A 115,343-nucleotide genomic window follows, 5' to 3' on the forward strand; every position below is an offset into this window, starting at 1 on the left:
TCATCAATTCCTGCAGGACTGTAACAGAGTCTTGCAGAAAGAGCAACCACCTCTTCCGGGTCTGGCGTATGGGTAAGAATTGATACTTTAAGTGAGGCTTCTTTCATAGTGTGCCTTTTGTAGATGGCAAAATCTCTCCCACTACTCTGCTTGCTTCATTCAGTGCTTTTGCAAAGGCTTTAAACATGGATTCAACAACATGATGTAGATCTTTCCCATAGAGGACATTGATATGCAAAGTTATTTTTGCATTGTTAACAACTGCTCTGAAAAACTCCTCAAATAGTCCTACATCAATATCCCTGATATATCCCTGAAATGGAAGATTGTAAACAAGAAAAGCTCTTCCTCCAAGGTCTAATGAGACTTGAGTGAGTGCTTCATCCATTGGAATTGAAGCAAAACCATATCTCTTAATACCTTTTCTATCATTCAGGGCTTTATCAATACATTTACCTAAGACAATCCCGAGGTCTTCAATTAAATGATGATAATCTATATGTATGTCACCCTTTGCCTCAGTTTTTAAATCAAAGTTTCCGTGAAAAGCAAAAAGTTCAAACATGTGGTCTAAAAATCCAACAGAACTGCTTATATCAGCCTGACCATTTCCATCTAAGTTAAACTCCATTTTAATATCTGTTTCCTTTGTTTTTCTATTAAGTGAAGCTTTTCTCATCTGTTTTCCTCTAATATTTTCTTTAATGTTTTTAAAAATTCCTCATTTTCTTCGCTGGTTCCAATTGTTACTCTTAAGGCATTATTTATGACTGAAGAAAGATCTCTTACAAGAATACCAGCTTTTATAAGCTTTTGGTAAATAGTTTTGCTGTTTTCTATTTGCAGTAATATAAAATTTGCCTCTGATGGATAAACTTTTAACTTCTGAATCTTTAACAGCTCCCTGTAAAGCCTTTGCCTTTCTTTAATGATCTGTGATATAAACTTTTTTATCTGTGGATAAAACCTTTTCAGAGCCTCTGTTGCCACATACTGGGTAATTGAATCAACATTATAGGGAAGTCTTACTTTGTTTATTTCATGTAAAAATTTTTCTTTTCCTATAAGATATCCCAATCTCAATCCAGCAAATCCAATCTTACTTAGAGTTCTTAAAATCAAGAGATTATCATAATCCTTTAAAAATGGTAAAAATCCTTTTTCACTTGAAAAGGGTTGATAGGCTTCATCAATAACCACAATTGATGAATTTTTTTCAGCAGATTCTATTATTTTTAAAATTTTATCAGTTGAAAAGGTATTGCCTGTAGGATTGTTTGGAGAACTGAGAAAAATTAAACGCGGTTTTTTTGATTTAATTAGCATCAGGAATTCTTCATCATTTATATCAAAATTATTGTCAAGTCTGCATTCAACTGTTTCAACTCCAACAGACTGAGCTATTATTCCATACATTGCAAAGGTAGGTACAGGATAAAGAACAGGACCTCCAAACGTAAGAATCAAGTAATATATCAATTCATCAGAACCATTTCCAGGCATTATATTTTTATAGCTGAGTTTCAATTTTCTGGCAAGAGCTTTTCTTAAAAGAATAGCTTCTGGATCAGGATATCTGTTTAGAGGAATACTAATTTCTGAGACAAAATCGGATAATTTAACAGGAAAAGGTGACTCATTAGCATCAAGCTTAATTTTACACGGAATTTCCTTTGCCTGATAGGGCTTTAGTTTCTGAATATTTTTTCTTACAATAACTGAAGCATTCAATTTACTCATAGATTTTTATCATAATTGGTTATTCAAATATTGTCAACTGAAGCAGTCACTATATTAAAAGAAGTCTATGCAATATTGCTGCAATATTGTTTTTTCCCATAGCCTCCGCTTAGAAAAGGTAAAATAAAAATAAAAAAAGGAGGTTAGAGTATGAGAAAAGTTTTATCAGGAATCATTGGATTAACATTACTTGCTTCAGGTTGTGGAACAGTGGTTCACGGAACAAAACAAGAGCTCTCTGTCAACACTGAACCACCTGGTGCAACAGCAATTATTGAAACTCAATCCTGCGTAACTCCGTGCACAATGACAGTATCAAGAAAGGCTGAAAAAATTACGATTAAAAAGGATGGCTTTGAGAAAACTTATGAACTTTCAAAACATTTCAATGCTGGTGCTACCATTCTTGGTAACATTCTGTGGTTGCTTCCAGGAGTCATCATAGATGCCATCTCAGGTGGAGCTATGACAATTGATCCTGTAAATATCAAACTTGAGCAAAACAAGCAATCAGGAATACTTTTTGAAAAAGGTAAAACCACAGCCTTTGAAATTGAAAAACTCTGGGGACAGCCAGTAAAAATTAGCCATGACAGCAACACAACGATTTATCACTATATAGGGAAAGTGACCACTAAAAATGGATTTCAGGAAATAAAGGTTGTGATAAACAGTGAAGGTATAGTGCAAGATATAGTATTTTAAGGAACACTCTCAGGGAGAGCCTCCTCTGAGAGGAGCTCTCCTTTATTTTTTGGCAATCATTGACATAATTTTGGATTTTTTATATTATTTCACTGAGTCCTTATGAATCATGTATTTGACAGTCTTGTCCTGCTCGTTGGTACTAATCCTTTACCCAACTTTGTTGTGCTTGATTACTTCCTAAGGCACAACTCAAAATTAAATAAAATTTATCTCATATACTCAGAGGAAAACAGACAGATTAATCAAAGTGGAACCATTGATTATGCAAAAAATATTGAAACTTTAGCCAAAAAAAGAGCCTCCAGCAGAAATTTACAATTCTTCTTTATTCCCCTTTCAGATGTAAGTTCTCCATCAACTATGGAGTATGACCTGAAAAAACATCTGAAAGATAAATTATCTTCAGCAGAGATTCATCTAAACTATACAGGCGGCACAAAGGCAATGGTAATTCATGTTTACAGATGGCTTGAAAAACACAAATCCTCAACTTCCTTTTCCTACCTGAATGCAAGAAACTTCAGAATCATCTTTGACAAGGAAAATTCATCTACCCCTGATCTGAGGGATGAAGTAATTCTTACAATAGATGAAATTATTGAACTACACGGTTATACAAAGAAATCAAAGATTAGTCATTACAATTTTCAATCCGCTCTGTATCGCTTTAAAGATCTCATAGAAAATAACAGACTCTGGGAGTTTTATAAAGCTTACAAAAGAAAGCTATTTCTGAAGAAAAAAAACGAGTCTGAAAAAGGAAAGAACAACAAACTTATAGAAAAAATAAAGGATATTTCTGATGACCTCAGAAACAGTAAAGCAGAAGAACCAATGCTTAGCATTGTTCAAGCCTTACCTGAAGAACTCAAGCTTTATAACGAAGATGGTTCTTTTAAAGAACCTTCAAAAGATGGGCAACTGAAGGAAGCTGTAAAATTTCTTGATGGAGGATGGCTTGAGCAGTATGTGTTTAATATGGTTAAGAAACATTTTTCTTTCGGTAATTTCAGCATAGACTTTAACATAACAATAAAAAAGCCTGATTGGCAGACAAACTTTGAGCTTGATGTGATACTAATAAATGGATATCAACTAATTGGCATCTCCTGCACTACCGCTGATATAAAACGTTTATGTAAAAGTAAAGGGTTTGAAATATTCTTGAGAACAAGGCAGATCGGAGGTGAAGAGGCAAAAGCTATTTTAGTAACAAGGCTTAATGAAGAGGATACAAGACAGTTGAATTCAGAACTTAAAATTGATACAGGTGGAGGTGAAAGCATAATGGTTCTTGGAGAAAAGGCTCTGAAGGAGGAGATTTTTATAAAACGATTAGAAGAATTCATTAAATAGATTTCTTTCAAATTTCTCAAAAAGGAGGTCATTTATGTATTTTGGCGTAATCCTTGACACAGTATCCATTCAGCGGTACATCTTCAGCACTAACAATCTCAAAGAAAATCTTGGTGCATCCTATATAGTCGCAGAAAAACTCTATCAAACCTATCTTAAAGAAGCTATTAAAGAAGTTTTTGGTGAAGCAGACAAATCGCTTTTAGAGAATTGGGAAGAGGAACCTGAAAAAATATCAATCAAAAATGGTGCACCATATGAATTAGGTTATGAAGGCGGAGGAAATGCCTTTATACTTTTTGCCGATGAAGGTAAAGCAAAGGAGTTTATTAAACATTGGAGTAAAAGGCTTCTCATTTACTGTCCTGGAGTCATAGCATCTGCTGCAGTTGGCAGGATTGAACTTGATGAAAACTTCTCTCATAGCCTTAAAGCTTTGTTTGAAACTCTCGCGCAAAACAAAACAACTTTTGTTCCCCAGACAGTTATACCCAAACATGGTATCACAGCAGACTGTGCAAGAACTGGTTATTCAAGAGAGATATGGTGTAACAGCCTCCCTGATGATGAAAAGGACTATATCTCAAGTGTTGCCAATGCCAAGATAACAGCAGTGTATGAGACAACTAAAAAATACAGAGAGATTTTAGAAAATGTCATAGAAGAAAATAAACTACCACACAACTATGAGTTTACAAACGATCTTGAACAACTTGGTCAAGTAAAAAACAAAGAAAGCCATATTGCCATTGTTCATATTGATGGAAATGATATGGCAAAAAGATTTATAGAGCAGAAAAGCCTAACTGATTTACGAAAGCTTTCAAGCTCAGTAAAAAAAGCAACTTTAAAATCTTTTAAATTTATGCTTAGAAAACTCATTGAAAAACTTCCAGAAATGTTAAATGAGTTTAGTCTGCAGAAGAAGGATAAAAAGACAATACTTCCACTAAGACCAATTATCATAGGTGGAGATGATATAACTTTTGTATCTGAAGGAAGGCTTGGAGTATGGCTTGCAAAGATATTTCTTGAAGAATTTGAAAAACAAAAAGTCAGCGATGGATTACCACTTAGTGCCTGTGCTGGAGTAGCCATTACAAAAACAAAGTATCCCTTTTACAGAGGCTACATTCTCTCTGAACAACTCCTGAAAAATGCAAAAGACAAAAGAAAGAATTTGGATGATAGCGGTTCATGGATTGATTTTCATCTTTCCTATGGAGGATTCTCAGGCACATTGGCACAAATAAGAAAAAATCATTACAGAACATCTCATTGTGAACTAACCTTAAGACCCTATAAGCTCTCTGATCTTGATGAACTTCTCAGAGGTGTGTATGAACTAAAGAAAAAAGATGAAAGAGGTAAAAGCAGGTATCCAAGAACAAAGATAATGAAACTAAGAGAAACACTTTATCTTGGCAGAAACTCTCAAGAGTTATTTGAACAAGAGCTTACAGCAAAAGGATTAAAACTGCCTGGTTATAAAGAGTTTGATGGCAAAATAATTGTCAAAGACGCTAAAACTCCATATCTTGACATGATAGAGCTAATGGAGTTTTACCCAGATTTTGCCCTTAATGGAGGTGAATAATGAAGGAGTTAAAGCTTAAAGTTGAACTTAAATCTCCATGCCTTGTAGGTTCTGGCGAAGGCTTTGGTGCAGTTATTGATGCAGATGTAGTTTTTGATGAAGTTGGTATTCCCTATGTCCCTTCAAAAAGAATAAAAGGCTGTCTCAGAGACTCAGCTACAGAGGTTTGTGAAATGTTTGAGTCCGCTGGCATAAAAATTTTTGATCTCACCAAAGATAACTCACAGGAATACAAAATAGTGAATCATCTTTTTGGTCGTGCAGGCTCTTGTCACCCTGCTCCGATTTTATTTCAAATCTTACTGTTGAAGACTACGATAAGCTCAGACAATGGCTTTCATATTGTATAGAAGAATACTCCAACATAATCAATCCTGAATCAATAAGAAAATACTACACTGAGCTAAGACAGCAGACAGCAATTGATGAAGGAGTTGCCAGAGAACACTCATTGAGAATAATAAGACTGCTTAAGAAAGGAAAAGTTTTTGAAGGCAAAGTTATTCTGGAAAAGGATTCAGAGGAACTTTTAATGCTTCTTTCCCTTGCCTGTTTAAATCTCAGAAGATTTGGAACAAGGCGAAACAGAGGCTTTGGTGAAATAAAGTGTAGTCTTCTTGAAGGAGACAAAGAAATAGACTATACAGAGCAACTGGAGGTGTTAGCATGCAAGCAATAAGGTATCGCATAAAAGCAGTTTCTCCGCTTATTTTTACTTCCAATACAGATGATCCAAACATGGTTGCCACTCTAAATTACATCCCTGGTACACATCTTAGGGGTCTTTTTGCCAATGAATACATAAAAAGAAATAACCTACAGAGCATGGCAGAAAGAGATGAAAAATTTTACAGATGGTTTATAAAGGGAGAGCTAAAATTCACTAATGCCTACATAACAACCATAGATGAATACAACGAAGTTCATATAAACTATCCTGTTCCCCTTTCCATTCAAAGGGAAAAACACGGTAGCAAAATCTACGACTTACTCCTTGTAGAGGAAGATAAAGAGATTCAGACAAAGCCTTTTGACAGCACCTACTGCAGACTGAAACACAACAGCATTTACTTTGAAGATGTCAACAAATCCCTTAATTTCCATCACTCAAGGGACAGAGACAGAGGAGTTGCAAAGGAAGGATTGATTTTCAACTACGAGTCAATTGATGAAGGGCAAGTTTTTGAAGGATTTATACTTGGTAATGCCGATACTCTCAAAGAGTTTCAGCAAAATTTTAATGATGGCATTTACTATCTTGGTCGCTCAAGAAACAATCAATATGGAAAAGTAAAGTTTGAAATAATCACAAAACAACCACAGGAGTTTGAATCAGAATTAGAAGGTCAAATTGAATCAGGTGAGGCTGTGCTCACTTTGCTTTCTGACACCATAATCTACAATGAAAATGGTTTCCCTGTTGTTGACATAAAGGAGTTTGAGAAAGTCATTGGCTGCACTGTGAAAAAAGCCTTTATAAGAGCTAACCAATGGGAAGGATTTACATCTATATGGAGGAGTAAAACTACCCTTGAGGTATGTTTCAGAGCAGGCTCAGCCTTTCTTATTGAAATAAAAGAGGATGACATACCCAAACTTAAGGAGCTTCAGAAAAAAGGCATAGGAATGCTTACCCATCTTGGATTTGGAAGATTTGTAATAGGATGGCAAAGAAGTGAGAATCTTACAGAGATTCCAAAAGACAGAAAAAAACACAATAAGCCCAACGAAACTCCTCCTCAAGCTATTAAAACCATGCTTCAGTTTCTGACAGAAGAGTTTCTTCTTGCCTCTGTCCAAAAGGATGCAATAAAAAAAGCTTCAGAATTTAAAAGCCCACCTTCAAAATCCCTTCTATCAAAATTAGAGAAAGCAGTCACTGAAGACAAGCTTGATGAACTCCTTAAAAATCTCAAAACAACAGCAAAAAATCAACTTACAAAATGCAGAACCCACAGAGAGACTCTTTATGACTTTCTAAAACAAAATCAAACTCTCTATCAAGATAAAAATAAACTGCTTGCAACTTACAAACTGGACAAAATCTCAAATGAGTTTCAGCTTTTTGAAAGCAACTGTGCTGATATATTGAAAAAACTCACAAAAACCTATCTTACAACCCTTCTTTCCATCTTGAGAAAAAAGCCAGAAAAGGGAGGATAATATGATAAAAGGAAAGCTTATTCTAAAAGGAAACATTAAACTTTTATCACCTGCTATTATTGGTTCTGGTATGGATGAAAAAAGTGATCTTGATGTGATGAAAGACAGTGAAGGTAAGCCCTTTATACCTGCCACATCCTTCATAGGTGTGCTAAGACATAAAACTGAACAAGCAGGGATTGAAAGCTCTAAGATTGAATACTTTTGGGGAACAAAACGCTCTGATGAATACAATTCAAGACAGAGCTCCATTGCATGCAGTGATCTTTTATCAGTAGGAGATGTTTCAGTGTCAATACGTGATGGAGTCAGAATCAACAACAAAAAAGGCATTGCAGAGGAGCATGCAAAGTTTGACTATGAAATAATACAACCAGGTAGCATCTTTAACCTCAATCTTGAGATTACCCTCACAGCAACAGAGGATGAATTTAAAAAACAGATGCTTTCAACCATAATTGAGCTTCTTAAGAATGAAAAAATTCGCATTGGTGCAAAAACCAACAGCGGATTTGGTAGAGTAAGACTCAATGACTGGAAAGTTTATGAGTTTGACTTCTCCAATAAGCAAAGCGTTCTTAACTGGTTTAAGTATCTCAAAACAGGAATACTTCCAGAAGTCTCCGAGTTTCGCATTAATCCATTACCCATCTCTCACAACCAGTTTAACATAGATGCTTTCTTTACCATCAAAAACTCCCTCATCATTCGCTCCTACTCAGTAGACCCTAATTTACCAGACACTGAGCATATAAAATCAGGAAATGACTATGTTCTTCCAGGCACATCCCTTAAAGGTGCAATTCGTGCAAGAGCTGAAAGAATTATAAACACGCTTGGAAAATCAAAAGAGATCTTAGACTACCTCTTTGGTATTGCAGGACCCAATGTATCAGAGCCGATAAAAGGAAAAGTAATAGTTGAAGAAACAATTCTAAAAGACTTTCCCTCTGAAGTGCAGACAAGAATCAAGATAGACAGATTTACAGGTGGCACCATTGAATCTGCTCTTATGGAAACAAAGCCTCTTTTTAAAGGCAAGAATGAAAGCCTTTTCCATGTTAGATTCCTAATAGACAATCCAGAACCTCATGAAATAGGGCTAATACTTCTTGTGCTTAAGGATCTATGGACAGGTGATATTGCCGTGGGAGGAGAAAAATCTATTGGAAGAGGAGTCCTTGAAGGTAAAAAAGCAGTGATAAACTATAAAGACACGAAAGTAGTCATTGAAGATTTAGCAAAACTTAGTGAGGAAGAAAAGAAGACTCTTCAAAGTTTTGTAGATTCTCTTGTAAACTATGGAGGTGAAAAATGTTAAAGGAAAATGGACTTGAACTAAAACAGATACTATCAAAGATTGACATCTTTCCAGAAATTAAGGACTTTAAAGGCACAATCTCAAACTACTTTAACACTCATGGATTTGCCGTTGCTTATCTTACCTATGATGTGCTAATAGGAAGAGTTATAAATGGAGAGTTTGAGTTTTATCAAAACAAAATCATACAGCCAGACTATTTATTGAAGCTAAGAATATTTAACGCTCAAAAAGAACTTTTCCTCTGGCAGACAGATACAGGACTAAAAGGAAGGTTAAGAATAGACGAAGAAGGCACAGAAACCTATGTAGTAGATGCCTGTCAGGTGCTCTGGGGCACTGACAAAAAGAAGCTTACCGATGGCTGGTCAAAGCTTTTTGAAGAGCGTGGCACTGAGCTTATACTGCCTTTTACCAATTTTACCGTGGATAACAGAAAAAATCGTGTTTTTATAAAAACAAGAAACTACATTCAGTTTCATCCTATCACTTGCCTTGCTACATACAGTGATTGTCGATTTATAGAATTTTTAGACAGCAACAAAAAACCACTTCAATAAGGAGGAAAGCCAATGAAACCTATGAAAAATAAAAATAATCAGAACAAAGAGATTTATTCCCATGCTCCTTACAATTTTATCCCATTAAATAATAAAGTCGTACAAGCTGAAGAAATACCTGAATTTGACAAATATCATCCTGAAAGATATACTGGTTACATTGACATTGAAATAGAAACCCTCACTCCTCTTTATATCAGAGATACCCTTACAGAGCAGGAATACAAAGAGAAATTAAAAATGCAGAAGAATGAACAGCAATACATCAATCCAGATTTCTTTTCTCCTGGTGGTATTCTCCGAATTCCTGGCAGTTCCTTAAGAGGCATGATAAGAACAATGGTTGAGATCATAAGCTTTGGAAAGTTCACATTCTTTGATGACAGACGTCTCTACTTTAGAAGCTTTGCAGATGCATGCAAAAACCTTAGAGATGAATACAGAAAGAAAATAAAAAAACCAGAAGCTGGCATACTGACTAAAGAAGGCTTAAACTATTACATAGTTCCCACATCATTTAAAAAGATTGAAAAAGACGATGTAAAAATTTTGCTTGAAAATACAAAACCCTTTAATTTTTATCCCATGACATACAATGGCAAAGATGGGTATCTGGTGGTTTCAGGTCCTATGGGAAACAAAAAACATGACTACTTCATTGAAAAACCTAAAGATTACAGTAACAAAATTCATCTTTCAGAAGACGATATTAATGACTACAAAAATGACAAAACAAGAAAAGCATATGTTGACTTAATCAAAACACTTGAAAAACATAAGGAAGTTCCCTGCTTTTACAGTGAATACTATGACTCTAACAACCGCAAAAGAATAGCCTTTGGTCATACTTTAATGTTTCGCATCCCCTATGAAAAAACCATAGGAGACCACATTCCTTCAGAACTAAAAAATGAAAACTTCATTGACATAGCAGAAGCAATATTTGGCAAAGAAACAAATCATGCAACCAGAGTATTCTTTGAGGATGCCTATCTTTCAGGAGCTGAAAATCCCCTTCTACCCCCTTCAACACCAAACATTCTCTCCTCTCCTAAACCAACAGCTTTTCAACACTATCTCATCCAGAAAAATGAAAATCTAAGAGAGTTTCCAGAAAATCTCGCCCACTACAATAGTCCAAATCAGATTCGTGGCTATAAACTTTACTGGCATAAAGATGGCAAAGAATGGCAGGAGACTGACGAAGAAAACATTAAAAAACACAAAACACAGTATACCCGTATTACTCCTGTAAAAGAAGGAGTTAAGTTCTTTGGTAGAATTCGTTTTGAAAACATATCACAGGTTGAGCTCGGAGCCCTGCTTTTTGCCATTGAGCTTCCAGAAGGCTGTGCTCACAAACTGGGAATGGGAAAGCCTCTTGGACTTGGCTCAATAAGGATTAAGCCAAGGCTTTATATATCAGACAGGACAAAAAGATATACAGAGTTATTCTACGAATGGAATGAACCAATGAAATCCGTTGACACAACTGAGTTTAAAAAAGCCTTTGAAAACTACATTCTGGAAAAACTTGGCGAGAAACAGCTCAACAGTCTCTGGAATCACCAAAGAATGAAAAAGCTAATGATAATGCTTAACTTTAAGAATAAACCTGACAATGAAAGCACTGAATATCTATCGCTTAATGAATTCAGAAAAAGAAAGATTTTACCAGAGCCTGAGCAAGTAATAGGAATGCAAACTTAAAAAATGCAACAGTCCGAACTATCAAACATTTACTGGTTCAGGATAAGAGCAGCCTTTGAGGCAAAAAACAGTCTTTTCACCTCTGTTTACTCAATCATAGAAGCAGTAACAAAGGAGATAAACCAAGCTATTAATCTTGCTTCAGATATAATATATCACATTGATGGAAAGCCATTAAAATACAGACTCCGCAAAAATAAAACATTTCATGTAACCTTTCTACTGCCCGCTACTTCTCAGCAAACCTTAATTTTTGCCGATGCTCTTCAGCTCTACTTTCAAGACTCATGGAATTCAAGAAACATCCGACTACTGGAAGCATCAACTCCTCAGTTGAGAAACTATGGGATACTGCATGAAGAAATCTATGAAAAATTAGCTAAGCAAAAAGAACTCTGTATTGAGTTTCTCACTCCCCTTCCATTCAAACCTGAACATCCCAAAAAAAGAGCCCATATCAGTCTCATAAACTTCCTATCCCTATTTTCATCAAGACTGAAGCGACTTTTCAGCATAGAAAGCTCCATCAACATTGAAGAAGGAATAATTTTTCTTCCCTACTGGAGCTATGAAGAGCTTGCTGTAGAGTCTTCATCTCAAAGAGGCAACATAAGATACATTAACGGATGCACAGGCAAGATATACTTTCGTGGAAATATTGATCCTATCCTACCCTATCTCATACTATGTTCAGAGCTCCATGCAGGTAGCTCCTTATCCTATGGTAGAGGCTACTACATGATCCATCATGACTCAGTATCATATATAAACTCAATTCCCCTTAATGAAACACTGCAATACTATGTGGACAAAAACAGAGAAAACTTTAATGGCTTAAGCTTGCAACAAATAACAAAACAGCTTTACAACTCCTTCATCACTGCCAATTATGAGCCAATACCATCAGAAGCTTTTAAAACAGAGCAGATAATTACAGAAAAACTATACTGGAAAGATCAGATACTGCACTCATTTATTTATAAAATCCTAAAAAATCCTGTTGACAATCTGCTACCTCTCACTGTAATGGGCTTTAGACCCCACTTTTCAGACAAAGACATAAAAGCCCGCATTGATGAGCTTATCAACTCTGGATATGACAAAATCCTCACTTTTAGCATAGATGGATTCTATAGTCAGATAGATCATGATAAACTTTTAAACAAACTCAAACAAATTATACCCTTAGCTGACCATTTTTTATTAAAACTCATTGAAAAATTTCTTAAAGTAGGCTACATCCACAAAGGCAAGCTCCAAAAACGCATAAAAGGACTTCCAATGGGAAGTCCTCTATCTCCTCTTTTTGCAAATATCTATCTCATTGACATAGACAAAGCTCTTAACGACAATGAAACAGTTGCTTTAAGATATGCGGATACTTATCTTATTCTGTCATCCAATGAAGAGGCACTACAGGAAAAACTCTCTCTTGCAAAGCAATTACTTGAGAGGCTTAATCTCAAAATAAATGAAAAATCAATCAAATACAGCAATGAGGAAAACATAAAATTCGCAGGAATAGAGATCCAGACAAAGAAACAATCCCAAAGATTGAGAAAACCTCTCTACATAGCCACTTCAGATACCCATCTGAGCATCTCTTCAGAAACAGTAAAGATAACTACCAGTGATGGAGCAACACAAACAGTGCCCCTTAACAGAATAAGTGAGATAATAATAAATGCGGACAGTGTAATTACCACTCCCATGCTAAGGAAATGCTTAAAAAACAATATTCCCCTTATCATTTCCTCAAACTTCCTATCTCCTGTAATCATTGTCAGAGCAGATCATAAATCCCACTACGAATCCATAGTAAAACACACAGCCAAGTATCACTCCCTCACAGATGAAATGATAGTCCTTTATGCAAAACAGTTGGCTGCGCTCAAACTAAAAAGCTATGAAATTCTCATTACCATGAAGCGACATCTTTTTGCCAGCCAGATAAAGGATAAACTCAAACATCTGCGGCAAAAAATCATTGATGCAACCACCTTAGACACAGTTCGTGGATATGAAGCCATAGCCGCAAAAGAGATTTATAAAGCCATGAATTTTCTAATAAAAAACAGAGACTTCCATATAAAGACCAGAAACAGAAAATCTCCAGACCCTATCAATTCATTACTGAACATATGCAGTCACCTTACATTTAACAGAATAAGAACAATTGTATGCTCCCACGGACTCAATCCATATCTTGGATTTCTTCATAGTCCTGAAAACAACTATGAATCCCTTGTAGCAGACCTGCAAGAGCTTTTAAGAGCACGCATGGACAGCTTTATAATAAATCTTGTCAACCTCAAAATGATTGAGAAAAAAGACTTTAAAGAAATTGATGGCACATATTTATTAAAATCATCAATGCTACCAAAGCTTATAATTCAGTACGAAGAATATCTAAACAAAGTTTATTCCTCTGATGCCAGCTCATTAAACGACTTTATTTATACTCAAGTAGAAAAAATTAAAAATTGGATAAACAAAGACGAGGAGCTGATCTTTGAGATACCCTGGTAAAAGATTCAATGAATATGTAGTGGTTTATGACATTTCCGATGATAGAGAAAGACTCAAGGTGGACAAACTGCTTAAAAACTATGGGTTCAGAGTTCAGAAAAGTGTCTTTGAATGTAGACTAAATGAATCACTCAAGAAAAAACTAATATCTGAGCTAAAGTCTCTTAATGTGAAAACAGGATTCATAAAGATATATCTACTTACAGACATATTAGATGCAAAAACAGTTGGAAAAGCTGCAGTATCAATTGATGATAAAGATGCTTTTGTTATATAATTTCATCGTAGGTATGCAAACCTATGTTAAAAAGTTGTTAAAAACTTTTAAAACTTGGGAGGTTTGCAAAAACCTCCAAAAAAGTTCTTTGAAAACAATGAGTTACAGGGCAATACTCCAAACAGGAATCCCTGACGTCAGGGGCTGAGACAATACGGGGAACGGGGATTGCCTTGCATCCTTTCCTCTCCAAACAGGAATCCCTGACGTCAGGGGCTGAGACAGATTTCCGTTCATATAACCTGAACAAGATATCCTCCAAACAGGAATCCCTGACGTCAGGGGCTGAGACTAGAATCTTTGTCAAAATTTACAGGAACAATTCCTCCAAACAGGAATCCCTGACGTCAGGGGCTGAGACTTTGTAGACTTTGTAGGGGTTCAAAATTTTGAACCCCTACATCTCCTCTATTTAAATCTAAGATTTAAATCTCAAAAAAATGAAAGCGAAAAACAATTGAATTTTAAAAAAAGAAGTTTTAAAATAAAGCTATGAAGAAGAACCTGCCCATCGGGATTTCAAGCTTTGAAAAGATTAGAAGTGAGCCCTATTATTATGTGGATAAAACCCCTTTTGTTGCAAAGCTTGTTGAAGAGGGCACTTATTATTTTCTCTCTCGCCCGAGGAGATTTGGAAAATCCCTTTTTGTGGACACCCTAAAGCAGGCCTTCCTTGGAAAAAAAGAGCTTTTTCAAGGGCTTTATCTTGAAAAGAACTGGGACTGGAGTGTCAGGTATCCTGTTATTCACATAAGTTTTGGTGCTGGCAATATCTTAAGTGAAGAAGATTTCCTTTTGCGGATAAAAAGAATTCTTAAGAAAAATTATAAAACCCTTCAATTAGATTGGGAAGATTCTTCTGATTATAGGGCTTCCTTTGAAGATCTTATTGAAAAGGCCTATGAGAAGTATAAAGCCAAGGTTGTAGTTCTGATAGATGAATATGATAAGCCCATTCTTGATCGCATAGAAAACAAGGAACTAAGTTTAACCTTAAGGGAGCATTTAAAGAATCTCTATGGGGTTATAAAGGATGCAGATGTCTATTTAAAGTTTGTTTTTATTACAGGGGTTTCCAAATTCTCAAAGGTCTCCCTTTTTTCAGGCCTAAATCAATTAAATGATATTACCCTTGATAAGAGATTTGCAGAAATCTGTGGATACACTCAAAAAGAGCTTGAAGAGGTCTTCAGAGAAGAATTACAAGATAAGGATTTAGAGCTTATAAGATGCTGGTATAATGGTTATTCCTGGCTTGGAGAGCCAGTTTACAATCCCTTTGATGTGCTTCTCTATCTTGAGAAAAGAACCTTTCACCCTTACTGGTTTGAGACTGGGACTCCCAGTTTTCTTGTAAAGCTTCTTCTTGAGAAGCGTTTTTATCTTCCTGAGCTTGAAGACCTAACTGCAACTGATGACCTTATTGGCACCTTTGACCTTGACTATATTGAGCCAGAAAACCTTCTCTTTCAGGTGGGTTATTTGACCATTAAAGAAACTATTGAAGAGGAAGGGTTCATTCTCTATAAGCTTTCTTATCCGAATAAAGAGGTAAAGATTAGCTTAAATAGAGTTCTTTTTTCTTATTTTACTCAGCTCAGTTCAGAAAGGCCAAGGCTATCTCTTAAGATGATTGAGGCAGTGAGGGAGAGGGATTTTGAGAAGATGAAAAAGACTCTTGAGGGTCTTTATGCAGGGATACCCCATGATTGGTTCAGGAAGAATGAGCTTTTTCGTTATGAGGGGTATTATGCAAGTTGTTTTTATGCCTTTTTATGTGGGTCAGGGCTTGAGGTGATACCTGAGGATATAACGAATAAGGGGCAGATAGATTTGACGGTGCTATATAGGGATAGGGTTTATCTTTTTGAGTTCAAGGTGGTTGAGGGAGAGGAGGGAGAGGGTAAAGCTTTAGCTCAATTAAAGGAGAAGGGTTATCATAAGAAGTATGAGGGTTCATTCAAAGAGATTTATCTTATAGGGATTGAGTTTTCTTCAGGGGAGAGGAATATTAAGGATTTCTCTTGGGAAAAGATAAATTGATATATCTTTTCCAGCACAGGTTTTTTATCTTTAATTTTATTTACCAAAAGAGTTTGATTAATCTATCAGAGCTGCTGATTTTTGTTTCAAAAGATAGAGCTATAAAGATGTAGGTTGACTTTTAATAAATCAGCTGTTGATTCAAAGACGGTAAAAATAAAGGCAGGAGCAAAGAAAAAATCATCAAGAAAATCTTGCCTATAAATTTGATCAAAAATCTTAGGTAAAGCCTTATAATGCCCTATTTTTGTGAAAAATAGCGCTGTTAATATGGCACAGGCTGCGACTTAAAGTCAGGCTTAAGGCGTTAGGCTTTAGGCTTAAGTGATTAATGAATTCACGTTGACAATTCAGAAATCAAAACTTCAGCCTTAAGCCTTCAGCCTATGTTGACCTCAGGATTCTTAAAATACTTTTGAAATAAAAATTGCCAGATATCAGGAGATTCCTTGAAATTAAGATATGTCCTCAAATAATTACGATTCTTATCTACTAAAATTTTAGTTCTTTTATTCTCAAGAAAAGAAAGATTTTTAAAACTTATAATACAAACTATATTATTGGAAAATTCAATATTTTGACCATTATATAAAGCTATTTTTTCCAATCACTGAAGTTTTTCTTTAAGAGCTTTTTCTTTCATTTTCTAAAAGAATTTTTGCAAGCCTTGATAAAATCTCTGGCTCATTTTTATACCTGATGTAAACCTCATCCCCATCCCTTTTTACTTCAACACAATTTCTCTCAAACCCACAATGTGCTAAAAAGTTTCTTGGCTTAATATCCTTATCCAAGATCTCCCCTGAAATAAATTCCTTTAAAAGCTTATATTCCTTTTCAAATTTATTTTTTATCTCCTCCTTATTGAAATTATTATCTAATTCTTGAGCAAGATATCTTCTATTTGAAAGGAGTTCAAAATGCTTATATAGTGTATTTTCACGATGTCTAAATTTTGATTCCAATTCTGATATGGAAACTTCCATTTTTGGATATATCTCATATCTTCTCAATACTCTAATTATTCCTAAATATAGAGAAAGAACTAAGAATAATTTACGATAAAGATCTATATTCAATCCTGGGGTTTTCTGATAATTTTTACAAATTTTATTCTTTAGAAAATCAGTGACCTTCATAATGGCAGATTTAATCTCCTCTTCTTCATGATAAGAAAAAGTGTAAAATATAAGTGGTGTATTATTTTTTAAAGCTGAATAAAATAAACAACTTTTTGTTAAAAGAGGAGCAAGCAATGTGGTAAACCATTTCTTGGTTTCTTTATCCTCTCCAGCAAGACTTTTTATAAAATTAGGATAGGCATTTTCTGTGTTATTCACATCTGGAGGTAGAGGATGAGAAAAAAAGGTTTTTACTTCTAATTTATAAGATATATGTAATTGAAAAATTCTGTTTTCTATGGGTTGAGTAATAGGATCAGAAAAGTAGAGAAAAACTGCTAAAGAATTATCTTCTACTAAAAAGTTTTGTAATTTATAAAAAGTAAGAAAAAGTCTTCCAGCTTCTATTAAGGCAGAAACATAAATATTTAAACCACTTGAAATATCAAGATAAATTGCTTTAAAAGGTTCCTTGATATATCTTTCTACCATATCAAGAAAAATCTCAAAAACAAGCTCTTCAAATGTTGCCTGAAATTTGACACCTTCATACTCTCCAAGACTATGAATAACTGAAAAGCCATCCGCTAACTCAGAATGAGGATGAAGTTTATAAAATAAATAAGGATCTGAGAAAAAGACTTCTCTATCGTCAAATGAATTTAAAATTTTTAAAATTTTTTCTTTAAAAGTTTGAGGTAAATCAGAAGATCTTTCTATTGTCCTTTTATTAAAAAGAAGACTCACTGGATAAAGAAGAATTACTTTAGAATTGACTTCTTTTTTTGTAAAATATTCTCTTAAAGCCAGAGAGCTTAATGAAGCTTCAAATATTTGATTATCAATTAAAAAATTTATTGATTCAAAAGCATTTTTTTCAAATCTACCTATTTGATAAATTAGATTCATTTTTATATAATTCTATATTTTCCAAGGCCAAAGGATGTATTTTTACCACAATGAAAGATTTCTCCTGCTTTAAGAATAGAAAGAAATGGACCAATGTTTCCCTCAAAAGTTATTGTTCCGATTAAACCACCAAGTATCATTCGACGATTTTGACGATAGGAATACCGCTCCCAGTCAAACCAACGAAGTTTAGAATCTTTAACTTTAACTTCTAAAGCTTTATTAATGAATTCTTTAGCAGGTATTTTAGGCATTTCTTCTGAAACATATCTGAAACATAAAAGTAATATAATATAGATAGCCTTCTTAAAAGGGAACGAATAAGATGATGAAATTCGAGATTTTTGACAAGTTTTTTCATTAATTATTCTAAGAGGAGTAAAAAATTGCAAGGTGATTTGTGAAACATTATTTGAAGTTGAAGAGAAATTTGTTGATATCTCCACAGTATATGATAGAGGATCTATTGCAGAGTAGTCAACCCCCCGCGTTTCCTCAAAAATAATCTCTTTGAAGAGGTGTTGTTTCCTCAAAATTGACAAAAAGGGCAAGCATCCTTTAAACCTTTATGGTTTAAGCAAAAATCTTACAAAAAGGAGGTTTACAGGATGCTTGCCAGTATACCTAAAGGAGTATACACCATGAAGAACAAATTAGTCATCATCCTTAACAATGCAGAGCTATACAGAAAGGCTAACAAGAAACAGAAGTCCCAGCTACTTAAGGAACTTTCCCTTATACTTCACATGAACAAACAATATATTTCCAGTCTTTTAAGGAACTCAGGCAAGAAGTTAATAAGAAAGTCAAGGACAGTGGTTATAGCTGATCCTACCCTTTCTTGCGTATCAAAAAGGGGCAGAAAGAAGGTCTATGATGACTCTGTAGAGAAGGCATTAAGGAAGATATGGAGACTCACAGGATATGCCTCCTCAAAACATCTTGTAGGCTTCATAAGGCTTAATCATGAGATACTCTTTAATCATCCTGAAGTCAGAAAGTATGTTAATGAACGGATAAAGGCACTACTGTTAAAGATATCTCATAGCACAGTAGACAGACTTCTTAAACCCTACAGGGACAGGATAAAACTGAAGCAGAAATATCGTAGCAATCCCTTTAGCAGCAACCTTAAGAAATCTATAATGGTAGAATCCTGGTTTGACAAACCAAAACAACCAGGTTATCTTGAGATAGACCTTGTTCATCATTCAGGGGCATCAGGGAAGGGAGAATTCATCTATACCCTTACAGCAACAGAGGTATCAACAGGATGGACAGAACTGAGACCGATAAAGAACAAGGCAATGATATGGACAGTTCAGGCTCTTGAGGAGATACTTAAGGTTATGCCAGTGCCTGTGAGGGCAATACATTCTGACAATGGCTCTGAATTCATAAATGCCCATATGGAGAGATTCTGCAAGGAAAGGGGTATAAGATTTACAAGGTCGAGGCCTTACAGGAAGAATGACGCACCCTATGTAGAGAGCAAAAACTGGTCAATGGTGAGGGCATATACAGGATAGAGGAGGTATGATACAGAGGAAGAATTAAAGATCCTTAGGAGGCTTGAGATGCTGATAAGCATAAGGCAAAATCTCTTTATGCCCCAGATGAAGCTAATCTCAAGGCATAGAGAAGGTAGCCATGTCACAAGGACACATGAGATGGAGATACCATTTAGAAGGGTTTTAAACCTTCCTGATGCAGATGCATCCACTAAGGATAAACTGGTAAAATTAAGAGGCTCCATAGATATAGTAAGGCTTGCAGAAGAGATAGAGAGGCTTTCAGAGGAACTATCTAATGCCTATGAGAAAAAACTCAGGAGGATTAACAGTGAACAAGCATAATTCTATTTCGAAGAGATTTTATTTTGAGGAAAGATGGACATTGTTTATAAAAAAAAAATTTTTATGGACTCATAAAATGTAAACTATGCAAGGAATGCTAAACTGCAAAACATCTGTTATTAATTCCTTTTGCATTCCTTATAAACAATCTCACTTTTTCAGGGTCTTTAAAGCCATTACTATCCTTTGTTCCTGTGTTTACATCCACTCCATATGGCTGGACTATCTGTATTGCCTGTTTTACATTTTCAGGTGTAAGTCCCCCAGCTAAAAAAACAGGCACACTAACAGATTTAACTATCTTCCTTGATATACTCCAGTCATGTGTTAAACCTGTGCCACCAATCCTATCACTGGTTCTGCTATCAAGAAGTAAGATATCAGCCACCTTTTCATATTGTTTGGCTATATGTATTGAATGCTCATCAGTTACATGGATTGCTTTGATTATTGTTAGATAAGGGAGTTTCTTTTTAATATCCTTGATGTCATCAGGAGAAACATCTCCCTGTAGCTGAAATGTCCTGACATGAGTTTTCTGTGCCAGTGAAATTATGCTCAGTGGATTTACAAGATGTGTAACTATCACTGGAGTAACAAGTGGTGGGATATATTCAATCAGCTTTTCAAGCTCTGTTATTGAGATTTCATCAGGGGTTTTATAAATTGCTCCTATGATAAATCCCAGAGCATCAGCCCCCTCGTAACATGCAGTAATAATGTCTTCCTTGCGCTTCATCCCACAGATTTTTACTTTCATGCAAAACCTCCTCAAGAGTTTTTACTATTTTACTGTCAAACTGTCCATTTTTTGCTTTCAAATAGCTTGTTGCAAGGATATAAAGCTTTCCTATGTCATGAAAGGTAGCTGCAATGCCTATTTTTAATGCAATGTTTTTGTTCATCAGTCTTATAGATATTCTATAACATAAATTACCTACATTTACTGAATGTAAGGATTTTTCATTATCTATACCGAACGGCAAAATGGCTTGAAAAGTCTTAGACTGCTTAATTGCATAGAAGTTTTTGATAAAACTCCAAACAGGAATCCCTGACATCAGGGGCTGAGACTACGCTACTGGCAATCTCAAAAATTAATTCCTCTTGACAAAATTAGAAATTATATTTCATAATTAGAATTATCTAATAAAATTAGAGGAATATATGTGTGTGGCATTTGTAGAAAATGTAGATAATGTTGAAGAACATTTAAAATTAGAATTAACTGAAAATCTTGAGGATTATCTTTTTGATATTTTTGAAATTTTAAAATGCGCACCTGTTGTGAGGGTAAAAGATATTGCTAAAAAAAGAGGGGTTAAGCTGTCAAGTGTAGTTGTTGCAGTTAAAAGCCTTTCAGAAAAAGGGCTTGTTAATTATCAGAAATATGAATACATAACGCTTACAGAAAAAGGGCTTGATATAGCAAAGAAAATGGAAAATAGAAAAAAAATTCTCTATAAATTTTTAACAGAAATTCTCAATGTGAGTGAACAGTCAGCCTTAAAAGATGTGCACAAAATGGAACATGACCTTTCAGAGGAAACGATAAATAAAATTATTGAATTTACAGAGAAATTGCAAAAATAATATACGGAGGCTTTTAATGAAAACATTGCTTGATGTAAATAACGGTAAACGAGCAAAAATTCTCAAAATCTTAGGCGGAAGAGGGATACGGCAACATCTTCAATGTCTTGGGATACACATTGGTGACATTGTAACTTTGAAAAAAAACTCTTTTTTGGGCGGTCCTGTTCTTCTGGAAGTAAATGGTTTTGATGTAGCCCTTGGTAGAGGTGTGGCTTCAAAGATAGAAGTGGAGGAATTAGAATGAAAATCGCTTTTGTAGGACAGCCCAATTGTGGCAAAAGCACAATTTTTAACGGAGTTGCAGGATATAAAACAATAACTGCCAACTTTCCCGGGCAAACAGTCCATTATACAGTAAGTAAGGTAAAGGTTGGAGATGAAACCTTTGAAATTGTTGACTTACCGGGGATTTATTCTCTCACAGCCATTGATATGGCTGAACTGGAATCAAGAAAATACATTTTATCAGGACAGGCAGATGTTGTTATAAATGTAATTGATGCATCCACTCTTTCAAGAAGTCTTGAACTTACATTACAACTTACAGAACTTCAGGTTCCAATGGTTATTTGTTTAAATATGATAGATGAAGCTCGTAGAAAAGGCATTGACATCAACAGTAAGAAACTTTCTCAAATTTTTGGTATTCCTGTTATTGAAACTGTTGCCAATAAAGGAATCGGGCTTGATGCTATTTTTGTCTCTGCAAAGCAGGCTTACTATAAAAGGCTTATCCCAAAAATTCAGTTTTTCCACAAAGATATAGAAGAAAAAATTGAAGAAATTGAAAAAATCATTCCTGATGAATTTTTAAGAAACATTCCCAGAAGATATATTGCTGTAAAATTAATTGAAGGAGACAAGGAGCTTTTTAAAGAAATTGAAAAATTTCCAGAGATTTTAGAAAAAATTAAAACTATAAGAGAAGAGATTAAGGCAACGCATGGAAGACATGCAGATACTGTAATATCTTCTGAAAGACATGCTCTCACAATGAATATATTTGAAGATGTAGCAAGGGTTGGAGAGCCTTTAAAATCTTTTAGAGAGCGTATTGATAATCTGCTTATAAACAAATATCTTGGATATCCTTTGTTATTTTTAATCCTCTTTGGAATTTTCTATATAGTTTTTGAAGTAGGAAAATTCATTGAAGAGCCTATCACAGAGGTTTTTGATTCCTTGATTGAAAAGTTGCCAGAGTTTATTGAAGAAAACAGTTTACCATACTTCATTGTTAAAGGATTGCTTGAAGGTTTTTCTGGAGGACTTGGCGTTGCTATTCCTTACTTAATACCATTTTTTATTGGATTAACTGTTCTGGAAGACATAGGTTATCTACCAAGAATGGCTTTTTTAATGGATACAATAATGCATAGAATTGGATTGCATGGAAAAAGTATTCTTCCTTTTGTTGTTTCATACGGATGTAATGTACCAGGAGTTATGGCAACAAGAATACTTGAGTCTCCAAGAGATCGTTTTATTACAGCAACTCTCTCTGTTTTGATTCCATGTGCAGCCAGAACAACAGTTATATTTGGACTGGTTGGAGCATATATTGGAGGATTGGCTGCTGCGGGACTTTATCTTTTTAATCTTTTTGTAATCATGATTTTGGGTGCTTTGTTAACAAAATTTATTCCTGAAATTACTCCTGGATTAATAATGGAGATTCCACCATTGAGAATTCCTGCAGTAAAAAATGTTTTTATGAAAACATGGCTGAGACTCAAAGATTTTATGCTTATTGCATGGCCACTTTTAATTATAAGCAGTATTGCTCTCAGTTTTCTGGAATATTTAAAGATAGATTTAATTTTAAACAAACTATTTGCTCCTTTAGTGAGTTCACTTCTTGGACTGCCCGAGCAAACAGGAGTAACGCTTCTTTTTGGAATTCTCAGGAAAGAACTCTCAATGATAATGCTTTTTCAGGCAATGCATACAACTGATCTTAACACTGTCATGACATCTATTCAATTAGTTGTGTACACCATATTTACTATATTTTATATACCCTGCGTTGGAACAATGGGAGTACTGGTAAAAGAGTTGGGATTTAAGAGAATGATTTTAATTTCATGCTTAACTGTGTTATTAGCATTGATACTTGCTGGAATTTCAAGAATCATTCTATCAATGGTCATTTGAGAAAAATCTAAAAATTTGCTATTTTTATATTAAGGAGGCAGTAAAAAATAGCTAAAGTTTACGGCAACATAGCAGGATTAAAAAAAAGCATTATTTATGCAATAGAAAAACTTTACAGAAAAAAACAGCCCGTAGAAGTCTTTATAACTGCTGAATTAGCAAAATCTTTATGTGCTCTTTCCTTTGAAATTAACAGACAAATCGGAATTTTAATTGACAGAGCAGGCAATATAACCCATGTAATAGTTGGCACTGCTCATTCAATATTAATACCTTCACTTGAAGATTTTAATGTAGGAAAAAAACCCTTAAGAGGCTTAAGATACATCCATACCCATTTAAATAAAGAAATGCCTGATAGAGAAGATATTACAGATCTAAGACTTTTAAGATTTGATGCTCTGGCTGTTTTAACCCATGAAAGAGGATTACCTGAGCTCATTCATATTGTTCATCTTTTACCTTATGGAAAAGAAAATCAAATTGAAGTTATTTCATCAAATTTTTACTCTTTAAAGTTTAATTTTAAAGAGTTTATCAATAATCTTGAAGCAGAGATGGATAGAGCAAGAGCTATTGATATAAATGACCCACGGGAAAAGGCTATTCTAATCAGTGTTTCCACAGCACCAAAATACATTCTTGAAGAACACATGGAGGAATTAGAAGAACTTGCAAAATCAGCTGATGTGGTTGTAATAGATAAAATCATTCAAAGAGTAAAGCAGATAAATCCAAAATACCTTCTTGGAGAAGGTAAACTCAGAGAATTAATTATCAAAGCAATGGAAATGGGAGCAACTCTTCTTGTGTTTGATCAAAATTTAACCCCATCCCAGATAAGAGCAATAACTGATATGACAGAGTTAAAGGTAATAGACCGTAGCCAGCTTATACTTGATATTTTTGCAAGAAGAGCTCACACAAGGGATGGAAAAGTTCAGGTAGAGCTTGCTCAATTAAGATATATGCTTCCAAGACTTACAGGTAAAGGAACTGCCATGTCAAGGCTTGCTGGTGGAATTGGAGGAAGAGGTCCTGGAGAGACAAAACTGGAGATTGACAGGCGGAGAATAAAGGAACGGATTCACCATCTTGAAAATGAACTTGAAAAACTCACACTGGCAAGAATGGAAAGAAAAAAACGAAGAAAAGAACTCTCAATTCCCATTGTTTCAATCATAGGTTATACAAATGCTGGCAAATCTACACTTCTTAATGCACTTACAAAAAGCAGTGTTTTTGTTGAAGATAAAATGTTTGCAACCCTTGATACATCTTCAAGAAGATTGAAATTTCCCGAAGAAAAGGAGCTTATAATTACTGATACAGTTGGCTTTATAAGAGACCTGCCAGAGGACATTGTTTCAGCATTTAAGGCTACACTGGAAGAGCTGGAAGATGCTTCTTTACTTATTCATCTTGTTGATATTTCCAATCCCCAGTTTGAAAATCATATTGATTCTGTCAATAGCATTCTTAAAGAATTAGGGCTTGATACTAAACCTGTTATTCTTGTTTTTAATAAAATTGACAAAATCCCATCCTCTGAGGTTGAGCAAATCTGCAGAAGATACAATGCAATAGGAATATCAGCAAAAGACAGGGAAACACTTATTCCATTAATAGATGAAATAAAAAACACGCTCTGGCAAGAAAAATTTACCTGTAGCGCTCCACTTTAAATTTGTAAATCTCCACCTGAGAATCATATGGGTCAATACCTGCCTTGAGTTTGGCAATTCTTAATTGCTCATCAACAGTATTTACGCCCTCTATATCAGGAAGAAGCAAACCCTTCTGCCATCCCTTTATAACAATAACTCCGTATTTTTTTGGATCAAGTTCATCAAGGCTTTTTACAGGCTCTGGAGGGCTTAATATATCAACTGAATATTCCAGATCCTCAAGCTCCTGAGGTTGAACCGGAGGAAAACGAGGATCTTCAGTTGCTGAAGCTACAGCATTCCTCACTATTTCTGTGTATATATTTTCAGTGGCAGGTAAAAATGTTCCTATGCATCCACGAAGTTGACCTTTTTTTTTGATTGAAACAAATACTCCTGCTTTTCTTTTCATATCAGGAGGAATATTTTCAGGAATTGCAGGTATTTTCCCTGTTTTTACATAATCTTCCACAGTTTTCTTAGCCAGTTCTACATAGGGATGCATAATTAAGTATATCAAACTATGGATACAAATTCAATTATTTAACCATCATATATGGATTAACAGGCTTTAAAGTTTGACAATTTAAACATTTTTATGATATATCAATAAAAGATTGGGGAGTCGTCTAACGGCAGGACGGCAGACTCTGGATCTGCTTGTAGGGGTTCGAATCCTCTCTCCCCAGTATTTTTTAAGGTCCCATCGTCTAGCCAGGTTTAGGACGTAGCCCTCTCAAGGCTAAAGCACGGGTTCAAATCCCGTTGGGACCGTTTTAATTTGGTAGAATAAAAACTAATATGAAAAAATGGATTGGTTTAACAATTTTTTATTTCCTATTTCTAAACTTTAATCTCTCCTATGGAGAGAGTTTCTCTATCTCACAGGATACGACAGTTATTGGAAAACTGCAAACGCACATAATAAAAAATAAAGAATCACTTATAGAAATTGCAAGACAGTATGATTTAGGCTATAATGAAATAGCAGACGCTAATCCTCTACTGGATCCCTTTGTCCCTGGAGATGGAAATAAGGCAATAATTCCAACTTTCTGGATTCTACCAGACAGACCGGATAACTTTCAGGGAATAATTATAAATTTATCTGAAATGAGACTTTACTATTTTCATAAAAAATCCAGAGAACAACTGGTTACCACATTTCCAATTGGCATAGGAGATGACGGAGTTGAAACTCCTGTGGGAAAGTTTAAAATATCTCATAAGATTGTTAATCCTCCATGGTATGTTCCAGAATCAATCAGAAAGGAAAGACCAGAGCTTCCAGCAGTTGTTCCTCCTGGACCTGAAAATCCCCTTGGAACACATGCAATGAGACTCTCTGGATTAAGTTATTTAATTCATGGGACAAACAGACCATGGGCTGTTGGAAGAAAAGTTACTCATGGTTGCATTAGACTTTATCCAGAAGATATTCCAAAACTTTTTGATATGGTTCCTGTTGGAACTGAAGTATTAATTGTAAGACAACCTGTAAAAGTAGGGAAAATTGGTAATGATGTTTATGTGGAAGTTCACAAGGATGATCAGATAAAAGATTTTGATTATCTTAAAAATGCAATGGAACAGCTTTCTAAAAAAGGGCTTTTAAAATATGTAGATACTTTCAAACTTTATAATGTAGTTAAACAAAAAAGCGGGATCCCCACCTCTGTAAGCATAAAAAATAAAGAGCCACAGATCATACCTTCTGATCTGTGGCTCTAAAAAATTTAAATTATTTCTTCTGCTGAAGCTCAAATGCCTTTCCTGCTTTCTGTGAAGCTGCCTCTGCTCTCTTTGCAGCATCCTCTGCTCTTTGAGCAGCTGCCTCTGCTCTCTTTGCAGCATCATCAGCCTTTGTGCAACAATCATCAATCTTTTTGTCCAGAGCATTAACCTTTGATTCAAGATTGTTTACCTTTGATTCAAGCTTGCCTATTCTGTCAACAAGAGGATCAATCTCCTGCTTCACATAATCCTTTGTAGCACAACCAAAAGCAAAAATAAACATGGCTGCTACCATAATGGTTAAAAGCTTTTTCATTCTGTCTCACCTCCTTTCTTGAAAAAATCTTAATTAATACAACTTTAGCTCAAAATTGAAAATTTTTCAAGCCTTTTTTAAATATCCTTCTATGAGAATATCATCTGACATCTTTTTTATCTTTAAATCCTTTATTTCAAAGGCTTCGTTGAGATTTTTATAAAATTTTCCTCCCACACATGGATAAGAATCTATACCACCTATTATCTTTGGTGCAATAAAAATCATTAATTTATCAACTACTCTGCTCCATAAAGCATAACTGTTCAATGACGAGCCTCCTTCAATCATCAAAGAAGTAATTTCTCTTTTACCAAGTTCTTTCATAAGCCATTGAAGATCAACTTTTTCAGAAGAAAAAGAGATAATTTCTACTCCTCTGCTCTGTAAAACCTTTAGTTTATCATCATCTATTTTTCTATCGTGAACTACAGCTATTGTAGCTGGTGGAGGATTGTAAACATGATAATTTAAAGGAATCTTAAGTTCAGGATCTATAATAACTCTCAATGGATTTTTGCCTCTTTTTATTCTTGATGTAAACATGGGATTGTCTTTCAACACTGTGCCACAGGCAGAAAGCAAGGCATCAACTCTTGAACGCATAAGATGCACAAGTTTTCTTGATTTTTCTGAAGTAATCCATTTAGATTCACCCAGAGGAGTAGCAATTTTACCATCCATTGTCATTGCTATTTTAAGAATTACAAAGGGAGTTCCGGTGGTTATGTATTTTATATAAAATTCGTTTAATTTTTTCGCTTCTTCTTCAAAAACTCCCTCAATAACCTCAATTCCATGAGCTTTCAGTGCTTCAATTCCTTTTCCTGAAACCTTTGGATTAGGATCTCTCATTGCAATAACAACCCGTTTAATTCCTGAATTTATGATTGCCTCTGTGCAGGGAGGTGTTTTTTTGTCTTTATGACAGCATGGTTCAAGGGTTACATAGAGGGTTGCACCATCTAAAGACTCTTTTGCATTCATTATAGCTTCAGCCTCAGCATGAGGCAAACCCGCCTTTTTATGATATCCCTCTGATATAATCTTCCCATTTTTTACAATCACAGCACCAACCATTGGATTTGGAGATGTTCTCCAGTTTCCTCTTTTTGCAAGAATCAATGCTCTTTTCATAAAAAATTTATCAGCCAACATATTTCATTGTAACATATTAATCAGAGATTTCTTTCCTGAGTTTGCTCCTAAATTTGCAAATAGAATTAAACTGGTTTGAGCGATTTTAGAACTGTCCAGGAATCTCTTAGGAAGCAAAAACCAGATTAATTCCATCTCAGTAATTTCAAATCGTCACTCAAAAGTTTTTTTTATCAGCATTTTCAGGTTATAATATTTACTATGAAAATTAAACTTATTCTGATTACAGTTATTGTGCTTATTGCATTTCTTGCAGGTGCAGGATTTGCCCTGTTCAGAGACATACCTTCAATAAAAGATTTTGAAAAAGTAAAACCAACTCAGGGCACAAAAGTTTATGCAGAGGATGGAACACTAATTGGTGAATTTAAGATTCAAAAGGGCATATATATTCCGTTAAAACAAATTCCAAAGCATCTTATAGATGCTGTTGTTGCTACAGAGGACAATCGCTTCTGGAAGCATAAAGGAATTGACTATATTGGAGTTGGTAGAGCTTTACTCACTGATATTTTGCATATGAGCCTTAAAGAAGGTGGAAGCACAATCACTCAGCAGCTTGCAAAAATAATGTTTCTTACTCCAGAGAAAACACTTTCAAGAAAAATAAAAGAAGCCTATCTTGCAATAAAAATTGAAAAGGAATTAAGCAAAGAAAAAATACTTGAGCTTTATCTCAACAATGTTTATTTTGGACACGGAGCATATGGCGTGGAAATGGCATCAAGGATATATTTTGGCAAATCAGTACATGAAATTACTCTGCCTGAAGCAGCCTTACTGGCAGGATTAATAAGAGCACCAAATACATATTCTCCATACAATGACCTTGTTAAGGCAAAACAGCGCCAGGAGACAGTACTTGAAAGAATGGAAAAGGAAGAATTGATCACTCCACAGGAAAGAAAAAGAGCATCTTCTCAGGTGCTTCATTTAAGTTCATTGAGGATTTCTACTGAAAACTACAACTATTTCCTTGAATATGTTAGAAAACAACTTGAAGAAAACTTTGATATTGAAAAAATCTACAAAGGTAATTTAAGAGTCTATACAACCCTTGATCCTCATGCTCAGCGGGCAGCTCAGAAAGCACTGCAAGAAGGGCTTAGAGATGTGGATAAAAGAATTGGTTGGCGCGGTCCAATTGGTAAAGTTTCTATAAAAAATGAAGAAAAGGAAGAAAAAACTGCCTTTAGCCCAACAGTTGGAGATATTGCAAAAGGTATTGTTATATCCGTTTCACCAAATCAAGCAGTTATTAAAGCAAGAGGATTGAAAGGCAAACTGAATCTACAAGATGCTTTATGGGCAAGCAAAATAGTTGATTCTTCAGGCAAAGTTAAAATTATAAAAAATTTTCATCTTACAGATATTTTACATCCAGGCGATGTAATAATGGTCAGGTTCAAATCAATTGGCAGGGAGATTCTATTTTGTCTTGAGCAGGAACCAGAAATAGAGGGAGCTCTGGTCGCATTGGATCCTCAATCAGGATATATAAGAGCAATGGTCGGTGGATACAGTTTCCAGAGAGGAGAATTTAATAGAGCAGTTTATGCCCGCAGACAACCTGGAAGCAGTTTTAAACCCTTTGTTTATGCTACTGCAATAGAAAAGGGATTTACACCTGAAAGCACTATTCTTGATGAGCCAATTAGTTACAGAACAGGACTAAAAGAATGGTCACCATCCAACTATGATGGTGAATTCTGGGGAGAGATCACTCTAAGGGTAGCCCTTGCTTATTCGCGAAATGTTCCTACAGTTAGATTAGCAGAAATGCTCGGAGTTGATTCAATAATAAATCTTGCCAGAAGAGCAGGAATTAACTCAGAAATGCCAGCAGATCTGACTCTTGCACTTGGTAGTCTCAGTGTTTCTCCTCTTGAGTTAACCTCAGCCTTTGCTGTATTTGCCAATGGAGGCAAAAGAATTAAACCAATAGCAATAAAATACGTAACTGATGCATCTGGAAAAATTTTACTTCAGAACGAGCCACAGCTTGAAGAAGCAATCTCGCCAGAAGTTGCCTACACTATTACGAACATGCTCAAAGATGTTGTCGCTTACGGAACAGGTACAAGAGCAAACATTGGAAGACCCTTAGCTGGCAAAACAGGAACGAGCAACGATTTTAAAGATGCATGGTTTATTGGATATACACCACAACTTGTTGCTGGAGTTTGGGTTGGTTATGATGATATGAGAAGAAGTCTTGGAGCTGGAGAAGCAGGTGGAAGGGTTTCTGCACCAATATGGGCTCAATTCATGAAAGAAGCTCTGGCTAATAAAGAAATACAGAATTTTAGTTTGCCTGAAACTCATCAGGAATCCAAAGAAAGCTCAAAAAATCCTGAATCACCAAAAGATTCTACTAATCAGCCAGTTAACATTATGCCAAGATAAAAGGAGTTTAATATGAAAATAGTTGTTGTTGGGCTTGGTGCTCTGGGAACAGTTTTTGCTACATGTCTTAAATCCATGGGACATACTGTTTCTGGATTAACAAAAGAAAAATATATCAATAATTTCAAAGGCAAAAAACTAAAAATAAAAGGAGTTTTTGGAGAAAAAGAAACTCAGTTAGATGAAATTTTTACAAATACTGAACAAATTCAGGATAGAGATTTAGACCTCATCATTGTTTCAGTTAAAGCCTATGACACTCAAACAGTAATCAATCAGATTAAACCAATAATAGGACATAATACTCTTGTTTTACTTGCTCAGAATGGATATGGAAATTATGAAATAGCAACCTCTATCTTAGGTAAAGAAAGAGTGATTCTTTCAAGAATAATTTTTGGTGCAAAAATTATTGAAACAGGAATGGCTGAAGTAACTGTCTTTGCCGATGATATAATTATTGGACAACCTGATAAAGCAATCTCTGAAGTAAAATTACTTGAAATTGCAAAAGTTTTCAATGAAGCAGGACTTCCTACAAGGGTGTCTCAAGATGTTTATGCCATACTGTGGGATAAAATTCTTTATAATTCTGCTTTAAATCCTCTGGGTGCAATTCTTGAATGCAATTACGGTAGTCTTGCAGAGCATGAGGAAACAAGGAAAATAATGAATAAAATTGTTGAAGAAATCTTCAATGTAGCAAAAATAAAGAAAATAAAACTTAACTGGAAAGATTACAGAGAATATCTTCAGCATTTTTATGAAAAACTCGTTCCTCCCACAGCAAAGCATTATCCATCAATGTATTATGATATAAAATATGGTAAAAAAACCGAAATAGATGCATTAAACGGAGCAATTGTAAGCTTGGCAAAAGAAGTTAATATATCAGTGCCTGTAAATGAAACAATTACCAATCTTATAAAGGCAAAAGAAAATTTTATAAAAACTGAATAATTTTGCTTTAATTTGACCATATTTTTATGATAAATTATTAAATGGTTGATTTTATTTTTAATCCAGCTTCTATCGCTGTTGTTGGCGCCTCTGCTGAAGAAAAAAAGGTAGGGAATGCTGTCCTTAAAAACCTCATTAATGGATATACTGGTAAAATATATCCTGTAAATCCTTCAAGAACTGAGATACTTTCACTACCCTGTTATCCATCTGTATCAGCCATACCGGATAGAGTTGATCTTGCCATAATAGTAATTCCAGCTAAGGCAGTAGCAGAAGCTTTAAAAGATTGTGCTCGTGCAGGAGTCAAAGGTGTTGTTGTAATAACTGCAGGTTTTAAAGAAGTTGGTGGTGATGGAGTGGCAAGAGAAAAAGAAATTGTACAGATCGTAAGAGCTTCAGGAATGAAAATGGTTGGGCCTAATTGTCTTGGTGTGATGAACACTAAAAATAAGATGAATGCTTCTTTTGCAGCTCAGTTGCCTCCAGCTGGAAGAGTTGCTTTCTTTTCCCAATCAGGAGCCTTAGGAGTTGCAATTATAGACTGGGCAATAGAAAACAATTTCGGTTTTTCAAAATTTGTAAGCTTTGGTAATAAAGCTGACCTTAATGAAACAGATTTTCTTGAATACTTTGCAAAAGATTCAGATACTGATGTAATTCTTGGATATATTGAAGATGTTGTGGATGGTAAAAGATTTCTTCAGGTAGCTAAGGAAGTTACAAAAATAAAACCTGTAATATTAATAAAATCAGGTGCCACAGAAGCAGGTGCTCGTGCTGCATCCAGTCATACAGGAGCGCTTGCTGGCTCTGATAGAGCCTTTACAGAGGCTTTTAGAAAAACAGGTATCATTAGGGCTTCAGGCATTCAAGAACTATTTGATACAGCTGAAATGTTTATTTCAAGAAAAACTCCGAGAGGCAGGAGACTTTTAATTATTACAAATGCCGGAGGACCGGGAATTATTGCAGCAGATGCTGCAGATAACCTCAAGATAAAACTTGATCCAATGACCAGAGCATCCATAGATGCAATAGCTGAAAAACTTCCTCCCACTGCTTCTCTTTACAACCCTGTTGATATAATTGGAGATGCAACCTCAGAAAGATATAAAGTTGTTCTTGATCAGGCTATTAAAGATGAAGCTGTAGAGGGAATCTGTGTAATTCTTACTCCTCAGGCAATGACAGATGTTGACAACATTGCTGATGTTGTAATCTCTTCAGCAAATAATACAGATAAACCTGTTTTTACCACATTTATTGGAGGACAGAGAGTAAGAAATGCAGTGAATAAACTAAAACAGTCACGAATTCCATCTTTTAGTGATCCTGCTGTAGCAATTAATGCTTATAGAAAACTTATTGATTTTGTAGAACTTAGAAAGAGAAAAATATCCGATGAAACTCAAATAGAAATACCATCTGAAAACATTGAAAAAGTAAGGCAGATTCTTCTTGCCTTGCAATCTCAGGGAATTTCTGAGATTGGTGGAGAAGAGGCAATGCAAATACTGTCACTTTATGGATTTTCTTTCCCTGAGAGAGCTCTGGCAAAAACTCCTATGGAAGCAGTTGCAATTGCAGAAAGAATTGGCTATCCTGTGGTCATGAAAGTTTCCTCACCTCATATTCTTCATAAAACAGATGTTGGTGGAGTAAAACTCAATCTCAACAATGACAGAGCTGTTTACAACGCCTTTGTAGAAATAACAACAAATGTTAAAAGAGTTATGCCAGAGGCATACATAGAAGGTGTAATGATTTATGAGATGATTTCAGGTGGTAAAGAAGTCATTCTTGGTGTAAGCTATGATAAAACTTTCGGACATATGCTCATGTTTGGACTTGGAGGAATTTATGTGGAAGTGCTCAAGGATGTTTCTTTTAGAATAGTTCCTGTTACAGAAGAGGAAGCCTTTGAGATGATAAATGAGATTAAAGCAAGCAGGATCCTTGATGGAATAAGGGGTGAAAAACCCTATGATAAAAATGACATAGCAAGCTGTATAAGAAAACTTTCAAGGCTGGTTATGGATTTTCCTATGATTAAAGAAATTGATATTAATCCATACATGGTATTTTATAACGGTGGTATTGGACTTGATGCAAGGATAATAATTTAGTAGTAAAACCAAGGAGGACAGAATGATACCAATTTTTATAATATCAAACAGAGCTTTTACAGGAAAAAACTTTTTTGCCTTAGGACTGGCTCTTACGCTTAAGGAACGAGGATTTAAAGTAGGTTATATAAGACCACTTGGAAGAATTCCTATTAAAAAAGGTGAAGAAATATTTGATGAAGAAGCTGTTTTCATAAAGGAACTTTTAGGGCTTGAAGAACCTTTAAGTGTAATATCTCCCTTTGTTTTTACCTATGAAACACAGTATAGACTTTTTGAAGGTGCTGATTTAAAAGTAAAAGAAAGAGTTTTGAATTCCTTTTCAAAGCAAAGCAATAAAGATTTCGTGCTTGTTGTGGGACCAAATAACATATTTGAAGGATTTGCTCTTGGAATTGATTCTATAAGCTTGTTAAAAGAAACAGATGGCAGGGTTATAGCAATTCAACACTGGGATAGTGAACTTGCTATGGATGATGTATTTGGCATAAGGCATCTAACTTTAGATAAATTTATTGGAGCAGTGATAAATAAAGTTCCTCCTGAGCAATTCCTTCATGTTAAAGAAAAGGTAATTCCTTTTATGGAAGGGAAAGGAATAAAAGTTCTTGGAGTTTTTAAGAAAGATAAATTTCTTGAAGCAGTTACAGTAAGAAGGCTTATGGAAGCAGTAAATGGCGGTCTGGTCTGCTGCGAGAATAAACTTGATGAGTTTGTTGAAAATCTCTCAATTGGAGCAATGGATGCTGAAACAGCTCTTTCATACTTTTTAAGAATTCCCAATAAAGCGGTCATAACAGGAATTCACAGAACAGACATTCAGATTGTTGCAATGGAAACCTCCACAAAGTGTCTGATACTTACTGGTGGAATGCATGCTAATGAAACTGTAACAGGAATTGCCAGAGCAAAAGGTATTCCAATTATTGTTACTCCTCTGGATACATTTACAGCAGTTGACAGGATGGAAAAACTTATGGGTAAAGCTGTGATAAGAGAAAAAGACAAAGCAATAAGAGCAAAAGAAGTTGTCAGCACTGAATTTGACATTGAAGAATTTATAAGAAGAACTAAATGAGTGATATAGAAGAGATTCTTCTTGAAAAAGCAAGCATTCTTGTTGAAGCTCTCCCTTACATAAGAAAGTTTTATGGCAAAACTTTTGTCATAAAATACGGAGGGGCTGCTCAGAAAGAACCTTTTCTGAAAGATGCCTTTGCTCAGGATATTGTGCTTCTAAATTTTATTGGCATAAAGCCAATTGTTGTTCATGGTGGAGGTCCTAAAATTACTGAACTAATGAAACGCCTTGGTAAAGAGCCTCAGTTCATCCATGGTCACAGAGTTACTGATAAAGAAACTATGGAGATTGTTGAAATGATTCTTGGAGGAATTATAAATAAAGAAATTGTTCAACTTATTAATTCTCATGGTGGAAAAGCTGTTGGGCTCACAGGTAAAGATGGAAGACTTCTTAGAACAACAAAAAAACTTTTGAAAATCAACAATGAAGAAGTTGATCTCGGATTTGTTGGTGAAATAGAAAAAGTCTGTGTAGAAGTGCTTGAAACCCTCCAGGACAAAGGCTTTATTCCTGTTGTTGCACCGATAGGCTTTGATAAACTTGGACAAAGTTATAACATAAACGCTGATACAGTAGCTTCTGCAATTGCAGTGGCAGTAAAAGCTGAAAAACTTATACTGCTTACTGATGTAAAGGGAATAACTGATGAAAACAATGAACTTCTTTCTACTTTGAAGATGGAAGAAGCTTTAAAATTAGTTGAACAGCAAATTATTACCGGAGGTATGATTCCCAAGGTTTATGCCTGTCTTAATGCTTTAAAAGGAGATGTTAAAAAAACCCATATAATAGACGGAAGAATTCCTCATAGTTTACTTCTTGAAATTTTTACTCAAAGAGGTGTTGGCACTGAAGTTGTTCAATGAGCAATCCAAGATTATGCATTCAATACTCTGAAATCCTCCCAGGAAAAATTATAGAGCTTTCAAAGGAAGACAGAAGATATATTTTCAATGTTTTAAGATGTCATAGGAGAGATATTATTTCAATCTTTGATGGTAGAGGGAAAAGTTTTAAGGCAAGAATAATTGATGACAGAAAAATAGAAGTTATTGAAGAGGAAAAAATTCACACAGAAAATTCATTTTCAATAGTTTTATGTCAGGCAGTTCTTAAAGGTGAAAAAATGGAAATGGTTATACAGAAAGCAACAGAGCTGGGAGTAAAAAAAATAATTCCCTTTGTAAGTGAAAGATGTGTTGTGAAGGAGACCCGTAAGATTGAAAGATGGAGAAAAATAGCAAAAGAAGCTTCTAAGCAGGCACAAAGAAGCATTGTTCCTGAGATAAGTGATCTCATATTTTTCTTTGAATTGATTGAAAACATAAAAAATGGAATTCTTTTCTGGGAAAAAGCAGAAACTCCTTTAATTCAAATAATATCTGAGATTAATCCCCACGAGGATATATTTTTATTGATCGGACCAGAAGGAGGCTTCACCTACAAAGAAGTTGCTCAGGCAGAGGAAAAAAAGATAAAAATAGCATCACTTGGTAAAAGAATTTTAAAAGCAGAAACAGCTTCCATTGTTTCAGTTTCACTGGTGAGTTTTTTAGTTGAATGGAAGTTTTCATAAAGAAATGTGATATAATTAAACAGATGGATTCAAAAGAAAAGGCTTTAAAAACAGCAAAATTACTTTACGATAAAAAAGCACAGGATATTACAATTCTTGAGCTTAAAGACCTTACTATAATCACTGATTACTTTGTTATATGTTCTGCTGAAAGTACAACACAGGTAAAAGCCCTTACAGAATATTTAGAAGAAACTATGAAGGTTGAGGGATACAAACCCTATGCTGTAGAAGGCTTTTCTTATGCTCACTGGGTTTTGATGGATTATGGCGATGTAATTGTTCATATATTTCTGGAAGAAACAAGAAGATTTTATGATCTTGAAAGACTATGGCTTGATGCTCCAAGAATTCAGACAGAATTTACCTTAGATAAAAGCCGTGCAGTGTATAGATAAAATGTCCTGTTATTGTTAGGCTATCTTTCTGCCAATCATTAGGTAAAGGCCAAAATGGTTCAGCATCTTTAAGTGCTTTTATTGCTGCATCATCAAGCATTCTGTAGCCTGAAGTTCTTATAAGTTCTATAGAGACAAGTTTGCCTTTTTTGTCAATTGTAAATCTTATATAGAGATCACCATATATGCCCCGAGCTGCAGCCTGAGGAGGATACTGCCAGACCCTTTCTATTTTTTCCTTTAGCCTTTCAAGATATCCCCAGTCATTGAATTCCTTAGCTGAAAAACTTAATCCCTGTGATTGTTCTAATTCCTGACTTTTCTGAGATTTTCTTGAAAGCCTGGCAATTACATCTTTATCAAAAATATCTGGAGACTGTGAAGGAGTTAATTCTTTAAACTGTTTTTCTGTCTTCAAACTGCCTGAAGAAACCATTTCTTTCTGTTTTTCCATACTCTGTCCCTGAATACCCTTTGGAGTAGCAGTTAAATATTTTGGCTGTTTTGACTCTCTTATAGGAGGAAGCTTTTCAAGATGTTTTGGTTGAGGAGTTTTTAAAGATGGTGCAATTTTGGGCATCTGAGAAGATAAAGGCACAATTATCACTGATACAGCTTCTTGAGGCTTGGCAGGTTTAAAATAGTCCTGCAAAATCAGGATAAAGATAAACAGCAAAATATGAAAAATACAGGAATAAATTAAAGCTTTCTTCACAATTTTATTTTATCTTAAATTGAGCAATTCTTGAAATGAGGCTTCCGAAAGCTTTTAAATAAAGCGGAATAAGTTTTTTTCCATGCTTTTTTCTTAACCATAATGCCATTGCAAGCTCCTGAATAGCAGGGTCTCTGTGAATATTAAGCCAGCGATCCATTCTTTCATCACTGCCAAACATAAAATCCTGAAACTTCTTCATCATGTTAAATTGTCTCAAAAAACTCTCATTCCAGAGCTTTTCATATAATTTTAAATCTTTTTGAATTATCGCTTCTGAGGCAAATTGAGCTGATTTCATAGAATAATATATTCCTTCAAAAGAAACAGGCATTACAGTGCCTAAAGCATCTCCACAAAAAAGAATTTTGTCCATAAAAAACTTTCTTTTTTTCCATCTCGGAATCTTATAAGCTCTCAATTGAAAATAATCTACATGCAGCGCAAATCTTTTTTTAAGAAAAGCTTCAATAAGACTCTTTAGCTTTCTAATATCCTCTGAACCAGTTCCAACAGATAAATAGTTTGTACCAGGAAAAACCCATGAATAAAAAAATGAAGCATGGGCATTACCAAACCAGAATTCGCATGTGTCTTTTGTTTGTGAATCTGCAGGAATATGAAGGCTTACTGTCCAGTAATACTCAGGTTTTGGCAATCCTGTAAGCGTGCAAATCTTTGAATTAACTCCATCAGCAGCAATGATATATTCAGAATAGATTTGCATAACTTTACCTGTTCTTTCTCTTACAGTTGATTTAAATTTATTGTTGAGATTTTCTATATTTACCAGCTCTGCTTCAATAACTTTTGCACCTTGGTTTGCAGAAAGTTTTCTTAAAAATGAATCAAAGCTCTGGCGATTAAAAATCAGAATTTCTCCATCTTTAAGTGAAACTTCTATTGGTTCTGAAAATGGAGGAAATATTTTTACTTTTGTTACTTTGTTAAACTCAACCTCTTTTTGAACTTCACTTAAAATATTAAATTCTTTTAGCCCTGCAGATGGAATGCCTCCTCCACAGGGCTTATTAAATGAAAGATTCTTTTCAATTAAAACAGTTTCTATCCCTTTTTCTGCAAGTAACCTTGAAACAGTACTGCCAGCTGGTCCTCCACCAACAACCAAAACCTGGCATTCCATCAATACTCTTTTCTTTTACCCTTAGCCAAGCCAAAGGGTAGTGTTCTCATTGCTTCTTGGTTACAACCAGTACAGGGCATGGAGCATTTCTAATAACTCTCTGGGTGGTACTGCCTACAAAAAATCTTTCCACACCACTTCTTGGAAGTGTTCCAATAATAATTAAATCAATATTATTTTCTTTTGCATACTTAATAATTTCCTCATATGGAATACCTCTTAATACAGCAGTTTCAACATTTTTGAAGTCTTCAAGCATATCAACGCCAAAACTGTCAAGATTCTTTTTAGCATGCGCTTCAAGATCCTTATAAAGCTCTGTTATTGATGGATGAGGAATATGAAGATTTGATGCTTTCTCAATATCGTAGATAACATGGAGGAGATATAACTTTGCATTAAACATTTTTGCAAGATCTACAGCATAAGAAAGAGCATACAATGACTCATCTGAAAAATCTGTTGGTAAAAGAATCTTCTGAAACTTCATAATACCCTCCTAATTTTTAATGTTTCTTAAGTATATCAATCTCATACCCTCAATTACAAGATGTTTATTCAATAAATGTTTTTTATGCATGTATTTTGAAAGTAACTGAGAATATCCACCGGTTAAAACAATTTTGAGTTTATGGTTTATTTTTTTTTCAATATCCTCTATTATTCCTTCAATAGCATATACTGTGCCAAGAATTATTCCACTAAGAATTGCTGAATGAGTATCTATCCCGGGAATATCAAAATCTTTTTTTAGGTCAACGACTGGTAAGCTGGCTGTTTTTTCTTTAAGAGAATAATTCATTGTGCCCAAACCTGGCATTATTGCTCCTCCAAGAACTTCTCCTTCCTCAGTGACAACTGTTATTGTGGTAGCTGTTCCAGCATCTACAACTGCCACATTTTCTCTTAATAATTCATGTGCAGCAACTGCAGCAGCAACTCTGTCAACTCCAAAAGACTCTGGATTACGAATCCTTAAAACCAGTCCGGAAGGAGTTTCATGGGTTATGACAATTACTTTGCTGTAACATCCTTTTAAAAAAGAAAAAAATTTTTCTGTAAGTTCAGGCACAACAGAACAAACTATGCAATCACAATTCTGATGATTACTGAAAAAACGAGAAAAATTGTCATAATCCCAATTTAGTATCTCCTTTGTATGAAAAGAAATCATATCAAAATCAGAATTGTAAAGCCTTTTAAAAAAAGCGAAATTCACTGTGGAATTCCCTATTTTAATTGCCACGAGTTTACTTTGCTCTGAGTAAAGTAACATCTCCTGCACAGATTTTTTCATATGTTCCATCACTGAGTTTTACTATAAGTCTACCCTCCTCATCTATTGCTTCAGCTGTAGCAACGAGCTGTCTATCTGCTAAAATTATCTTAACCTGTCTTCCTATGGTGCCACTGAGCTGCATCCATCGGTCAATAATTGTTTTTCTCTGCCTTTTTTCAAGCAATTGATACCATTTATCAAATTCTTTAATTATCTCCACTGTAAGAACCTCCCTTGAAAAATCTTCTCCCTTGTATATTTTAAGAGAAGTAGCTATCTCTTTAATCTCTTCCGGAATATCTTCTTCTGTCATATTTACATTAATACCAATACCAACAATAGCGGACTTTATTTTTTCTCCTTCAATCTTCATTTCTGTAAGAATTCCACCGATCTTTTTATCATCAATCAGCATATCATTAGGCCATTTAATCATCACAGGTATGTCAGTATATCTTCTTAATGCTGTTGTACAAGCCACAACACTTGTTAAAGTAAGCAGTGTAGCATATTTTGGAGGAATATCTGGTTTTAGAGCAATGCTCATATAAAGATTTTTCCCTGAAGGTGAAATCCATTTCCTGCCCAATCTACCTTTGCCTTTTGTTTGTCTGTCCGCAATCACCACTGTTCCAGAAGGATAACCCTGTTTTAAAAGCTCATTTGCCTTAGAATTGGTTGATTCAACCTCATCATAGACCACGATTTCTTTTCCGATTTCCAATCCAGAACGTAATGACTTCTTTAAATCTTCACCTGTAAATTCCATGCTCTTACTCCTCGGGTTTAAGTATTATGACTTCTATTTTGCCTTTAAGTTTTTTAGCAAACTCTTGTGCATCCTTTTCAGAACCAACAATACTTCCATAGTGCATGGGAATTGCTATTTTAGGTTTAATATCCATCGCAGCCTGCACAGCTTCATCTGCAGTCATAACATAAGTGCCTGAAACAGGAAGCAAAGCAATATCAATATCTTTAAAAGTTTTCATCTCTGGAATATAATCTGTATCTCCAGCAATATAAATTCTTTTACCCATTACTTTAAAAATATATCCAACCCATTCTTTCTCCTTGGGATGAAATTTTTTATTTGTATTGTAAGATGGAACAGCTTCTATTTCTATGCCTTCTACATTAATTTTATCTCCTGGTTTAACAATAACTTCTTTTGCCTTAATCTTGCCTGAGCAATCCTTTGGAAGCACAACAATTGTATCAGGAGTTAAAAGTTTTTTAATGTCATCAGGGCTAAAGTGATCATAATGTTCATGAGTAACAAGAATAATGTCAGCCCTGTCAGGTTTTTTAATCTGAAATGGATCAGTGTAAATAATTTTTTCTCCAGTAATTTTAAAAGTATCGTGCCCAAACCATTTAATATTTTCCAACATATTACACCTCCTCAAAGGTATTTGATATATAATACTAAATTTTATACTGTGTTAACAATTTGACTTTTTTCAATGCTTTCTTGTAATTTAAAGAATATCGGGGCGTAGCGCAGCTTGGATAGCGCACCTGCCTTGGGAGCAGGGAGTCGGTGGTTCAAATCCACTCGCCCCGATTGAATTTTCAAGGGAACATTATCTGCCAAATGCAAAACTTAAAATCTTCATGCTATAATACTTTTCATGGGTAAAAAAAGAGGATATTTTGGCAATTATGGAGGCTGTTTTGTTCCTGAAACATTAATGCCTGCCCTTGAAGAGCTTGAGAAAGCTTTTCAGAGAGCAAAAAGGGATAAAAATTTTAATGCTGAATTTGAAGCATTACTTAAAGACTATGTGGGTCGCCCTACTCCACTTTACTTTGCTCAGAGATTAACTGAACATCTTGGCGGAGCAAAGATATATCTTAAAAGAGAAGATCTTGCCCATACAGGAGCTCATAAAATAAACAATGCTCTTGGGCAGGCTTTACTTGCCAGCAGATTAATGAAAAAACAAAGAATTATTGCTGAAACAGGAGCTGGTCAGCATGGTGTAGCTACTGCCACAGGTGCTGCTCTTGCAGGACTTAGCTGTGACATATACATGGGCAGTGAGGATATCAGAAGGCAAAAGCTTAATGTCTTCAGAATGAATCTTCTTGGTGCGAGGGTTATTCCTGTTGATACAGGTTCAAAAACCTTAAAGGATGCCATAAATGAAGCATTAAGAGACTGGACTACAAATGTGCGGACAACTCACTATGTTTTAGGCACTGTTTTTGGACCTCATCCTTATCCGCTTCTTGTTAAATATTTTCAGAGTGTTATTGGAAGAGAAGCAAAAAAGCAGATAATTCAAAAAGAAGGCAAACTTCCCAGGATTTTAATTGCCTGCGTTGGAGGAGGAAGTAACTCCATAGGACTTTTCGGTGCTTTCTTAGGTGATAAAGATGTAAAAATGATTGGCGTTGAAGCTGGTGGCAAGGGCATTGAGACAGGTCTTCATGCAGCAAGATTTGCACAAGGTACAAAGGGAATTTTTCAGGGCTGCCTCAGCTATGTTCTTGAAAATGAAGATGGAAATATTCTTCAGACTCACTCTGTAAGTGCTGGACTTGATTATGCCTCTGTGGGACCTGAACATGCCTATCTCAAAGATACAGGCAGAGTAACCTATACCTATGCAACAGATGATGAGGCTTTAGAGGCATTTGAGCTTTTAAGCAGGCTTGAAGGAATTATTCCTGCTCTGGAGTCTGCCCATGCAGTGGCTGAAGCAGTTAAGATTGCACCTAAGATGCCAAAAGATTCAATAATAATCGTAAACCTCTCTGGAAGAGGAGACAAGGATGTTCAGGAAGTAGCAAGGATAAGGGGAATTTCTTTATGAATGGGTTTACTGTAAGAAAAAAGCTTGAAAATATAAAAAAACAGGGCAAAAAAGCATTTATACCCTATATCATGGCAGGAGATCCCAGCCTTGATGAAACTGCAAAAAGGCTAAAGCTTTTAAGTGAGGCAGGTGCTGACCTTATTGAAGTTGGTGTGCCCTTTACAGATCCCCTTGCTGATGGACCAACAATCCAGAGAGCAGCAGAGCGGGCATTAAACTCTGGAACAACTCTAAAAAAAATAATTAGTTTTTTACATGATTTTAAAGGAAACATTGATACCCCCATAATTTTAATGACCTATCTAAATCCTGTTTTCTGCTACGGAATAGAAAAGTTTTTTCAGGATGCAAGCACGGTTAATGTGGCAGGAGTAATATTCCCTGACCTTACAGTAGAAGAATCTAAGATTTACAGAGATTTTGCCAGGGCATACGGTATTGATACTATTTTTCTCGTAGCGCCTACATCAACATCTAAAAGAGTAAAAAAAGTTGTAAAAGCTTCCACTGGATTTGTTTACTATGTCTCAATAACAGGAATAACTGGCACTGAACTCAGACTTGACAGCAGTTTCAATGAGCATATAAATTTTGTTAAAAGTTTTGGGAAACCTGTTTGCATAGGCTTTGGAGTCAGTGAGCCTCGTGAAGCTAAATATGTAGCCCAATTTGCTGATGGAGTAATTATAGGAAGCGCTATTGTAAAGATTTTTCATGAAAAACCTGAAGAGGCTTATGAATTTATTAAATTACTTAGAGAGGCAATATAATGGCATGGTTTAAAAGAAAAGAGCCAAAAATAGAAAAAAAAGTAAAAATTCCTGAAGGATTGTGGGTAAAATGTGAAAACTGCAAGGAAATAATTTATCGCAAAGAGCTTGAAAACAATCTTAAGGTTTGTCCAAAATGTCAGTATCATTTCAGAATTTCAGCAAAAGAGAGAATCTCCCTTATCACAGACAATGGAAGTTTTATAGAATTAGACCCTGAACTTAAAAGCCCTGATCCCCTTGAGTTTAACGATACAATGCCATATAAAGAGCGACTTATTGAAAATGAAAAAAAGACAGGGCTTAAAGAAGCAGCTATATATGGTGATGCAAAAATCAATGGAAGAGATGTGGTAATAGCTGTTCTTGATTTTTCCTTCATGGGTGGAAGCATGGGAACAGTGGTTGGAGAAAAAGTAACCAGAGCTGCTGAAAGAGCATTAGAGCGAAGAGTTCCTTTAATTATCATATCATCATCTGGTGGAGCAAGAATGCAGGAAGGAATGTTTTCACTGATGCAGATGGCTAAAACAGCACAGGCAATCGGTAAACTTAAAGAAGCAAGCATACTGTATATCTCTGTCCTGGCTGATCCCACCTTTGGAGGCGTTACAGCATCTTTTGCCATGCTCGGTGATGTAATCATTGCAGAACCCCGCAGTCTCATAGGCTTTGCAGGACCAAGAGTTATTCAAGAAACCATAAAGCAGCAACTTCCCGAAGGATTTCAGAGGGCTGAATTCTTGCTTGAACACGGAATGGTTGATATTGTTGTGGAAAGAAAGGAGCTGAAAAATACAATTTACAAGCTAATTGAGATTATTATGCCAACATCAAGCTCTTATAATCTCAACAGTTCCTCTAATAACAACAAGGAAAAAAGAACAGAGGCTGTTTTAAATTGTCCTTTCTCAGGACAGAATTCCTGAAGGCATGACAGAGAAATATAAAGAGTTGATAAGTGAGCTTTATAAAAAAAGAACAAATGGCATAAAATTAGGACTTGAAAGAGTTTTTTCAGTGCTGGAAAAACTTGGCAATCCCCATAAAAGCTTTAAATCAATTCATATTGCAGGAACAAATGGAAAGGGTTCTGTTTCCAGAATAATTTACACTCTTTTAAGGACTCACGGATTAAATACAGGGCTTTTCACATCTCCGCATCTTACAAGATTTACAGAAAGAATAATCGTTAATGATAGAGAAATCTCTGAACAGGAAGTTGTAAGATTAATTGAAAAAATTAAACCATTTTCAGAAGATCTTACATTTTTTGAGTATGTTACCATAATGGCTTTTCTTTATTTTAAAGAAAAAAGAGTTGAATACGCAGTCATTGAAACAGGTATGGGAGGTAGACTTGATGCTACAAATGTAGTAACACCTGTTGTTTCTGTAATTACCAGCATCGGAGTTGATCATCAAAATTTTCTCGGATCTGATATAAACTCCATTGCCAGAGAAAAAGCTGGAATTATAAAAAAGGGAGCTCCTGTTATCACATCAAAGCAAAATCCTCAGGCAGAAAAAGAGATTTATAAAAAAGCCAGTGAGCTTGGCTGTCCGGTGTTTACATACGGAAAAGATTTTTCAGCTGAGCTTAAATCAATGAATTTAGAAGGAATTAGCTTTGTTTTTAACTCTTTAGCCTTGGCGGGTCCCCAAAAAGGGGTCCCCAAAAACTCGATAGAATTTTTGGGGTGCCCCTCCTTGTTCTTGCCTCTTACAGGATTCCATCAACTGGAAAATGCCTCTGTAGCATTAAAAGCTTTTATGAACGCCTATCCTCAATGGAATGAAAGTTTAATTAAAGAAGGACTTAAAAATGTCAGATTACAGGGAAGGCTTGAAGTTATATCAAAGCATCCACTTATAATTTTTGACATAGCGCATAATCCAGCGGCTTCTGAGGCTTTAGTAAAATCACTAAAAGCTCTTACAGATAAAAAGCCTGTGATAGTTTTTGGGATGATGAAAGATAAAGATGTATGTGGATTCATTGATTGCTTTAAAGATTATTGTCATAAAATAATTTTTACAGTGCCTCATTATGAAAGGGCTCTTACATATGAGGGATTAAATAAAAATTGTGCTTCAATAATTGATTTCTTTATAGGTGACCCAATAGAAGCATTTAAAAAAGGGATTTCCATATGTGAAAATAATCCTGAGTTATATCTTCTCTGCACAGGCTCAACTTATCTGATTGGTGAACTGAAAGAGTATCTCGGTGAGAAAATACTGCATAGAAGACTTGGAGAGCTTATATGAAATACGACTCAAAGGGATTCAAAGGCTGGTCAAAAACTGTCTTATTCATCATATTAATAATTCTTTTAAAAGCTTCTGTTTCATTCTCTATGGAGATAATCTCTGATACACTGGAACGATTTGAAGAAGAAAAAAAAATTATTGCAATCGGTGATGTTTATATGAGTGACGGAACATTTGATCTTAAAGCTCAGAAAGTAATTTACTATGAAAATACCGGTGAAATAGAAGCCTATGGAGACCTCTATTACAACGATGATGAAATAACAACATGGGCAGAAGAAGGAAAATTTAATAGAGATAAAAAAACAGGAGTTTTAAAAAACGCTCTTCTTCATATAAAAAAGCAGGATATGTGGATAAAAGGAGCAGAGATTGAAAGGCTAAGTGAAATAAAATACAAAGCTAAAAAAGCCACATTTTCCACATGTGAACCAGAGCCAGACAGTGCTCAACCATGGTGTTTTACAGGAGAATTTGTTGACCTTGTGGTTGATGATACATTAACATCAAAAATTACTACCTTTAAAGTAAAAGATGTACCCATTCTTTTTTCTCCTGTGTTCTGGGGACCTGGAGGAAGCACAAAAAAATCAGGATTTCTACCTTTTAAATTAGGAAATTCAAATACACGTGGATTTCGTTTCAGCCCAGCCTATTATCTTGTAATTGATAGCAATAAAGATGCCACATTTTATCTTGATTATTTTTCAAAAATTGGACTCGGCAAAGGAATTGAATACAGATACCTTGATTTTGACACAAAAGGAATGTGGTATGGATATCAAATTAAAGACAGAAAACTTAACAAAGACTATATTGAGTTAAGAGGAATTCATCTTCAAAAATTTAAAGGACTTGACATTCTTGCAGATATAAACTATGTCAATAAAAATGATTTTTACAGAGAATATGGAGATGTGCGCTCAGCTTCAAATACATATCTTTTTAAAGAATACAGTAAGGATCTCTCAGCAAGATATGACAGATTTTTACAGTCCTCTGTAGAGCTTTCTGTTCCAGGAGTTCAATCAAGATTTTATTTAGTTGGGCAGGGATGGAAAGATTTAAAAGAGGGAAGCACAAGCCCTCCAGTAAAAACAGAGCTTGGATATGTGATTTATCCATACAGACTTGGACAATTTAATGTAAATTTTAATACCAATGTGGCTGAATTTTATAAAGAAGATGGACTTAAAGGACAGAGATTTGAGATAAGTCCTCAGATAACCCATACAATAGGAGATGCTATTAAATTAACACAAACGCTCGGATTAAATGAAATCTTTTACAATCTTGAAAAAACTTCTCCCTATGAGGATACCTCTCACAGGGAAATGATTCAGTATGATGCAAAAACCTTTATAAGGCTTTATAAAAGAGGAGAAAATTTTACTCATTTCATTGAACCCTTTTTAGAAGGAGTTTTTATTGCAGCCAATGGTAAACCGCCAATTTTAAAGAGTTCTGAGCTAATTGACAATACAGCACTTTTAAGGGCTGGAGTTTATAATAAAATTAATCTTAAAACCTTGACTGCTGAAGCGAGAATTACGCAGGTATATGACTTCAGAGCAAAAAATGAATGGGATAAACTTTATCCTGTTCTTCTTGAAGGAAGAATATCATTCTGGAAAATAAGCTTTGGATTTGATACATATCAGAACATTACAAAAAAAAGAATGGAAAGATTTAACAGCTACATAGGCTTTTCTCCAGATGAGGAAACATCTTTATCTTTCAGTGAGCGATATACAAGAAATGAAGCTCTCTCTCCTGCTTATATCTGGTCTCCCACACTAAGAGACCAGTATAGTTCTCAGGAAAAGGAAGGTGGCATAAAAACCTATGCTATGACATTGGTGAAAAAACTATCAGAAAAGTGGTCATTTACAGCAAATGTAAACTATGATGCTAAAGGAGCTGGATTAAGGGATAGTTCATTAAATTTAAGATATGCTGAGAAATGCTGGGCAGCAAATATCTCAATAACAAGAAGACCTGTGGAAATACAGGGAAGGCAGACCTCTGAATTCAGTTTCCTTGTAATTTTTGAATTAAAGGGAATAGGTCCAATAAGGGTTTATGAACGCAGTGGTAGTTCTTAATAAATCAAAGGGAATTACAAGTCAGGATGCTGTTACAAAAATAAAAAAGATTTTAAAGGCAAAAAAAGCAGGTCATGCTGGAACTCTTGACCCAATGGCAACAGGCATTCTGCTTGTATGTGTAAATGAAGCTACAAAGATCGCTCCTTTATTAATGGAACTTGAAAAAGAGTATGTTTTTAAAGCAAGATTCGGGATTTCAACAGATACACATGATGCTGAAGGAAAGGTCATAAAACAGGTTGAGAATTTTAACATCAACAGGACAGAATTAGAAAAAATACTTATAAAATACAAAGGTGAAATCATGCAAACTCCGCCAATGTATTCAGCAGTCAAAGTTAAAGGACAGCCTCTTCATAAACTTGCAAGAAAAGGAATTGAGGTAGAAAGAAAGCCAAAAAAAGTTTTTATCCACTCATTTAACATTGAAGAATTCAATCCTCCGTTTGTCACATTCAGGGTTGTATGCAGTAAAGGCACATATGTAAGAACTCTCTGTCATGAGATTGGTGAAGAACTTGGCATGGGTGCTCATATAGTAGAACTGGAAAGAACAAGAATTGGACAGTTTAAAGTTGAGGATTCCATTAGTCTTGACTTGCTTCTTTCTTCAGCCTTAAGCCTTCAGCCTGATAACTGGCTACTTTCCATTGACAGAGCTTTATATTTTATACCATCTGTCACAGTGGATGATACACTGGCGAGAAGATTTATTAATGGAAACTCTATAAAAATTCCCTCAGGAATTGTTCCTGCAGGATGGGTAAAGGTTAAAGATAAAACAGGGAAAATAGTTGGAATAGGCTTTGGCAATGGTGTAATTATAAAACCAGAAAGAATTATCTGGGAGGATTAGAACTTGAAATTTCTTGATGAATTATTTCAGGATGAAGCATTAATAAAGAAAATTCAGAACAAACTTCCTCATCTTTTTTATATAGCTGAACTTGAAAGCTCAAGAGCTGGAAAAGTGGGCATGGAAGTAGGGTCTATAAGAGAAAGAATTATTACAGCCTTGCTTATTTATAAATTTGGTGAAAATAATATAGAAACTGAAATACCTACCACAGAATCTGAAGTGGATGTTAAACTATTTAAAGTTCCTATTTCAATAAAAACAATAACATGGAAAAATCTTTCTGGAGTCAAATTAATATGGACAGTTGATGCTGAAAAAGCAAAGGAATTCTTAAATAATTATATTCCCAAGACCGAGCTTTTATTGATTCAAATAAACTGGAATAAGGAAGGAGGTTTTTACTATATTCCTTTAGAAGTACAACTGGAAGTTTTTAATAAAATTGGAAGACAAAATTACATAAAGCTTCCCAAACCAGGAACAAATCCTCGTGGAGTTGAAATTATTAAAGAAGCTCTTACAGAGCTTATAAATAATGGAAGAACTAAAAAAATAATCATTCATTGGAATAAAGAAAAAATTGAATTCAATCCCTATAAAAGATGGGTTGAACTCTGGAGAGAGGATTAAATGAGAAAAAAAGGTTCTAAAACAAGCTCTTTTGGTTGTCTTGCAAGAGTAAATCATGATTCAACGCCATTTTACAGTAGCAGACTTTATGAAGGAATTCCTAAGGAAGAAAAAGTTGAATATAAAGAAAATCCAGTAAATAAACAATATTTAAATAAAATCCTGTGTAAGTCCAGTGAAAATATGGATGAATTACCTGACTGTTCAGTTCATCTCATGATTACTTCTCCTCCTTACAATGTGGGAAAAGAATATGATAATAATTTAAGTCTTGATGAATACAGGGCATTTTTGAAAAAGGTATGGGAAGAGACAAAGAGAGTTCTTGTGCCTGGAGGAAGAGCCTGCATTAATATTGCCAATTTAGGAAGAAAACCCTATATACCTCTGCATGCTTTTATAACTCAAGACATGCTTGAACTGGGATTTCTAATGAGAGGTGAAATTATATGGAATAAAGCTTCAGGCAGCAGTCCATCAACTGCATGGGGAAGCTGGCTAAGCGCCAGAAACCCTACTTTAAGAGATATCCATGAATATATTCTCATCTTCTCAAAGGGGAGATTTTCAAGAGAAAGTTCAAGTAGAAAAAGCACCATATCAAAGGAGGAGTTTCTTGAATTTACAAAAAGTGTCTGGACATTTCCTGCTGAGTCAGCCAAAAAAATAGGTCATCCAGCACCTTTCCCAATAGAACTACCTTATAGACTCATTCAACTTTATAGTTTTGAAGGAGATGTGGTTCTTGACCCATTTATTGGAAGCGGGCAAACTGCAATAGCAGCTTTAAAAACTAATCGCAGTTTTATAGGTTATGAAATAAATCCCGAATATGTCAAACTTGCAGAAGAAAGAATTAATAGATATCTTTTGAGTAAAAATCTTTATCTTTTTGAATCTTACAGAAAAGAGGGGCACCCCAAAAAGGGGGGTCCAAAAAAAATCGTAGATTTTTTGGGGTACCCTAGTCTAAGAGTTTTTGGGGACCCGAGGAGGTATCATGATAGAAAGATACACAAGAAAAGAGATGGGTGATATTTGGAGCATGGAAAACAAATTCAGAAAATGGCTTGAGGTGGAGATTGCTGTTTGTGAGGCATGGGCAGAGCTCGGTAAAATTCCTGAGGATGCCTTAAAGGAAATAAAAGAAAAAGCTGATTTTGACCTGAAAAGAATTGATGAAATTGAAGCAACTGTCAAGCACGATGTAATAGCTTTTTTAACTTCTGTGGCTGAAAAGGTAGGACCTGTATCAAGATATATTCATATGGGACTTACCTCTTCTGATATAGTTGATACTGCACTGGCTTTACAGATAAGAGAAGCAGCAAAGCTTATAATGCAAGATTTAACTAAAATTAAGGAACTTTTCCGTGAAAAGGCATTTCAATACAAAGATACAATATGCATGGGTCGCAGTCACGGAGTTCATGCTGAGCCAACTTCTTTTGGATTGAGATTTGCCCTTTGGTATGAGGAAGCAAAAAGAAACATTGAAAGGCTTAACTCAGCAGTTGATAGAATCTCTGTAGGTAAAATCTCAGGCGCTGTTGGAACATTCTCAAATATGCCACCAGAAATTGAAGAGATTGCATTAAGGAAATTAGGGCTTAAACCAGAACCTGTGGCAACTCAAGTAGTACAGAGAGACAGACATGCTGAATTTTTAAGTGTTCTTGCATTAATTGCTGCAATGATTGAAAAGATTGCTGTTGAGATAAGGCATCTTCAGAGAACAGAGGTGCTTGAGGCAGAAGAACCCTTTACAGAAGGGCAGAAAGGCTCTTCAGCAATGCCACATAAAAGAAATCCTGTAGGTTGCGAAAACCTGTCAGGACTTGCAAGGCTTGTCCGCAGCAATGCCTTTGCAAGCTTTGAAAACATAGCGCTCTGGCATGACAGAGACATATCCCATTCCTCAGTAGAAAGAGTAATAATCCCTGACAACTGCATTCTTGTTGATTACATGCTTAACAGGCTCTATGGAATAATCAAGGATTTAAGGGTTTATCCTGAAAGAATGCTCAAAAACATTGAACTCAGTTTCGGACTTTATAATTCTCAGCGTGTGCTACTTGCACTGGTTGAAAAAGGACTTACCCGTGAAGAAGCATACAAAATCGTTCAGTCAAATGCCATGAAAAGCTGGAAAGAAGGTAAGCCTTTCATGGAGCTCTTACTTAATGATAGTGATGTGAGAAAATATCTTACTGAAGATGAAATAAAGAGTATTTTTGAGCTAAACTATTACATAAGAAATATAGACCATATCTACAGGAGAGTTTTTAGATGACAACAATACAAAAAACTTTAAGCAAGAAAGAACTTGAAGAGGCTATTATACAGGAAAAAATGAAGGGAGTCTCAGATGTTGAAATCGGTCGTAAATATGGAATTTCCTTTAAATATCTGGAAAAAATTATTACCAGAACACAGGGAATCAGTATTAGTTCACTAAAACAAGAGAAAAAAATTAAAACATTTTATCCAAAAGATTTCAAAGAAGAAACAACTACTGTCTGGAGTTTTAAACAAAGAGGGAACTGGGCAACTCATAGTGGTGAATATAGAGGGAATTGGTCACCATATATAACAAGGAATCTGATTTTAAAATATTCAAAACCTGGAAGTCTGGTTTTAGACTATTTTTGTGGAGCAGGTACAACAGCTGTAGAGTGTAAACTATTAGGAAGAAGATGTATTGCCTTTGATATCAATGACAAAGCAATAGAGCTTGCAAAAAGAAATTTAAATTTTGAACCTGCTGAACAGTTAAAAATATCAAACTCTAATGAGAAATTGGAAATCTTTGAACCACATCTATTCGTGGGTGATGCAAGAGATTTATCTTTTTTGAAAGATAATTCTGTAGATTTGATTTGTTCACATCCTCCATATGCAAATGCAATTCATTATACTGCTCGGAAAGAAGGGGATCTTTCATTTTGTGATGTTGATGAATTTCTGGAAGAAATGTCAAAAGTTGCTAAAGAAAGTTACAGAGTTTTAAAGCCTGGTAGTCTATGTGCAATTTTGATAGGTGATATAAGAAGGAAAAAGCATGTAATTCCACTTGGATTTAAATTAATAGATGTATTTTTAAACACAGGATTTAAACTTAAAGAACTTATAATAAAAAGACAACACAACTGTAAAACTACTGGCTTCTGGTATGAAAAAAGCATAAAATACAATTTTCTTCTTTTAGCTCATGAGTATCTTCCAGTCTTTGAAAAACCAGAAAAATTAGAGACTTCTGTTGTAAAAGAAATTCATAATGATTACCATATGGTTTTACCAAAAATTAGCAATACTAAAATTAAAAAAAAGTTAGAAAAACTTGAGACAACTACAGTTTGGATTTTTCCTGAAAAGGACTTTGATGAAAGATTGAATAAAAATATAATTGAAAGATATTCTCAAGAGGGCAATTATAGTATTATTAATCTGTTTGCAAGTTCAGGCTCTATTTTAGAAATTCAAAGTAAATTAAGAAAAAAGCAAACAAAAAATAAATACGACCTAATAATAGTAAAAGCCTGTGTAAAGGATAAATCTTCAGGGTTTGAACCTGAAGATTATCTTAAAAGTTTTAAAAAAATTATTGAAGGATTATTGCCAGAGTTAAAGGATAAAGGATTTTTAGTAATTCAGACTAATGATGTAAGAATAAATGGCTATTTAGAACCTCTTGCCCAAAAAATAGTAAATTTATTAACAAATAAAAATTTATGGCTTAAAGAAATTGTCGTAGTAACAACTAGTAAAGTGCAAGAAGAAACAGTAGAAGGACCCCAAAAAGTCGTAGACTTTTTGGGGTGCCCCATAGATCATTTAAAAATAATTCATGAATACCTATTGGTTTATGAGGTTTTAAAATGATTGAACTACAAATTGGAAGTTACTGGGGGAAGGGAAATAATAGTTCCTTGGAATACATACTTTATGCTTTAAACTGGATTTTGGAACAAGAAGATATAAATTTTAATGGAAGACCTTCTAAAAAACAAAAAGAATTGGATGAAATATGTAAAATACAAAACATACAAACACCAGCAGGTAGAGAAGGTAGTCAACTGGCAATTGCTTTATTTTGTGATGTTGCAAATGGTATACATCCTGTAGAAGCATTACTTAAAGCAAATTTAGATATAAGCCCAAAAGGAAAATTAAAAAAAATAAAGGGAGGCAGAGTATGAGTAGAGATATTACCAAAATCAGAAACATTGCAATTGTTGCCCATGCAGGTGCAGGTAACACAAAACTTGCAGAGCAGATACTTTTTAAAACAGGTCAGATTGACAGAGTCACAACTGGTGAGACAACAGGCAAGGTGATTGATTATGAACCAGAAGAACTGGCAAGAAACATGACTCTTAGCTGTAAAGTTGCTTACTGCGATTACAGGGATTATAGAATCAATATCATAGATACACCAGGATTCGTAAACTTTCTTGAAGATACAAAGAATGCCCTGAGAGTGGTGGATGGTGCTGTGGTAATTGTAAGTGCTATCTCTGGAGTTAAAGCTGAAACTGAAAGAATATGGAAATACTGCGATGACTATGATCTTCCAAGAGTTGTTTTTGTAAACAAACTTGACAAGGAAAATTCTTCCTTTGATAGAGCTGTTGCTGAGATTGAAAAAGTCTTTGGTCAGGAAGCAATCCCTCTTAGTTTACCCATAGGAGAAGGTCCTGATCTTAAAGGAATTGTGGATTTAATTTCTCTGAAAGCCTATATTCAGGATGGAAAATCAGTAAAAGAAGTTGAGATTCCCTCTGATTTAATGGGCAGGGTTGAAGAATACAGAAAGAAATTCGTAGAAAAGATTGCAGAGCTTGATGACAACCTTCTTGAGAAATATCTTGAAGGAGGAGAACTTACTGAAGAAGAGTTAAGGAAAGGATTGCATGATGCTTCTTTAGCAAGAAGATTTATACCTGTGCTTGCAGGTTCAGCACTTTTTGGAGTTGGAGTAGAAGCATTGCTTGACAGTATCATACTTGCTCTTCCTGATCCAAAGGAAAGAGCAAATATCTATGGTGTAAAAGGCATTAATCCAAAAGATGGAAGCGAAGTTACAAGACAACCCTCTGAAACTGAACCACTTGCTGCCTATGTTTTCAAAACCACGATTGACCCATTTGCTGGAAAAATTTCCTATATAAGAGTATTTTCTGGTGTGCTTAAGGCTGACTCAACAGTTCTTAATCCAAATACAGGAACAAAGGAAAGAATTGGTCAGATTTATTATATTCTCGGTAAAACTCAAATACCGTGTCAGAAAGCAGGTCCTGGAGAGATTGTGGCAACAGTTAAACTTAAAGATACACTTACAGGACATACTCTATGTGATGAGAATAATCCGGTCCAGCTTCCAGAGGTGAAATTTTCTGAACCAATCATATCCTATGCAATTGCACCAAAAACAAGGGGTGATGAGGAAAAGGTAAGTGCAGGACTTCATAAGCTTCTTGAAGAAGATCCCACTCTAAGGTTTTCAAGAGATGAGGAATCAAAGGATATGATTTTAAGCGGAATGGGACAGGTTCACATTGAAGTTGCCCTTGAAAAACTTAAGAGAAAATTCGGAGTAGAAGTCAATCTTATGGCACCAAAAGTTCCTTATAGAGAAACAATAAAAGCCTCTGCAAAAGCTCAGGGTAAGTATAAAAAGCAGTCAGGGGGAAGAGGTCAGTATGGTGACTGCTGGATTGAAATTGAACCACTTCCAAGAGGTGGAGGCTATGAGTTTGTTGATAAAATTGTTGGTGGCGTAATTCCTCAACAGTATCGTCCTGCAGTTGAAAAGGGAATAATTGAAACAATGAAAGAGGGAATCCTTGCATACTATCCCATTATTGACATAAAGGTAACACTTTATGATGGTTCCTATCATCCAGTGGATTCCTCTGAAATGGCTTTCAAAATAGCTGGTGCTCTTGCTCTAAAAAAAGCCTTTATGGATGCAAAACCGGTTCTACTTGAGCCAATTATGAAGGCTGAAATAGTTGTCCCAGATGAAACTCTTGGTACAATAATTGGTGATCTTAACTCCCGTAGAGGAAAGGTTCAGGGAGTAGAACCACAGGCTGGAGGAAATCAGAAAATAATTGCCCTTGTGCCAATGGCAGAGATGCTTACATATGCGAATCAGCTACACAGCATGACATCAGGAAGAGGAATTTATTCAATGGAGTTTTCCCATTATGAAGAAGTTCCATCACATATAGCACAGAAAATAATTGAACAAAGACAGAAAGAGCGTCAGGCTAAGGCAGAGGAGTAAGAGAAAAATGGTGCTATATTTCGCTCATAAGAAAATTTTTGACAATTCCGAACTCGCTTCGCTACAGCCGAAAAACTCGCCTTTCAGGCTCAAACAGTTTCGGCTGTTTAACGCTCCGCTCGTCTGGAATTGTTACCAAAAATTTTCTAAATGGCTCAATATAGCATCCATTTTTACAACTGTGAGGGTAAAAAATGAAAAAACCGTGGGGTGGAAGATTTAAAGAAAAGACAGTAAAAACTCTTGAAGAGTTTTCCCAGTCTGTCTCCTTTGACCATAAACTCTGGAAAGAGGATATTGAGGGAAGTATTGCCCATGCAAAGATGCTTCATAAACAGGGCATTATTGATGACAGGGAACTTGAGCAGATAACTGAGGGACTCAAAGAGATTGCGAAAGAGATTGAACAGGGCAAATTTCAATTTAAAGAGGAGCTTGAAGATGTTCATATGAACATTGAAAGAGCACTTATTGAAAAGATTGGCTCTGCAGGTGCAAAACTTCATACTGCGCGTTCAAGGAATGATCAGGTAGCAACGGACATGAGACTCTATCTTAGAGCAAAGGTGCAGGAACTTATAGAACAGTTAACAGGAGTTGAAAAAACCTTCCTTGCTCTTGCTGAAAAACACATTGATATAATTATGCCAGGATACACCCATTTACAGAAAGCTCAACCTGTAATTCTAAGTCATCATCTTTTATCCTATGCATGGATGTTTGAAAGAGACCGTGAAAGGCTCAAAGAGGCATTAAAAAGAATCAATCTATGTCCACTTGGTGCCTGTGCCATAGCAGGAACATCATTGCCAATTGATAGAGAATTCACAGCAAAGGAGCTTGGATTTGAAGGAGTTATTCCAAATAGCATGGATGCTGTCTCAGATAGAGATTTTGTTCTTGATGTTTTATACTGTGGAGCAATGATCATGATGCATTTAAGTAGGCTTGCAGAAGAGCTCATTCTATGGGCAACAGATGAATTTAGATTCATAGAGCTTCCTGACAGATTCTCAACTGGCTCAAGCATGATGCCTCAGAAGAAAAATCCAGACCCAGCAGAGTTAATTAGAGGAAAAACAGGAAGAGTTTATGGAAACTTGATTTCTTTGCTTACAACAATGAAAGGACTTCCTCTTACATACAACAGAGACATGCAGGAAGATAAAGAACCAGTTTTTGATACAGTTGAAACAGTGAGCATGAGTCTTAAAATAGTCAATGAGATGCTTCCAGAGATCAAGTTTAACAAAGAGATAATGAAAGAGGCTTCAGAGAAAGGCTTTACAACTGCCACAGACCTTGCTGAGTATCTTGTAAAAAAGGGGGTTCCATTCAGAAATGCCCATGAGATTACAGGAAAGATTGTGCTTTACTGTATTGAAAAGGGAAAGAATCTCAAAGATTTAAGTATAAAGGAGTTTAAAAAATTTTCTGGCAAGATTGACAGAGATGTTTACGGGATTCTGACTCCAGAAGGTTCAATTAAAGCAAAAATCTCCTATGGAAGCAGTTCAAAAAAGAGTGTGAAGGAGCAGATAAAAATGCTGAAAAAGAGATTGAGGGAATGAAAGAGGAAAATAAAAATAAGTATTACTGGCATTCGCTTCCAAGATTTTTTTGGAAATATCTAAAGTCGCTCAAGCCAGTATTTACTTATTTAACAGTATTTATATTATTGTTCCTTCTTTCAGGTTGTGGAAGAAAGATGGATCCTACTCTGGAGGATTATCTTCAGCCAGAGCCTGTGAATGCATTAAATCTAACAGCCTATTATGACAAAATTATAATTTCATGGAATTATCCTGAGAAAAATAAAGCGAAACTTAGCAGCTTCCTTCTGGAAAGAGAAAGTTCAGGACAGGTAAAATCCCTTGGATATTTCACTCCTGAAATAAACTCATTTGAAGATAAAAATTTTACATTGGGGCAAACATACAGATACAGAATTTTTGCCATCAATAAAAAAGGAGTTTACAGCAAACCCTTAGAAAACCAGATAACTCCAAGAAAACTCCCTGAATTGAGTGATTTGCAGTATAAAATTACAAATGAAGGAGTGATACTTTCATGGAAATCAGAAGATTCAGTAATGTATAATATTTATAAAGTTAAAACTGAAGAAAAATCCAAGAACAGACAAACTCAGAATGAGATACAAAAACAAAAAATAGGAACAACAGATAGAAATTATTTTTTAATTGAAGAGAATTTCAAAAATCAGAGTTTTCAGAAATTTTTAATTTATCTTGTTACTCCATACATATCTGAAAGCAATATTTACATTGAAGGTAAGGGAACTGAAATAAAACTGCCCATTGAGAATTTTATTCCGTCAAAACCTGAAGAAGTATTCTGGACAATCAATGAAAATGGTGTTTATATCTCATGGAAAGAAGTTTCTGAAAAATGGATTATGGGATACAGGGTTTATCGTAAAACAGCCATTGATCCAGATTTTATCCTGATTGGTGAACCTATTATTCCATTGTTTTTTGATGTGGAGTATAATATTAATAATTTGAAATCACCTGTTTTTTATAGAATTTCTTCTAAAGGTCCTTTAAAGGAAAGCGAACCTGTTGAAATAAAAGTGGAGGTAATTCATGGATAGAATACTTCTTGGACACGGAAGTGGTGGAAAACTTATGCATGAGCTTATAAAACGCTACATTGCACCTGTTTTTGAACTTCCCGCACTTATGGATTCAGCAGTTGTTCCCATTAATTATTCAGGCAAATTAGCCATAACTACTGATTCATACACAGTCTCACCAATATTTTTCCCCGGTGGCAATATAGGAGAACTTGCAATTAATGGAACAGTAAATGATCTTGCTGTTGTTGGTGCTACGCCTCTTTATCTGACAGTAGGTTTTATTCTTGAGGAAGGCTTTCCAATATCTGATTTTGAAAGAGTTTTAAATAGCATTGCAAATGCAGCCAAAAAAGCAGGAGTAAAAATAGTTGCAGGAGATACAAAAGTCGTTGATAAAGGGAAGGGAGATGGAATTTTCATAAACACCTCTGGCATTGGGATAGTGCCTGAAGGAGTTAAGCTTTCACCCCTGAAAATAGAAGTGGGTGATAAAGTGATTATCAGTGGTTCTATTGGAAATCACGGAATTGCAGTAATGGCTGAAAGAAATGGCTTTGTTTTTGAACCTCCTGTGCTAAGCGATACAAGACCATTAAATGGAGTAATTAATGAAATACTGAGAAATTTTGCTTCTTACATAAAAGTAATGCGTGATCCAACTCGTGGAGGAGTTGCAACAACCCTTAAAGAGCTTGCAATGGATTCAGGGAAAGATATATTGATTTATGAAAACGCAATTAAAGTGCATGATACTGTTAAAGGAGCCTGTGACCTTTTAGGGCTTGACCCTCTATATGTGGCAAATGAAGGGATTTTTATAGCTATTGTGAAATCCAGTGTAGCAGAAAAATTAATTGAATTAATGAAATCTCATCCTTTTGGAGAGGAATCTGCTATAATTGGAGAAGTTACTGGTGAGGGAGGTAAAGTTTTACTTAAAACATCTATTGGAGGAACAAGAATAGTTGATATGCTACCAGGAGAACAACTACCAAGAATATGTTAAATAAGGAGGAGTTAAAATTGCTCAAATTTTTTGTCTTTTTTATTTTATCATTGAGTTTCTTTATTGAATCAGTCTTGGCAGAGGAAAATAAGTTTTTTGTTGACAAAGTAGTAGCTGTGGTTAATAAAGAAGTTATTACATGGAGTGAACTTTACAAATTTATGGAGTTCAATGCAAAGGATGAGTTTAAAGCATTAAATCCCGATGAAAAATTTAAATACTTTAAAGCTCATGAAGAAGAATTCCTTGAAAAACTTATTGATACAAAGCTTCAGATTGAGGAAGCAGAAAGATACGGAATTTTCGTTACTGATAGTGAGATAGAAGGAGCAATAAATGATATAAAGAAAAAGTATAATCTCACTGATGAAGGCTTTATAGAAACCCTTAAAAAAGAGGGTATGACTCTTAATGATTACAAAAAAATGCTTAAAGAACAAATAATAATCGGAAGAGCATTGAATTCCCTGGTAAGGAGCAAAATCATTGTTACTGATGCTGAGATAAATGGATACATCAGAGCTCATCCTGAACTCAGTTGTGATGATTATGGATACTATGTTAGTCAGATATTTATCAAAAAAAGAGAAAATGCAGAGGAATTGAAAGCAAAAATAAATGAGATTTTTAAAAGACTTATACAGGGAGAATCCTTTAGCAAAGTTGCCTCACAACTGAGTGAAGATGTATCAGCAAGAACTGGAGGAGCAATCGGACTTTTGAAAAAAAATGAAATTGCACGAGAACTTTCAAATCTTTTTTCAAAAATGAGTGTAGGACAAATAAGTGAGCCTATGATGACAGAACATGGAGTTTTTATTTTTAAGCTTGATGGAGTATGTTTCAGCAAAGGCTCAGCAGAGCTTGTAAACTATGTGAGAAATCTTTTAGAGGATGAAAAATTCAAAAAAGAATATAAACTATGGACAAGAGGGCTTCGTCAAAGAGCTTATATTGAGATTATGGATTAATTTATGATGAAAAGATTGCAGAAGATTCTTTCAGATTTTGGAATTGCCTCCAGAAGAAAAGCAGAAGAATTAATTAAAGAAGGAAGAGTTACTGTAAATGGAGAGATTGCTCATCTTGGACAGAAAGCAGATCCTGAAAAAGACTACATAAAGGTTGATGGAAAACTTCTTATAAAACCTGAACCAAAAGTTTATTATGCCTTTTATAAACCGAGAAAAGTAATAACTTCACTAATTGATCCACAGGGAAGACCAACAATAAAAAATTTTCTAAAAAGGATTAAATTCAGGGTTTATCCAGTTGGCAGGCTTGACTATGACTCTGAAGGTTTATTAATTCTTACTAATGATGGAGAGCTTGCCTATCGTATAATGCATCCAAGCTCAAAGATTGAAAAAACCTATCTGGTAAAAGTTGATGGAATAATTGAACCTGAAACAATTGAAAAACTGCGAAAGGGTATAAAAATTGAGGGAAAACTTGCTGTTCCTGTGAGTGTCAATTTTTTGAGGAAACTTAAAGCAAACTCATGGATAAAAATCACACTTCATGAAGGAAGAAAAAGGCAGATTCGTAAAATGCTTGAAAGAGTGGGTCATCCTGTAATAAGACTTATAAGAATTTCCATTGACGGTGTTAAATTGGGAGAACTTAAACCAGGTGAATACCGAGCATTGACAAAAAAGGAAGTAGAGGAATTAAAAAAGAAAGCAGGATTAATCAAAAAATCTCAAGAATAAAATCCAAAAAATGGCATATAAAATTAAAGTTAAGCCCGAAGATTTCATTGTAAAAGAGATAAGTTCAATACCTTTGAAAGAAAAAGGTCCATACAGTGTTTTTATTTTAAAAAAGACAGGATGGAATACTTTTGATTTATTAAAAAAAATTGCCAGAACATTGAAAATTCCGCTTGACAGCATCTCCTACGGAGGTAAAAAAGACAGACATGGCATTACAGAACAGTTCATAACAATAAAAAACTCACCTCGTAAAATTAATTTAAAAGAAGACCGCTTTGAACTTAAACATGCTGGATTTTCAGATCAACCAATGACTCCACTGCTAATTGATTGCAATGTATTTAAAATAACAGTAAGAGCCATACCTGAAAAAACGATTGATCTTATCATATCCCATATAGAAAAGGTTCAAACACAGGGATTTATAAACTACTTTGATGACCAGCGTTTTGGAAGCTATGATCCAGAGCAGGGATTTATTGCTGAAAAAATCATTAAAACTCACTACAATGGTGCACTCAAAATCTATCTTACTCACATATACCCTGAAGATAAAAAATTAGCAAAGGAAAGAAAAAGAAAAATTCTTGAAAACTGGGGCAACTGGAACGTTTGCCTGAGTTTAGCAAAAACAAAGTTTGAAAAATTTACATTCAAATATCTTAAAGAACATCCAAAGGATTATCTTTTACCTTTGCAGAAAATCCCTAAGGAAGAGATGTCAATGTTTTTTGCTGCCTATCAAAGCTTTATCTGGAATGAAACAGTAAGAAGGCTTATAAAAAGATTGCTACCAGATGAAACTCTCCTTTATCATAAAGGAATTGCAGGAGATTATATATTTTTTGATGAAATTGATAATAAAAATTTTGAATATCTTAAAAATCTGGAAATTCCCTTAGCCTCTTCAAAAGCAGAAATATCGGATGCTTTTGTTGAAGAGATATACAATGAGATACTTTCAGAAAGACAGATAAGACCTGCACAGTTTAATCTTAAAAAAATAAGACAGTCATTCTTTAAATCAGTTCCAAGAGCAGTTCTTGTTATTCCAAAAATACAGTATAACATTGGAGATGACGAAATTTATGAAGGCAAAAAGAAACTCATTCTTGGATTTATTCTTCCCAGAGGCTCCTATGCCACAATGGTTATTAAAAGAATTTTTGCAAAGAAATAGGGAGGTTTTATGCCATATTTTGTTGTCCATGAGCATCATGCAAAAAAGCTCCATTTTGATCTAAGACTTGAAAAGGATGGAGTACTTAAATCATGGGCAATTCCCAAAGGTCCTTCAATGAATCCACAGGATAAGCGTCTTGCCATTCAGGTTGAAGACCACGCACTGGAGTATGGTAATTTTGAAGGCGTTATTCCAGAAGGACAGTATGGAGCAGGAGAAGTCTATATCTGGGATAAGGGACAGTACAGCACTGTGAAAGGATCTCCTGAAGAGGGACAGTGGGAGATTTTTATGGAAGGCGAGATTCTGAGAGGAAACTTTGTTTTAGTGAAACTTAAAGGAAAATCAGATGAATGGCTTTTTATTAAGAAAAAAGACAAATTTGCTGATTATAACTTTAAGCTAAAACTTAAATCTCCCTGAGAAGACTCTGTAATTCCTCTACTGTTACCTTATATGTTTTCTTGCAGAAATAGCATTCAACTTCAACTGTTTCTCCTTCATCAATCATTTTCTGAATTTCCTCTTTTCCGAGAGTAACAATTGCGTTGATAACTCTGTCTTTTGTACAGGGACAGAAGTAGGAAACTGTGCCTCTATGAAGAACCTCAATGGGAAGTCCTACAGCTTCTTCAAGCATGCTGAGACAATCCATCCCCTGTAGTACCATTGATGAAACTGATTGTGTTTGCGAAAGCTTTCTTTCAAGAAAATCAATTATTTCAGCCCTTGTTTCAGGCATTGTTTGAATCATAAATCCGGCTGCTGCCTTAACTGAGTTGTCTGTTTCTACATAAACTCCAAGAGAGACTGCTGAAGGAATCTGCTCAGAAACATTTAAATAATAAGCAAGATCTTTTGCAATCTCGCCTGTTCTTAGTGCCACACTGCTTTGATAGTATTCTCTTAAACCAAGATCTCTTATTACATTTAAAAAGCCTTTACCAATTGCCCTTCCCACATCAATTTTTTCATTCTTCAATCCCATGTAAATATGAGGCCTTTTAACATAAGCACGAACTCTATAAAGAAAGTCTGATTCAGCAACAACCTCTTTAAGTGGTCCGTCACCCTTTATCTGAATCATTACTTTTTGCCTGTCCTTCAGTGTTGATGCTAAAAGAAGACTTCCAGCAATAACTCTTCCCATAGCTGCAGTTGCCGTAGGCCAGGTATCATGAATTTTCCTTGCATACTCAACTGTTTCTGTGCAGATGGTTGCAACAACTAAAACATGCTCATTCTTTATTAATCCCTTTACAACTTCATCCATATAAAAAAGCCTCCACAGTCTGGTGTTTCTTTAAGTTTAGAACCTCTTTAGCATTACCCATGTAAATGAATATCTCAATAAATCCATCACTGTTTATAACTGCTGCTGGTTTATGAGGATACTGTGAATAAAAGCTTACAACAGGGAGTGTTAAGCCTTTTACTTTTATTTGCCTTATTTTTTTATTTTCTGGTTTTATATTTGTTATTGCATTGCCGAATCTGTCAATGTAAACTATTTTGCCAACAATTTTATCATCAAACTCCTGAATATCATTAAGAGTTTTAAAGATTTGAATCTCCTTTAGAGGAGTTCCAAATTCAGTTATTTCAATACCCTTTGAAAGCCAGGCAGCAGCTGGTGCAAAAACATCTCTACCTTGAAAAGTAGAACTTTTTCTTAAAAAATACTTCTCATTTTCAATAGATACGGCATAGAAAGGCTCTTTTAAAACATAACTGAGAATACCATTATCAGGTGCAATAAAGCAGTGCCCCTGTGAGCTAACTATCAAAGCTTTTCTCTGAGAACCAACTTCTGGATCAACAACTGCTATATGAATGCTTCCTTCAGGAAAATACCTAAAGCTCTCATACAGAACAAAAGCAGCATCTTCAACTGCCTGAGGTTCAATTTCATGAGTAATATCAACTATTTTTACATTTGGATTTATACTTAAAATCACTCCTTTCATCTGTCCAACAAAAGGATCTTTTAACCCAAAATCTGTTAAAATCGTAATTATTTTACTGGATGAAGCTTCCAATGATTTCATTTACATCTTTTATGTTTTCTTCAATCAAAAACTGCTTAATTCCTTCAATTATTTCCACTGTTGCCTGAGGATTTATAAAATTAGCTGTTCCCACCTGAATAGCTCTTGCTCCAACAATTAAAAATTGTAATGCATCCTCTGCAGTTACAATTCCTCCTATTCCAATTACAGGAATTTTAATAGCCTGTGAAGCCTCCCATACTGCTCTTAATGCTACAGGCTTTATTGCAGGACCTGAAAGACCTCCTGTGGAAGTTCCTAACATACTTCTACGGCTTTTTATATCAATAACCATTGCAGGAATTGTGTTAATCAGAGAAACAGCATCTGCACCTTCATCTTCACAGATTTTTGCCATTAAAGCAACATCTCCTTGAGGACTGAGCTTTACAATTAATGTTTTTTTTGTACTGGCTCTCACTTCTTTTACAGCTTTTTTTAACAAATTAGGTTCCAACCCCATCCTTCTCCACTCACTTTCTTTATTAGGGCATGAAACATTCATCTCAAGGGCAGTAATTTCTTTTAAGGAATCAAGTAAATGAGCCATTTCAATGTATTCATCAAGATTTTCACCGAAAAAATTTACTATTATGTGAGTGTTGAATTTTTTCAAAAATGGAAGTTTTTCTCTCTTAAATGCTTCAAATCCTATATTTTGTAGACCGATTGAGTTAATCATTCCACATGCAGTCTCATAAATTCTTGGAGGAGGATTTCCCTGTTTTGGCTGTAATGAAAGACCCTTTATGACAATCCCACCTAAAAGATTTAGATCAACAAACTGCGAATACTCAAGCCCATATCCAAAGGTGCCAGAAGCTGTTAAAACAGGATTTTTAAAAGTAACATTGCCTATTTTAACCTCTAAGGATGGTATCATAATAAAAGCTCCTTAATCTCAAAAACAGGTCCGTCAGTGCACACTCTTTTAAATCCTTGCTTTGTTCTTATTACACAGCCAAGACATGCACCAACGCCGCAAGCCATTCTTTCCTCTGTGGCAATATAGCATGGCTGTTCTTCTTTAACTATCTTTTTAAGCTCTTTAAGCATTATCATAGGTCCACATGCATAGATGGGCAAGGATAAATTTTTGCCTTTTTCTTTAAATAATTCTGTAACAACACCCCTGTATGTATGGGATGTTTCTTTCTCAGTGGAAATATAAACATGCTTTGCAAACTCTTTTAACTCTTCATAAAAAAGTATCTCTTTTTCATTTCTTACTCCGTAAAAAAGATGCGCCTTTTTAGGAAATTTTTTAATCAAATAATAAACTGAAGCAAGTCCAATTCCTCCTGCAATTACTATAAAATCACCATGAGGGAAAGGATATCCTCTTCCAAATGGACCTGTAATAGTAAGAAGCTCACCTTTTTTAAGACTGCTAAGAATCCTTGTTCCCTTTCCTTTTACTCTGTATAAAAACTTGATTTCACCTGGGAGATGGTCAAAAATGCTAAAAGGTCTTCCCAAAAGAGGATCAAGTCTTTCATTTATCCTTAGAATGCAGAACTGTCCTGGTTTTGTTTCAATATTCTCAGGAAATTCAAGAGATATTAAATAAATTTCCTCTGTAACTGCTTCGTTAGTTATTATTTTTGATTTAAATAGCTTATTCAAAGCTTATAGAGATAATTTCGTAATTAATAGTTCTTGCAGGAGCCTTTATTGTAACCTGATCACCAACTTCTTTCCCTATTAAAGCTTTGCCTACAGGCGAAGTAATTGAGATTTTTCCGTTTTTTACATCAACTTCATCAGGACCAACGAGATGAAACTCTTTTTCTTCATCTGTATCAAGGTCAAGAACTCTTACTTTGGCACCAAAGGCAACTTTGTTTTGATTTATCTTTGCTGGATCAATTACATAAGCACGGGAGAGCTTTGCTTGCAGTTGTTGAATTCTTCCTTCAATAAATGATTGCTTTTCACGAGCAGCATGATACTCTGCGTTTTCTGATAAATCTCCATGAGCACGAGCTTCTGCAATTGCTTTTATTATTGCAGGACGCTCAATTTTTATCAATCTGTCAAGTTCTTCTTTCAGTTTTTCATAACCATCAGGTGTCATTGGAATTCTATCCATATTTTTAATTTAGCAAAATCACAACATTTCAGTAAAGCTTTACCACAATAACCATTGCTACAGTGTAGTTTTTTTCATGAGAAAGGGATACAAAGATTTTTTTATTAAATCCTTCTATTTTGACCTCCGGTGAGCCATCAGAATTGTTCTTTACCTCAATATCCTTTAAACTCAAATCTGAAGGCTTTTTCAATGCTTTAATAACTGCTTCTTTTACAGCAAAACGAGCTGCAAGATGACAGAAAGGATTTGAATAACTGAAACTGTAAGCAATCTCTCCTTCAGTAAAAACTCTATCTAAAAACTTTCTTCCAAATCTTTCGTAAATTTTTTTTATTCTTTCAACTGAAACAATATCTACACCAATTCCTTCAATCATGGTACTGCCCAGCTCTTTGGTATAAATATTTTTTCAAATGTGTAAAGTGCATATCTGTCTGTCATTCCTGCAATGAAATCACATATTTTTCTGTGAAGTTCCTTTTCTTCAAGCCCCTGTGCATCTATTGCATGAGGATTTTCAAGATAATAATTATAAAGACTTTCAAGTATTCTTTTTGCCTTTTTAAACTCCTGAATAACTCGTTCGTTGTAATAAACTTTTTCAAAAAGAAAATCCCTGAAATCATAAACCATTTCTTCCATTTCAGAAGACATGGAGATCTTTTTGTAGTCTTCTTTTACAGTGGTAAAAATAACATCTCTTACCATCTTATCAATTCTTTTTGAATGCCTATCACCAAAAAATTTTAAAAACTTTTGCGGAATATCACTTTCTTTAATAATTCCAGCTCTCAATGCATCATCAATATCATGATTTAAATAGGCAATAACATCTCCTACTCTTACGATTTGCCCTTCCAGAGTCACTGGCTCATCACTTAAAATCTTTCCTCGTCCTTTAGAATGTTTTAATATTCCATCCCTTACTTCAAATGTAAGATTAAGTCCTTCTCCATTTTTCTCAAGAATATCAACTACTCTCAGACTCTGCTCATAGTGTTCAAAGCCTCCTGGATGAAGTTCCCTGAGGATTGCTTCTCCAGCATGGCCAAAAGGAGTGTGTCCAAGATCATGACCCAGTGCAATGGCTTCTGTCAAATCTTCATTAAGTCTTAATGCTCTTGCAATTGTTCTGGCAATTTGAGAAACTTCAAGAACATGAGTAAGTCTGGTTCTATAGTGATCACCCTGAGGAGAAAAGAAAACCTGCGTTTTGTGCTTAAGCCTGCGAAAAGCTTTACTGTGGATGATTCTATCTCTGTCACGCTGAAAAGAAGTTCTGATGTCATCCTCTGTTTCAGGCTTCAGCCTTCCCTTTGTTTGACAGCTTAAACATGCTTTTGGATGTAGAATAGTTTTTTCTATTTCCTCATATTGTTTTCTAAGGCTCATATAAGCATTATTCCAAAATTTGTTTGACAGCTTTCACAACTAAAGGAATCTCTCTTTCCTGGATGGTTCTTGCATCAAAAATAACAAAATCATCCTTTATTCTTCCAACAACTGGAGGCTGAGTTTGTCTTAATTTTTTTAAAAATTCATCAGGCTGAGCTGTGCTGATAGCAACCACATAGGTTTTGACTCCAGTTTCAGGGAGTGAACCTCCTCCTGGCATTGATACATCTTCTTTTAGCATTGCCTCAATCCCATGTTTTTTAAACATTTTCAATATCTTAGCTGCTCTTTTTTTGATTTTTTCTGGTGATTCAAGAATCATTCTCAATGTAGGAATTTTTTCAATGGCTTCTTTTTCATCAATATAAAGCATTAAAGTTGCCTCAAGAGCTGCAAGTGTAAGTTTATCAACTCTTAATGCCCTCATAAGGGGATTTTTTGATATTCTTTCAATAAGAGCTGATTTACCAATTATAAATCCTGCCTGAGCTCCTCCAAGAAGTTTATCTCCGCTGAAAGTAACAATATCAGCTCCTTCATTTATCACTTCCTGAACCGAGGGTTCTCCATAGAATCCGTATTTTTTTAAATCAATAAAACATCCGCTGCCAAGGTCAACCATTACAGGAATTCCTCTTTGTTTTCCAAGTTCGTAAAGTTCTTTTACTGAAACTTCTTCTGTAAAGCCTGTAATTTTGAAGTTTGATCTGTGTACTTTTAGTAACAAAGCTGTATTTTCATTTATTGCCCTTTCATAATCACTTAATCTGGTTTTATTTGTTGTTCCTACTTCCCTTAATATAGCACCTGATTGAGCCATAACATCAGGAATTCTAAAAGAACCTCCTATTTCAACGAGTTCTCCACGAGAAACAACTACTTCTTTACCCTGAGCAAGTGTATTAAGACATAGGAAAACCGCACCTGCATTGTTATTTACCACAACTGCTGACTCTACATTCACAATCTTTTTTACAGCATCAACAATATGAATATATCTTTTCCCTCTCTTGCCCATTTCAAGGTCATACTCAAGATTTGAATAACTCTGAGCAATCTCAACAACATGCCTGATTGCCTCTTCTGGAAGGATTGCTCTTCCAAGATTTGTATGAATCACAACTCCTGTGGCATTTATGACAGGCTGAAGAGAATATTTTTTGTTCAAGCATTTCTTTATCTCTTCAACTATCTTATCTTCGTCAATCTCTAAAAAATTGCCTTCTAAAACCTTAGCTCTCAAACTGTCAAGAACACTTCTTACTGATTCCTTGATCAATGAGCAGGAATACTCTTTGAGGAGAGCTTTTATTTTTTCATTTTTCAGAATTCTGTCAACTGAAGGAATGTTTCTTAAAATCTTAGCTTTATCCAGATCAATCATAGATTTTCAATTATTCTTTCAATTTTTCTTCAATCTTTGTAATCCTTAGATTTATTTCATTTATCAAAGATTTCAGGCTTTCAATCTCATCTTTTGTTGCTAAATTCATTCCCTGAAGTGTTTTTTGAATCATCTCTTTAAAATTTTCTTTAAAGCCCTCCTTTGCTTCTTCAGATTTTGATATGAATTCATTCACTATCTTTGCAGCTTCTGACTCGCTCATTTTCCCTCTTTTTACAAGGTCATTAAGAAATTCTCTAAGTATTTCCTGCATTCCAAGACAGGCAAAAATCATATTTTTAAACAAATCCTGAAGCATCTTTCCCTCCCCATTATTTTTCAATTAATTCATAAAATATTTCCACTGCTTTGTCAATACTTGCAGCATCAGGACATCCACCCTGGGCAGAATCAGCCTTTCCTCCACCCTTACCACCAATTGCCTGAGTAATGTTCTTTAAAAGTTTTCCAGCATCATATTTAGTTGTTGCATCTTTTGTAACTGACAGAACCAGAATTCCCTGACCATCAGTCTTTGATGCAAGTAGAATTACTGCTGGATGCAGTTTTTCTCTAATTTTGTCTGAAAGTGTTCTTAATGATTTTGTATCAACTCCTTCAAGTTTTACTGCCAGTGCTTTAACTCCGTCTATGTCTTTTGCCTGTTTTATAAATTCATCAATACTGTGGCTAAGAAGTTTTTCTTTCAATGCTTCAATTTCCTGTTGCTTTGCCTTTAATTCATTAATAAGTCTCTGTACTGCTTTAACAGGATCTGATGATTTAAGAATCTGAGAGATATTTTTTATCTGCTCTCTATGCCTGTTAGCATATTCAAAGGCAGAGACTCCTGTGACAGCTTCAACTCTTCTGATTCCTGATGCAACAGAACCTTCTGAAATAATATAAAAACTTCCTATTTCACCAGTTGATTTACAGTGTGTACCACCGCAGAGTTCCTTACTGAATCCGAGAATTTTTACAACTCTAACAGTATCTTCATATTTATCTTCAAAAAGAGCTATAACACCTTCATTCAATGCATCATTTAGGGACTTTATCTCTACTATGACAGGTAAATTTTCAACTATTTTCTCATTGACAATGCTTTCAATTTCCTGTAACTCATTATCACCCAAGGCATCAAAATGGGTAAAATCAAAACGCAGTCTGTCTGGTGCAACAAGGCTTCCAGCCTGCTTTACATGCTCACCAAGAACAGCTCTTAGAGCACTGTGAAGAAGATGGGTTGCTGTGTGATTTCTTGCAATTGCCTTTCTTCTTTCTATATCAATCTTTGCAAAAACTCTATCACCTTCTTTTATACTTCCTTCAATAACTCTTACTTTATGACAATGAAGTCCTGCTTTCTTCTTAGTATCAAAAACCTCTGCTTTACCTGAGCCTGAAATTATTATTCCCGTATCTCCAACCTGTCCACCTGATTCCGCATAAAAGGGAGTTTCATAGAGAAAAACTTCTCCTTCTTCGCCCTTCTCAAGTTTTTTCACACTCTGTCCATCTTTTAAAATGGCATAAATCGTTGTTTCTGCTTCATAATCAGTGTAACCTGTAAATTTAAACTCTTTAGCCCTGGCTCTTAATTCTTTATATACTTCATCTATTCCAATTTCCTGAGCTTTTGAGGCTGCCCTTGCCCTCTCACGCTGTTTATTAAGCTCTCTGTAAAAACCTGCTTCATCAAGCTCTAATTCAGAATCCTGAGCCATCTCCTTTATTAAATCAAAAGGTAAACCAAAGGTATCATAGAGTCTGAAGATTTCTTCTCCAGGAAGAATCTTTGAGTCTGATTTCTTAATATTTTCAATTATTTCATCAAAAATCTGTTGCGCCCTTTCAAGGCTCCTAAGAAATCTCTCTTCCTCCACCTTTATAATCTTTTCAGCTCTTTTTCTTTCAGAAACAATCTCAGGATAAACTGCTCCAAGAGTTACAATAACAGGTTCAACAAATCTATAAAAAGCCACCCTATCATACTGAAGCAGCTTAATATGTCTCAATGCCCTTCTTATAATTCTTCTTAAAACATAACCTCTTCCTTCATTGGAAGGAATAAGTCCCTCAGCTATCAAAAAAGTGGAAGCTCTAATGTGATCTGCAATAACTTTTATTGAAATGTCAATTTTCCTTTCTTTACCGTAGCTTACATTTAAAACAGAGCAGATTTCGGAAATAATTGGTTGAAAAAGATCTGTATCAAAATTTGTTTTCTTACCCTGCAATACTGCTGTAATTCTTTCAAGTCCCATTCCTGTATCAATACTTGGTTTTGGAAGAGGAGTCAATTTTCCCTCTTCGTCCCTGTTATACTGCATAAAAACAAGATTCCACAGTTCAAGAAATCTATCACAATCGCATCCTACTGAACAGTCAGATTTTCCACATCCGAAATCTTCACCCTGATCAATTATTATCTCAGAGCATGGTCCAGAGGGACCTGTATCTCCCATCTGCCAAAAGTTATCCTTTTCACCTAAACGAACAATTTTATCTGAGGGAATTCCTACCTCTTTCTCCCATATATCTGCAGATTCATCATCATCTTTATAAATTGAAACCCAGAGTTTTTCTTTTGGAAGTTTAAAATGTTCAGTTAAAAGTTTCCATGCAAAAAGTATTGCTTCTCTTTTAAAGTAATCGCCAAAGGAAAAATTGCCAAGCATCTCAAAAAAAGTGTGATGCCTTGCAGTAAACCCAACATTTTCAAGATCACTGTGTTTTCCACCTGCACGCATACACTTCTGACAGCTGGTGGCTCTACTGTAAGGTCTCTGTTCTTCACCGAGAAAAACTCTTTTAAACTGAACCATACCTGCATTTGTAAATAACAGTGAAGGATCATCCTTAGGAATGAGCGGAGAACTCTTTACAACTTCATGTCCATGAGAAACAAAGTATTCCAGAAATAGATTCCTTATTTCAGAACTTTGCATCTACTACTCCTCTATTATTCTCTGTTCATTGCTTATTATGTATGTGAGCTTACCATCAACAAAAATAAGCCTTGATTTTAAAAGCCCTAAAGAGGAAGAATAAATCCATTCCTCTCTTTGCTTTCCTTTTTCAGGAGTAAGAACCCTCACAGAAGAAGGATTCCCCCATGCAAGCCTTACCTGCTCCTTTGTCATTCCAAGTGCTATCTCTCCCTTTGCAATTCTTTCCTGAATATCAGGTGGATAGTTTTTAATCTCATCATAGGTATATCTCACCCCTTGAGAAGCACATCCAAAGATAAGTAATGCGATGAATAAAGCAATTAAAACTCTCATTGAATTTCCTCCTTTAAATTATCATTCTCTGGAGACTCTATATCTCCGAGGAATTTCTCATTCAAGCATTTATTTACAGTCTCCCATGAAAATCCTCTTCTTAGAAGATATCCTGCTATTTTAGCCCTTTTTTTATCTGAAGACTCATGCTTGATTAAATGAATTTTTCTTTTGATAAGTTTCTGAGCAAGGAGAATTTCTTCTATCTCAGGAATACTGTCAACTAATTCTTTATCAATGCCTCTTCTTATAAAGTAGTTTTTTAGACCCATATTCCCTAAAAATCTGTCCTGCGCAATTTTTTCTGCCTTCTGGATAAATCTTCTATCATCTATAAATCCATTCTGCTTTAAGTAAACAACTGCATCTTCAATATCCATTTGAGAAAATCCTTTTCTGTAAAGTCTGTGTCTTATTTCAGCTTCTGTTCTGTCTTTTTTAGTAATTAATCGCAATGCATATTTCAGTGCTTCATTGCTCTGCTTTTTCACCTTCCATAACCTTTGGCTTTAATCCATAAGCATCCATAACCTTAGAGTAAACTTCTTTAAAGATTTCTGGATGAGTTTTTAGATACTCCTTAGCATTTTCTCTACCCTGGGCAAATCTTACTCCATTGTAATTGTACCATGCTCCAGATTTTTCAATAATTCCCTTTTCCACTGCAAGATCAAGAACCTCGCCTGTTTTTGATATTCCCTCATTAAAATATATATCAAAGTGAGCTTCTTTGAATGGTGGCGCTACCTTATTTTTCACAATTTTAACCCTTACTCTACCACCTGTTGTATCCTGCCCTTCCTTCAATGTGTCTGTCTTTCTTATATCAAGCCTCATTGAAGCATAAAATTTCAAAGCAGTGCCACCAGGTGTTGTCTCGGGATTTCCAAACATTACTCCAATTTTCTGTCTCAGTTGATTTATAAATATTACCACTGTCTGAGATTTTGATATAGCTGCTGTAAGCTTTCTCAATGCCTGACTCATAAGTCTTGCCTGAAGTCCAGGAAGACTGTCTCCCATCTCTCCTTCAATTTCAGCCTTTGGAACAAGTGCAGCCACTGAATCAATAACAATAATATCAACTGCTCCGCTACGAACAAGGGTTTCTGTTACCTCCAGAGCCTGCTCTCCTGTATCAGGCTGGCTTATCAGTAAATTTTCCACATCAACACCTAATTTTGAAGCGTAATTGACATCAAGGGCATGTTCAGCATCTATAAATGCTGCAACACCACCAAGTCTCTGAGCCTCTGCAATTGCATGAAGAGCAAGGGTTGTTTTACCTGAAGATTCAGGTCCAAAGATTTCTATAACTCTTCCACGGGGATATCCTCCAACACCTGTTGCTATATCAAGAGATATTGAACCTGTTGGGATTACGCTTATTCCCTCTGCCTGAGCTTTAGTTCCAAGACGCATTATAGCGCCTTTGCCGAAATTTCTCTCAATCTGGGATATGGCAATTTCCAGTGCCTTTAGTTTTTCCTTATTCATAAAACACCTCTTTAAGCTTTTTTTATTATACCATTAAACTATTTGAGCAGAGGAAACCTCTCTAAAACCGAATAAATTGAACCTTTTGGAGTCAATGTGCTTTTCATTAAAACGAACTCTTTAACTTCAAATTGAAAATTAAAAGATTTTTCAGAAAATTTCTTTAAGATCTTGTCAAAAAAATATTTTCCATTTCTGTGATTCTTCACTCTTGCTAAGGTTATGTGAGACTTGAATTCTCTTTCTTCCCTTTGAAAACCAAGACTACAGGTTTCCTTCTCAATCCTATTTGTTAATCTCTTAAGCGTATCTGTGTTTTCTGTACCAAGCCATATGACTCTTGGTTTTAGTTTATCAGGGAAAACTCCAGGAGTGGTAATTTTCAATGTAAAATTAGAAAACTCCTTTGATACGGATTTCAATGTGAATACTAAGTGAGGGATAATTTTTTCTTCCACCTCACCAAGAAATTTTAATGTAATGTGAAAGTTTTCCTTTTGAACAATATTAACTCCATCAATTGGTAAGTTGAAACTGGTCAGTTCTGCAAGAAATTCTTTAAGTTCCCAAGGAAGTTCTATTGCTATAAAAAGACGCATAAAATATCATAACAGAAGAAAAACCCTTATTAAAAGATTGCTAAAAAGTCCTGCCAGAAAATCATCAATCATGATACCAAATCCACCACCTATTCTTTCAGCTTGTCTTATTGGAGGCGGTTTTACAATATCAAAAAACCTGAAAAAAATAAATCCTGCAATCAAAACTTTCAGGTTTAATGGAAGAAAGATCACCGCTGTAAGATAGCCTGCAAACTCATCTATCACAATGCAGGATGGATCTTTACTGTTCAAATGTTTTGCCAGTTTTTCTGAAGAAATTGTTCCCAAAATCAATGAAATTAGTAATATAAATAGCACAATCGTATCATGAGGTTTAAAAATCCATAAAAAAGCCATTACAAAAACAGAAGCCACTGTGCCAGGTGCAACAGGACAGTATCCAATAAAAAAGACTGTAGCAATAATTTTTGAGATCATTAAAAGTTTCACTTTTTTATTATGCTTGGCAGTCCTATTTTAGTCAAGAATGAAGGAGAATTGAATTGTTATTGACAAATAGGTTACACTTCATTATAATTCACTAAAAAAGTTTTGGAGGGAGAGATGGACACAGCACTGATAGTAAGCGAGAAAAAAATAGGTGGAGATACAAAAATTCTTCAGCTTGTTACATTTACCCTTGGTGGGGAGGAATATGCTGTTGATATTCTCAAGGTTCAGGAAATAAACAGAATGAAAGAAATAACAAGAGTTCCCAATGCTCCATACTATGTTGAAGGTGTTATAAATCTTCGTGGAAAAGTTATTCCTGTTGTTAGCCTAAGGAAAAAATTTGGTCTTCCCGAGGAAGGAGAAACATCAAAACAAAGAATTATGATAATGGATATTCAGGGTATAACCATTGGGCTTATTGTTGATTCAGTCTCTGAAGTTTTAAGAATATCCACTGACATTGTTGAGCCACCACCTCCAATGACTTATTCTGTAAGTTCAGAATTTATATGGGGAATTGCAAAACTTGAAGATAGACTTATCATACTTCTTGATATGGACAGACTAATTGGTAAAGAAGAAAGCGAAGGAATGGTTGAGGCTACTGAAAAGGTGGCGATTGAGGAATAAACTTCCAGTATTTTTTCCTGTGTTTTTTTCCTTCTCTCCAGCAGGGCTTCATATTGTCATCGCGAAATGAATAAATTTTGCCTGTTGATATGTTATGAATTGATCTTGCAATAATAAAAAATTCACCTTTTTTTGAAAAAAACTTTGAACCATGAACAACCACTTCATCTCCAAGATTAAATTCTATTTTTTCCTGCTCAATATACCATCCTGGTGCTGTAATAATACTGTAAATTTTGTCATGTTTTGTAATTCCAATTACCACTGGTCCATAGTCTCTTTGGATAATTTCAGCAATTTTCCCCTTAATGGCAATCTCAGTATTTGGATCATAACTTTCTTCCCATTCTTGAGCTTCTGCAACCTGGCCTATGGTTATCAGAGAAATCATTATAACTATAATCCATTTCATCATCTTAATCATTAAAAAGGGGGCTATTGCCCCCTTAATTTTTTACCATCCACAGATTCTTCTGATTTTCAATCCTCTTTTACCGCCTGGAGCATAAGGAAGTCCCATTTCATAAGCCTTCTTGTGCATTTCAACTTTTAAGTTTGCTCTTTCCTGTTCTTTCTGCTTAATTGCATTCCAGTCAGGGTTTGGTTGTGCCCAGAGAGTTAAAAGTTCACCCCTTAGCTGTAAATCCTTTTGATAAAGTGGCTGAACTTCCTTACAGTACTGCTGTGCTTTAGCTGGATCAACTCCTATAGGATACTGCGGTCCCATACCTTTCTGAGCAAAAGATACACCTGCAAATACTGCAACGACTAATGCCATTACCATGATGCTAAGCAACTTCTTCATAACTTAAACCTCCTTTTGTTTTTTAGCGCTAATGCGCTAATCAATTTTACCATCCTCTGCAAAATCTTTTCATGCCCATTCCATAATATGGGAGCCCATATTCCTGAGCTTTTTTCTGCATTTCAGTTCTTAGTTGAACCATCTCCTGCTGCTTCTTGCCAATAGCATTCCAGTCAGGGCTTGGCTGTGCATAAAGCTGTGCAAGCTCTCCTCTTAACTGAAGCATCTTCTGTCTGAGTGAAGCTGTGTCATTATAAAATCTTTGAGTCTTTTCAGGATCCAAAGCAGTATAGCCAGGACAACCATATCCAGCCCCTGCACCTCTCCATGCATAAGCTGCACCACCAATTATCGCAACTGCGAACAGAGCAACCAAAGCTATTATGAATGTTTTTTTCATCTTCTTTCACCTCCTTTTTTATTTTTTTATTTATTCATATATCAATTCTTATGCCAGAATTGAAATGCATTGATTTTATTAGGCTTTATATGAACAGTTTAATAACTATTACCTTTATTGTTTGCAAAAATTGCATTATTTTTTGCAGAATTTGCAAAGCTCATTGGTAATGTAAGCAAAATCCTCAATTGAAAGCTCTTCTGCTCTTTTCATGGGATTTATGCCGATTTGAGTTAAAAATTCTTTTGACTTCTCAATAACTAATTTTAAAGAATTGGATATCATTTTTCTCCGATGACTAAAAGCTGATTTAACAATTTTAAAAAACATTTTTTCATCAACTACTCTTACAGCTGGATAGAGTCTTCTGTCCATTTTTATCACTGCTGATTCAACCTCTGGCGGAGGAGTGAAAAATTTAGGAGGAATATAGAATTTTATTGCAGGTACTGTATAATACTGAACAATAATGCTCAAAGCAGAGTATGCCTTTGAGTGAGGACCTGCAACAAGCCTTTGAGCAACCTCCTTCTGAACTGTTAAAGTCATTGAAACAAGATTTATAGCTTTAATTAGTCTGAAAATTATCGGTTTTGTTATGTAATAGGGAATGTTTGCAACAACTTTAAACTCTCCAATTTCTTCATATGGAAACCTGAGGGCATTTTGATTTAGTATCTTTAAATTTTCCCTTTGAGAAAATCTTTCCTTCAAAATTTTAAAAAGCACAGGATCAATCTCAATTGCTATAACTTCTTTTGCATTCTGAATTAATAACTCTGTTAAATCGCCCATTCCTGCGCCTATTTCAACAACTCTGTCCTGAGGAGTAATTTCTGAAACTGTCACAATCCTTTGAAGAATTTCATGATTTCTTAAGAAATGCTGTCCGAGCTTTTTACCCATTTATTAGCTTTAAGTTTTCTATATTGATTTTTAAGGTTCTATTTTTGTAGTAAACGATAATTCTAAAAGGCATCATAAGTAAAGTTTTATCCTCACTCTGAAACTGTTTAAAGTTATCATAGGTTATTAAAATTTGCTGATTTTCAAAAGTAAAACTCTGGCTTACAGGCATAAATCCATTTTTATTTAATACAACTTCTCTGTCGGTATTTTTTTCCTTCAAAATAAAGTTATTGTCTTTTTCTTTAATCTCAAAATCACCAACCCACCACATAAAACCCTTTCTTACCCCGGTTAAGATTTGCTTTACCTTATCTTTTTCTATCAATAGGTTTGATGATACTTCTCCATTTTTTTCATAAACATCACCTGCAGGAAAGCCCATGTAATAAATGCGAAGAAGTGTTTCATTTTTGTTGATTTTAACTAAAGCATCTGCACTGAGAAGATCTCCTTTGCTTTCATAATCAATAGTTAAAGAACTTTCAATGCCTTGATAAATTTGCATTTTTTTTATAAAATCCTGAATATTCTCAGCATAAAACTCTTTCAAAACCTCAGGTTTCTTTGCAGTACAACCAGAAATAAGAAATATTACAAAACTAAATGCCAGTAATCTCAAGAAGCTCATTTATTGAGCTAACTCCTTTTATTTTTAAGTTATAATTTTCTTTAAGTCTTTCAAAGTTGCTTTTAGGAATAATTGCCTGTTTCATACCTATTCTGTATGCTTCTTTTAATCTTAACTCTGTTTGAGATATTGCACGAATCTCACCACTTAATCCGACTTCACCAAAAATAACAGTTCTCTCAGGCAAAGGCATATCTCTGAAAGAGGAAACGATGGCAGAAATTATGGCTAAATCTGATGCAGGCTCTGCAATTTTAAGTCCTCCCACTACATTTACAAATATATCTGCAGCTGCAAGATTTATTCTACCACGCTTTTCCAGCACAGCAACCAGAAGGTTTACCCTCTGATAGTCAACTCCATTAAAGTTCCTTCTTGGCATGCCAAATTGAGAAGGTGCAACAAGTGCCTGTATCTCTGTAAGAATTGCCCTTGTTCCCTCAATTGTTGCTGTAATGGCTGAACCACTGCAGACTCCATGTTCAGATAGAAAAATTAGGGAAGGATTTTCAACCTCTGTGAGTCCTTGAGAAGTCATCTCAAAAACACCTATTTCATTGGTTGGTCCAAAACGGTTTTTTACGCTTCTTAAGATTCTGTAGGCATATCCCCTGTCTCCTTCAAAATAAAGAACTGTATCCACAAGATGTTCAAGAACGCGAGGTCCTGCTATTGCTCCTTCCTTTGTCACATGACCGATTAGAAAAACAGGGATTCCTGTGGATTTTGCAAAATTCATAAACTTTGCTGCAGAATCTCTAATCTGACTTACAGAGCCAGGCGCTGAAACTGCTTCTTCAGTGTAAACTGTCTGAATTGAATCAACAATCAATACAACTGGTTGCGTTTCTTTTGCACATTCAATAATTTTCTCAACAAGGGTTTCACTTAAAAGTAAAATTCCTTCTGAACTAATTCCAAGCCTTTCTGCTCTTAATTTTATCTGTGTAAGAGATTCTTCTGCTGAAACATAAAGAACTTTCCCATACTGTATTGAAAGATTATGGGATGCCTGCAGTAGCAAGGTTGATTTGCCTATGCCTGGGTCTCCTCCAATAAGAATAAGAGAGCCTTTAACTAATCCACCACCAAGAACTCTGTCAAGTTCAGCAATTCCAGTTAAAAACCTGTCTGATACTGTAATTTCAATGGAAGTTATTGAAACAGGATGAAGAATTTCTGATAAAGTTTTTCTTTCAGCTTTTTCTTCTATAGTTTCCTCAACAAAGCTATTCCATGCACCACAATCAGGGCAGCGTCCGATCCATTTTGGTGAAATATATCCGCAACTCTGGCACTGAAAAAATCTCCTCAGTTTTACCTTCATGCATTAATGATAATTTATTTTGCTATAAATAAACAATTATCATAAGCATTATGCCTGTTATGGCACACATAAGTAAAACTGGAAACAAAACTGCTTTTATAAATTGTGCTTCTTCTTTTCCTCCCACACCAATCGTGGCAGCTGCATTTGTAATCTTAGAAGGAGTTATTGCAGAGGCTATACCTCCACCAACTGCATGAGCTGCATAAATCCACATAAAAGCATTTGCTCCTACAGTTGAAAGGGTTGCCTCCCATTGAATCTTTGCAAAAAGAACATTTGATGCTGTTTCACTTCCACCCACAAAAGCACCAAACAAACCAAGAAATGGTGCAATGAAAGGATAGGCAGGACCAAAAACATTTGCAAGAGTGATTCCAATAATTCTGTCCATATTATACTGAGCAAAATATTGAGATGGCACAAGTTTACCATTCACAACCTCCATTGCAGACCATGCCATGATAAATGCTACAGCAAAGAAAAGTGAGTAAGCAAGAAATGGTCCCCATATTCTTGTTATCCATAGTTTGAAGACATTACTTAGTTGTTTTCCTGTGGGTCTAAGTATGAATATGGACATGAAAGAAACAACCATTATCCAGAACCAGACATTTCCAAGAATGTTAAGATCCTCCTTTTTATCCGCGATGATTCTAAGAACCTCTCTCTGTCCAAGCACATTTTCAAGCTTCATTTTTAAAGAAGGAATATTTACAATGAGGGAAATTATTATTAACAGAATAAATGGTAGGCAGGATTTAAAAACTTCTTTATTAAATACAGCTCTGCTTTGCTGCTGACTGTTATTCCTGCGATAAATAAAATAAACTGTAAGCATGGTAATTAATCCTGAAATAATTCCTATAATCTCTACTGGAAGAATTCTGAAACCAGCTATTATCAAAGCAGAAATTGAAAGCACAAGACCTGAAATCAACGCTGCTTTCCAATTTTTCTTTACAGCTTCTTTCCCTCCAACAACTTTGAGCATTAAAAAAGCAAAAATGACCGAGATTACAGGCAATAAAACAGTTACCTTGAAAGTAAAATCCCAGATAAAATCATTAAGGTTTTCTATACGAGGAGGTTTAATTCCAAATGCCATTGCAACTTTTGATGGCAGTGTTAAAGGAATTGTAAAGAGAGCAAAAGAAGTGAGAGGATCATAACACAGAATACTTACGCCAATAGCTGCAATAGGAGAAAAACCGAGTAGTAAAAAAATTGGTGGAAACATCGCAGGAGTTACCATGCCCAATGCTGTGCTTAAAGAACCAAATCCCATTCCAATAAAAAGGGTCTGTTCCTCCTTATTTCTGGCAATGCCTTTTACATACTCAATGATTTTCTTTAACGCTCCAGTTTCTCTCATTAAAAATATCAAAAACATTGTAAATACTACAGCTAAGGATATACCAAAGGCTTTAACAATTCCAGTAAGTGTAGCACCCCATATCACATTCCAGGGAGTTTTAAAATAGTAAACTGCTACAATTACAGCAAGAACCCATCCTACTACAGAAACAAAGCTTCCTGAACGATAAAAAACAAGCATACCTATTAAAACAACAAGAATTGGGAAAATAGCTAAAAAGAAATCCATTTTAGCCTCCTTTTAGAGTTGAAAAATTTAAAAAACTTTATATTTTAAACAATTTTTAATTATAAAAATCAACCATGGTATAATCTTAAATAGACTGAAAAAAGGAGGTTTAAAACAGTTGACAAAAATTATACAAAATTATTTCATGATAACCCTACAATGTGAGTTAGAAATCCCTAAAACCGATAAAGAAACACTCATGGCACTGATGAGAAAATTCTCATCATGTATGAGATATGCATACAACAGGTTATTAGAAGACAAAGAAAGAAAAGATTTACAGCCAGTATTTGCTCTTAACTCAAGGTATGTGGATGATGCAGTAATGAAAGCTAAAACTGTTTTGGAATCTGCTATAGAATCAGGTAAAAATCCTGCAAAGATTATATTTGGTGGTAGAAGACTCTTTAATAAGTTAAAGAAAAGCCACTTAAATGGTAAAAGATGTAAAAAACTTAAAAAAGAATGGAAAGAAAAAAGACTACTGTTATACTCCAGAGGAGATAAAACAAAAGCTGGTAATCTGAACTTAAGATTTGTAAGAGATGGTGATAACTGGTTTTTAAGGATAAATACAGGTAACAGGCAATGGATAAAAGCAAAAGTAATAAGAAGTGTTAAGAGAGAAAATGATAAATGGATAAACTTTATCTGGAGACTAACACAGGTAGAACTGACAGGTAATTATTTTCCATACTCAGTAGAAATAAAAATCAAAGATGGAAAGTTTTATGCAAATATTAGCTATGAAGAATACATACCTGCTTTAACATATACAATAGAAAATGGCATTATAGGCTTAGACATAAATCAAAGCCTTAACAGTGATTCAGAGCCCCAACAGCAGGCAAACCAATGGAAGGAACCTGTGAGGGGAGAGTGTAAAAGCTCTCATAAACTCTGGAAAGCTGTTAAGGTAGCCCTTGGTATTCCTGTTCTTGGTAAATCCTTTGTAAGGGATTTATCTCCGTTAAGAGTATTCTTGGTGGATTGGGACAGGATACCAAGAAGGTTAGTTCCTGTGCTTGGTGCAGGGGCTATGGGGCATCACAAAAACTCGTTGAGTTTTTGGGGACCCCTAAGGGTTAGCCAAATACCGCCTGTAGGCTTTATGGCTAACCTGAATTGGCGGAATACAAATAAGCCTACCAGAAGTGTAAGTTTTATACACTTTTGTTAACCAGGATTTATGAATCGCACACTTATAGCTATTTTGAAAATTCTTGCAAAAGAAAATAAAATAATAGGTTCAAAAGAAATCGCAAAAAAATTAAAAATGTATGGTGTAAATTTATCAGAAAGAACAGTTAGATATCACCTGAAAATTCTTGATGAAAGAGGCTTGACAAAAGTCTTTGGTAAAGAGGGTAGAGTTATAACTGAAAAAGGCAGACAGGAGCTTGAAACTGTAAGCACAGTTGAAAAAGTCGGGTTTATCATAAATAAAATTGAAACGCTGAGTTATCTTTCTGATTTTGATATACATTCCTGTAAGGGCAAAATTATTGTCAATCTAAGCTACATTCCAAAAAGCAAACTTAAAAAAGCTTTCAAATCAATGGAAAATGTTTTTAACTCTTCACTTGTAATGAGTAAAAGAATTGTTTTTATAGAAAAAGATAATGAGACCGTTATCGTCCCTGATGATCATGTTTGTATAGGAACAGTATGCAGTGTTACGCTCAATGCTATTTTATTAAAACATGGAATACCTGTTATATCAAGGTTTGGTGGAGTTCTTGAAATAAGAGATGGACAGCCTTATAGATTTAATGCTCTCATAAGTTATGACGGAACATCACTTGACCCATTGGAAATATTTATAAGAGGTAAGATGACCGATGTTTCAGGTGTCACCAAAAACGGTTCTGGAAGAGTTCTTGCAAGCTTTAGAGAGATTCCAACAGTTTGCCTAAATAAAGTTAAAGAGATTTATTCAATGATGCAAAACAAAGGATTTCAAGGAATTCTTATGTTTGGCGAACCAAATAAGTCTTTGCTTGACATTCCTGTTGGAATAGACAGGGTTGGTATTATAGTTGTAGGAGGATTAAATCCCATTGCTGCAGTTGAAGAATCAGGTATTCAAACATATACTTCAGCCATTTCTACACTTTATGATTATCAGGCAATGGTTGAGTTTAAAGAACTGAGTGAAAGATTGAAATAATGCAGATAATAACAACCCATCTTAATGCTGATTTTGACGCTATTGCTTCATGTATGGCAGCAAAAAAACTTTATCCAGAGGCAGTTGTTGTGCTACCTGGCTCAATGGAAAAGAGGGTTAAGCTTTTTTTTGAAACTTTCAAGCCCTTTGAAATAAAAAAATTAAAAGAAATTGATTTAGATAAAGTGAAAACCTTGATAGTTGTTGATACAAGAAGTGTTCAAAGAATTGGAGAACTTGCTCAATTATTGAAAAAAACAGTAAAAATCCATCTCTATGATCATCATCCTAAGGGAGAAGATGATATAAAAGCAGATTTTGAGATAACAGAGCAGATTGGTGCTCTTGCATCCCTTTTTACAGAAATTTTTCGTAAAAAGAATATTTCTATAACTCCTCTTGAAGCAACGCTTCTGTGTCTGGGGATTTATGAAGAAACAGGATGTCTTCTTTTTCCATCAACAACTGAAAGAGATGTGCTATCAGTTGCTTATTTACTTAAAAAAGGAGCAAATTTAAATATAATTTCTCAATTTCTTAAGGAAGAGCTCTCACGGGAAGAAGTATCTCTTCTTAATGAGCTTCTTAATTCCTTGCAGGAGTACTTAATTAATGGAATAAGAATTAATATCGCTCATGCTGTAAAAGAACACCCTGAGGACATTTCTCACATTGCTCATAAAGTAATGGACATTATTGACACAGATGCGCTTTTTCTTATTATTGAAATGGAAGATAAAATTTTGATAATCGGAAGAAGTAATACTCCGCAGGTTGATATAGGTTTAATTCTAACTGAATTTGGAGGAGGCGGGCACTGGGCAGCAGGAAGTGCCACTTTAAAAGAAAGGCCTGTTAATTTACTTATTGACGAGCTTGTCAAAATCGTTAAACAGCAGATAAAACCAGAAAAAGTTGCCAGAGATTTAATGACAACTCCAGTAATCTCTGTACAATGGGACAGACCAATTAAAGAAGTTGAAGGAATGATGACAAAATATGGCATAAATGCCATGCCCGTAATTAAAAATAATAAATACATTGGCGTAATCACAAGAGGAGTTGTTGAAAAAGCAATCTTCCATGGACTGAAACAATCAAGGGTTGGTGATTTTGCTACAACAGATGCTTACACTGCCGAGGAGGATACACCTTTATGGGAAATAGAAAAAAACATGGTTGAACTTAATCAGAGATTTGTTCCAATTCTTAAAGATGATAAAGTCGTTGGAGTTATTACCAGAACTGATATACTCCGTAATCTGTATGAAGAATTAATAAGAAAATTCAAGATTTCAAAGCCTGTGGAAGCTGAAGAATCCAGAAAAAATGTAGCAAAGCTAATGAAAGAGTTTTTCTCTGAAGAAATTTATGAAATTCTGAGCACTTCAGGAAAGCTTGCTGAAGAAATGGGATATGGAGTTTATCTTGTAGGTGGCTCAGTAAGAGATCTTCTTATGAGAAGACCAAGCCCTGATATAGATATTGTAGTTGAAGGAGATGGGATAGCTTTTGCACAGAAGCTTGCCTCAAAAATAGATGGCAAGGTAATTCCTCATACAAGATTTGCTACTGCGAAAATTTTAAAAGAAATCAAAAAAAATGGCGAAATAAAGAGCTTTTACATAGATATTGCAACAGCCAGAACAGAATACTATGAGTCACCAGCAGCGTTACCAAAGGTTGAAACTTCGTCCATTAAAAAAGATTTATACAGAAGAGACTTTACAATAAATGCTCTGGCTGTCAAACTAAATTCAAAAGATTTTGGATTGCTCATAGATTTTTTTGGCGGGCAGAGAGATATAAAAGACAAAAAAATAAGAGTGCTTCATAATCTTAGCTTCGTGGAAGACCCTACCAGAGCTATAAGAGCCATAAGATTTTCAGAGAAGCTGGGATTTAAAATATCAAAACACACTGAAAACTTAATAAAACTTGCTGTTAAAATGAGCATTTTTGAAAAACTTAAAGGACCAAGACTTTATGAAGAACTTATTTTACTTTTAAAAGAAACTCTACCTCATCATTCAATAAAAAGGCTTGACGATTATGGTTTACTCAAAATCCTTCATCCTTCCTTAGAAGAAAAAAAACTTTACAGTGATCTTGCAAGAGCTTATGAAACTGTACAAGCCATAGAACTCCTTTTTTTGAGAGAAAAATATAGAAAAGAATTCATCTATTTAATGGTAATACTCTGGAACCTGAAGGACCATGAAAGGCAGGAGTTTCTCCAAAGAATATGCATTCCAGAAAATATAAAAAAAGAGGTTATTGAAAATATAATCTCCGCTGAGAAAGCCTTAAAAGCTTTTCCTTCTGAAGAATCTCCTGTAGAAATATACACAGCCTTAAAACCATTAAGCATAGAAACAATAATTTTAATGATGGTTTATGCACAGAATCAGCAAAGAAAAGCAATTTCTTTTTATCTTACAAAACTTAAAGAAATAAAGCCTTTATTGCGCGGAGAAGATTTGAAAACTCTCGGAATTCCTCCAGGACCTGCTTATAAAAAGATTTTTGATGAAATTTTAAAGGAAAAGCTTCAGGGCAGGCTTCTATCAAAGGAAGAAGAGATGGAGTTTGCAAAAAAGCTTGGAAAATAGAAAATTTATTATGATATTATAGATTATGGCATCAATCAATCTTGAAGAAATAAAAAAGCTTGAAGAAATAAAAAAGTTAATTAAAACTGAATTGCCAACAATTTTAAGGACAGATCCCTCTTTTCGTAGATATATTCTTCAAATAACAAAGCTTTATTATCCTCCCAAGAAAAAAACAGAAGACAGAATAGAACAGCTTTATCAACAGCTTTTGCAGATGCAGGAGCAGTCTGAAAAAAGATGGCAGGAGTGGAATAAAAGATGGAAAAAACTCAGGCTGATTGGAATAAAAAATGGGACACTCATTCAGATGAATTTATAGAGAAGGAAGAAAAAAATATAAGCGAAATAGAAGAATAAATTGCTCCAGGACAGTATCCCTGTTTTAATGTATCATCATGTAATGCCCTTTAACAGTACTCTTAATGTAACTCCAGATGTTTTTGAAGAACAACTAATAGGCTTGAAAACAAAGGGCTGGAAAACACTTGATGGTAAAGAATTTTTATATCTTATGGAACATTCTGAAGAACCAAGAAAAAAATGTCTGCTTATCACATTTGATGATGGCTTTATTGATAACTATATTTATGCTTATCCTCTTCTCAAAAAATACAAAATGAAGGCATTGTTGTTTGTAGCAACAGATTTTATAACTGATTTAGATATTAAAAGAGATAACCTTGCTTTCACCCATAAAGAAATGTGGAAGCTTGCTTTTTCAGAAAAAAAGCATGAGGTAATGTGCACTTGGAATGAACTCAGAGAAATGCAGTATGAAGGCGTTTTTGATATACAGAGTCATGGACACACGCATAAAATACCTAATTTCATAGAAATGGCTGATTATGAGGCGCTGAAAGATGATTTAAACCTGGGAAAGGAATTACTAATTAAAAATCTGGGGAAAGAGCCTCTTCATCTTGCCTGGCCCAAAGGAGTTTATGACAGTAAGGCAGAAGAAATAGCTAAAAAGCTGGGATTTAAGGCTTTATATACAACTCAAAGAGGAGCAAACATAGATGATCCATTTCATATTAAAAGACTTGCTATAAAAAATAAGGGCAAAAGCTGGCTTAATAAGAAGTTGATAATTTACAGCTCTTCACTGTTAAGCAAAATATATTATAGAATAAGAGTTTAATGAAAATTGCTTTCATAAAAAGAAATTTCTCCTATCACGGTGGTGCTGAAAAATATCTTTCCACTCTTATAGGCAGTTTGAAAAAAAAAGAATGGGAAATTCATATATTTGCCAACAAATGGATAAAAAATGAAGAAGTATTATTTCACAAAGTTCCGATTTTGCCTTTATGTTCATTTTTGAGGGCTTATAGTTTTAACCGAAATCTCAACATTAATCTTAAAGAGTTTGACTGTGTGATTAGCTTTGAAAGAACCACAAAACAGCATATTTACAGAGCCGGAGAAGGATGCCATAAAAGATGGCTTGAATTACGCTCTTGTTTTGAATCTAAATTAAAGAAATTCTCATTTAAACTAAATCCTCTTCACAGATATTATCTAAGGCTTGAAAGGCAAATCTTTGAAAAAACTCCATTAATCATTGCAAACTCACATATGGTAAAAAATGAAATAATCAATTACTATGGAATCCCTTCTTCAAAAATTATCGTAATTTACAATGGTGTTGATACTGAGAAATTCTCTCCGGAAAACAGAAAAAAACATAGCCAATTAAGGCAAACACTTAAACTGCCAACGGATAGAAAAATCATTCTTTTTGTCGGCTCTGGATTTAGAAGAAAGGGGCTAATTACTCTTCTTAAAGCAATGGCAATTTTAAAATACAAACAATATCTGCTTCTTATTATAGGGAAAGGAGATATAAAAAAATACATGAAAATATCTAAAAATCTTGGTATTGAAGATAAAGTATTTTTTATGGGCGCAAGAAAAGACATTGAGAGCTTTTATGCCATGGCTGACCTTTTTGTTCTTCCCACAATTTATGATCCTTTCAGCAATGCAACACTTGAAGCTATGGCATCGGGAATTCCTGTAATTACAACCATAAACAATGGTGTCTCAGAAATCATTGAAGAAGGAAAAGAAGGCTTTACCATAAAAGATCCATTTGCCCATGAGGAGCTTGCAGATAAAATAAATATTGCCATGGAAAATACTGAAAAAATGGGAGAGTTTGCAAGAAAAAAAGCAAAATATTTTACAATTCAAAGAGCTGTAGAGGAGTTCACAGGATGTATAAAAAAATTCTTGTTATAAAGCTTCGTCATATAGGAGATGTTTTACTTACAACACCTGTTTTCAGGGCTTTAAAAGAGAATTTTCCGAACTCATTTATTGCTGCATTGGTAAACAAAGGCACAGAGGAGGTTCTTGAGAAAAATCCTTACATAGACCAGATTATAATCTATGATAGAGAAATAAAAAAATTACCTGTATTTAAAAGATACATTGAGGAGATTAAATTTCTAAAGAAGATACGAAATATTGGTTTTGATACTACCATAGACCTTACAGGAGGAGATAGAGCAGCAATAATATCATATTTTTCAGGAGCTAAAACAAGGATAGGAATAAAATCAAAAGGATTTTTTGGGAAAAAATATATTTATACCAAAATTTTTGAGATAGATGGTCATAGGCATACAGTGCTTCAGAATCTTGAAGTTCTTGAAAAAATGGGATTAAAAATGGGAAAGCCTGAAGTAATTCTCAATATTACAGAAGATGAAAAGAATTGGGCAAAACAACTGATTTTTCCCTGTAATTCCGAACGAAAACAAGGAATCTCATCCTTTAATCAAAAAATTATCCACATTCATCCCACATCCAGATGGCTTTTTAAATGCTGGAAGGACGAATACATGGCAGAAGTTATAAAATGGTTGATTTCCAATGGATATAGAGTAGTTCTTACCTCATCCAGAGATGAAAAAGAACTTAAAAAAATTGAGTCAATTCTTTCATATATTTCTTCATATCCTTCTGAATCTATAATAAACCTTGCAGGTAAACTAACTCTGAGGCAACTTATAGCAGTCTCTTCCCTCTGTGATCTTTATTTTGGTATAGACACAGCGCCAATGCATATAGCAGCAGCTTTAGGGAAACCAGTGGTAGCACTTTTTGGACCAAGTGGAGCATTTCATTGGGGTCCATGGGATAATGAGTCAAATGGAAAACCTTATTCTCAAAGAAACGGCATTCAGAGATTTGGTAAAAACATAGTAATTCAGCGAAACTGGATTTGCATTCCCTGCGGACAGGATGGCTGCGAAGGCTCAAAAATAAGCAAATGCCTCTTTGATATAAAATCCGAGGAAGTGATGGAGATTCTTAAAGAAGTATTAAGATAATGCATTACATCTTTAATTTTGCAATGAAAGAGCAAAAGAAAACTATCCACGCATTAAAATGATGAAACGCTTTGAATTTGAACTTAAATATAAGGAAACGATATAATTGTGATATAATGTTGACATGAGAGTTCTTAATGAAATTCCTTTCAAGGATAAAATAAAGAAATCCTTATTTATGAAAGAAAAAATTGCCGTTCTAATAAATGAAACTGAATAAATGAGGCTGAAAATAAGAGAAAATTTGCTTTATCTGGTATTAAAAATAATTAAAAAATTTGACAAAAGACAAACAGATTTGAAATATTTTAACCCTGATGAAGTTAAAAACATTCTTGTGGTATCATCAACTGCAATTGGAGATACTCTAATGTCAACACCTGCAATAAGAGCAGTAAGACAGCGATACCCTCATGCAAAAATAATTGCCCATTTTAATGTGAAAAATATGGAACTCTTTGAAAACAATCCACATATTGATGGAATAATTCCATATTACGGTGGATGGAAGAAATTTTTTAAAACAATCAAGGAGTTTCGCAAACATAACTTTGATGTAGCATTGATACTTCATGGAAATGAACCTCAGGCAACTCCAATGGCGTATCTCAGCGGTGCAAGATTTATTGTAAAAGTGCCTATGCCAAAGAGATTCGGTTTTTTAGTTAGCAATAAAAGCAATGGCTTTGAAAATCCATGGAATCATCATGGTATTGATGTAAGGCTTAAAGCAGCATCTTTTATCGGATGTAATAACACCAACAGAGAAATGGTACTTAAAGTTGAAGAACAAGACAGAGCCAGATTATTGGATTTACTGAAAAATTTTAATATAGATTTAAATAAAAAACTTGTAGGCTTTCAAGTAGGAGCTGCCAATAAATTTAAAATATGGCCAGCAGAGAAGTTTATAGAGTTAGGTAAAAGGCTTATTGAATACGATGAAAATATATTTATTATAGTTTTAGGTTCTAAAAATGAAAAAACTTTATGCGATTATGTCCAGAATAAAATAAAGCATGGTGTGATATCTTTAGCTGGTATATTATCCCTCAAAGAATTAAGAGCTTTAATAGAAAAACTTCAACTTCTTGTTACAAATGATACTGGTGCAATGCATATAGCAGTAGCTTTAAAAAAGAAAACTTTATCACTTTTTTGTCCAACAAATTTCTGGGGAGTAGGACCTGTTCAGGATAATCATTTACACAAGATTATCGTAAAGGACAAACCATGTAACTTTTGTTTAACGAAAAAATGTAAAACTCCTTTTTGTATGGATCTGATAGAAGTAGATGAAGTATTTGAAGCAATAAAGGGAATTTTATATGAAGATAGCTCTTTATAATGTAACCACCACTATTAAAAATGGTGGAATTGAAAGCTTCTGTCTAGGATTAGCAAGAAATCTCTCCAAAGCAGGGATTGAAATAGATTTATATACAGGGAAGACTGATAAAATTTTACCATATCAAAATAATTTGAAAATAATAACTTTACCTTACGTAAGTCGCAATAAATTTCCTAATTTTGGCTCTCGCTTTAGAAAATTTATGGAAAGGCTTTCTTTTGCCTATTATGCTATACCTGTATTAAGAAAAAATAATTATAATTTTTTCATTATTTTTAAACCCTATGATCTACCAGTTGCGATTTTAATGAAAAAGGTGTCAAATTGTAAAACTATATTCTTTTCAGGTGGGACAGAGTTTTTTGCGGGTTACAGGTTAATGATTAGAAGATTAGACTATTTTTTTTCCTGCAGCGAATTTAACGCAAAACAAATAGAAAATTATTCAGCAGTAAAACCATTGATATTACCAAACGGGATAGATACGGATTTATTTAAGCCTCAAGAACCTGCAATAGAGCTTAAAAAAAAGTTGCAGTTAAGAGACGAAAAAATTTTAATTACTGTTTGTAGACTTGTGGGATGGAAGGGAGTTCAATATGGGATTAAAGCTTTAAAAAAGATTATTGAAAATGGCTATAAAGTAAAGTACTTAATTATCGGGGATGGGGAATACAGAAAAAATCTTGAAAAATTAGTTGATGAATTAAACATCAACAATCATGTCTTATTTTTAGGAAATGTTGAAAATTCTGAATTACCAAAATATTACTCTATTTCTGATATTGCCATATTCCCGAGTATTGCAAATGAAACATTTGGAATCTCTATTGCTGAAGCTATGGCATGTGAAGTACCAGTAATATCCACAAATGTTGGAGGAATTCCTGAAGTAGTTGGAGATAGCGGTTTTCTGATAGAACCTTGCAATGAAGATGAAATCGCAAGTAAAATAAAAACTTTAATTGATAATTTCTCTTTAAGAAAGGAGTCTGCTATTAAAAGTAGACAAAGAATTGTAAAAAATTTTAGCTGGGATATTATAGTTAATAATTTTTTGGAGCGTATAAATGCCTAAAAAGGTATTAATGTTTGCAGGACCTGTTCATCCTATTCCTCCCATAAAGGGAGCAGCAGTAGAATCATGGATATATGAAGTATCAAAAAGAGTTATTAGTTTTGAACCTCACATTGTCTCTATTGGTGACATTTATTATCCTGAAAGTGAATATAAAAATGGAATTTACTTCCATAGAATAAATTTTAGCCCTTTATATAGAAGAATTTTTCAGAAAATGACTAAATTAGATCCCTTATCTTATCCAAAGAGAGTCTTAAAAATCATAAATAAAATTAAACCAGATATAGTTCATATACACAATACTTATAAATGGGCATTACCAGTCATTGAAAAATTGGATAAAAACATAAAAATTGTATTGCATTTTCATAATGAGATTAATATTGATAAAGAAAATCAGGTTGATGCTTTTATAGGATGTAGCCAGTTTATTGTAGAAATTTATAAAAAAAATAATAAATTAAAAGCCAAGCATTATAAATGCATTTATAATGGTGTGGACCTATCAAAATATAGACCTTATTGGGAAATTCCTGAGTTAAGACGAAGCATAAGGGAAAGATTTAAAATAAAAGAAAATGAGTTTATTGTACTTTTTATTGGAAGAGTTTCTCCTGAAAAAGGAGTTGAGCATTTTGTAAATACTGCCATTAGATTGAAAAATGTTAAAAATATACGATTTTTTATTGTTGGAGAAATTTCAAAAAAAGGAGAAAGAGCGAATTATGCAAAAGAGATTTTAAAAAAAATAACAAGTTATAAGGATAAAATAATCTTTACCGATGTATTTCCTCCTTTTAAAATGCCCTTAATATATCTTATAGGAGATATAGTTTTTTCACCTTCTAATTTTGAAGAGCCTTTTTCAATGGTTAATATAGAAGCTATGGCAACAGGGCTTCCCGTAATAACAAGAGCTAAAGGAGGAGTTAAGGAATATATTAAAAATGGAATTAATGGTTTTTTTGTTAGAGAAGAGAAAATAGATGAAGATGCTTCAGAATTAATAGTTAATTTATATCAAAATGAGAGGCTGAGAAAAACTATTGGAGAAAATGCAAGAGATACAGTTAAAAAATTTGATTGGTTTTATATTGTGGAGGAATTAGAAAAATTTTATATGGAACTATTGACAAAATGAAAGTAATAAATACATTACCGAAAATTTTATTAATTTTCTCTGAATACTTACTTTACTTATTGATAATATTTTTGTTTATAGATCAAGGAGAGACTTTCAGGGAAGTTGGTATATATACACCATCAATTTTATTGTTTTTAAGAGCTTTAATCTCACAAGAAAATCCAGTTGATATAAAAAATAAAATTTTTATTTTAGTCATATTTTTATGTTTCTCTGGAATTATTGCTTCAATTTTTTCTCCTGAACCATATTATTCATTAAAGTGGTTTAAAAAAACGTATTTAAAGTTGTTTTTTGTGACTTTAGCTTTCATTTATATTTTTCAAACTCCACAAAAATTAGAAAATTTAAGCAATCTATTTGTTTTTTTAACTTTGTTATTTTCAATATTAACGATTTATGAGTTTTATACGAAAGTTTTTCTAAATTCATATGACTTTGGAACAACAATACGAAAATATATTGTTCCATTAGAAATTTTTTGTCTCTTCATTCCATGTTTTATTGTTACTAAAAAAACAAAATTTTTGAAAATCATAGGCTTGAGTTTACTCCTGATAACTCTGCTTGCAATTATTTTTACAGGAAGCAGAGGAGGCTGGATAAGTGTTCTGTCAGGTATAGCTGTATGGCTAATTGGTTATACATATATAACAAAGGCAAACATAAAGAAAATTGTTGTTGTCACCGTTTCCATGACAGTTATAATTTTTATTGTCATATCAATATGTTCTCCTTCATATGTAAAAGTCAAAATTGAACAACTTCTTAAAGGATATACTTCACAGAGAAAAGAGTATGTGTGGCCCATTGCCATAGAGTCCTATAAAAATCTTCCTTTAATAAATAAAATTTTTGGCAATGGACTCGGAAGAATGACTTATCTTGAAGATTTTAAAAAATACTACATTAATAGATTTGGTAAAGAACCAGAAGAACTGTATTCACCACATAATGTTTATTTGGGTACATTATATAAACAAGGCATATTTGGTCTTACAATATTTTTTGCTCTGTTTTTTACTTCTTTCAAGATTTTATTTAAAAGCTTAAAAATGGAACAATCTTTAAAAATGAAAACCTTTGCATTATCGCTAATTGCCGTTTTATCTGTTTTTATGATTCATGGTTTAGTAGAGGACATGAGGTTTAATCAATTGCTTTTAATTATTCCTTTAATTGGGGCATATAATGGATATCTCTGGAAAATGAAAAATGATTGAAATTATATATCCGGTTCCAGAAATATTACCTGACAGCAGGGCGAGATTTATTCAAATAATCAATACCTGTTATGCTCTTTCAAAAATGGGATTAAATGTTAATCTTATAACAGGTATTAAAACAGGATTTTCAACAAAGGACTTATATCAATTTTATGGTTTAAAGCCCTGTGAAACTTTTAAAATTATTAAACTCCCTATATTAAGGAGACAAAAGGCTAAATATTTAAAAATTTCGTGGAACGGATTATTTTATTTGTTTTTTTTAAAATTTTTGTACAATAGTTCAAAGGCGAAAAAATGCCTAATATTTTTAAGACACATTAAACTTGCCAGGTTTTTACTGAATTTTAAAAAATTTTTCAAAATGCCTATGATTTTTGAAGTTCATGAAATATTTTATTTAAATAAAAAAAAACAGGCTAATTTAAAACAGACTGAGATAGAGATTTACAAAAACATGGATGCTTTAATATGCATATCTTTCAAGCTTAAAGAATTCCTGATAGATAATTTTAAGATTAATGAGAAAAAAATTTCTGTAGTTCATGATGCTGTTAGAAATGAATGGTTTAAAATAAAAAAAGATCATGAAAATTCCTATATATGTTACACAGGAAGTTTGTATCAATGGAAAGGAGTAGATATTTTAATTTCTGCCATGAAATATCTTCCCGATGAAAAATTATTAATAATTGGCGGAGGAGATAGATTAAATGAATTAAAAAAGCTGGTTATGGAAGAGGATATATCTAATAGAGTAATTTTTACAGGATATGTCCCACACTCTCTTATACCTGAATATCTTTCTAAAGCTAAAATTGCTGTATTACCTAATGTAGCAGAAGGACCTTCACAATTCTCATCTCCCTTAAAATTATTTGAGTATATGGCTGCAGGTATTCCTATTGTGGCTTCAGACTTGCCAGTTTTTAAAGAAGTATTGCAGAATGAGGAAACTGCTATTTTTTTTGAAACGGGAAACCCTAAAGCTCTGGCTGACGCAATAAAAAAAGTTTTAGATTCAAAAGAATTAGCGGAAAAATTAAGTAAAAATGCAAAAAAAAATGCCGAAAATTATACATACGAAAAAAGAGCTGAAAAAATTTATATAGCGTTAATGGAAATTTTTAAAAATTTAAAATGCTAACCAAAATCCTCTTTATCCGTCGGGACAATATCGGAGATCTTATATGCACAACGCCTGCAATTCATGCTGTAAGAAAAGCCTACCCTGAGGCGAAGATAGGTATTCTTGTAAACAGCTATAATGCAGAGGCTTTGATGAATAATCCAGATATTGATGAAGTTTATATTTATGAAAAAGCAAAGCATGTGCCCGAGAAAAATAAGTTTTCCGTTTGGCTAAATAATGCAAAGATTCTCATAAAAATTCGTAAGGAAAGATATGATGTTGCAATTGCCTGTGGTTCATACTCGCCAAGACTTGCCAGATATACATATATGACTCAAGCCAGAATAAGAATCGGATATTTACCTAAAAATATTGATAAATCCTTGTTTTACAATATACCTTTAAAAGAACCTGAAAAGCCAATCCATGAAGTTGAAAGAGTTTTTAATCTTTTATCACCTTTGGAAATTGACGGTTTACCCGATAAATTAAGAGTATTTCCTTCAACAGCTGAGATTAAAAAAGTCTGGGAATTCTTAAAAAGGAAATCTCTCACTAATGCTCGGGATGACAGATTCTTATCAGATACTTCAAGCTTACAGGATGGCAAACTTCTAATTGCCTTACATATAAGCAGTAGAAAGCCTGAAAATAGATGGTCTGCTGAGAAATTTACACAACTTGCAAAAACTATCTTGAAAAAAAACAATGCAGAGATAATGTTTTTATGGTCTCCAGGAAGTGAAAAAAATCCTTATCATCCAGGAGATGATGAAAAGGCAGAATTAATTATTAAATCAATGCCTCAAATTATTCCGTACAGAACAAATCATTTACGAGAGCTTATTGCAGCTCTGAGCTTTGCCAATCTGGTTGTCTGTCTTGATGGTGGAGCAATGCATATAGCAGCAGCACTTGGAAAACCCATTGTAACAATATGGGGATCTACAGACCCTCATAGATGGAGACCATGGGGAGTAAAGCATATTATTTTACAGGGAAGTGATAAAAAAGCTGAAAATGTTGATGTTGAGCGTGTTTTTGAAGCAATAAAGCAGCTTCTTAAGGAGATTACCAGATAAATGCCACTTAAAATCCTTCATACAGAGTCTTCGCCTGGATGGGGTGGTCAGGAAAACAGGATTCTCAATGAAGCATTAGGGTTACAAAGGCTTGGAGCAAAAGTTTACATTTTATGCCAGCCTGAAAGCAGGCTTGCGGAGAAAGCAAAAGAAGCTGGAATTGAGGTTTTCACATATCCCATGCGAAAAATTTATGATATAAAGGCAATTTACCATACAGTAAGGCTTATCAATAAATTAAACATTGATGTGGTAAACACTCACAGCGGTAAAGATAGCTACATTGCAGGATTTGCTGGAAAGCTTTCTAAAAAGCGAGCTTTAATTGTAAGAACAAGGCATCTTGCATTACCCATAACATCAACTTTTTCCTATAAATATCTTGCAGATGTTGTTGTAACAGTAAGTGAATATGTAAGAGACTATCTTATAAGCAAGGGTATTAATCCTGAAAGAGTTTTTGCAATTCCAACAGGCATTGACCTTGAAAAATTTAATCCAGACAGAGTAAAGGCATCTTTAAGAGAAGAACTCGGACTTAGTGAAAACATCCCCCTGATAGGGACTGTATCAGTTTTAAGAAAGAAAAAGGGTCATCACATTCTAATTGAAGCAATTCCACATGTTTTAAAAGAGTTTCCTCAAGCAATTTTTGTTTTTGCTGGCAATGGTCCTCAGAGAAAAAACATTGAATATAAAATATTGCAGTGTGGCTTATCTCAAAATATTATCATGCTCGGACACAGGGATGACATTCCACAGATTCTTAAATCAATTGATATATTTGTCCTGCCAACACTTCAGGAGGCACTTGGTACATCTTTCATTGAAGCAATGGCAATGGGAAAGCCTGTTATTGGTTCTGATGTGAATGGTGTAAGAGAAGTAATAGATGATGCTGTAAATGGTTATCTTGTGCCTGCAGAGGATAAAGTAGCTTTATCAGAAAAAATCATAGAACTTATCTCTGACAGGCAAAAAGCAAAGGATTTCGGAATTAGGGGAAGGGAAAAAGTTGAAAACAAATACACTATAGAGAAAATGTGCAGTGGAATGCTTGAAGTTTATTTAAAAAATTTAAAGAAACCTTAAAACTCCGATCTGTAACTTCCTCTTCCAAGTTCCAAGCCGCTCTTTTAAAGATTTTGGTATAATCCATTATAAAAAAATCTTTAAATTGAGGGCAATTGTTCCCCAAAATTTTTCACTTTTTGTTAAAATACTTACCATGATTACTGGAAAAACAAGAATAATCGGAATATTTGGTGATCCTGTTGAGCATACTCTTTCTCCTTTGATTCATAATGAAGCTTTTCAATATCTTGGACTTGACTACTGTTATGTGCCATTTCATGTAAAAAAAGAATATTTAAAAGATGCTGTCTTTGCCATCAAAGCCTTAAATATAAAGGGTGTGAATATAACAGTTCCACATAAAGAGGCAGTAATTAAATATCTTGATGAAGTTTCAGATGAAGCTGAATATATTGGAGCAGTCAATACGGTTTTAAACAATGAAGGATGTTTAAAAGGTTTCAATACAGATGCACAGGGCTTTGTTTTATCACTCAAGGATGAAGGAGTTAGCATTGGAGGTAAGAATTTTCTTATTCTCGGTGCAGGAGGTGCTGCAAAAGCCATAGTTTACGGAGTTTTAAAAGAAGGAGGCAAAGTCTACATCTACAATAGAACCCTCTCTAAGGCATTGGCAATAAAAGAAAGATTTAGTAGTTTAGGATTTATAGAAGTTGTAAGCACTATTGACAAATCTATTACTGAAAAAATGGAAGTAATAGTAAATGCCACTTCTCTTGGTTTGAAAAAGAACGATCCTATGCCTTTAATCCCAGAACTTCTGTCATCAAAGCATATTTACTGTGACATTGTTTATCCTGAAACTTCTTTAATGAAGGAAGCAGAAAACATTGGATGTAAAGTTATTGGAGGTATTGGAATGCTACTGTGGCAAGCTGTATATGCTTTTCAGATATGGACTTCAATTCAAGCTCCTGTTGAAATTATGAAAAAAACTCTGAATAAACTATTGACAAAATAATAATTTTTTAGTATAAAACTTAAAAATGATTCTTGGCATAGAAATAGAACCTTCTTGTATCAGGGCTGCTTATATAGGGAAAAAGTATGAACTTACTGAATGGGAAAGCTTTGAACTTCCAGAGGGAGCAATTGGACCTGAAGGAATAGTTGACGTTGACAGTGTTATAAAAACCCTTATAAAAATTCCACCAAGATTTAATATGAAAAATCCAAAAGCAGCCTTTGCAGTTTCAGGACCTGCTTACACTGCAGTAAGAATAATTCAGGTTCCTTTTATTGATAAAGATGAAATTGCTTTAAATCTTCCTATGGAGCTTGACAAATACATTCCATTTAATGTGAAGGAAGTATACTATGACTTTCACATAGTTGAAGAACTAAAAGATAAAAACTTAACCGAGATTCTTGTGGCAGTGGCAAACAAGCAGATAGTCAATGAATATATTAATATCTTTGAAAAAGCAGGCATAAGTTGTCAGGTTGTAGATATTGAAGCTTTGGCCCTATTTAATGTGTATGAATTAAATTACAGAGAAATGGATACCTCTCTCATTGTAAATGTAGGAGAAAATGTTATTAACTTCATTATTACCCGAAATAATAAACCTCTTTATGTAAGAGATAGCACGATTACTTTTAAGATTAATATACACGAAGCTCAAGAAGAAGAAATAAGAAGTTTTGCAGATGATGTCTCTACAGAAATCTATAGACAGATTGAATACTTTAAATCTTTCTTAACAGAAATACCAGTAAAAAAGATATATCTTACAGGCTTTCCTGTGAGTTCTTCTTTTTTTGTTTCATCAATTGAAGAAAGACTGGATCAGGAAGTAGTGATATTGAATCCTTTTAAAAAAATCAAAATAAATAAAAAAATTGCATCTAAGATGCATAAATATTTAAATGTATCTGCCATATCAATTGGACTGTCTCTCAGAGGAACGGAGAAGATAAAATGATAAAGATAAATCTTTTACCAAAAAAAGAAGTTAAAAAAACAGGAAAAAAAATTGAGATCAAATTATCAGGAAAGATTGTTAAAAAACTGGCAATTCCCTTAGGTTTGAGTTTAATTGTACTGGTAGTTATTTTTGCTTACTGTGAGATTACAAAATCAGCTCTTGAAAAAGATATTCAGGTACAGAAAAAGACCATTGAAGGGCTTCAGAAAAAAATACAGGAAGTTAAAAAATTTGAAGCAATGAACAAAGATATAGAAGCAAAGGCAAAATTAATTGAAAATCTTAAAAAGATGCAATCAGCACCTGTTAGTATTTTAAGCATTGTGGTAAAAAAACTTCCTGATGGAGTATGGCTTACAGGGCTTACATTTGATGATACAGTTACAGTGGAAGGAATAGGATTTTCAAATCTGAATGTTGTTCAGTTTGTTGATAATCTTAAAGCAACTACAGAGTTACAGGATGTTTATCTCATAGAATCACAACAAACTGAGTTTGAAAAACAGGCTGTTTATAAATTCACTGTAAAATTTAAATTAAAGGTGTGATATGGATTGGGAAGAACTTTCAAAGAGCAAAAGGATTCTTTTAATGATTCTACCATGCCTATTTTTGTTTGTTCTTTTCAGTTCTATCTATTTATTACCAGCCATTGAAACTATTAATAGATTAAACTCTGAAAAAAATAGTTTAAAAGAGGAAATAGACAAAGCCAATATGATTGTTAATAAATATGAAGACTTAAAAGCTTTGAATGAGCAGCTAAAGAAAAAAATGGAGTTTTTAAAAACACTTCTACCAAAGGAAACAGAGGTTTCTGATGTCTTAAAAAAAGTTTCTGAAATAGGATTACAGAAAGGACTGGTTGTAACTTCATGGAAACCAAAAGAAAAAATGCCTCATTCATCAAATGAAGTTTATGAAATTCCTGTTGAAGTATCTATGAGAGGAAAATATCATACATTTGGAACATTTTTCGCTGATATTACAAAAATAGAAAGAATAATCAACATAAAAAAGATGGAGATAAAAAAGGGAGATAAAGATCCGACAATGCTTAATGCAAATTTAACTGCTGTAACTTATTCATTGATACCTGAAGAAGAAAAGAAAAAAATACAACAAAAGAAAAAATGATGGAAAGAAAAAGAATTTTAATTATTACTGGAGCATTAGCATTATTGGCATTTCTGCTGATAAGCGTTTTTTTACTTAACAGAGAGGAAAAACCTCAACAGATAGTAATAAAAACTCCAAAAAAACAACCAATCCAGATAAATCAATCTGATATTGTATTTCCCTCATACAACTATGATGCTCAACAATTAAGAGATCCCTTTGCACCATTAATTGTAAAGAGAGAGGCAAGGAAAAAAGGTGCTTCACCTCTTGAAAGTTATGAAATAGAAGAACTTAAACTTACAGGAATTGCTAAGGATAAAAAAGGTGCTTTAGCACTTCTTCAAGCACCTGATGGAAGATTTTATATTGTAAGAGAAAATGACAGAATAGGATATAGCGGAGGAAAAGTAATTAAGATTTTAAAAGAGAGTATTGAAATCAGAGAAAACAACAAAATTAAATATTTAAAACTAAGAACGGAGGAAGAAAAATGATAAATAAAATTGGTTTTATTTTAATGTTATTATTTCTTCTTATAACAAATGCTCTGGCAGGCGAGATTAGCAACATAATTCCTGAAGGAGACACATTAAAGATAAAGCTTACAGAAAAAACAGAGTTTAATCTTCTTCCATGTGAAGATCCATTTAAAATAAAGATAGAGCTTAAAAATACAAAGCCAGGCATCTTAGATAAAAAAATTTTTTTAAGAGAAGGCATAGTGAGTGAAATTTCATCTCAGGTGAAAGATAACAACACTGAGATAGAACTTCTTCTTAGTGAACCTACCAAACCTGAAATTAAAATGGAAAATAATGTTCTCATTGTTTCTTTCAGCCATCTATCTCAACCTGAACAGGTTAAGACAGCAAAAATTATTGAAATGAAAATGGATGAAACAGAAGAAGGCTTTGAGATATCAATTCAGGCAGACAGTGAACTTCCTGAGCCGTCTTTAAGTAAAGTTGATGATTATATTAATGTGGATTTTCAAGGAGTAATTTTTGATGCAGAAACCGGAGATATTCCTGTTTCTGTAAAAAGACAGGGTGATGAGCTTATATTAAGCTTCTTTTTTGGAAAAGATTTTGATGTTGAGCCTGTTTATCTTGGAGATGAAGTGATTCTCAATGTAAAAACAATTAAAGAACTCAAAATTGCTAAATCAGATGAAAAAAAGCCTATAGATAAAACATTAATTGACAGTGAAAAAACTGTTTCACTTGACCTTCAGGATGCTGACATTGTAGGAGTCTTCAGGCTTCTTGGAGATATAGGAGGATACAATGTTGTTATACATCCTGAGGTAAAAGGCAAAGTAACACTTAAGCTTATAAATGTTCCATGGATACAGGCTATTGATGTAATATGTAAAAGCTTTCAGCTTGAAAAAATCTTTGATGGAAACATAATAAGAATAGCTCCAATTAAGGTCTTTCAGGAAGAGAAAAAGCTTGAAGCAGAAACAAAAGACCTTTTCAAGAAAGCAGAAGAAGAGCAGATTCGTATATTTGTTTTGAAGTATGCTTCTGTTGAGAAAGTAAAAACCACAATTGAGGCATCAAAAATTCTTTCACCAAAAGGTAATATCTCTACTGATGAAAGAACAAGGACTGTGATTGTGAAGGATATTCCCTCAGTGCTAAATCAGGTAGCCTCCCTTATTCAGGATCTTGATAAGCCAACAAGACAGATACTTCTTGAAACAAGAATTGTAGAAATATCAAGCAGTTTCTCAAAAGCTTTAGGATTTGAATGGGGTATTTTTTGGCAGCCTCCTGATACAAGAACAACAATAATGGGTTCAGTAGGAGCATCTACTACAGGAACATTACAAAACCCTTCAATAAATATTGTTGGAGTGCCAGGTGGGGTCACTCCACTTGGAGTAAATTTACCTGCATCAACAGGAAATATCACCTCGCCAACAACTGCATTTACAATCGGTTATCTTAATCCAAGTCAAACATTTGCTCTTGATTTAAGAATTTCAGCACTTCAACAATCTGGAAAAGGTAAAATTATATCAAATCCAAAGGTTATTACCCTTGATAATCAGAAGGCAAAAATAGTTCAGGGAGCAAGTATCCCATATGGAGAGAAAGATGTTCAGAGTGGACAGATTTCAACAAAGTTTAAAGATGTTGCTATAACAGTTGAAGCAACTCCACATCTTATAGATGATAAATCAATGCTTCTTGATGTAAATGTAGTAAAAGAAGATCTTGTGGAATTTGTAAACATTGGAGGAGTTTATGCTCCGAGAACACAAAAAATAGAAGGAAATACGAAGGTTTCTCTGAGAGATGGAGAAACTCTTGTCATAGGTGGAATATACAAAAAAACTGAAAGCACTACAGAATCAAAAGTTCCAGGGCTTGGAGATGTTCCTCTGGTTGGTGAGTTGTTTAAAAGTCGCGGAAGAGATGAAACTCTTTACGAAGTTATGATTTTCATTACTCCAAGAATCCTGAAGTATGAATAATGAGGATTCTTCTCATAGAAGATGATAAAATTCTCGGTGAAACACTTAAGGATTATCTCAAAATTGAAGATATAGAGACTGTATGGCTATGGGATGAAAGGCATCTTCCTAAAATCATCACCAAATACGAGTTTGATGTAATAGTCATTGACCTTATACTAAACTTAAGTTCCGGTGAAGATATAATCGCTACATTGAGAAAAGCAGGCATTAAAACTCCGATTTTAGTGATTACTGCTAAAAAAACTTTAAATGACAAGGAAAAATGTTTCCTTAGAGGAGCTGATGACTATCTTACAAAGCCATTTGAGTTTAAGGAATTTGTCCTCAGGTTAAAAGCATTAAGCAAAAGAAAGCATTTGCCCAGTGTTTTTACAATTGGTAATATTACTGTCAATATTGATGCAAAAACAATTCACAGAGGCAATGAAGAAATAAAAATTTCAAAAAAAGCATGGCAACTTCTTGAACTTCTTCTTAAAAATAGAGGGGAAGTTGTTAGCTCTGAAACAATCCTGAACTATGTATGGCCAGAAAAAGATGTGGGAGATGAAATTGTGAGAGCCTATATTAAAGAACTTAGAAAAATATTACCACCAGACAGCATAATAACCTATCCAGGAAGGGGATACAGAATCAGTTGAAATTCCAGATTAAAATAATCATTGTTTTTTCTATGATTTTAACCATAATTCTCTTTTATATGAATACAGTAGTAATCAGCTTTATGGACTCTTTTAAGGAAGAGTATGCATCTTTGACAGAGAAAGATTTTATTGAACAAAAGATTCAGGAATATGTAAAGAATATATTGCTATGGGAGTTTTTGCTTGTTTTAAGCTTAATGCTCATTTTATACAAAATCATTGAAAGAATGCTTAGACAGGAAAAAGACTATATGGATTTCTTAGAATTAATTCTTTTAACTATCTCTCACAAGTTTGGCAATTTTTTAGCCGCTTATAAGGGCAATATAGAGATTTTAAAAACCAGATATGATGAAAAAGCCATTCAAAGACTTGACAGCAGTTATACCTACATTCAAAATGATTTTTATAAAGTCTTAGAAAGCATAAAGCATTTTAAAAGCTTTTCAGCCAGCAAAGAAAAAATTAATTTAAAGGAGACAGTAGAGAAAAATCTTTCCATGTTTGAGATAAATAGAAAACTTACAATGAATCTAAAAGATGTTTTTATTTATGCAAACAGGCAGATTGTGGATAACATTATTTTTTCGCTTATAGAAAATGCTATTAGATATTCCAGTGAAAAAATTCATATAAGACTGTCAAGATTCTGTTTTGCAGTAAGAAATGATATCTCAGAAAAAGAAAAAGGCTCTGGCGTTGGTTTAAAAATTACAGAGGCTCTTGCAAAAAAACAGGGATTTAAACTAAAATACCGAGCAAAGGAGAATAAATTTATAGTAGTTTTAAAATTCACATAATTTTCACAACATTTGATTAAGTTTTGTTTATAATTTTCATAAAAGGCTTCTTTGAAGCCTGAAAAAATCTTAAGGGTCCCCAAAAACTCTACGAGTTTTTGGGGTGTCGCAGAGGAGGTTTAATTATGAAAAGACTATTTTTAAAAGACCAGAAAGGCTTCACATTGATTGAACTACTAATCGTCATCGCAATTATTGCAATCCTTGCTTCAATTGCTATTCCCCAGTATATGAAGTATCAGCAAAAAGCAAAGGTATCCTCCTATGCAGAACCAATGGCAAGGGCATGCATGATGGATGCTGCTGCATACTGCGTTGAAAATCCTGATACTTCAGGAAGCGGCTATACTATTCCTGTTGCAAGTTTAAAAAACTGCTCAACAGCAAATATTCAAATTACAACTCCTGGTGGAAGCGTTATATTAACTGGAAATGATGCTATTACATGTGATTCTACTGGCTCAATTACTACAGGTACTGTAACAGGCTCTTTAGCTGGTGTAACTGCCTATCAAGCATACTGCTCTGTTTCTGCTGGTGGATTTAAGTGTGAAGTTAAATAGCTCTTTTATGGGCAGGTTGGGGCACCCCAAAAAGTCAAAGACTGGGGAACCCCAAAAAATCTACGATTTTTTGGGGACCCCGTTTTGGGGACCCCTTTTATGCCTGCCCTTTTAATTTTATAGCACTCAAAAATCATATAGATGAATTCTAAAAACTTTTTTCTTCCTCTCTTGCTTTTTTTTATTACTGCAATTTACATTTTCTCTCTTCCTCCTATTCTTTCAACAGGTGATGGAGGAGAGCTTATAACAGCATCATACGGGCTTGGCACACCTCATCCATCAGGCTATCCTCTTTATGTTCAGATTGGTAAGCTATTCAGTTTTTTTCCTGTTGGAAACATTGGAATTAGAGTAGAGTTAATCTCAGTATTTTTCTCAATAGTTACACTTTTTCTTGTATACTTCATTATTTTTAAAGTTTCAGAACAGAACCAGGAAGCATTTTTTGCTGCCATTGCATCAGTCATTTTTCTTGCCCTTTCCTATTCATACTTTGGACAGAGCATTGTGGCAAAGTTTTACACTCTAAACTCCTTTCTTGTTATGCTTTTACTTTTTTGCGGGATAAAGTTAAATGGATATGACAGGAGAATTCAATTTCTTGCATCCTTTATTCTCGGACTTACTCTTTCCTCTCATCATACAGGATTTATGATGATTATACCTCTTAGTGTTCTTGGATTTTTTTATTTCAGGAATTTTTTAAGAAATCTTCCATTGAGTTTTCTCTTTTTCTTACTGGGTTTTTCAGTGAATCTTTATTTCTTTATCAGAGACATGAAGGGAACTCTCTTCAGCATGATACCTGTTACAAATCTGGATTCTTTCATAAAGGTTTTTTTAAGAAAAAACTACGGAGCAGGTTCATCAATTGATGTTACAGCTTCAGGCTTTGCTAATTTTTATGGATACTTCTATGCTTTTAAAAACTACTTTTATCTTATTGAAAAAAATTTTACCTTGTTTTCCATACCTTTTTTCATTTTGGGAGCTGTATGGCTTTTTAAAAAATCAAAGAGGCTTTTTATATTTGTTTTAACATCTTTTTTTATCTATTCAATTTTTCTTGCAAAGTTGACATTTTCAATGCAAAATCCTGATGCTCATGAGCTTTATGTGATAGGACATCAATATTTTATACCATCCTTTGCAATTTACTGCATTTTTGTGGGCTGGGGGCTTTGTTTTATCTATAGTTTTTTTGAAAAATATGGTCTCAATTTTCTTAAAAGAATTGTTCCAGTTATTGTAGTTTTTTTCCCTTTACTAATGATATTTGACAGGCTTACTGATCAGTATCAGGGAAAAAACTATGTTCCCTATTCCCACACAAAGGGAATTTTTACATCCCTGCCAGTTGCATCAATTTATATGACCTATGGAGACAATCATGCTTTTCAAGGATGGTATTTAAAGCTTGTTGGAAGATACAGAGAAGATATATGTCACATAGTGCTTGATGATTATAAAACCATGGTCTGGGCACTTCATGGTTGCAAACCATATAGTCTTTACAGAGGGCTTTTCCCTGAGTTTTTCGGTGGAAATTTAATAGATCTCACGGAAAAATACAGATATTACTCAATTGTTGCTTTATCGGAAAAACATCCCCTTTATACAGTGGTTAACAGTTATCCTTATTTTTACACATTCATTTATTTGGGAAAATCATCAAATAAGAGGAATTTTGATGAATTCTTCAGGGAAAGAATGAAAAAAATTGAGCCCTTTTTAAACTATGAAGATTGCCTTGCTCATAGAACAGACGATCTTTACACACTTCAATTATGTAATTTTTCTACAATTGGATATCTCAGTATTGCAAAGGCATATGAAAATCTCTCTAAAAAAGACATAGCAGAAATTTTATTTGACCATCAATTAAACTATGGAGATTTTACAGCACCCTTTAAAATGAAGCTTAAGATTGACATTGAAAATGAAAAATATCTCAACATTTACAATGCTGTTAAAAAATACAATAAAATAGATAAATTTTACCTATCAAGGCAAAAAGATGAAAAGGATTAGCTTGATATTTTTGGCAGTAGTTTTAACAATGCTTTTAATTTTTTACCTGAGACTTCTTTTACAGCAAAAAGAGTTTATTACTCAGGCAAAACAGACTGACAGTCCCATAAAAGCAATCACTTATTATGAAAGAGTTATTCTTTCTTATATTCCATTAAGCCCCTACAATAGGGAAGCTGTAGATGGAATTCTTGAGCAGTGTAAAAAAGTTAATGATCAGGAACAAAAACTTTACTGTTATGAAACATTAAGAAGTGCTCTTTATCAGGTAAGAAGCTTTTATCAGCCTTATAAAGAGGAAATTAAAAGAGTTGAACCATTAATTGCAGAACTCAAGACATATGAGATGATTCAGTGGAAGTATAATAATTTTTCAAAAAAGGACTATCAGCGTCTTTATAATTATCATATTGAAATCCTTCGGTATGATGGTTCTCCATCTCTGTTATGGAGCATGGTGTGTGTTTTTTCTCTTTTTGCATGGATTGGTTGTGTTTGCTTGATGGTTTTTAAAGGATTTGAAACTCCTTTAAATAAAAGATACCTCATATGGGGATTTGCAGGTTTTGTATTGTTTTTCAGCCTCTGGATTATAGGCCTCTATAGTGCATAAGCCATGAAGATTCTTATTTTGCCACTTTATGGAATAGGTGATACTTTGATGACAACTCCAGCAATTGAGGTCCTTAAAAAATCCATTGATTGCAGGATTGTCAATATATGCATGTTTAAGACTACATATGAGATTCTTAAAAATAATCCATTCATTGATGAACTTATTTATTTTCCCTTTTTAAATCAGGGAATTTTTAATTCATTAAAATTCATTTTTTCTCTTGAAAAATTTGACTGTGCAATAAATTTTTATCCTTCAAATAGAAAGCAGTATAACATATTGAGCTTTCTTACTAGAGCAAAAATCAGAATAGGACATAGATACTTCAAAAAAAATCTAAGGGAACTCAACTTTCTTAAAAACAGAACTTTAAAGGAAGACCTTGAGCTACATAATGTGGAGGAAAATCTCAGACTTCTTGAGCTTCTGGGAATAAAAACATATGAGACTGCAGAAATGAAGATTTATCTTGATGAAAAGGAGATTGAACAGGGAGAGGCATTTGTAAATGCTTCATCTAAAAAGGCAATCAAGGTGGGTATTCATACAGGAACAAGCAGTTTTAAGGGACACAGGTTAAGAAGATGGCAAAAGGAAAAATTTCTGGAACTTATAAACAGTCTGCCAGATTTTGATTTTTTCCTCTTTGGCACAATGGAAGAAAAGCAAGAAAATGAATTCATACTCAACAATGCAAAGTACGGTAATCTAATTATTGTTCAGAATAAAGCTATTCGTGAAGTTGCATCAATCATTGCTCATCTTAATGCATTTGTTTCAAATGATTCAGGACTTATGCATCTTGCTGCTTCAGTAAAAGTGCCTGTTGTAGCAATTTTTGGTCCTACAAACCCAAAATGGGTTTATCCATGGGGTGTAAAACACAGGATAGTAAGAGTTAAACTAAATTGTTCTCCCTGTTTTTATTACTCTCCAGAACCTTTGAAATGTAAATCCAGACTTAATTTTAAATGCTTAAAAGATATTGATGTTTCAATGGTCAAATCAGCATTGAATTCCTTAATTGAACTTTAAATTATCAACATTCTTGACTTTCACTAAAATAAGAAGCTATCATTTTTGTATGGATAAAAAAATTGCATTTATTTATGATGAGATTTTCTTAAAACATGAGACTCCTTCAGGTCATCCTGAGTCAAAGGATAGACTTATTGCAATTGTGAATCATCTTAAAAAGGAGGGAATATGGGATAGGCTAATTCACATTAAACCGAGAAAAGCAACTGAAGAAGAGCTTTCTCTGGTTCATGAACCTCACTATATTGAGCGAATAAAAAATTCTCCACCAGGTTATCTTGATCCTGATACTTATATCAGTGAATACAGCTATGAAGTTGCCTGTCATGCAGTAGGTGCTGTGCTGGATGCTGTTGATGGAGTTTTAAATAAAGATTTTGATGGAGCATTTTGTGCAGTAAGACCACCTGGACATCATGCTGAGATGGATGCTGCCATGGGATTTTGCATTTTCAATAATGTTGCTGTTGGTGCAGCCTATGCAAAAACAAAAGGAATTAAAAAGATTTTTATAATTGACATTGATGTTCATCATGGAAATGGAACTCAGCATATATTTGAAGATGACTGTTCTGTATTTTACTTTAGCTCCCACCAGTTTCCTTTTTATCCCGGCACTGGTAGAGAGCTTGAAAGAGGAAGGGGTGCAGGAGAAGGATGCACTTACAATGTGCCTCTAAGGTCTGGCTCAGGAACTAAAGAGTATATGACTGTTTTTCAAGATATACTTCCGCAGAAAATAAGAGAGACAAAACCTGAACTTATTCTTGTTTCAGCAGGTTATGATATGCATAAAGATGACCCAATGAGCTATATAAATGTTTCAACTGAGGGTGTAAGAAGTATAATCAGAAGCATTCTCAGGTGTTCTTATTCTCCCAAAATTTTCGTTCTTGAAGGTGGTTATAATCTCCAGTCTCTTGCAGAATGTGTCAGAGTAACCATTGAAGAAATAATTAATTAATTTTTCCATAAAAATAGCCCTGTTTCTTCATCAAAATCCCTGATAAAAGAATTACCCTCCAGTTCTATGATCTCAAATTCAAAAGCAAAAACTTCCGCTTCATAAAGATGTCCGCCAATACATGAAAAATCCTCTTTTGAAAGAATAATATGAATGTGTGCAAAAGGTTCAGCATCTTTAACTGAAATATTACCTTTTAGTGAGAGTATTTCCATTGGTTCGTTAAATTCCTGAGAGATATATTTTTTTTCTTTCTGATCATAATAGCCTATCCTAACTTTTTTAACAGCTCCTATTCCATTTATTAACCCACAGGTTATTGCATTTTCTTTCAATAACTTTATGATACTTGATACAATCTCCTCACCCATAAAAAGTCTGCCCTGTAAAACTCTTTTAATGCTGAATTTTTTGATCATCCTATTCCTCCTTTATAGCCTTATGAATTCCTATAGCAATATTTAAATCTTTGCCGAGTTTTTTAATCTCAGATGCTGATTGAGAGCTCTGTTCCACTGCAGTAGCAATCTCTTTTATTCCTTCTGCTATGCTGCTTATGTCTTGTGTAATGTGATCTGTTACTGAGCTCATCTCCTCTGTACCTGAGGCAATCTGCTGTATCATGCTCTGTAGTTCCTCTGCTTTCTTTAATATATCACCAAGTATCTGTGCTGATTTCTCACTTAGTTCAACTCCACTTACCACCTTCTTTGTGGCATCCTCCATTGAACCCTCTGCTACATTAACCTCTGTCTGTATCCCCCTTATCATCTCTGCTATCTCATCTGTTGCCTTTGCTGTCCTTTCTGCAAGTTTACGAACTTCATCAGCTACAACTGCAAATCCTCTGCCTTGCTCTCCTGCTCTTGCTGCCTCTATTGCTGCATTCAATGCAAGAAGATTTGTCTGATCTGCTATATCTTTAATTACAGTTACAATCTCTCCAATCTGACGGGAACGGTCTCCTAAGACATTTATAACTTCTGAAAGTTTCTGTATTGCACCCTCTATTAGTTTTATCTCATTAGCTGTCTTAAGTGTCATATCTCTTCCATCTTTTGCTACACTGGCTGTTGTAACAGAAACCTCTGCTATCTGTGAGGCATTTTTTGCTATGTCAACTACTGTCTGGCTCATCTCCTCTGCAGCAGAGGCAATCTGACTTGCACGCTCTGTCTGGGATTTAAGATTTCGGGATATCTCCTCTGTGGTTGCGCTCAGTTGTTCGCTTGATGATGCAAGGGCATCAGATATTCTTTTTGATTCTGCAAAAAATTTTCTGCGTTTTAGAATAATTTCCTGTAAAATCTGGCAGGCTTCACCGAGTTCATCTCTGCAGTAGGCATTAATATCCACCGTAAAATCTCCTTTGTTAAGAGTAGCAAGAACTGACTTAAGTTCTATCGCTGACTTTCTAATAGATTGAGAAATGTAAATGGCAAGGGGAAATCCAATTACTATTGTAAACAAAGCAATTCCTATAATTAAAATGCAGATTGTTTTTATTGTGTTTAAATTCAATGATTGAATCTGAACAAAAGCGGCTGTGCTTAAAACTGCAATTAAAATAAAAGAAAGAATTGCAATTCCAAAGACAATACCAAGTTTTTTACCAATTGAGAGATTTCTGAACATATACTTCCTCCAGTTGTTTTATATTATAAATCTCTCATTTAATTCTTTCAGCAAGAACTTCCAATGAGTGTTTTACTTCTATCTGAAGTCCTTCTTTATCAATTCCTCCTCTTATTTGCATCACACAGCCAGGGCAATCTGTACAAACAAGTTTTGTCTCTGTTTTTTTGATATTTTCAAGCTTTCTCCTCAAAATTGTGCCTGATATTTCAGGGAATTTCAGTGAATAACTTCCACCCATTCCACAGCATGTATCAGATTCAAACATTTCAATAAGTTTAAGCCCTGCTGAAATAAGATTTTCTCTTGGTTCCTGATATATATTAAGGCTTCTTATAAGATGACAGGGATCATGATATGTGAAAGTGATTTCAGAAAGTTCTTTAAATTTAATTACGCCATCCTTTATAAGCTTATTGATTAACTCAGAGGCATCAAATACTTTTTCCGCAAGCCTTTTAGCTGAGCTTATTAATTTTTCATCATAGTTCTGTTCTTTTAAATCCTTCACAAATTGCTTTTTAAGTGCCACGGTGCATGTTGGACAGGCAGATACAACATAATCTGCATCAACACTTAAAAGTGCCTCTACATTCTGTTTTGAATTGTTTGCTGCTACATCCATCACTCCTGAGTATCTTGCAGGTGCACCACAACATGTTTGCTCATCTGGAAACAGAACTTCTATGTCTGCAGCATTAAGTAGCTTAACAAGGGCTTCTCCAATTTCAGGATAGGCAAAATCAATAAGGCAGCCAGCAAAAAATGCTACTTTCTTTTGAGATCTGGGTTGATTAATCTTTTTAAACCTATCCCTGAAAGGAACATCAGCAATAGCAGGTAGACTTCTTTCCTGAGTTAACTCAGACAAAAAGAAGGGTAGATGCCTTATAAATCCGCTCTTTTCAAAAGGTTTTTGAAGTTTTGATGCTGCTTTTAATATGGAATGAAATAGCTTTCTGTTATTTACCACAGAATATATTGCTCTTGTTTTAAAGCTCAATCCCTCTTCTTTAGCAAGTCTTTTCCTTATCTCCAGGATTAGTTCTGGAATATTTATCTTACCAGGACACACCTTAACACAGTTTCCACATTGAATACAGAGTCCCTGAATATCTTTTGAAGCTCTGAGTCCCTCAGTCCATGCTGTAAGTATTGTTCCAATTCCACCTGTATAAACTTTTCCAAAAACATGTCCGCCAATAATTCTGAATACAGGACATACATTGAGACAGGAGGCACAGCGTATGCACTGCAGAGTTTGTTTAAAAATCGGGTCTTTTGCTATGGCACTGCGGTTGTTGTCAAACAGTATTATGTGAAACTCTTTCTGTGAACCATCTATATGAGTATAGGGTTTGCTAACAAAGGAAATATAGCTTGTTATAAGCTGGGCAGTTGCACTTCTTGGAAGAGCTTTTATAATTGGAAATATATCTTCTATTTTTGCAACAAGTTTTTCAACACCAACCACAGCCACATGAATTTTAGGTAAAGTCATTGTAAGACGGGCATTACCTTCATTGGTAAATATAACAATCGTTCCTGTTTCTGCAATAGCTATATTTGCTCCTGTAATACCCATATCTGCTGCAAGAAATTTTCTTCTTAAATGTTTTCTTGCGAATTTCACCATCTGGGCAATGTCTGGTTCAACAGGTTCAACTTTCTTTGTAAAAACATCGGAAACATCATATCTTGTAAGATGTATAGCAGGTAGCACCATGTGAGAAGGTCTCTGACCTGCAAGCTGAATAATCCATTCTCCCAGGTCTGTTTCATCAACTTCAATGCCTTCTTGTCTTAGATACTTATTAAGATGGATCTCCTCTGTTGCCATTGATTTTGATTTAACAATGCTTTTTACATTGTTTTTCTTTGCCAGTTCAATTATGTAGTTTCTCACCTCATCAGGGCTTTTTGTATAGAAAACCTTTGCTCCATTTGCCTGGACAGATTTAATAAAAGTCTGCACAACTTCATCAAGATGCTCTGCCACATAAGCTTTGGCAGAGGCTATTTTTTCTCTTATTTCCTCAAAATCAAGCCCCTCATAGGCTTTACGCCTGCTTACAGCATAGGCTTCTGAAAACCTTGTTAATGCTCCTCCAAGGTTTGCATTGGATAAAGCTTTTCTAATCTCCTCCTTGATCACCTATGACCTCCTAAAAATTATCAACACAAAGAATAATAACTCTTTCAGGTCCATGTACTCCGATTGTAAGAACTCTCTCTATATCAGCGGTTCTGCTTGGACCACTTATTACTGTCATATAAGGAATTTTGTTAATTTCAATTTGTTTAAACACTGACTCCATGTCAGGTAAAATTTTCTTCATTGGAAGCACTGCTATATGAATTTCAGGCAAAGTAGAACAGAGTCTCTTAAAGACATTCTCTGATATTTCAACAAGGCTTCCTGTCTCTGCAATTCCAAAATCAGCCTGATTTATCCCTATTTTTGCTGATGTTGCTGAATGAAGATCTATATTGAACTCAATCTGAGGGAGTTCTTTTTGTAATGTATCTTTATCAACTCCTTCAAGAAATTCTGAGTCACACCATGCTACTGCCTTTGAGATTTTATTCGGAGCATTCTGTTTAATAAAATCCTTTATGAAATCAAGAGCCTCTGCTTTAGTGTTAAATTTGTGTACTTCTGCATTTATTGCCTCTGCTTTTTGTTTAAAAAGCTCAAACACATTATTCCTCCTCTTTTTTATATGCCTTAGCCAGTAAATTAACTGTATGTAAAACTTTACAATTTCCATTCCATCTTCGGATTCCTTCAAAAAGCTCCATCATGCAGGCAGGACATCCTGTACAAACCACATCTGCCTGAGTCTGTTTTATATCCTCAATCTTAACCTGAGCAATTTTTAAAGCAGTATCAGCATGAGTTAAATGATAACTGCCTCCACTGCCGCAGCAGGCATCGGGTTTTTTCATCTCAATTAGTATAACTCCGGGAATCATCTTAAGTAGCTGTCTTGGCTCATTAAATACTTTCATTGATTTCTTAAGATGACAGGGATCATGATAGGTAACTTTAAGCTCCAATTTTCCTTTTGGTGGCTCAAATTTAATAATTTTAAGAAGAAATGTTGATATATCGTAAACTCTTTCAGCCCATTTTTTTGCTTTTTCCTCATACTCTGTTCCTTCAAGAATTATCGGATATTCGTGTTTAATAGCACTTCCACAGGAACCGCAGACTGTTACAATGTATTGAGCATCTGTTTTTTCAAATATCTCAAGATTTTTCTTGGCAAGCTGTCTTGCTGTTTCAATATCTCCGTGAACCATCACAGGCATTCCGCAACAGTTCTGGTTTTTTGGTGTAATTGTTTTAACTTTGTTTTTCCTTAAAACAAAGAGTAAATCTTCTCCCACATCAGGATAAAAATAGTTAACAGAGCAGCCTGTAAAAAATATTACAGTTGCCTGTGGATTTTCTACATCCATAACTTCAAAAACCTTATCCCTGAAGCTTTCTTTGCTGAGTTCTGGTAAAATAAAATCTTTATCAAATCTCTTTCCAAACTGTTTTAAGAATCCTTTTGGGGCACGGGTTTTCTCTCCTTCTTTTGTAAGAAATAATCCTTGCATTGCAGCAAAGGCTTTCATCCCTTTGTCAAAAAGCTCTGGATTTTTGAGTAATCCAAAAAGTGCTTTTTTAATAAAGGGAATTCCTTTTTTTCTTGCTATTGCAGCTCTCAATCCGAGAATGATTCTGTC

116 protein-coding genes and 3 tRNA genes (2 of these 119 only partly in view) are annotated in these 115,343 nt (G+C 34.4%); 76 read left to right on the top strand and 43 right to left on the bottom strand.

Translation table 11 applies throughout. The features are described from left to right. The 3 genes in view from thyX to hisC are tightly spaced (each overlapping or abutting the next) and all read right to left on the bottom strand, a layout consistent with a single transcriptional unit that may run on beyond the window. Positions 1-107 carry the start of an FAD-dependent thymidylate synthase gene (thyX, locus tag ACYQ3X_RS05255; RefSeq protein ID WP_460180771.1) on the bottom strand. It extends 622 nt beyond the left edge of the window, so only the first 107 of its 729 coding nucleotides appear in the window; its start codon is at positions 105-107; its stop codon lies off the left edge, out of view. Further along, complete coding sequence (gene hisB / locus ACYQ3X_RS05260) at positions 104-679, bottom strand: imidazoleglycerol-phosphate dehydratase HisB (protein ID WP_460180772.1); 576 nt, start codon at positions 677-679, stop codon at positions 104-106. The genes thyX and hisB overlap by 4 nt, the downstream gene beginning before the upstream one ends. Beyond that, on the bottom strand, positions 676-1,740 hold the full coding sequence (hisC, locus tag ACYQ3X_RS05265; protein ID WP_460180773.1) for a histidinol-phosphate transaminase: 1,065 nt from the start codon (positions 1,738-1,740) through the stop codon (positions 676-678). Before hisC ends, hisB begins: the two co-directional genes overlap by 4 nt. 150 nt (positions 1,741-1,890) lie before the next feature. Between hisC and ACYQ3X_RS05270 the strand changes: the two genes are divergently transcribed. From ACYQ3X_RS05270 to ACYQ3X_RS05325, 12 genes are all read left to right on the top strand, one after another. Continuing rightward, positions 1,891-2,445 (top strand): PEGA domain-containing protein, encoded by a 555-nt coding sequence (locus tag ACYQ3X_RS05270; protein WP_460180774.1) that lies wholly within the window; start codon positions 1,891-1,893, stop codon positions 2,443-2,445. Positions 2,446-2,547: 102 nt separating this feature from the next. Then, positions 2,548-3,804: a Card1-like endonuclease domain-containing protein gene (locus tag ACYQ3X_RS05275; protein ID WP_460180775.1), complete on the top strand. Its 1,257-nt coding sequence runs from the start codon at positions 2,548-2,550 to the stop codon at positions 3,802-3,804. Positions 3,805-3,838: 34 nt separating this feature from the next. After that, a complete protein-coding gene (locus ACYQ3X_RS05280) occupies positions 3,839-5,401 on the top strand; it encodes a Cas10/Cmr2 second palm domain-containing protein (RefSeq protein WP_460180776.1) in 1,563 nt (520 codons plus the stop codon). After that, on the top strand, positions 5,401-5,751 hold the full coding sequence (locus ACYQ3X_RS05285) for an RAMP superfamily CRISPR-associated protein (RefSeq protein ID WP_460180777.1): 351 nt from the start codon (positions 5,401-5,403) through the stop codon (positions 5,749-5,751). Before ACYQ3X_RS05280 ends, ACYQ3X_RS05285 begins: the two co-directional genes overlap by 1 nt. Then, complete coding sequence (locus ACYQ3X_RS05290; RefSeq protein ID WP_460180778.1) at positions 5,670-6,080, top strand: RAMP superfamily CRISPR-associated protein; 411 nt, start codon at positions 5,670-5,672, stop codon at positions 6,078-6,080. Before ACYQ3X_RS05285 ends, ACYQ3X_RS05290 begins: the two co-directional genes overlap by 82 nt. Further along, a complete protein-coding gene (locus ACYQ3X_RS05295; protein ID WP_460180779.1) occupies positions 6,068-7,564 on the top strand; it encodes a hypothetical protein in 1,497 nt (498 codons plus the stop codon). Before ACYQ3X_RS05290 ends, ACYQ3X_RS05295 begins: the two co-directional genes overlap by 13 nt. Before the next feature lies 1 nt (position 7,565). Then, positions 7,566-8,885: an RAMP superfamily CRISPR-associated protein gene (locus tag ACYQ3X_RS05300; protein WP_460180780.1), complete on the top strand. Its 1,320-nt coding sequence runs from the start codon at positions 7,566-7,568 to the stop codon at positions 8,883-8,885. Beyond that, on the top strand, positions 8,879-9,445 hold the full coding sequence (csx19, locus tag ACYQ3X_RS05305; protein ID WP_460180781.1) for a type III-D CRISPR-associated protein Csx19: 567 nt from the start codon (positions 8,879-8,881) through the stop codon (positions 9,443-9,445). Before ACYQ3X_RS05300 ends, csx19 begins: the two co-directional genes overlap by 7 nt. Before the next feature lie 12 nt (positions 9,446-9,457). Next, positions 9,458-11,155 (top strand): TIGR03986 family type III CRISPR-associated RAMP protein, encoded by a 1,698-nt coding sequence (locus ACYQ3X_RS05310; RefSeq protein ID WP_460180782.1) that lies wholly within the window; start codon positions 9,458-9,460, stop codon positions 11,153-11,155. A 3-nt stretch (positions 11,156-11,158) separates the two neighbouring features. Continuing rightward, positions 11,159-13,684 (top strand): CRISPR-associated endonuclease Cas1, encoded by a 2,526-nt coding sequence (gene cas1, locus ACYQ3X_RS05315; RefSeq protein ID WP_460180783.1) that lies wholly within the window; start codon positions 11,159-11,161, stop codon positions 13,682-13,684. Next, the gene (gene cas2 / locus ACYQ3X_RS05320) at positions 13,668-13,961 is read left to right on the top strand and encodes a CRISPR-associated endonuclease Cas2 (RefSeq protein WP_460180784.1); all 294 of its coding nucleotides are present in this window, start codon (positions 13,668-13,670) and stop codon (positions 13,959-13,961) included. The genes cas1 and cas2 overlap by 17 nt, the downstream gene beginning before the upstream one ends. Positions 13,962-14,453: 492 nt before the next feature. Next, positions 14,454-16,004 (top strand): ATP-binding protein, encoded by a 1,551-nt coding sequence (locus ACYQ3X_RS05325; protein ID WP_460180785.1) that lies wholly within the window; start codon positions 14,454-14,456, stop codon positions 16,002-16,004. A 623-nt stretch (positions 16,005-16,627) separates the two neighbouring features. Here ACYQ3X_RS05325 and csx1 read toward each other — a convergent pair. Next, positions 16,628-18,034: a CRISPR-associated CARF protein Csx1 gene (gene csx1, locus ACYQ3X_RS05330; protein WP_460180786.1), complete on the bottom strand. Its 1,407-nt coding sequence runs from the start codon at positions 18,032-18,034 to the stop codon at positions 16,628-16,630. Positions 18,035-18,036: 2 nt separating this feature from the next. Continuing rightward, positions 18,037-18,480, bottom strand: a complete 444-nt coding sequence (gene cas6, locus ACYQ3X_RS05335; protein WP_460181693.1) for a CRISPR system precrRNA processing endoribonuclease RAMP protein Cas6 — start codon at positions 18,478-18,480, stop codon at positions 18,037-18,039. 195 nt (positions 18,481-18,675) lie between these two features. Between cas6 and ACYQ3X_RS05340 the strand changes: the two genes are divergently transcribed. Together ACYQ3X_RS05340 and ACYQ3X_RS05345 are read left to right on the top strand one after the other, a co-directional pair. Then, positions 18,676-19,563 (top strand): DDE-type integrase/transposase/recombinase, encoded by an 888-nt coding sequence (locus tag ACYQ3X_RS05340; protein ID WP_460180787.1) that lies wholly within the window; start codon positions 18,676-18,678, stop codon positions 19,561-19,563. 48 nt (positions 19,564-19,611) lie between these two features. Continuing rightward, positions 19,612-19,890: a hypothetical protein gene (locus tag ACYQ3X_RS05345; RefSeq protein WP_460180788.1), complete on the top strand. Its 279-nt coding sequence runs from the start codon at positions 19,612-19,614 to the stop codon at positions 19,888-19,890. 97 nt (positions 19,891-19,987) lie between these two features. Here the strand turns inward: ACYQ3X_RS05345 and ACYQ3X_RS05350 are convergent, their stop codons facing one another. Together ACYQ3X_RS05350 and ACYQ3X_RS05355 are read right to left on the bottom strand one after the other, a co-directional pair. Next, positions 19,988-20,650, bottom strand: coding sequence for a phosphoribosylanthranilate isomerase (locus ACYQ3X_RS05350; protein ID WP_460180789.1), 663 nt, complete (start codon positions 20,648-20,650; stop codon positions 19,988-19,990). Next, entirely contained in the window at positions 20,583-20,951 is a 369-nt protein-coding gene (locus ACYQ3X_RS05355) for a hypothetical protein (RefSeq protein WP_460180790.1), read from the bottom strand. The genes ACYQ3X_RS05350 and ACYQ3X_RS05355 overlap by 68 nt, the downstream gene beginning before the upstream one ends. Positions 20,952-21,057: 106 nt before the next feature. Here ACYQ3X_RS05355 and ACYQ3X_RS05360 point away from each other — a divergent pair, with 106 nt between their 5' ends. The 4 genes from ACYQ3X_RS05360 (at position 21,058) to hflX (ending at position 25,325) form a co-directional block, all read left to right on the top strand. After that, positions 21,058-21,483: a metal-dependent transcriptional regulator gene (locus ACYQ3X_RS05360; protein ID WP_460180791.1), complete on the top strand. Its 426-nt coding sequence runs from the start codon at positions 21,058-21,060 to the stop codon at positions 21,481-21,483. A 16-nt stretch (positions 21,484-21,499) separates the two neighbouring features. Then, positions 21,500-21,730 carry a FeoA family protein gene (locus ACYQ3X_RS05365; protein WP_460180792.1) on the top strand — a complete coding sequence of 77 codons (231 nt, stop codon included), beginning with the start codon at positions 21,500-21,502 and terminating at the stop codon, positions 21,728-21,730. After that, a complete protein-coding gene (feoB, locus tag ACYQ3X_RS05370) occupies positions 21,727-23,640 on the top strand; it encodes a ferrous iron transport protein B (protein ID WP_460180793.1) in 1,914 nt (637 codons plus the stop codon). Before ACYQ3X_RS05365 ends, feoB begins: the two co-directional genes overlap by 4 nt. Before the next feature lie 350 nt (positions 23,641-23,990). Then, a complete protein-coding gene (gene hflX, locus ACYQ3X_RS05375) occupies positions 23,991-25,325 on the top strand; it encodes a GTPase HflX (protein ID WP_460180794.1) in 1,335 nt (444 codons plus the stop codon). Here hflX and amrA read toward each other — a convergent pair. Next, positions 25,303-25,812 (bottom strand): AmmeMemoRadiSam system protein A, encoded by a 510-nt coding sequence (amrA, locus tag ACYQ3X_RS05380; protein WP_460180795.1) that lies wholly within the window; start codon positions 25,810-25,812, stop codon positions 25,303-25,305. The two genes, hflX and amrA, sit on opposite strands and share 23 nt — an antisense overlap. Positions 25,813-25,925: 113 nt before the next feature. On the opposite strand from amrA, the gene ACYQ3X_RS05385 reads away from it, so the two are divergent. The 3 genes from ACYQ3X_RS05385 (at position 25,926) to ACYQ3X_RS05395 (ending at position 27,038) form a co-directional block, all read left to right on the top strand. After that, positions 25,926-25,996, top strand: a tRNA-Gln gene (locus tag ACYQ3X_RS05385). A 10-nt stretch (positions 25,997-26,006) separates the two neighbouring features. Further along, positions 26,007-26,081 (top strand) — tRNA-Glu (locus ACYQ3X_RS05390). Between the two features lie 27 nt (positions 26,082-26,108). Next, positions 26,109-27,038: a L,D-transpeptidase family protein gene (locus ACYQ3X_RS05395; protein ID WP_460180796.1), complete on the top strand. Its 930-nt coding sequence runs from the start codon at positions 26,109-26,111 to the stop codon at positions 27,036-27,038. 10 nt (positions 27,039-27,048) lie between these two features. On the opposite strand, the gene ACYQ3X_RS05400 is transcribed toward ACYQ3X_RS05395, so the two are convergent. Further along, positions 27,049-27,357, bottom strand: coding sequence for an Lpp/OprI family alanine-zipper lipoprotein (locus ACYQ3X_RS05400; RefSeq protein WP_460180797.1), 309 nt, complete (start codon positions 27,355-27,357; stop codon positions 27,049-27,051). A 66-nt stretch (positions 27,358-27,423) separates the two neighbouring features. Next, positions 27,424-28,494, bottom strand: coding sequence for a bifunctional diaminohydroxyphosphoribosylaminopyrimidine deaminase/5-amino-6-(5-phosphoribosylamino)uracil reductase RibD (gene ribD / locus ACYQ3X_RS05405; protein WP_460180798.1), 1,071 nt, complete (start codon positions 28,492-28,494; stop codon positions 27,424-27,426). Between the two features lie 222 nt (positions 28,495-28,716). On the opposite strand from ribD, the gene ACYQ3X_RS05410 reads away from it, so the two are divergent. From ACYQ3X_RS05410 to rsfS, 7 genes are read left to right on the top strand one after another with little or no spacing between them, the layout of a single operon-like run. After that, on the top strand, positions 28,717-30,921 hold the full coding sequence (locus ACYQ3X_RS05410) for a penicillin-binding protein 1A (RefSeq protein WP_460180799.1): 2,205 nt from the start codon (positions 28,717-28,719) through the stop codon (positions 30,919-30,921). A gap of 12 nt (positions 30,922-30,933) precedes the next feature. Then, the gene (locus ACYQ3X_RS05415) at positions 30,934-31,881 is read left to right on the top strand and encodes a ketopantoate reductase family protein (RefSeq protein ID WP_460180800.1); all 948 of its coding nucleotides are present in this window, start codon (positions 30,934-30,936) and stop codon (positions 31,879-31,881) included. Positions 31,882-31,922: 41 nt separating this feature from the next. Next, positions 31,923-34,010, top strand: a complete 2,088-nt coding sequence (gene acs, locus ACYQ3X_RS05420; protein ID WP_460180801.1) for an acetate--CoA ligase alpha subunit — start codon at positions 31,923-31,925, stop codon at positions 34,008-34,010. Between the two features lie 22 nt (positions 34,011-34,032). Beyond that, entirely contained in the window at positions 34,033-35,088 is a 1,056-nt protein-coding gene (locus ACYQ3X_RS05425) for a DRTGG domain-containing protein (RefSeq protein WP_460180802.1), read from the top strand. Beyond that, the gene (argB, locus tag ACYQ3X_RS05430; protein ID WP_460180803.1) at positions 35,085-35,960 is read left to right on the top strand and encodes an acetylglutamate kinase; all 876 of its coding nucleotides are present in this window, start codon (positions 35,085-35,087) and stop codon (positions 35,958-35,960) included. Before ACYQ3X_RS05425 ends, argB begins: the two co-directional genes overlap by 4 nt. Next, entirely contained in the window at positions 35,957-36,670 is a 714-nt protein-coding gene (locus ACYQ3X_RS05435; protein WP_460180804.1) for an RsmE family RNA methyltransferase, read from the top strand. The genes argB and ACYQ3X_RS05435 overlap by 4 nt, the downstream gene beginning before the upstream one ends. After that, positions 36,655-37,068 carry a ribosome silencing factor gene (rsfS, locus tag ACYQ3X_RS05440; RefSeq protein WP_460180805.1) on the top strand — a complete coding sequence of 138 codons (414 nt, stop codon included), beginning with the start codon at positions 36,655-36,657 and terminating at the stop codon, positions 37,066-37,068. The genes ACYQ3X_RS05435 and rsfS overlap by 16 nt, the downstream gene beginning before the upstream one ends. Here the strand turns inward: rsfS and ACYQ3X_RS05445 are convergent. From ACYQ3X_RS05445 to ACYQ3X_RS05470, 6 genes are read right to left on the bottom strand one after another with little or no spacing between them, the layout of a single operon-like run. Continuing rightward, positions 37,034-37,783: an energy transducer TonB gene (locus ACYQ3X_RS05445; protein ID WP_460180806.1), complete on the bottom strand. Its 750-nt coding sequence runs from the start codon at positions 37,781-37,783 to the stop codon at positions 37,034-37,036. The genes rsfS and ACYQ3X_RS05445 overlap by 35 nt on opposite strands. A 4-nt stretch (positions 37,784-37,787) precedes the next feature. After that, positions 37,788-38,927, bottom strand: coding sequence for a geranylgeranyl reductase family protein (locus tag ACYQ3X_RS05450; RefSeq protein WP_460180807.1), 1,140 nt, complete (start codon positions 38,925-38,927; stop codon positions 37,788-37,790). A 46-nt stretch (positions 38,928-38,973) separates the two neighbouring features. Then, a complete protein-coding gene (locus tag ACYQ3X_RS05455; RefSeq protein WP_460180808.1) occupies positions 38,974-39,417 on the bottom strand; it encodes a universal stress protein in 444 nt (147 codons plus the stop codon). Positions 39,418-39,426: 9 nt separating this feature from the next. After that, entirely contained in the window at positions 39,427-40,224 is a 798-nt protein-coding gene (locus ACYQ3X_RS05460) for a type III pantothenate kinase (RefSeq protein ID WP_460180809.1), read from the bottom strand. Beyond that, complete coding sequence (locus tag ACYQ3X_RS05465) at positions 40,178-40,975, bottom strand: biotin--[acetyl-CoA-carboxylase] ligase (protein WP_460180810.1); 798 nt, start codon at positions 40,973-40,975, stop codon at positions 40,178-40,180. Before ACYQ3X_RS05465 ends, ACYQ3X_RS05460 begins: the two co-directional genes overlap by 47 nt. A gap of 4 nt (positions 40,976-40,979) precedes the next feature. After that, on the bottom strand, positions 40,980-41,600 hold the full coding sequence (locus ACYQ3X_RS05470; protein ID WP_460180811.1) for an MBL fold metallo-hydrolase: 621 nt from the start codon (positions 41,598-41,600) through the stop codon (positions 40,980-40,982). 98 nt (positions 41,601-41,698) lie between these two features. On the opposite strand from ACYQ3X_RS05470, the gene ACYQ3X_RS05475 reads away from it, so the two are divergent. The 20 genes from ACYQ3X_RS05475 (at position 41,699) to ACYQ3X_RS05570 (ending at position 62,890) form a co-directional block, all read left to right on the top strand. Then, positions 41,699-41,773: transfer RNA gene (locus ACYQ3X_RS05475), tRNA-Pro, on the top strand. 67 nt (positions 41,774-41,840) lie between these two features. After that, on the top strand, positions 41,841-43,028 hold the full coding sequence (gene trpB / locus ACYQ3X_RS05480; RefSeq protein ID WP_460180812.1) for a tryptophan synthase subunit beta: 1,188 nt from the start codon (positions 41,841-41,843) through the stop codon (positions 43,026-43,028). Further along, a complete protein-coding gene (gene trpA, locus ACYQ3X_RS05485; protein WP_460180813.1) occupies positions 43,025-43,801 on the top strand; it encodes a tryptophan synthase subunit alpha in 777 nt (258 codons plus the stop codon). The genes trpB and trpA overlap by 4 nt, the downstream gene beginning before the upstream one ends. Continuing rightward, the gene (accD, locus tag ACYQ3X_RS05490) at positions 43,801-44,730 is read left to right on the top strand and encodes an acetyl-CoA carboxylase, carboxyltransferase subunit beta (RefSeq protein ID WP_460180814.1); all 930 of its coding nucleotides are present in this window, start codon (positions 43,801-43,803) and stop codon (positions 44,728-44,730) included. Before trpA ends, accD begins: the two co-directional genes overlap by 1 nt. Before the next feature lie 4 nt (positions 44,731-44,734). Next, complete coding sequence (locus tag ACYQ3X_RS05495) at positions 44,735-46,072, top strand: bifunctional folylpolyglutamate synthase/dihydrofolate synthase (protein WP_460180815.1); 1,338 nt, start codon at positions 44,735-44,737, stop codon at positions 46,070-46,072. Beyond that, the gene (locus tag ACYQ3X_RS05500) at positions 46,069-48,180 is read left to right on the top strand and encodes an LPS-assembly protein LptD (RefSeq protein WP_460180816.1); all 2,112 of its coding nucleotides are present in this window, start codon (positions 46,069-46,071) and stop codon (positions 48,178-48,180) included. The genes ACYQ3X_RS05495 and ACYQ3X_RS05500 overlap by 4 nt, the downstream gene beginning before the upstream one ends. Then, positions 48,158-49,039 (top strand): tRNA pseudouridine(55) synthase TruB, encoded by an 882-nt coding sequence (gene truB / locus ACYQ3X_RS05505; RefSeq protein ID WP_460180817.1) that lies wholly within the window; start codon positions 48,158-48,160, stop codon positions 49,037-49,039. Before ACYQ3X_RS05500 ends, truB begins: the two co-directional genes overlap by 23 nt. Positions 49,040-49,042: 3 nt before the next feature. Continuing rightward, positions 49,043-49,672, top strand: a complete 630-nt coding sequence (locus ACYQ3X_RS05510; RefSeq protein WP_460180818.1) for a ThaI family type II restriction endonuclease — start codon at positions 49,043-49,045, stop codon at positions 49,670-49,672. Beyond that, the gene (locus tag ACYQ3X_RS05515) at positions 49,673-50,707 is read left to right on the top strand and encodes a DNA-methyltransferase (RefSeq protein WP_460180819.1); all 1,035 of its coding nucleotides are present in this window, start codon (positions 49,673-49,675) and stop codon (positions 50,705-50,707) included. Beyond that, positions 50,673-51,965: an adenylosuccinate lyase gene (purB, locus tag ACYQ3X_RS05520; protein WP_460180820.1), complete on the top strand. Its 1,293-nt coding sequence runs from the start codon at positions 50,673-50,675 to the stop codon at positions 51,963-51,965. The genes ACYQ3X_RS05515 and purB overlap by 35 nt, the downstream gene beginning before the upstream one ends. A gap of 59 nt (positions 51,966-52,024) precedes the next feature. Then, positions 52,025-53,554: a DNA methyltransferase gene (locus ACYQ3X_RS05525; protein WP_460181694.1), complete on the top strand. Its 1,530-nt coding sequence runs from the start codon at positions 52,025-52,027 to the stop codon at positions 53,552-53,554. After that, complete coding sequence (locus tag ACYQ3X_RS05530) at positions 53,551-53,871, top strand: hypothetical protein (RefSeq protein ID WP_460180821.1); 321 nt, start codon at positions 53,551-53,553, stop codon at positions 53,869-53,871. The genes ACYQ3X_RS05525 and ACYQ3X_RS05530 overlap by 4 nt, the downstream gene beginning before the upstream one ends. Then, on the top strand, positions 53,868-55,964 hold the full coding sequence (gene fusA / locus ACYQ3X_RS05535) for an elongation factor G (RefSeq protein WP_460180822.1): 2,097 nt from the start codon (positions 53,868-53,870) through the stop codon (positions 55,962-55,964). Before ACYQ3X_RS05530 ends, fusA begins: the two co-directional genes overlap by 4 nt. 194 nt (positions 55,965-56,158) lie before the next feature. After that, complete coding sequence (gene argH / locus ACYQ3X_RS05540; RefSeq protein ID WP_460180823.1) at positions 56,159-57,535, top strand: argininosuccinate lyase; 1,377 nt, start codon at positions 56,159-56,161, stop codon at positions 57,533-57,535. Beyond that, positions 57,532-58,578: a hypothetical protein gene (locus ACYQ3X_RS05545; protein WP_460180824.1), complete on the top strand. Its 1,047-nt coding sequence runs from the start codon at positions 57,532-57,534 to the stop codon at positions 58,576-58,578. The genes argH and ACYQ3X_RS05545 overlap by 4 nt, the downstream gene beginning before the upstream one ends. Further along, a complete protein-coding gene (gene hypE / locus ACYQ3X_RS05550) occupies positions 58,571-59,569 on the top strand; it encodes a hydrogenase expression/formation protein HypE (RefSeq protein WP_460180825.1) in 999 nt (332 codons plus the stop codon). Before ACYQ3X_RS05545 ends, hypE begins: the two co-directional genes overlap by 8 nt. A gap of 17 nt (positions 59,570-59,586) precedes the next feature. Further along, a complete protein-coding gene (locus ACYQ3X_RS05555; RefSeq protein WP_460180826.1) occupies positions 59,587-60,540 on the top strand; it encodes a peptidylprolyl isomerase in 954 nt (317 codons plus the stop codon). 3 nt (positions 60,541-60,543) lie between these two features. After that, positions 60,544-61,281, top strand: coding sequence for a pseudouridine synthase (locus tag ACYQ3X_RS05560; RefSeq protein WP_460180827.1), 738 nt, complete (start codon positions 60,544-60,546; stop codon positions 61,279-61,281). A 10-nt stretch (positions 61,282-61,291) separates the two neighbouring features. Next, the gene (gene truD / locus ACYQ3X_RS05565) at positions 61,292-62,464 is read left to right on the top strand and encodes a tRNA pseudouridine(13) synthase TruD (RefSeq protein WP_460180828.1); all 1,173 of its coding nucleotides are present in this window, start codon (positions 61,292-61,294) and stop codon (positions 62,462-62,464) included. A 9-nt stretch (positions 62,465-62,473) separates the two neighbouring features. Then, entirely contained in the window at positions 62,474-62,890 is a 417-nt protein-coding gene (locus tag ACYQ3X_RS05570) for a DNA polymerase ligase N-terminal domain-containing protein (protein ID WP_460180829.1), read from the top strand. On the opposite strand, the gene hslO is transcribed toward ACYQ3X_RS05570, so the two are convergent. From hslO to ACYQ3X_RS05645, 15 genes are read right to left on the bottom strand one after another with little or no spacing between them, the layout of a single operon-like run. After that, complete coding sequence (hslO, locus tag ACYQ3X_RS05575) at positions 62,877-63,740, bottom strand: Hsp33 family molecular chaperone HslO (protein ID WP_460180830.1); 864 nt, start codon at positions 63,738-63,740, stop codon at positions 62,877-62,879. The two genes, ACYQ3X_RS05570 and hslO, sit on opposite strands and share 14 nt — an antisense overlap. After that, on the bottom strand, positions 63,733-64,515 hold the full coding sequence (locus ACYQ3X_RS05580; RefSeq protein ID WP_460180831.1) for an SAM hydrolase/SAM-dependent halogenase family protein: 783 nt from the start codon (positions 64,513-64,515) through the stop codon (positions 63,733-63,735). Before ACYQ3X_RS05580 ends, hslO begins: the two co-directional genes overlap by 8 nt. Then, positions 64,487-65,398 carry a dihydroorotate dehydrogenase gene (locus ACYQ3X_RS05585; RefSeq protein WP_460180832.1) on the bottom strand — a complete coding sequence of 304 codons (912 nt, stop codon included), beginning with the start codon at positions 65,396-65,398 and terminating at the stop codon, positions 64,487-64,489. Before ACYQ3X_RS05585 ends, ACYQ3X_RS05580 begins: the two co-directional genes overlap by 29 nt. Beyond that, positions 65,395-66,141: a dihydroorotate dehydrogenase electron transfer subunit gene (locus ACYQ3X_RS05590; RefSeq protein WP_460180833.1), complete on the bottom strand. Its 747-nt coding sequence runs from the start codon at positions 66,139-66,141 to the stop codon at positions 65,395-65,397. The genes ACYQ3X_RS05585 and ACYQ3X_RS05590 overlap by 4 nt, the downstream gene beginning before the upstream one ends. Further along, positions 66,134-66,607: a transcription elongation factor GreA gene (gene greA / locus ACYQ3X_RS05595; RefSeq protein WP_460180834.1), complete on the bottom strand. Its 474-nt coding sequence runs from the start codon at positions 66,605-66,607 to the stop codon at positions 66,134-66,136. The genes ACYQ3X_RS05590 and greA overlap by 8 nt, the downstream gene beginning before the upstream one ends. Before the next feature lie 28 nt (positions 66,608-66,635). Next, complete coding sequence (gene acpS / locus ACYQ3X_RS05600) at positions 66,636-66,986, bottom strand: holo-ACP synthase (protein WP_460180835.1); 351 nt, start codon at positions 66,984-66,986, stop codon at positions 66,636-66,638. Next, entirely contained in the window at positions 66,983-68,002 is a 1,020-nt protein-coding gene (locus ACYQ3X_RS05605; protein ID WP_460180836.1) for a deoxyguanosinetriphosphate triphosphohydrolase, read from the bottom strand. Before ACYQ3X_RS05605 ends, acpS begins: the two co-directional genes overlap by 4 nt. A 7-nt stretch (positions 68,003-68,009) precedes the next feature. Further along, the gene (gene selA, locus ACYQ3X_RS05610; protein WP_460181695.1) at positions 68,010-69,380 is read right to left on the bottom strand and encodes an L-seryl-tRNA(Sec) selenium transferase; all 1,371 of its coding nucleotides are present in this window, start codon (positions 69,378-69,380) and stop codon (positions 68,010-68,012) included. A gap of 19 nt (positions 69,381-69,399) precedes the next feature. Beyond that, on the bottom strand, positions 69,400-69,708 hold the full coding sequence (locus ACYQ3X_RS05615) for a phasin family protein (protein WP_460180837.1): 309 nt from the start codon (positions 69,706-69,708) through the stop codon (positions 69,400-69,402). Between the two features lie 13 nt (positions 69,709-69,721). After that, complete coding sequence (alaS, locus tag ACYQ3X_RS05620; protein WP_460180838.1) at positions 69,722-72,343, bottom strand: alanine--tRNA ligase; 2,622 nt, start codon at positions 72,341-72,343, stop codon at positions 69,722-69,724. Positions 72,344-72,346: 3 nt separating this feature from the next. Next, positions 72,347-72,679, bottom strand: a complete 333-nt coding sequence (locus ACYQ3X_RS05625) for a hypothetical protein (protein WP_460180839.1) — start codon at positions 72,677-72,679, stop codon at positions 72,347-72,349. Beyond that, positions 72,676-73,170 (bottom strand): regulatory protein RecX, encoded by a 495-nt coding sequence (locus tag ACYQ3X_RS05630; protein WP_460180840.1) that lies wholly within the window; start codon positions 73,168-73,170, stop codon positions 72,676-72,678. The genes ACYQ3X_RS05625 and ACYQ3X_RS05630 overlap by 4 nt, the downstream gene beginning before the upstream one ends. Beyond that, complete coding sequence (gene recA, locus ACYQ3X_RS05635; RefSeq protein ID WP_460180841.1) at positions 73,151-74,176, bottom strand: recombinase RecA; 1,026 nt, start codon at positions 74,174-74,176, stop codon at positions 73,151-73,153. The genes ACYQ3X_RS05630 and recA overlap by 20 nt, the downstream gene beginning before the upstream one ends. A gap of 38 nt (positions 74,177-74,214) precedes the next feature. Then, a complete protein-coding gene (gene thpR, locus ACYQ3X_RS05640; protein WP_460180842.1) occupies positions 74,215-74,775 on the bottom strand; it encodes an RNA 2',3'-cyclic phosphodiesterase in 561 nt (186 codons plus the stop codon). 6 nt (positions 74,776-74,781) lie between these two features. After that, positions 74,782-75,228: a phosphatidylglycerophosphatase A family protein gene (locus ACYQ3X_RS05645; RefSeq protein ID WP_460180843.1), complete on the bottom strand. Its 447-nt coding sequence runs from the start codon at positions 75,226-75,228 to the stop codon at positions 74,782-74,784. 114 nt (positions 75,229-75,342) lie between these two features. Between ACYQ3X_RS05645 and ACYQ3X_RS05650 the strand changes: the two genes are divergently transcribed. Beyond that, positions 75,343-75,861 (top strand): chemotaxis protein CheW, encoded by a 519-nt coding sequence (locus ACYQ3X_RS05650; protein WP_460180844.1) that lies wholly within the window; start codon positions 75,343-75,345, stop codon positions 75,859-75,861. Here the strand turns inward: ACYQ3X_RS05650 and ACYQ3X_RS05655 are convergent. The 7 genes from ACYQ3X_RS05655 to ACYQ3X_RS05685 form a co-directional block, all read right to left on the bottom strand. Beyond that, positions 75,833-76,273 (bottom strand): hypothetical protein, encoded by a 441-nt coding sequence (locus ACYQ3X_RS05655; protein ID WP_460180845.1) that lies wholly within the window; start codon positions 76,271-76,273, stop codon positions 75,833-75,835. The genes ACYQ3X_RS05650 and ACYQ3X_RS05655 overlap by 29 nt on opposite strands. A gap of 42 nt (positions 76,274-76,315) precedes the next feature. After that, the gene (locus ACYQ3X_RS05660; RefSeq protein WP_460180846.1) at positions 76,316-76,666 is read right to left on the bottom strand and encodes a Spy/CpxP family protein refolding chaperone; all 351 of its coding nucleotides are present in this window, start codon (positions 76,664-76,666) and stop codon (positions 76,316-76,318) included. Between the two features lie 46 nt (positions 76,667-76,712). Beyond that, positions 76,713-77,066, bottom strand: coding sequence for a Spy/CpxP family protein refolding chaperone (locus tag ACYQ3X_RS05665; protein WP_460180847.1), 354 nt, complete (start codon positions 77,064-77,066; stop codon positions 76,713-76,715). Between the two features lie 135 nt (positions 77,067-77,201). Further along, complete coding sequence (gene rsmA / locus ACYQ3X_RS05670) at positions 77,202-77,972, bottom strand: 16S rRNA (adenine(1518)-N(6)/adenine(1519)-N(6))-dimethyltransferase RsmA (protein WP_460180848.1); 771 nt, start codon at positions 77,970-77,972, stop codon at positions 77,202-77,204. Next, positions 77,965-78,603: a hypothetical protein gene (locus ACYQ3X_RS05675; protein ID WP_460180849.1), complete on the bottom strand. Its 639-nt coding sequence runs from the start codon at positions 78,601-78,603 to the stop codon at positions 77,965-77,967. Before ACYQ3X_RS05675 ends, rsmA begins: the two co-directional genes overlap by 8 nt. Continuing rightward, positions 78,575-79,930 carry a DNA repair protein RadA gene (radA, locus tag ACYQ3X_RS05680; protein ID WP_460180850.1) on the bottom strand — a complete coding sequence of 452 codons (1,356 nt, stop codon included), beginning with the start codon at positions 79,928-79,930 and terminating at the stop codon, positions 78,575-78,577. Before radA ends, ACYQ3X_RS05675 begins: the two co-directional genes overlap by 29 nt. A gap of 22 nt (positions 79,931-79,952) precedes the next feature. Beyond that, entirely contained in the window at positions 79,953-81,536 is a 1,584-nt protein-coding gene (locus tag ACYQ3X_RS05685; protein WP_460180851.1) for an L-lactate permease, read from the bottom strand. A 118-nt stretch (positions 81,537-81,654) separates the two neighbouring features. Between ACYQ3X_RS05685 and ACYQ3X_RS05690 the strand changes: the two genes are divergently transcribed. The 27 genes from ACYQ3X_RS05690 to ACYQ3X_RS05820 all read left to right on the top strand — a co-directional run bounded on the left by ACYQ3X_RS05690 (position 81,655) and on the right by ACYQ3X_RS05820 (position 109,970). After that, a complete protein-coding gene (locus ACYQ3X_RS05690; protein ID WP_460180852.1) occupies positions 81,655-82,716 on the top strand; it encodes a hypothetical protein in 1,062 nt (353 codons plus the stop codon). A gap of 9 nt (positions 82,717-82,725) precedes the next feature. Then, the gene (locus ACYQ3X_RS05695) at positions 82,726-83,706 is read left to right on the top strand and encodes a DUF128 domain-containing protein (protein WP_460180853.1); all 981 of its coding nucleotides are present in this window, start codon (positions 82,726-82,728) and stop codon (positions 83,704-83,706) included. Continuing rightward, positions 83,706-86,318 carry a CBS domain-containing protein gene (locus tag ACYQ3X_RS05700; protein ID WP_460180854.1) on the top strand — a complete coding sequence of 871 codons (2,613 nt, stop codon included), beginning with the start codon at positions 83,706-83,708 and terminating at the stop codon, positions 86,316-86,318. The genes ACYQ3X_RS05695 and ACYQ3X_RS05700 overlap by 1 nt, the downstream gene beginning before the upstream one ends. A 25-nt stretch (positions 86,319-86,343) precedes the next feature. Then, positions 86,344-86,640, top strand: coding sequence for a hypothetical protein (locus tag ACYQ3X_RS05705; protein WP_460180855.1), 297 nt, complete (start codon positions 86,344-86,346; stop codon positions 86,638-86,640). A gap of 66 nt (positions 86,641-86,706) precedes the next feature. Next, positions 86,707-87,462: a polysaccharide deacetylase family protein gene (locus tag ACYQ3X_RS05710; RefSeq protein ID WP_460180856.1), complete on the top strand. Its 756-nt coding sequence runs from the start codon at positions 86,707-86,709 to the stop codon at positions 87,460-87,462. Further along, complete coding sequence (locus ACYQ3X_RS05715) at positions 87,462-88,565, top strand: glycosyltransferase family 4 protein (RefSeq protein ID WP_460180857.1); 1,104 nt, start codon at positions 87,462-87,464, stop codon at positions 88,563-88,565. The genes ACYQ3X_RS05710 and ACYQ3X_RS05715 overlap by 1 nt, the downstream gene beginning before the upstream one ends. Next, positions 88,541-89,662 (top strand): putative lipopolysaccharide heptosyltransferase III, encoded by a 1,122-nt coding sequence (rfaQ, locus tag ACYQ3X_RS05720; RefSeq protein WP_460180858.1) that lies wholly within the window; start codon positions 88,541-88,543, stop codon positions 89,660-89,662. Before ACYQ3X_RS05715 ends, rfaQ begins: the two co-directional genes overlap by 25 nt. A 220-nt stretch (positions 89,663-89,882) precedes the next feature. Continuing rightward, complete coding sequence (locus ACYQ3X_RS05725; protein WP_460180859.1) at positions 89,883-91,010, top strand: glycosyltransferase family 9 protein; 1,128 nt, start codon at positions 89,883-89,885, stop codon at positions 91,008-91,010. Next, complete coding sequence (locus tag ACYQ3X_RS05730; protein ID WP_460180860.1) at positions 90,991-92,091, top strand: glycosyltransferase family 4 protein; 1,101 nt, start codon at positions 90,991-90,993, stop codon at positions 92,089-92,091. Before ACYQ3X_RS05725 ends, ACYQ3X_RS05730 begins: the two co-directional genes overlap by 20 nt. After that, the gene (locus ACYQ3X_RS05735) at positions 92,084-93,235 is read left to right on the top strand and encodes a glycosyltransferase (RefSeq protein ID WP_460180861.1); all 1,152 of its coding nucleotides are present in this window, start codon (positions 92,084-92,086) and stop codon (positions 93,233-93,235) included. Before ACYQ3X_RS05730 ends, ACYQ3X_RS05735 begins: the two co-directional genes overlap by 8 nt. Then, positions 93,232-94,461 (top strand): O-antigen ligase family protein, encoded by a 1,230-nt coding sequence (locus tag ACYQ3X_RS05740; RefSeq protein WP_460180862.1) that lies wholly within the window; start codon positions 93,232-93,234, stop codon positions 94,459-94,461. The genes ACYQ3X_RS05735 and ACYQ3X_RS05740 overlap by 4 nt, the downstream gene beginning before the upstream one ends. Continuing rightward, positions 94,454-95,611: a glycosyltransferase family 4 protein gene (locus tag ACYQ3X_RS05745; protein WP_460180863.1), complete on the top strand. Its 1,158-nt coding sequence runs from the start codon at positions 94,454-94,456 to the stop codon at positions 95,609-95,611. Before ACYQ3X_RS05740 ends, ACYQ3X_RS05745 begins: the two co-directional genes overlap by 8 nt. Continuing rightward, positions 95,605-96,678, top strand: coding sequence for a glycosyltransferase family 9 protein (locus ACYQ3X_RS05750; protein WP_460180864.1), 1,074 nt, complete (start codon positions 95,605-95,607; stop codon positions 96,676-96,678). The genes ACYQ3X_RS05745 and ACYQ3X_RS05750 overlap by 7 nt, the downstream gene beginning before the upstream one ends. Continuing rightward, positions 96,679-97,770 carry a glycosyltransferase family 4 protein gene (locus tag ACYQ3X_RS05755; protein WP_460180865.1) on the top strand — a complete coding sequence of 364 codons (1,092 nt, stop codon included), beginning with the start codon at positions 96,679-96,681 and terminating at the stop codon, positions 97,768-97,770. 136 nt (positions 97,771-97,906) lie between these two features. Then, positions 97,907-98,734, top strand: coding sequence for a shikimate dehydrogenase (gene aroE, locus ACYQ3X_RS05760; protein ID WP_460180866.1), 828 nt, complete (start codon positions 97,907-97,909; stop codon positions 98,732-98,734). 25 nt (positions 98,735-98,759) lie between these two features. Beyond that, positions 98,760-99,698, top strand: a complete 939-nt coding sequence (pilM, locus tag ACYQ3X_RS05765) for a type IV pilus biogenesis protein PilM (protein WP_460180867.1) — start codon at positions 98,760-98,762, stop codon at positions 99,696-99,698. Next, positions 99,695-100,249: a PilN domain-containing protein gene (locus ACYQ3X_RS05770; protein WP_460180868.1), complete on the top strand. Its 555-nt coding sequence runs from the start codon at positions 99,695-99,697 to the stop codon at positions 100,247-100,249. Before pilM ends, ACYQ3X_RS05770 begins: the two co-directional genes overlap by 4 nt. A 1-nt stretch (position 100,250) precedes the next feature. Then, positions 100,251-100,838, top strand: coding sequence for a type IV pilus inner membrane component PilO (locus ACYQ3X_RS05775; RefSeq protein WP_460180869.1), 588 nt, complete (start codon positions 100,251-100,253; stop codon positions 100,836-100,838). Continuing rightward, complete coding sequence (locus ACYQ3X_RS05780) at positions 100,835-101,317, top strand: pilus assembly protein PilP (protein WP_460180870.1); 483 nt, start codon at positions 100,835-100,837, stop codon at positions 101,315-101,317. Before ACYQ3X_RS05775 ends, ACYQ3X_RS05780 begins: the two co-directional genes overlap by 4 nt. Further along, on the top strand, positions 101,314-103,308 hold the full coding sequence (gene pilQ, locus ACYQ3X_RS05785; RefSeq protein ID WP_460180871.1) for a type IV pilus secretin PilQ: 1,995 nt from the start codon (positions 101,314-101,316) through the stop codon (positions 103,306-103,308). The genes ACYQ3X_RS05780 and pilQ overlap by 4 nt, the downstream gene beginning before the upstream one ends. After that, entirely contained in the window at positions 103,308-103,952 is a 645-nt protein-coding gene (locus tag ACYQ3X_RS05790) for a response regulator transcription factor (RefSeq protein WP_460180872.1), read from the top strand. Before pilQ ends, ACYQ3X_RS05790 begins: the two co-directional genes overlap by 1 nt. Next, complete coding sequence (locus ACYQ3X_RS05795; protein ID WP_460180873.1) at positions 103,949-104,755, top strand: histidine kinase; 807 nt, start codon at positions 103,949-103,951, stop codon at positions 104,753-104,755. The genes ACYQ3X_RS05790 and ACYQ3X_RS05795 overlap by 4 nt, the downstream gene beginning before the upstream one ends. A 125-nt stretch (positions 104,756-104,880) precedes the next feature. Continuing rightward, positions 104,881-105,318 carry a prepilin-type N-terminal cleavage/methylation domain-containing protein gene (locus tag ACYQ3X_RS05800; RefSeq protein WP_460180874.1) on the top strand — a complete coding sequence of 146 codons (438 nt, stop codon included), beginning with the start codon at positions 104,881-104,883 and terminating at the stop codon, positions 105,316-105,318. 141 nt (positions 105,319-105,459) lie between these two features. Further along, on the top strand, positions 105,460-107,352 hold the full coding sequence (locus tag ACYQ3X_RS05805; RefSeq protein ID WP_460180875.1) for a glycosyltransferase family 117 protein: 1,893 nt from the start codon (positions 105,460-105,462) through the stop codon (positions 107,350-107,352). Between the two features lie 10 nt (positions 107,353-107,362). Then, positions 107,363-107,965, top strand: coding sequence for a hypothetical protein (locus ACYQ3X_RS05810; protein ID WP_460180876.1), 603 nt, complete (start codon positions 107,363-107,365; stop codon positions 107,963-107,965). A gap of 3 nt (positions 107,966-107,968) precedes the next feature. After that, entirely contained in the window at positions 107,969-109,003 is a 1,035-nt protein-coding gene (locus ACYQ3X_RS05815; RefSeq protein ID WP_460180877.1) for a glycosyltransferase family 9 protein, read from the top strand. 49 nt (positions 109,004-109,052) lie between these two features. After that, positions 109,053-109,970, top strand: a complete 918-nt coding sequence (locus tag ACYQ3X_RS05820; RefSeq protein WP_460180878.1) for a histone deacetylase family protein — start codon at positions 109,053-109,055, stop codon at positions 109,968-109,970. Here the strand turns inward: ACYQ3X_RS05820 and ACYQ3X_RS05825 are convergent. The 5 genes in view from ACYQ3X_RS05825 to ACYQ3X_RS05845 are tightly spaced (at most 34 nt apart) and all read right to left on the bottom strand, a layout consistent with a single transcriptional unit that may run on beyond the window. After that, positions 109,967-110,389, bottom strand: a complete 423-nt coding sequence (locus ACYQ3X_RS05825; RefSeq protein ID WP_460180879.1) for a PPC domain-containing DNA-binding protein — start codon at positions 110,387-110,389, stop codon at positions 109,967-109,969. The genes ACYQ3X_RS05820 and ACYQ3X_RS05825 overlap by 4 nt on opposite strands. Before the next feature lies 1 nt (position 110,390). Beyond that, positions 110,391-111,605: a methyl-accepting chemotaxis protein gene (locus ACYQ3X_RS05830; RefSeq protein WP_460180880.1), complete on the bottom strand. Its 1,215-nt coding sequence runs from the start codon at positions 111,603-111,605 to the stop codon at positions 110,391-110,393. 34 nt (positions 111,606-111,639) lie between these two features. After that, positions 111,640-113,760 (bottom strand): L-lactate dehydrogenase (quinone) large subunit LdhH, encoded by a 2,121-nt coding sequence (gene ldhH, locus ACYQ3X_RS05835; RefSeq protein WP_460180881.1) that lies wholly within the window; start codon positions 113,758-113,760, stop codon positions 111,640-111,642. Positions 113,761-113,770: 10 nt separating this feature from the next. Then, the gene (locus ACYQ3X_RS05840; protein WP_460180882.1) at positions 113,771-114,307 is read right to left on the bottom strand and encodes a LutC/YkgG family protein; all 537 of its coding nucleotides are present in this window, start codon (positions 114,305-114,307) and stop codon (positions 113,771-113,773) included. A gap of 1 nt (position 114,308) precedes the next feature. Continuing rightward, on the bottom strand, positions 114,309-115,343 hold the 3' portion of the coding sequence (locus ACYQ3X_RS05845) for a (Fe-S)-binding protein (protein WP_460180883.1). It continues 261 nt past the right edge of the window; only the last 1,035 of its 1,296 coding nucleotides appear in the window; its start codon lies beyond the right edge, outside the window; its stop codon occupies positions 114,309-114,311.

The organism is Thermodesulfovibrio sp. TK110, assembly GCF_054658355.1.

Excerpts from the sequence above, each read along its gene's own strand:
- ACYQ3X_RS05570 (WP_460180829.1), top strand. The coding sequence starts at position 62,474 with ATGCCATATTTTGTTGTCCATGAGCATCATGCAAAAAAGCTCCATTTT.
- rsfS (WP_460180805.1), top strand. The coding sequence starts at position 36,655 with ATGGAAGTTTTCATAAAGAAATGTGATATAATTAAACAGATGGATTCA.
- csx1 (WP_460180786.1), bottom strand. The coding sequence starts at position 18,034 with ATGAATCTAATTTATCAAATAGGTAGATTTGAAAAAAATGCTTTTGAA.
- feoB (WP_460180793.1), top strand. The coding sequence starts at position 21,727 with ATGAAAATCGCTTTTGTAGGACAGCCCAATTGTGGCAAAAGCACAATT.
- aroE (WP_460180866.1), top strand. The coding sequence starts at position 97,907 with ATGATTACTGGAAAAACAAGAATAATCGGAATATTTGGTGATCCTGTT.
- ACYQ3X_RS05650 (WP_460180844.1), top strand. The coding sequence starts at position 75,343 with ATGGACACAGCACTGATAGTAAGCGAGAAAAAAATAGGTGGAGATACA.
- ACYQ3X_RS05820 (WP_460180878.1), top strand. The coding sequence starts at position 109,053 with ATGGATAAAAAAATTGCATTTATTTATGATGAGATTTTCTTAAAACAT.
- amrA (WP_460180795.1), bottom strand. The coding sequence starts at position 25,812 with ATGCATCCCTATGTAGAACTGGCTAAGAAAACTGTGGAAGATTATGTA.
- ACYQ3X_RS05770 (WP_460180868.1), top strand. The coding sequence starts at position 99,695 with ATGATAAAGATAAATCTTTTACCAAAAAAAGAAGTTAAAAAAACAGGA.
- pilQ (WP_460180871.1), top strand. The coding sequence starts at position 101,314 with ATGATAAATAAAATTGGTTTTATTTTAATGTTATTATTTCTTCTTATA.
- trpA (WP_460180813.1), top strand. The coding sequence starts at position 43,025 with ATGAATGGGTTTACTGTAAGAAAAAAGCTTGAAAATATAAAAAAACAG.
- ACYQ3X_RS05775 (WP_460180869.1), top strand. The coding sequence starts at position 100,251 with ATGGATTGGGAAGAACTTTCAAAGAGCAAAAGGATTCTTTTAATGATT.
- radA (WP_460180850.1), bottom strand. The coding sequence starts at position 79,930 with ATGAAGGTAAAACTGAGGAGATTTTTTCAGTGCCAGAGTTGCGGATAT.
- ACYQ3X_RS05730 (WP_460180860.1), top strand. The coding sequence starts at position 90,991 with ATGAAGATAGCTCTTTATAATGTAACCACCACTATTAAAAATGGTGGA.
- ACYQ3X_RS05465 (WP_460180810.1), bottom strand. The coding sequence starts at position 40,975 with ATGGAATTTACAGGTGAAGATTTAAAGAAGTCATTACGTTCTGGATTG.
- truD (WP_460180828.1), top strand. The coding sequence starts at position 61,292 with ATGGCATATAAAATTAAAGTTAAGCCCGAAGATTTCATTGTAAAAGAG.
- ACYQ3X_RS05830 (WP_460180880.1), bottom strand. The coding sequence starts at position 111,605 with ATGTTCAGAAATCTCTCAATTGGTAAAAAACTTGGTATTGTCTTTGGA.
- ACYQ3X_RS05745 (WP_460180863.1), top strand. The coding sequence starts at position 94,454 with ATGATTGAAATTATATATCCGGTTCCAGAAATATTACCTGACAGCAGG.
- ACYQ3X_RS05470 (WP_460180811.1), bottom strand. The coding sequence starts at position 41,600 with ATGTTGGAAAATATTAAATGGTTTGGGCACGATACTTTTAAAATTACT.
- ACYQ3X_RS05435 (WP_460180804.1), top strand. The coding sequence starts at position 35,957 with ATGAGCAATCCAAGATTATGCATTCAATACTCTGAAATCCTCCCAGGA.
- ACYQ3X_RS05805 (WP_460180875.1), top strand. The coding sequence starts at position 105,460 with ATGAATTCTAAAAACTTTTTTCTTCCTCTCTTGCTTTTTTTTATTACT.
- fusA (WP_460180822.1), top strand. The coding sequence starts at position 53,868 with ATGAGTAGAGATATTACCAAAATCAGAAACATTGCAATTGTTGCCCAT.
- ACYQ3X_RS05400 (WP_460180797.1), bottom strand. The coding sequence starts at position 27,357 with ATGAAAAAGCTTTTAACCATTATGGTAGCAGCCATGTTTATTTTTGCT.
- ACYQ3X_RS05295 (WP_460180779.1), top strand. The coding sequence starts at position 6,068 with ATGCAAGCAATAAGGTATCGCATAAAAGCAGTTTCTCCGCTTATTTTT.
- ACYQ3X_RS05750 (WP_460180864.1), top strand. The coding sequence starts at position 95,605 with ATGCTAACCAAAATCCTCTTTATCCGTCGGGACAATATCGGAGATCTT.
- ACYQ3X_RS05310 (WP_460180782.1), top strand. The coding sequence starts at position 9,458 with ATGAAACCTATGAAAAATAAAAATAATCAGAACAAAGAGATTTATTCC.
- ACYQ3X_RS05615 (WP_460180837.1), bottom strand. The coding sequence starts at position 69,708 with ATGCTTCAGGATTTGTTTAAAAATATGATTTTTGCCTGTCTTGGAATG.
- ACYQ3X_RS05710 (WP_460180856.1), top strand. The coding sequence starts at position 86,707 with ATGTATCATCATGTAATGCCCTTTAACAGTACTCTTAATGTAACTCCA.
- ACYQ3X_RS05705 (WP_460180855.1), top strand. The coding sequence starts at position 86,344 with ATGGCATCAATCAATCTTGAAGAAATAAAAAAGCTTGAAGAAATAAAA.
- accD (WP_460180814.1), top strand. The coding sequence starts at position 43,801 with ATGGCATGGTTTAAAAGAAAAGAGCCAAAAATAGAAAAAAAAGTAAAA.
- ACYQ3X_RS05665 (WP_460180847.1), bottom strand. The coding sequence starts at position 77,066 with ATGAAAAAAACATTCATAATAGCTTTGGTTGCTCTGTTCGCAGTTGCG.
- truB (WP_460180817.1), top strand. The coding sequence starts at position 48,158 with ATGAACGCAGTGGTAGTTCTTAATAAATCAAAGGGAATTACAAGTCAG.
- thpR (WP_460180842.1), bottom strand. The coding sequence starts at position 74,775 with ATGCGTCTTTTTATAGCAATAGAACTTCCTTGGGAACTTAAAGAATTT.
- hflX (WP_460180794.1), top strand. The coding sequence starts at position 23,991 with ATGCCTGATAGAGAAGATATTACAGATCTAAGACTTTTAAGATTTGAT.
- ACYQ3X_RS05625 (WP_460180839.1), bottom strand. The coding sequence starts at position 72,679 with ATGAGAGTTTTAATTGCTTTATTCATCGCATTACTTATCTTTGGATGT.
- ACYQ3X_RS05345 (WP_460180788.1), top strand. The coding sequence starts at position 19,612 with ATGCTGATAAGCATAAGGCAAAATCTCTTTATGCCCCAGATGAAGCTA.
- ACYQ3X_RS05500 (WP_460180816.1), top strand. The coding sequence starts at position 46,069 with ATGAAATACGACTCAAAGGGATTCAAAGGCTGGTCAAAAACTGTCTTA.
- ACYQ3X_RS05350 (WP_460180789.1), bottom strand. The coding sequence starts at position 20,650 with ATGAAAGTAAAAATCTGTGGGATGAAGCGCAAGGAAGACATTATTACT.
- ACYQ3X_RS05585 (WP_460180832.1), bottom strand. The coding sequence starts at position 65,398 with ATGATACCATCCTTAGAGGTTAAAATAGGCAATGTTACTTTTAAAAAT.
- hisC (WP_460180773.1), bottom strand. The coding sequence starts at position 1,740 with ATGAGTAAATTGAATGCTTCAGTTATTGTAAGAAAAAATATTCAGAAA.
- ACYQ3X_RS05825 (WP_460180879.1), bottom strand. The coding sequence starts at position 110,389 with ATGATCAAAAAATTCAGCATTAAAAGAGTTTTACAGGGCAGACTTTTT.
- greA (WP_460180834.1), bottom strand. The coding sequence starts at position 66,607 with ATGGATAGAATTCCAATGACACCTGATGGTTATGAAAAACTGAAAGAA.
- ACYQ3X_RS05605 (WP_460180836.1), bottom strand. The coding sequence starts at position 68,002 with ATGAGCCTTAGAAAACAATATGAGGAAATAGAAAAAACTATTCTACAT.
- ACYQ3X_RS05790 (WP_460180872.1), top strand. The coding sequence starts at position 103,308 with ATGAGGATTCTTCTCATAGAAGATGATAAAATTCTCGGTGAAACACTT.
- ACYQ3X_RS05270 (WP_460180774.1), top strand. The coding sequence starts at position 1,891 with ATGAGAAAAGTTTTATCAGGAATCATTGGATTAACATTACTTGCTTCA.
- ACYQ3X_RS05545 (WP_460180824.1), top strand. The coding sequence starts at position 57,532 with ATGAAAGAGGAAAATAAAAATAAGTATTACTGGCATTCGCTTCCAAGA.
- ACYQ3X_RS05410 (WP_460180799.1), top strand. The coding sequence starts at position 28,717 with ATGAAAATTAAACTTATTCTGATTACAGTTATTGTGCTTATTGCATTT.
- ACYQ3X_RS05560 (WP_460180827.1), top strand. The coding sequence starts at position 60,544 with ATGATGAAAAGATTGCAGAAGATTCTTTCAGATTTTGGAATTGCCTCC.
- ACYQ3X_RS05755 (WP_460180865.1), top strand. The coding sequence starts at position 96,679 with ATGCCACTTAAAATCCTTCATACAGAGTCTTCGCCTGGATGGGGTGGT.
- ACYQ3X_RS05450 (WP_460180807.1), bottom strand. The coding sequence starts at position 38,927 with ATGGAATGCCAGGTTTTGGTTGTTGGTGGAGGACCAGCTGGCAGTACT.
- csx19 (WP_460180781.1), top strand. The coding sequence starts at position 8,879 with ATGTTAAAGGAAAATGGACTTGAACTAAAACAGATACTATCAAAGATT.
- ACYQ3X_RS05495 (WP_460180815.1), top strand. The coding sequence starts at position 44,735 with ATGACAGAGAAATATAAAGAGTTGATAAGTGAGCTTTATAAAAAAAGA.
- ACYQ3X_RS05395 (WP_460180796.1), top strand. The coding sequence starts at position 26,109 with ATGAAAAAATGGATTGGTTTAACAATTTTTTATTTCCTATTTCTAAAC.
- ACYQ3X_RS05815 (WP_460180877.1), top strand. The coding sequence starts at position 107,969 with ATGAAGATTCTTATTTTGCCACTTTATGGAATAGGTGATACTTTGATG.
- ACYQ3X_RS05530 (WP_460180821.1), top strand. The coding sequence starts at position 53,551 with ATGATTGAACTACAAATTGGAAGTTACTGGGGGAAGGGAAATAATAGT.
- ACYQ3X_RS05660 (WP_460180846.1), bottom strand. The coding sequence starts at position 76,666 with ATGAAGAAGTTGCTTAGCATCATGGTAATGGCATTAGTCGTTGCAGTA.
- pilM (WP_460180867.1), top strand. The coding sequence starts at position 98,760 with ATGATTCTTGGCATAGAAATAGAACCTTCTTGTATCAGGGCTGCTTAT.
- acpS (WP_460180835.1), bottom strand. The coding sequence starts at position 66,986 with ATGATTGAAGGAATTGGTGTAGATATTGTTTCAGTTGAAAGAATAAAA.
- ACYQ3X_RS05415 (WP_460180800.1), top strand. The coding sequence starts at position 30,934 with ATGAAAATAGTTGTTGTTGGGCTTGGTGCTCTGGGAACAGTTTTTGCT.
- hypE (WP_460180825.1), top strand. The coding sequence starts at position 58,571 with ATGGATAGAATACTTCTTGGACACGGAAGTGGTGGAAAACTTATGCAT.
- rfaQ (WP_460180858.1), top strand. The coding sequence starts at position 88,541 with ATGTATAAAAAAATTCTTGTTATAAAGCTTCGTCATATAGGAGATGTT.
- ACYQ3X_RS05725 (WP_460180859.1), top strand. The coding sequence starts at position 89,883 with ATGAGGCTGAAAATAAGAGAAAATTTGCTTTATCTGGTATTAAAAATA.
- ribD (WP_460180798.1), bottom strand. The coding sequence starts at position 28,494 with ATGAAAAGAGCATTGATTCTTGCAAAAAGAGGAAACTGGAGAACATCT.
- ACYQ3X_RS05455 (WP_460180808.1), bottom strand. The coding sequence starts at position 39,417 with ATGAAGTTTCAGAAGATTCTTTTACCAACAGATTTTTCAGATGAGTCA.
- hslO (WP_460180830.1), bottom strand. The coding sequence starts at position 63,740 with ATGGATGAAGTTGTAAAGGGATTAATAAAGAATGAGCATGTTTTAGTT.
- hisB (WP_460180772.1), bottom strand. The coding sequence starts at position 679 with ATGAGAAAAGCTTCACTTAATAGAAAAACAAAGGAAACAGATATTAAA.
- ACYQ3X_RS05340 (WP_460180787.1), top strand. The coding sequence starts at position 18,676 with ATGAAGAACAAATTAGTCATCATCCTTAACAATGCAGAGCTATACAGA.
- purB (WP_460180820.1), top strand. The coding sequence starts at position 50,673 with ATGATAGAAAGATACACAAGAAAAGAGATGGGTGATATTTGGAGCATG.
- ACYQ3X_RS05460 (WP_460180809.1), bottom strand. The coding sequence starts at position 40,224 with ATGAAAAAATCTGTGCAGGAGATGTTACTTTACTCAGAGCAAAGTAAA.
- ACYQ3X_RS05525 (WP_460181694.1), top strand. The coding sequence starts at position 52,025 with ATGAAGGGAGTCTCAGATGTTGAAATCGGTCGTAAATATGGAATTTCC.
- recA (WP_460180841.1), bottom strand. The coding sequence starts at position 74,176 with ATGAATAAGGAAAAACTAAAGGCACTGGAAATTGCCATATCCCAGATT.
- acs (WP_460180801.1), top strand. The coding sequence starts at position 31,923 with ATGGTTGATTTTATTTTTAATCCAGCTTCTATCGCTGTTGTTGGCGCC.
- ACYQ3X_RS05655 (WP_460180845.1), bottom strand. The coding sequence starts at position 76,273 with ATGAAATGGATTATAGTTATAATGATTTCTCTGATAACCATAGGCCAG.
- ACYQ3X_RS05425 (WP_460180802.1), top strand. The coding sequence starts at position 34,033 with ATGATACCAATTTTTATAATATCAAACAGAGCTTTTACAGGAAAAAAC.
- ACYQ3X_RS05780 (WP_460180870.1), top strand. The coding sequence starts at position 100,835 with ATGATGGAAAGAAAAAGAATTTTAATTATTACTGGAGCATTAGCATTA.
- argH (WP_460180823.1), top strand. The coding sequence starts at position 56,159 with ATGAAAAAACCGTGGGGTGGAAGATTTAAAGAAAAGACAGTAAAAACT.
- alaS (WP_460180838.1), bottom strand. The coding sequence starts at position 72,343 with ATGCAAAGTTCTGAAATAAGGAATCTATTTCTGGAATACTTTGTTTCT.
- ACYQ3X_RS05365 (WP_460180792.1), top strand. The coding sequence starts at position 21,500 with ATGAAAACATTGCTTGATGTAAATAACGGTAAACGAGCAAAAATTCTC.
- ACYQ3X_RS05285 (WP_460180777.1), top strand. The coding sequence starts at position 5,401 with ATGAAGGAGTTAAAGCTTAAAGTTGAACTTAAATCTCCATGCCTTGTA.
- ACYQ3X_RS05675 (WP_460180849.1), bottom strand. The coding sequence starts at position 78,603 with ATGAGCTTCTTGAGATTACTGGCATTTAGTTTTGTAATATTTCTTATT.
- ACYQ3X_RS05740 (WP_460180862.1), top strand. The coding sequence starts at position 93,232 with ATGAAAGTAATAAATACATTACCGAAAATTTTATTAATTTTCTCTGAA.
- ACYQ3X_RS05360 (WP_460180791.1), top strand. The coding sequence starts at position 21,058 with ATGTGTGTGGCATTTGTAGAAAATGTAGATAATGTTGAAGAACATTTA.
- cas1 (WP_460180783.1), top strand. The coding sequence starts at position 11,159 with ATGCAACAGTCCGAACTATCAAACATTTACTGGTTCAGGATAAGAGCA.
- trpB (WP_460180812.1), top strand. The coding sequence starts at position 41,841 with ATGGGTAAAAAAAGAGGATATTTTGGCAATTATGGAGGCTGTTTTGTT.
- ACYQ3X_RS05355 (WP_460180790.1), bottom strand. The coding sequence starts at position 20,951 with ATGTCAGGGATTCCTGTTTGGAGTTTTATCAAAAACTTCTATGCAATT.
- ACYQ3X_RS05715 (WP_460180857.1), top strand. The coding sequence starts at position 87,462 with ATGAAAATTGCTTTCATAAAAAGAAATTTCTCCTATCACGGTGGTGCT.
- ACYQ3X_RS05695 (WP_460180853.1), top strand. The coding sequence starts at position 82,726 with ATGAATCGCACACTTATAGCTATTTTGAAAATTCTTGCAAAAGAAAAT.
- ACYQ3X_RS05300 (WP_460180780.1), top strand. The coding sequence starts at position 7,566 with ATGATAAAAGGAAAGCTTATTCTAAAAGGAAACATTAAACTTTTATCA.
- rsmA (WP_460180848.1), bottom strand. The coding sequence starts at position 77,972 with ATGGGTAAAAAGCTCGGACAGCATTTCTTAAGAAATCATGAAATTCTT.
- ACYQ3X_RS05325 (WP_460180785.1), top strand. The coding sequence starts at position 14,454 with ATGAAGAAGAACCTGCCCATCGGGATTTCAAGCTTTGAAAAGATTAGA.
- ACYQ3X_RS05275 (WP_460180775.1), top strand. The coding sequence starts at position 2,548 with ATGAATCATGTATTTGACAGTCTTGTCCTGCTCGTTGGTACTAATCCT.
- ACYQ3X_RS05800 (WP_460180874.1), top strand. The coding sequence starts at position 104,881 with ATGAAAAGACTATTTTTAAAAGACCAGAAAGGCTTCACATTGATTGAA.
- ACYQ3X_RS05280 (WP_460180776.1), top strand. The coding sequence starts at position 3,839 with ATGTATTTTGGCGTAATCCTTGACACAGTATCCATTCAGCGGTACATC.
- ACYQ3X_RS05515 (WP_460180819.1), top strand. The coding sequence starts at position 49,673 with ATGAGAAAAAAAGGTTCTAAAACAAGCTCTTTTGGTTGTCTTGCAAGA.
- argB (WP_460180803.1), top strand. The coding sequence starts at position 35,085 with ATGAGTGATATAGAAGAGATTCTTCTTGAAAAAGCAAGCATTCTTGTT.
- ACYQ3X_RS05700 (WP_460180854.1), top strand. The coding sequence starts at position 83,706 with ATGCAGATAATAACAACCCATCTTAATGCTGATTTTGACGCTATTGCT.
- ACYQ3X_RS05685 (WP_460180851.1), bottom strand. The coding sequence starts at position 81,536 with ATGGATTTCTTTTTAGCTATTTTCCCAATTCTTGTTGTTTTAATAGGT.
- ACYQ3X_RS05735 (WP_460180861.1), top strand. The coding sequence starts at position 92,084 with ATGCCTAAAAAGGTATTAATGTTTGCAGGACCTGTTCATCCTATTCCT.
- ACYQ3X_RS05580 (WP_460180831.1), bottom strand. The coding sequence starts at position 64,515 with ATGAAATCATTGGAAGCTTCATCCAGTAAAATAATTACGATTTTAACA.